Source organism: Acinetobacter sp. YH01022, assembly GCF_013420235.1.
Classification (GTDB): Bacteria; Pseudomonadota; Gammaproteobacteria; order Pseudomonadales; family Moraxellaceae; genus Acinetobacter.
Genome location: NZ_VOYP01000011.1, coordinates 1 through 90,058 on the forward strand (window position 1 = coordinate 1; position 90,058 = coordinate 90,058).

Consider the following 90,058-nt stretch of genomic DNA (forward strand, 5'->3'; position numbering starts at 1 on the left):
TCTACAAATCGCCTCAACACCATATAACGCTTTATTGTTATGGATAAAATCCACCATTATTTGTGTGGGCGGTCGAGCTCCGCCTGGGCGAAAAAAGCGGCTGCTTTACGTAGAATTTCGTTAGCACATTGCAGTTCTTTATTTTCACGTTCGAGTTGTTTAATACGTTCTTGATCTGAAAGTTGCTGTACTTTAATTGGGTTTTGTTTATCTAAATATTTTTGATACCAAATACGTAGAGTTTCAGGCGTACAACCAATCTTAGGCGCAATAGCCGTGATCGCAGCCCAATTCGATGGATAATCTTTTTCGGATTCAATCAATAATTGAACCGCTCTATCTCTGATTTCAGGGGTATATTTTACTTTTTTCATCGGGACATTCTCTCAGAAAGTTTGGTCTCCGACAAACCCGGTACGGTTCAGTATCGGGTATCCATCTGCCTGTATTGCTGTATTCCTTGTGCCAGTCCCGGGCTATGGCTTCAAAACTAAATGAGTTGTCCTTTTTATACTTTTGGATTTCTTCATATTCGATTGGATCTGTACCCTGTGCCAATAACTTTTCATATTCGCGGCGTTTATCCCTTGCTGACTTTAGGCTTAGTGCTGGAAAGTTGCCCAATGTCATCAATCCATCTTTACCATTGGCTTTTTTATATTTATATCGCCATACCTTAGTGCCACTTTTTCTGACAAATAGAATTAAGCCCTGTCCATCGTATAAAGAATAGTCTTTATCTTGTGGCTTGGCGCTTGTGCATTTGGAATCTGAGAGCGGTGTTATGTGCTTGGCCATAGTCAGAATAAGGATACAAAAGTGGATAGAATCGAATATATCCTCATATATATCCTTATAACTTGCAACTATATCCTTATTTATTTTGTTATATTCTGCTATATTTTTATTATAAAGCCTTATATTTAAAGGCTTTCAGAATATATTTTTGTATGTTTAGCTATTGATTTGGTGCGCTCAGCGGGACTCGAACCCACGCCACAGGCTTCGGAGACCTGTACTCTATCCAGTTGAGCTATGAGCGCGCGATGCACATCATAACAAAAAAAACGGTAAGGTAAAGCAACTATATATAAGTCATCACTTTTTGTGCTTATACTTTGAGCAATGTTCCATTATTGCAACAGACAATTCCTGCTTATTTACTTGGTTTATTCAGCAAGATCACTCACAATACTCCTACTATTCACCAGGTGAGAATTTCATGACTGATGCATTGACCTTGAGGGACGTATCCAAAACCTATCGTAACGGTTTTCAAGCACTAAAAGGAATCAACCTAACGGTACCTGAAGGTGAGTTTTATGCCCTCCTTGGTCCAAATGGTGCGGGTAAATCAACCACCATTAGCATCATTAGCTCACTGACCAAAAAAACCTCCGGTACAGTGGAAATTTTTGGCCATAATCTGGATACCCACCCTTCAGAAGCCAAACAATGCCTGGGTGTCGTACCTCAAGAATTCAACTTTGGTCAGTTTGAAAAAACCTTTGATATTTTGGTGACTCAAGCCGGCTATTACGGTATTCCTAAAAAAATTGCAGAAAGCCGGGCTGAAGAATATTTGGAAAAATTAGGCCTATGGGAAAAACGTGGCATACAGGCACGCATGCTTTCTGGCGGAATGAAACGCCGTTTGATGATCGCCCGTGCCATGATGCATCAACCCCGGCTGCTCATTTTAGATGAACCGACTGCCGGTGTGGATATTGAATTACGTCGTTCCATGTGGGACTTCCTCACTGAAATGAACGAAAAAGGTACATCAATTATTCTGACTACGCATTATCTAGAAGAAGCTGAAATGCTATGCCGTCGCATTGCCATTATCGACCGTGGTGTGATTAAGGAAGATACTAGCATGAAATCTTTCTTAAACCAGCTGAGTGAAGAATCCTTTATTTTTGACCTGGTCGAACCGATTCAACCCATCCATCTGGATATTATTGGCGTGCGTTTTAATTTAATTGATCCAGTGACCTTAGAAGTCACCATGGACAAGGCACATACCTTGAATGAACTGTTCCAACTGCTGGAAGCACAAGGCATTCAAGTACGCAGTATGCGTAACAAGTCGAACCGTCTGGAAGAAATCTTTGTAAAAATGGTGGAAAAAAATCTTGAAGGAGCCGCGCAATGAACTTCAATCAACTCAGTGTTGCGCTCTATACCCTGGTACATAAAGAAGTGCGTCGCTTCATGCGCATCTGGCCACAAACCTTATTGCCACCTGCCATTACCATGAGTTTGTATTTCGTGATTTTTGGCAATTTGGTCGGTTCACGGATTGGCACAATGGGTGGCTTTAGCTACATGCAGTTTATTGTACCCGGCTTGATTATGATGGCGGTGATCACTAACAGTTATGCCAATGTCTCCTCCAGTTTCTTTAGTGCCAAATTCCAGAAAAGCATTGAAGAACTAATTATGAGTCCTGTACCGCTGCACATGATTTTGTGGGGCTATGTAATTGGTGGTGTTTGCCGTGGTGCCTTGGTTGGTATAATTGTCACTGCAATGAGCCTGTTCTTTACTGACTTATATATTACCAACTGGTTCGTCACTATATATACCGTGCTGATTACGTCATTCTTATTTTCATTAGGCGGTTTTATTAATGCTGTTTATGCAAAATCATTTGATGATATTTCGATTATCCCCACTTTTGTACTGACTCCACTGACCTATTTAGGTGGTGTATTCTATGCCATTAGTGCTTTAAGTCCATTTTGGCAAAATCTCTCTTTAATTAACCCGATTGTATATATGGTGAATGCCTTCCGTTTCGGCATTTTAGGTCATAGTGATGTCAATGTTTCCATTTCATTGACTGTAATTACCTTATGTTGTGCCGTACTTTACGGTATAGCTTACTATTTACTTTCTCGTGGTTCAGGAATGCGTGAATAATGAGTGTAGAACATTCTCTATTAGGTAAAGACACCAATTATCCAACAGAATATCAACCCGATATTCTGTTTCCAATTTCACGTGCCACTGCGCGTGAAAAATACGCCCATGTTGAAGGCATTCAACACGGCAAAGACTGGTGGCATGTTTTTGAAATTTCCTGGTTAAATGCGGCTGGCATTCCTCAGGTGGCGATTGGTCGTATCACTCTGCCGGCATCCTCACCCAACCTGATCGAATCAAAATCTCTCAAGCTCTACTTTAATAGTATGAACTTTACCCAATTCGATTCAAAAGAAGCATTTATTGCAACGGTCGAAAAAGATTTATCTGCTGCGGCAGGTGCACCGGTCACGCTGACTTTATTTCAGGTAGATGATCTGGATATTTCCAAACCTGAAGGAATCTGTATTGATGATTTAAGCCCTGAACGCCTGGAAAACCATCCAGATGCGAGTTTATTAACATTAGACACAGAAAATAGTGAACAAGTTGAAGTACAACTTTATTCACATTTACTCCGCAGTAACTGTCCAGTCACCGGCCAGCCAGACTGGGGCACAGTTTTTATACGTTATCAGGGTAAAAAACCTTGTTATCGCAGTATTTTAGCTTATATTATTTCCTACCGTCAGCATAACGGTTTCCACGAACAATGCGTGGAACAGATGTTTGCCGACATCTGGCAAAACCTTGCGCCGGAAAAACTGATGGTATATGCAACTTATACACGTCGTGGCGGATTAGACATCAACCCTTGCCGTGTATCCGATGCGACATGGATGCCTCGCCCCATTCGTTTGGCGCGACAATAAAATGAAGAATATTGAGGTTGTTTAACATGCCATTTTTTGGTTTTATTCCTTCTGCAGAATTATTAACAAGTATTCAAACAGGTCAGGAAAAGAAAAATTCCAGCGAACCGCTATACCCTTTACGCGACAAGACTGCATTGCTGATCAATGATGAAATCATTGATGCTATTTTGACTGAGCTTGTGCGTCGTTTCCCAGCCAGTGATAAACGTGATACCGCTGAAAAACTGGCCGGTTATGTCAAATCAACCGTTGCAGTTTTATTGAAACAGTTGTTGAGTAAATCCTCCAATGATGTAGTAAAACAATCCATTGAGTTTTCACAAAAAAGCCTGTTTAAAGATGCAGCTGGCAATTTCCGTGTAGGTGAACCATTAGATGCCAGTCTGGTGACCAATCTTAAAAATAGTTATGCGGAAATTAAAGCAGGCAATGAGGTAAATAAAGCAGTCTTAACTGAACTTTATAAGCAGTTTGCTGAAGCGACCGTGCGTCATTTCATGAATGACTTTAATAAAACCCTAGATTTGGGCATGATCAAGCGTAAAGCTGCCGATCTGGGTTCTGCTGCAGTGATTAAAGCCGTACATATTGCTGTGGAAAAAATCATTCCGCATCTAACTAAAGGTGAGTTATTGGTACTGGCTGAATATCACGATACCTTATTTCATTCTTGAGCACATTTAACATGATCTAAAACCTGGCAATCGCCAGGTTTTTTATTGCAAAATTTTATTCCCAAACCATAAGTGCAGCACTACTGTCTTTGTGGGTATTTGTCTTGATCAAATTTATAGATGTACTGGGTATTATATAAATTTCAGAAAAGACTTTATGATCTCTGCCTCAATCATTTATACAAATAATTTCAATATAAAGTGTTGAGCAAAATTAAATCGTGATTAATTCACTTTTTATACTATTTTAGGGCTTAAATTTTTATCTCTTTCATGTTTTTTATAGCAACAATCATCAAGAAAAATTTCAATTTATGAACTTGTAAGATGGTTGTCTAGCAAGCAGATTCTTGCATGCTTGAATAAGAGATAAAAAAGCAGGAATTCTTCTAAATTTTGTTTTCAAATAGACTTTTTTAGCAATCTGATACAAAGAAGCCATAACAGAACATATTTTTAGCTGACTGGTAAATATTAGATGATTTATTACAATTAAGCATCCATCCAACCAGATACAATGTTCTGATGTTTTTTCAGACAAACACTTCCTGATAATGCAAAATCACTACTAAATTTCATATTCTGGGCTTATATAAAACGTATCATTGCAAACAATATAAAGAACCGAACTGGATCAGCTCAAGCAGACTGAACTTTAATTTGCAGTTCTTCTGCTGAGTATACACAGTACAGTTCAAAGAACTGGCATCAAATACATGGATTTATGCAACAAATAACGTTCTTTGTCTTTTTTTGTATATGAACTTGTGGATACAGCCTTGGTCAATGCTATCTTAACCACTTGAAAAATTCCGTTATCTTTCATGAAATGGATTTTTGGTCACTATATTTGTAATACCGTCTTTTAGCGTCGTGATGTCAATTTACACACACTGATTATGTTTTTGGAACTTTGAGTAATATGTTAAGTATCAACTTTTATAACAGCATTAAACGTCTTCCTTTACTTCTCGGTGCACTTTCCATCACCAGCTTCTGTCAAGCCAACGATTTTTATAATCACCCCGCATATAACAGCTTTAGACAACAAACCATGCAAACTTATAGCTTGAGTGCAGAACAGGTCGATTGGGCCATGAATGGCTCAAAAAACCTGCCTAATATCATCAATATCATGAACCGCCCTGGTGAAAGTAAACCCTGGTATGAATATAAAACCAATTTTATGGCGGAAAGCACCATTCAGCGTGGGGTACGTTTCAAAGCTCAGTATGCCGATACTTTAAACCGCGCTGAACAGCAGTTTGGTGTACCGCAATCGATCATTTTAGGGATTTTAGGGGTAGAAACCGGTTTTGGTGCCAATAAAGGTAATTTCATTACCCGTGATGCCCTAGCAACCTTAGGCTTCGGCTATGAGCGACGTGCCCAGTATTTCCAGGATGAGCTTGCTGCACTGATTGCATGGACCTATAAAGATGGAGTACCTGCCAGCTCAGTCGTTGGCTCTTATGCTGGAGCGATTGGTTATCCTCAATTCATGCCGAGCAACATTAGCAAAATGGGCGTGGACTATGATGGCAATGGACATATTGACTTAAGAAATTCTGCCGTAGATGCTATTGGTTCTATTGCCAACTACTTGGCACAATATGGATGGCAACGCAATCAACCCATCGGCTTTGCCGCCCGCTATACAGGGAATAATCCAGACTCAGTTATTGCAAAAGATTTGGAACAGCCAACACCATATGGCGCTTTAAAAAATCAAGGCATCACACCGATCAATCCGATTGTACAAATTGATGATCTGGATATGGTAAATATTATTCAACTTCAAGATAGTTATGGCCCGATTTATTATATTACCTATCCAAATTTTCAGGTCATTACGACCTACAACAAGAGTCGCATGTATGCTACAGCGGTATGGCAATTAGGTAACGAAATCGTCAGCCGTTAAGACTGGTTTTTACCAAATAATACTAAAGTCAAGATTTATTTTTACTAAATTGTTTATAAAATGGACGTTTTAAATATTATGTTACAATATTGATTAAATTTTAATCTAAAAATGATGATTTTCTGTACTTTTTGTAATTATTTTAATTAAAAAGTAGACAGCTTTAGCTTGGCATGAATATTATCCATCTCGTCAAATGTAGTTGCAAAAGAGAATTAACAGACTTGATCGCTTTTATTTCAATCGCTTAATTGAGATAAAAGAGCAGTCTTTAGGAGTTTAATAATGCATTCCTCGATAAAGTATATTTTAGCCTTAACCACCACCTTTGCCCTGAGTCAGTCTCAAGCAGAATTGGTGCAGTCATCATTTAATACCGATAGTGACAACTCCCGCTTGGCCACGCGTGTATTAAATAAAGATGCTCAAAATTTTAATTCTCACTTTTCAAATTTAAATAGTCTTTCAATCGCTGAACGTTCTGGTGATAAAATTCGTCGCCAAACGATTGCAGCAAAAATTGAAATCCCTACAGACGAGCCTTCAGTGATTGAAAAGCTAAATACTGTTGCATCGAATACAGTACGTAAATTTAGCCAAACTGGTGCAGCTTCTTGGTACGGTCGTCAGTTCCATGGCCGTAAAACTGCAAGTGGTGAAACTTTCGATATGAATGGTTTAACTGCAGCTCACCGTAGCCTGCCATTGAACTGCTATATTCGCGTAACCAATAAAAACAATGGTAAGAGCGTAGTGGTAAAAGTGAACGACCGTGGTCCATTCCATGGTAACCGTGTTCTAGACTTATCTTATGGTGCTGCAAAACAACTTGGTATTACTAATGCAGGTAGTGCAAAAGTAAACATCGAACGTGTGGATGGTCCAAATTCATAAGAGCTTGCCAGACTCCTGATACATTTGACACAAAAGCCACTTCTTGTGGCTTTTTTAATGCCTGACCAAAAGTACCCATCTCCTCAATCTTGTTCACAACACCCCAACATCACCCATCCTTTACAAACAAATATTACTAAGCCGCTCATGTGAGGACTGCTGTCTGGTTTATATTTTATCTTTACAAGAATAAAGCATGGATTGATGGATGTTCATCAACAAAAAGCCGGAGTAAACGAGGAAAGCTATAACAGAATGGTTGAATGAATATAGAGAAAACCATCAGAACAAAATTAACAAAGTCCTTCACTGAGCTTATGTGCTCGCTATTTTATTTTCGATCATTGCTCTTGCTCATTTCAGTGCGTTAATCACCGCCTTAATTTTGATCTTAAGCTTGGTCTTTTTACACGAATAAACTTAGTCCTTGCTGTCGCAATGGCTGCTCTCATTCTAATCATGGCGTGGCTGATTTTTATTTTGCCTATAGGAACAGGATTTTATATTGAGCTTTTCATTTTAGCCTGAATCGGGCAATTTTATAGCCATAAAGTCGAGAGAAAAAAGTCTTCCTTGTTTAAATATCTCGAATTCCTCCTGATTGGCCGCATATGATGCATGAATGCCTACATAATCGAACTACCACCAAAATTTTAAACCCGCCAAAAATCGCAAAACAACGCAATTTAAAAGCACTTATCGTTTTAGCCTTCTAAAGGACCTTTATTGATAGGTTCTCCCTTTTTATTTCAACCATCCTTCCGCATATCATTATTGTGGAGCGTGAGTAATCCAGTAAATTAACCCACCTTTTTCAGAGTACTCCTATTCTTCATAGAACCCGACCGTATCTCCCTTTTGCAATCCATCAATGCGGGGATTTAAATCAATATTATGAGCCACTAACACGGTTAGGCCATTCTGCAATTGTAGAATAAACTTTTGCTGACGTGAGCCGTTGTTATCATCCCCTAAAACCACTTTGACTGTTCCGCTTGACTGGAGCTGTATATTGTTTTTTTGTGTTTGAAAGACCTGTTGAATTTTTGCATCATCATTTGGAATTTGAAAATTTGATGCTTTCGAATCTAGAGAGGCTTTCTGAAATTGTGATTTCGATAAAATTTCAGTATGTGCTTTTGAATTGCGGAGCAATTGATTTAAAGGATTTTGCCGTTGTTGTAAATCAATACCAAAATAGACAGCAACTAAAACAAGAATAATGGCATCGATGCCCATCTAGGCTTTGTTCACCATCTTTATTGCTCTCTCATAATTCTAAACTCTGCATAAAAAAAGCCCCAAACGGGGCTTTTTTTTGCAAATAATCAGAGATTATTTTGCAGCAGCTTGAGCAGCAGCAACTTCTTCAGCGAAAGAAAGTTCAGCTTTTTTCTCAATACCTTCACCCACTTCAAAGCGAACGAATTGAGCAACTGTAGTAGCAGTTGATTTAAGAACATCAGCAACTTTCTTGTCGTTGTCGATTACGTACATTTGACGCTCAAGAACAACTTCGTTCAAGTATTTTTCAACTGAACCAGTTACCATTTTTTCAACGATGTTTGCAGGTTTACCTGATTCCAATGCTTTCGCTTCAGCAATTTCTTTTTCTTTAGCGATAAGATCAGCAGATACGCCTTCCGCAGTTACAGCAACTGGGTTGAACGCAGCAACGTGCATCGCAATACCTTTACCAGTAGCAGCATCACCGTTGTAAGATACAACAACACCAATTTTTAAACCGTGTTTGTAAACTGCAAGGTTTTCGCCTTCAACAATTTTCGCACGACGTACTTGGATGTTTTCACCGATTTTTTGAACAAGAGCAATACGCGCTTCTTCAACAGTTGAACCATCTTCAAGTTTCAATTCAGCAATTTTAGCAGCATCAGTTTCATTTGCAGCAAGCGCAGCAGCAGCAACTTTAGTCGAGAAACCAGCAAAGTTTTCGTCTTTAGCAACGAAGTCAGTTTGGCAGTTTACTTCTACAAGAATAGCTTTATTGCCTTCTTGAACGATAGTGATTGCACCATCAGCAGCAATGTTGCCAGCTTTTTTAGCTGCTTTTGCTTGACCAGATTTACGAAGGTTATCAATCGCTAATTCGATGTCACCGTTCGCTTCTGTTAATGCTTTTTTACATTCCATCATTGCTAAACCAGTACGGTCACGCAATTCTTTTACCATGCTCGCAGTAACTGCAGTCATGTTATTCTCCTAAATACGGTAGAAAAATGAATCTGTTCAACAAAAACGGCCCAAAGTGTTCTCTGGACCGTTTCGCTTTCTTGACGCTTAATTTGCCACGGTTACATGTCGCAAAAATGACAATTCTGCGTCAAAACGCATTAAGCCTCTGGAGCTTCTTTAGCAGCTTCTTCGCCTTTAGCTTGAGCATTTGCTTGTGATTGAGCGTACTCTTTACCAGCAAGGATAGCATCAGCCATAGCAGAAGCGTAAAGTGTAACCGCACGGATCGCATCGTCGTTACCAGGAATAACGTAATCTACGTTGTCTGGGTTAGAGTTTGTATCAACGATACCGATTACAGGAATACCCAAGTTTTTAGCTTCTTTAATCGCGATTGATTCGTGGTCAACGTCAATTACGAATAATGCGTCAGGTAAACCACCCATGTTTTTAACGCCGCCTAAAGCACGTTCAAGTTTTTCCATTTCACGAGTACGTTCTAAAGCTTCACGTTTAGTAAGTTTAGCAAAAGTACCGTCAGTAGATTGAGTTTGAAGATCTTTTAAACGGTTGATAGATTGGCGAAGTGTTTTCCAGTTCGTCAACATACCACCTAACCAGCGGTGGTCTACGTATGGTTGACCAGCGCGTTGAGCTTGTTCACGAATGATGTTAGAAGCAGCACGTTTAGTACCAACAAACAATACTTTGTTCTTTTTGCTTGCAAGATTGTTAACAAAGTTCAAAGCATCATTTAACGCAGGAACAGTGTGCTCAAGGTTGATGATGTGAATTTTGTTACGCGCACCAAAGATGTATTCGCGCATCTTTGGGTTCCAGAAACGAGTTTGGTGACCGAAGTGAGCGCCTGCTTGAAGAAGGTCGCGCATGCTTACGTTGTAATCTGCCATTTTCTTTACCTTAAAGTTTGGGTTAGGCCTCCATATATCCGCATTCTCCACTCTTGCGAGCACCCAGAGAAATGTGTCGATATATGTGCGGATTTTATTGCCCCATCGCACAAAGCCCGTGAAATTTATTCACGAAAAAGCATTTGATAAAATGGGCGGCTATTTATACCATAGTCACACACAAATTTCCAAAAGTTTTTAAAGATCATGAACAGTACTTACGAAGCTCCTCGTCGACTCATTAAAACCCCTGAAGAAATTGAAAAAATGCGTGTGGCGGGTCGACTGGCGGCAGAAGTTTTGGATATGATCAAACCGCATATCAAACCGGGTGTCTCTACACTCGAACTGGATACCATCTGCCACGATTATATCGTCAATAAACAGGATGCCATTCCTGCCTGTCTTGGTTATGGTGCAGCACCCGGCCGCCCGGCATTCCAGCATGTCATTTGTACTTCCGTCAACCACGTAGTGTGTCACGGCATTCCATCTGCAAGCAAAATCCTGAAAAAAGGCGATATTCTGAATATTGATGTCACTGTCATTAAAGACGGCTATCACGGCGACACCAATATGATGTATATCGTCGGCAGTGAAACTTCAATTCTTGCCGATCGTTTATGCAAAGTGGCTCAAGAAGCCATGTACCTCGGTATTGCGACGGTAAAACCAGGTTCTACCATTGGTGATATTGGCAATGCCATCCAGAAATATGTTGAATCAGAACGCTTTGGCGTCGTACGTGAATATTGTGGTCATGGTATTGGCACCGTATTCCACGACGAACCGCAAGTTTTGCATTATGGTCAACCCAATACCGGTATGGTGCTTGAAGAAGGCATGACCTTTACCATTGAACCGATGGTAAACGCTGGCGACTGGAAAACCAAAATCTTAGGTGACAAATGGACGGTGGTGACCAAAGATCATAGCTTGTCCGCACAATATGAACACACCCTTTTAGTGACAAAAACCGGTGTTGAAGTATTGACTGCCCGTCCTGAAGAAGACCTGTCCCGCTTTAATCAATAAGTTCATTTCAAATTAATTTAAATGGCTACTGTTTTTGTAGCCATTTTTATTTAAAGTGGTCTTTATTTGAACGTTTTGCTAAAAATCTGTACCACACTCAATTGATTTTCACTTTATTTTCCACATACTGCAGCACAGTTCAATTTAACACAGGGATTTTTCATGTCCGATTTTAGCAATGTCACCATAACCCAAAATGATGATGACACCGTTTCACTACTGATTGATCACAAGCCTATCTCTGAACGTTACGGCATGAAATTTAGTGCCAGCATTGTGGATGAACTCAAAGCTTTGGCTGATGGTCAAAATATGAAACTGTTTGATCAGTTTGTATTTTCACATACCGATTTAAACTTTGAGCATAGCTATCGGTATGTGACTTGCATTCTAAAAGAAGAAACAGGTTATAAAGTGACGCGTAATTTCGTTTATACCATTACTGCTCAAGGTCAGCAGCCGATTGAACATGTCATTACCAAACAGGGGCAACCAATGACCACTGCTGATGTACATGAGTTCATTAATACCCATCTGCAAAAATCCTTAAATGATTATACCGATCTGAATTATGCTTATTGATGTTTAGTTTTTGTGACAACTTGCTAACACTCCACACACTACAATTAAATAGTACACCATCTAATTGTAGTGTTCTTTTTCACTTAGTCATTCACATTTAATTATCACTTTTACCGCCATTTTTTAGTCATTCTCAGGCCTTTTATTCAGACTAAATATTTAATGATTAATTGTTAATGCTCAGCTGATTCAACCGGATTAAATACTTTTTTCCAATATTGCTATATTCGACCTCCCCTTTTTGGCGCAATTTAAGCTAAGATAGTGTGCTTTTTTATTTTTTAATCCCTATAAGAAGGAATACTGCCGTGGACGTACGTCTCTCTGATCGTGTAAATGCCATCAAACCGTCCCCTACACTTGCTGTTACCAACAAAGCTGCCGAACTTAAAGCTGCTGGTAAAAACGTAATTGGTTTGGGTGCAGGTGAACCAGATTTTGACACCCCACAACACATCAAAGATGCAGCAATTGCAGCTATTAACAACGGTTTCACCAAATACACCGCTGTTGACGGTACTCCAGGTCTTAAAAAAGCAATTATTGCGAAATTAAAACGTGATAATAATCTTGACTATGCAGCAAACCAGATTCTGGTTTCTTGCGGTGGTAAACAGTCATTCTTTAACTTGGCACTTGCTTTGTTAAATAAAGGTGATGAAGTGATCATCCCTGCGCCATACTGGGTAAGCTATCCAGACATGGTACTCATTGCTGAAGGCGTGCCTGTTGTAGTGAAATGTGGTGAAGAACAACGTTTCAAAATCACACCTGCTCAATTAGAAGCTGCTATCACTGACAAAACCCGTTTAGTGGTATTGAACAGCCCATCTAACCCGACTGGTATGATCTACACTAAAGCTGAACTTGAAGCTTTGGCTGAAGTACTTCGCAAATACCCAGAAGTTCTCGTGGCTTCTGATGACATGTACGAACCAATCCGTTGGGACGACGAATTCTACAACATCGCCACTATTGCTCCAGACCTTTACGACCGCGTAATTGTACTGAACGGTGTATCTAAAGCTTATGCAATGACTGGCTGGCGTATTGGCTATGCAGCGGGCCCTGCTAAACTGATTGGTGCGATGAAAAAAATCCAGTCTCAATCCACTTCTAACCCGACTTCCATTTCACAAGTTGCTGCTGAAGCTGCATTGAACGGTCCTCAAGACGTTCTTGAGCCAATGGTTGAAGCTTTCAAACGCCGTCATGACTTAGTTGTAAAAGGCTTGAATGACATCAACGGTATTACTTGCCTTCCAGCTGATGGTGCATTCTATGCCTATGCCAACATTCGTCCATTAATTCGTGCGAAAGGTTTAAAATCTTGCACAGAATTCTCTGCATGGTTATTGGAAGAAACTGGTGTTGCCGTTGTTCCTGGTGATGCATTCGGTCTGGGCGGTTACATGCGTATTTCTTATGCGACTGCTGACGAAGTACTGGTAGATGCGCTTGCACGTATCAAGAAAGCTGCTGATTCAATCGAAGGTGTTGACGCTGCGATTGCTTCAATTGCTGCTGAAAAATAATCTGCTTTTTCTAAAGTAAGATTTAAAAAAAAACCCGCGAATTTCGTGGGTTTTTTTCTATTTCAGGATTTATCTTTTTAAACTTAAAAAATATCCAGATTAATTCTGCTTTAAACATATTTTAATTATTTCAATGTGCTTGGCGCATGCGTCTGATCAGGCATAGTTCTAATCACCAAGGAAATTCCTGCTAAAACAATGATGGCAGACATGATCATCCGCCAACTTAAAGTCTCACCAATAAACAGCGCGCCACCCATTATCGCCAAACACGGCACAGAGAGCTGCACACTGCTGGCCGTCACACGGTCAATCTGTTTCACAATGACATACCACAACACATAGGCACCACTTGAGGCCAAACCGCCTGACAGCACTGCCAAAAGGACACCTTGAGGCTGTGTAAAGCTGTGTGCATAAAACGCAGCGTAAGCCAGCAAGACAAAAGGAATCGCCATGACAAAATTGGCTAATGTACTGGCCAAGGGGTTTTGCATATTTTTGCCCGCAATGCTGTACATCGCCCAGCCTATTCCTGAAAGCACCATAATGGCTGCATAAACCAAATTTGGAGCATCTGCACCCGGAAGCAAGAGAATGAAAATGCCGATAATCGCAATACACAACCCGGCACCACGGTGCAGATTGATTTTTTCACCATGACATAGACCATAACCGACCATACTGAGCTGAACAGTGCCAAATAACAGCAATGCCCCGACACCGGCATCTATATGTAAATAAGCCAGTGAAAAAGCGACTATATACAGCGCCAGAAAAAAACCGTTTTTAACACTCCACTCAATTTTGGCTTTTTGTGTAGAAAACAGGTAAAGCGCCAATAAAACGACAGCACCACTACAGACACGAATCAAGCTGAAACTCATCGGGTCGATTTGCTGGCCTGCCAATGCCAAACGGCATAAAACCGAATTGGCAGCAAAAGCCAGCATGGCAATCATGATTTTAAACAGCATGGTTGAGCGTCCCTATCAACAACCTGCTTTAGATATAGCCAATCTAGCTTTTTAAATCCATAGAGATTTGCTGATTCAATTTATAAAAAATACACATGAGCAAAATTCTGGAGATACATAACAATGATCCACACGCACTTGATGATCAACATTCAATCTTTACAAACCACTGCAAGTGACTCTCAACTTATCCTTTGGCAAATTTTTATAGCACGAGAGATAGTAGGCTTAGTTTTATGCTTCAATAATTTTCTATTCTTTTGCTCATTCAATAAATTTTATTTCCCTACAACCTGCTGAATGTTTCTTGACGGTTTTGATCAACACCGCTAATTCAAACATCAAGTTCCTTTTTGTAACTTATAAATCAATAAGGAAATAATAACAATGAATCCCAAAGAAATGACTGGACTGCAACTTTTACAAGCCATGTGTAATGGCAGAATTCCAGCACCCTCAATGAGTGAAACCGTTTCCATGCAACCTTATGAAGTTTCGGAAGGCACGATTCATTTCAAAGTGAAAGCGGATAACCGTCATTTAAACCCTTTAGGGGGCATACACGGCGGTTTTGCAGCAACCGTACTGGATTCCGTTACTGGTTGTGCCGTTCACAGTATGCTGGAAGCAGGTGTGGGTTATGGCACCATCGATTTAAATATCAAAATGTGCCACCCTACTCCTCAAGATCAACAACTGGTTGCCACAGGAACCATCATCAATATCCATAAAACCTGGAGATTACTGAAGGTAAAATTGTAGATAAAGAAGTCAAACTTTAAGCCGACGCCACTGCAACATGTATGATTATTCGTTAATAGACAATATGCCGCACTTAGAGCTTAAGTCATTTACTAAGCTCTTGTGCGAGTACATGATTAAACGGCCGATTTAAATGATTTTGTTAGAGCAGATAAAGCCACTTCCGGACGTGAAGTTCCCTTATAGATACATAAATATTTAAATACGCTATCGAGTGATATAGAGAGTTTCTTCTGTTCCGACACCGACCATACTTTAGAATTGTTACGTCCAGATAAAGCGCTACCATTCAGCTGATACAAATACAGATCACGATCACGTTGCAAAGGCTGCTTGCGACCATTCGAATAACTATCCAGCAGCAATTGACAAGGTGAATTAATCAACCATTTATCGCTAAACCAAAGCTGCAACAAGTCACCCAGATATAAGACTTGAGTTCCGACAGGCCAGACCTGGATATAAGCATCCTCAACAGCGGTCTGATAGCACTGCGGGTCTTGAATAATAGAAAGGTAATTATCTTGATAAAAAGATAAATTTGAAAAAATTTCGGCAATCGTCAGCGTATGCATTCGCTTTCTCCTGTTTAGCCATTTTAGTGCTGGCAAGTTGGTTTAAATCCACACTGTTTGAACTTACATTCAAACGCTCTGTTATGTATTTAATCTAACAAGCCAGTTTTGGCTGTGCAAGTTTTTTTAGGATTTTTAATTGAGTTGTTTAAATAAAAAGCATACGGCATAAAAATTAAGGAATCATGACACTTTTAGCTTGACCCCCTGTAAAATCTGCTTATAATCGCATGCAGATTCTCCAATAGCTCAGTCGGTAGAGCGACGGACTGTTAATCCGCAGGTCCCTGGTTCGAGCCCAGGTTGGAGAGCCAAATACGAAAAAGCCCGCAGCATTAAAGCGGGCTTTTTTATTGCCTAAATAATCTATAGTTATCTAGTCATCAGATAAGCCCTAAGCTAGGCCATAAAAAAAGCGCATCGAAATGCGCTTTTTCTCTGCTCATTCACCTCAACGTGGATCAATAGCAGGATTGTTTTTATTGTTGAGGTAAAGGAATATATTGTGAATTATTATTCTGTGCTTTACGTTCAGTCACCACCACATTCAGGGTTAATGGCTGCTCATCTCGCACCACTTCAACTTTAATGGTGCTATTCGGTGCTTGCAAGGCTACATAATTAATCAAGTGGGAAGCAGAAGTGATCGGTTCACCATTGACCTGGATAATTTTATCACCCTTTTTAATTCCTGCCTTGGCTGCAGGACCACGAGGAAGTACGTCAGCAACGACTACGCCAGTTTGCTTAGGTTCAAGAATATTGTCCTGTTGTACTGGCATGAGGCTAATGCCCAACCAGCCGCGAACTACACGACCGTCTTTCAGAATTGAATTTAGAATTTGCTGACACACTTTCGCAGGAATGGCAAAACCAATCCCCAGTGAACCACCGGATTGCGAGAAAATAGCCGTATTCACACCAATCAGATTACCAGCCACGTCAATCAGTGCTCCACCCGAATTCCCCGGATTAATCGCCGCATCGGTTTGAATGAAGTCTTCATAAGTATTAATGCCCAAATCTGAACGGTTGGTGGCAGAAATAATCCCCTGAGTGACTGTTTGTCCCACACCGAATGGGTTACCAATGGCAAGCACCACATCCCCAACTTCATTGCCGCTGAGTTTAAAAGGCAAAACCGGCAGCTTGTCGAGTTCAATCTTAATTACCGCCAGATCAGAATCTGGGTCTGTGCCAATCACTTTAGCGACTGCACGGCGTCCATCATTCAGACCCACCACAATTTGTTCAGCCTGAGCAATTACATGATTGTTGGTCAAGATATAGCCATCTGAACGTACAATAACACCCGACCCCAGACTGTTTTCATTTTGCTCCTGATCAAACTGTTCAGGGACCTGATCACCAAAAAACTCGCGAAATGCAGGGTCATTTAACAAAGGGTGCTCTGCTTTATTCACTTTTTGGGTTGTGAAAATATTCACCACCGCAGGAGCCGCCACCTTCACGGCATTACTGTAAGATTCGACTGCACCCGCCCTGTTGGTATTAACTAAAGGCTCGACTTTTTCTCTTGGCATTTTTATACCGTCAGATGCAACAGGGGCTTGCGGCTTCTGAGAATGTTGCCAGACAAGAAAACCGAGAGTGACTAAAACAAGTAAAACCCAAGGTAACCATGAAAAGGTGCGGCGCACGGTAATTTCCTCTAACAATATTTTAATTCGTTGATGACTAAGTAATTTATCGGCCATTGTAAAATGAAATACAGCAGGAAACTTAAAAATAATTCAGAGTTTTGTGCTGCTTTAGTTACAATTCAAAATATGTTTTGATGATATTCAATATTAAGGCTTTTGAGAAATTTATGGCAAAGCTCAGCGAGATTATTCAGTGGTGTGATCAAACCCTGAAATCACACGAATTTAAAGACTATGCACCAAATGGCTTGCAAATAGAAGGCAAACCGGAGATTAGCAGAATTTTGTGTGCTGTTACGGCATCTCAGGATGCGATTGAAGCTGCAATTGAACAAGGTGCCGACTTACTGCTGGTGCATCATGGTTATTTCTGGAAAGGTGAACCCTACCCGATTACAGGTATGCGCGGTAAACGTATTAAAAGCCTGATTCAGCATGATATCTCACTGGTCGGCTATCACTTACCTTTAGATAGTCACCCTACTTTAGGTAATAATGCCGCGATTACCGAGATGTTAGCATTAGAAAATATTGAAGCTTTAGATCCAGCTGAACGCAACCCGATTGGCAATATTGGTTATTTAAAAAACGCCATGTCTGCTGAAGACTTTAAACAGTATGTGTCTGAACGTTTAAATTTTAACGCCATCCATCTTCCCGCGGAAAAAACCAGCATTCAGAAAGTGGCTTATTGTACTGGTGGCGCGCAAGATTTTATTGGCAAAGCTGCGGAGCAAAACTGTGATGCCTACATTTCCGGCGAGGTCAGTGAACGGACTTTTTACGAAGCCAAAGAACTGAATGTGCACTACTATGCCTGCGGGCATCATGCCACCGAACGTTATGGAGTACAACGTCTGGCAAAAGCTATTTCAGAACAGTTCGATATTGAGTATAGTTACTTTGAATTAAACAATCTGATTTAATTTAATGACGGTTTAACATTTTCTTTATACGTATAAATTGAGGCTTTATTCTGTATTGTTATTTATAAGCAATGCGCAATTTTCCTCAAGAATCTATTACAATAAAGCGACTTAATGTTAAAACCCAGCAAAATGCAAGGAATTGAAGACATGACAACGATTACTTTACCGGCACTTCCATACGGTTATGAAGATCTTGCTCCGCACATCAGCAAAGAAACTTTAGAATACCATCACGACAAACACCACAACACTTACGTTGTAAACTTGAATAACCTGATCAAAGGCACAGACCTTGAAGGTAAAACTTTAGAAGAAATCATTAAAGCATCTGCTGGTGATGCTGCTAAAGTTGGCGTGTTCAACAACGCGGCTCAAGTTTGGAACCATACATTCTACTGGAACTGTATGGCTAAAAATGGTGGTGGTAAAGCGACTGGTGCTTTAGCGGCTAAAATTGATGAAGCTTTCGGTTCTTATGAAAAATTTGCTGAAGAATTCGCTGCTGCTGCAACCACTCAATTCGGTTCAGGCTGGGCTTGGTTGGTTGCGGATGAAGTAAATGGCAACCTTTCTATCCTTAAAACTTCAAATGCCGACACTCCACTTGCTCATGGTAAAGTTGCTGTGTTGACTATTGACGTTTGGGAACACGCTTACTACATCGACTTCCGCAATGCACGTCCTGCTTATATCAAAACTTTCCTGGAAAGCTTGGTAAACTGGGATTACGCAAATGCTAAATATGCTGGTCAAGCTGCTGGCGTTGAAAAATAAGAAATAAAATATTTTTTATTTTTTGCTTAAAAAATCACCCTTTATGGGTGATTTTTTTATTTTCAGAACCCAAACGCATATTAATAAAGCAAATAATTCATTTCTTTACATTATCTTGTTGACGACTTTAGTTTTCATCCCTAAAATGCGCATCAGATTCTCCAATAGCTCAGTCGGTAGAGCGACGGACTGTTAATCCGCAGGTCCCTGGTTCGAGCCCAGGTTGGAGAGCCATCTATTCTTCCATAGCTCAGTCGGTAGAGCGACGGACTGTTAATCCGCAGGTCCCTGGTTCGAGCCCAGGTGGAAGAGCCAAAATTCTAAAAAGCCCACTCATTGCGAAGTGGGCTTTTTTTTATTCAGCAGATTTACATTTCCTGCAATCTGCACTTTTACGATCTCTACTTTTGAGTCATCACTTTTTATTAAAATTGTAGATCATTCTCCTATCTCTTGTTCGCTGATTAAAATTTGGTTATTTTCATTCTAATAACAATATTCTAATAAACTGCTATGAATGCCACCTGGTTAAAATCTCTCATTTTCTGGATTATTTTGATTGTTGTGATGTTCGCCGTGTTTCAATGTAGTCAAAATTCTGAAAATAAAAAGCAGGCTTCCGCGCTCATGTATGAACGCCTGTTTCATTGCACCCGTAATTTAGTCAAAAAGAACCCGGAGGTTTTAAAACACATTCAGCAGCAACTCAAACCTGAGCTTACCCAAGCTGAAGTGATGAAATTGCTGGACGAATGCCGTCAAGCCCACCCATTACAAAGCAAAGAAAACTATATAGACCTAATAAAATCACTTAAATAACCAGCAATAAGTTTATTTTTAAAACATTCAATTCATTTTCATGGCTTTTTTAACACTAAACTCTTGACCCTGTAAGCCGAGATACATAGAATGCGTACCAGATTCTCCAATAGCTCAGTCGGTAGAGCGACGGACTGTTAATCCGCAGGTCCCTGGTTCGAGCCCAGGTTGGAGAGCCAAATTCTAAAAACCCACTCAACAGAGTGGGTTTTTTCTTATATCAAGATTTTATTGTGTTCGACTCAAGCCAAGCCACTTTTTTTATTATTGGTTGCATTGCCACTCTTGCCTTGCTGACCCTTGTTTTTCAGCAACTGTTCAAACCACAGCAGAAATTTTTCCCTAAACGTGTGATCACGCCTTTTGAAAGTAAAATGTTTATCCGGCTGAAAGAAGCCTTTCCACAACATCATATTTTGGCTCAAGTTGCTTTTAGCGCATTAATCACCAATGACAACTTTAAGATCCGTAACAAGTTTAACCGTAAAGTCACCGACTTCGTTTTACTGAATCAAAAGCTCGAAGTGGTCGCGATTATTGAACTGGATGATCCCAGCCATATAGGTAAGGAACAGGAAGATGCCGAGCGTGATGCCATGCTGAACGAAGCAGGCTATCAGGTCTATCGCTATACCGATATTCCAAGTACCCACAACTTAAAAAAAGACATTTTAAATTAACTCCATTTCGACATAAAAAAGCCACCGTATGATGCGGTGGCTGAATTCAGTATCGATCTCAATTATTTCTGGCTTGCTGTTCAGATAGCTCTACAGTGGGCTTAGAAGCAGCCTGTTCAGCTGCTTCACGGGCTTTGATCCGTTCCAGCATTTCAGCCTGCTGCTGTTGATATTTTTGCTGGTTTTTCTCGTCGCTACTGACTGCCAGATAGGCCATAGAGACCAGAAAAATCGGGATAAGTAAACCAAGACTCATCAGAATAATCATCTTCTTGGGATTGGGCTTCGCGCCTGACTGCGACATAATCAATACCTGTCAATCTATATACACACTAAATTTGCCTGTCCAATATAACAAAACCCTGTGCTGTCTCAACAGATCATTCACCTGCTTTGTAAACTCGCATCAAAAAAGCCGGTCGAAACCGGCTTTTTATCTCTACAGTCAGACAGCAAGCTGAATTTGCTGCAATACCTCTTGCAAGGTTTTAAGATAATCAAAGTCTGCTTCAGGCTTGTCTTGCATTCGCCAAGCCACATAACCATCCGGACGTACCAGTACCGCACCCGCTTCATGGATTTCAGATTTCTGGTTCCAGGTTCCGTAAACATCGCGGTATTCGCGGGAACCAATCTGAATCACATCCAGATAAGGTAAATTCATAGCATGCACCGCATTTTTCCAGCCTGTACCAGACAGCCCGGTCAACAAGGTAAAGCGGCCCTGTCCTACGATATCTAAGGTCGATTGCTTCTGTCCTTTGGCATTAATCAGCCAGGTATGCGGCACTTTTACCCCCGGGCGTGTCGTTGCCTGCAAGTAAAGCTGCGAATCTTGCATAAAGGTTTCCGCTGTCGCCTCGGCAATCACAGCATTTGAATCATAACGCTGATTCAGCTCTACCCCTTGGGCATTAAATTCGAAATGCTTAATCTCGAGCGCCTGGAATAATTTTTGACGAATCTCGGCACCCGCGTCATCTTCAGCGAAAATTCGCTGCAACATTTCTACCTGTGTTGTTACACCATGATCAAAACCAAAGACTTCTTTGAGATGCTTATAATCGAAGCGGGATTGATTAGCACGGGCGACTATCTGCTTGCCTACAGGTGCACGCTCACGAGTATAAGAATCCAACAAGCTTTCTTTGGCCCAGCCTTTCACCGCATAGGCCAGTTTCCAGCCGAGGTTAAAGGCATCCTGCATGCAGGTATTCGAGCCTAAACCACTGGATGGTGGATGACGGTGTACTGCATCACCACCACAGAACACACGACCTTTGGAATACTCTGTCACCCAAGTCTGATTTACATACCAATACGACAGTTTTTGAATTTCTACTTCTTCAACTTCAGTCCCAACAAAGGCATTCAGGCGAGCACGAACCTGCTCCTCAGTCACCTGCGGCTCACCTTTGGAAATATCAAAGCCCCAACCCATAATCCACTCATTCCATGGGGTAATAGCGCGCAGTAGCCCCATACCCAAATCACCAAAACTGGCTTCGGGGTTAACAATCCATTGCAGGATTGCTGGACGATGCTGCACATATTGGCTTAAATCCGCCTTAAATGTCACATACACAGTACCGGCACGCGCCATGACGCCTTCAAGCGGCAGATTTAACTGCTCGACAATTTTAGAGCGTGCACCATCCATACCCACCAGATATTTGGCACGTAAGCTAAACTCGGTATTGGTAATCCGGTTTAGAAAGGTTGCCGTCACACCGTGTTCATCCTGAGTATGAGACAGATATTCTGTATTAAAGTTATAAATCGCACCACGTTCGGCGGCATTCTTTGCTAACAATGCTTCCATTTTCGGCTGGATCAGATCCACCAATGGACAGGGACTGCCCTTGACATAATCACCATGTCGTTCATCACCAGTACCCCAGGCACTTAAACGGGCAATTTCTTCCCCGACCAGACTGGTGGTAATCAGGCTTTCCCCCATCTGTTCCCAGGGCGTGGCAATCTGCTTGACCTGTTCTTCTACGCCGAGATCACGCAACACTTCCATGGCCCGCTGATTGGTAATATGTGCACGTGGACTGTTGGCTAGCCAGCTAAACTGGGTAAAAAGCTGGACTTTAATACCATAATTGGCCAGTGCCAGTCCCAAGGTTGATCCCGCAGGACCTGTTCCCACCACCAGCACATCCGTATCAAATTGCTCAGACATCAGCTACTCCTTTTCAATGTCACCCTTCAGCTGTCTGATCTCAGTGTATGCAACCACGTTATTTTGCAGAACACCCATAGACTTAAACTATGGTTGCATAGTTTTTAGGTCTGCCACATTTCATAATCTGATTTGCGGCATCAGCTCAGAAAGAGACTGTGCAATCGGGTTTATAGGTGTGGTGAATTATGGAATTACGTCATTTAAGATATTTTGTCAGCGTGGTTCAGCAAGGCAGTTTTACCAAGGCTGCTGAAAAAATGTTTACTGCACAACCTTCATTAAGCCAGCAGATTAAAGACCTGGAAGAAGAAATCGGCGTGTTACTGTTTGACCGCTCTGCTAAAAAAATCCGTCTGACCGATGAAGGTGAAGCCTTTTTACCTTATGCACAGAATGCGCTGGAAAATGCCCAGCTGGCCATATCCGCTGCACGACAGGTGGCTTATAACAAAAACAACCAGATTTATATCGGCTTTTTAAATGTGGCAGAACTGAAGGTCATGCCCTTAATTCTGGATAAACTCAAACAGCAAATTCCGGATCTACAGATCCATGTGCAAAGTCTGACCTGCCTTGAACAAATTCAGCGCCTCAAGAATGCTGAACTCGACCTGACCTTTACCCGTTATGCTGTGCAGCATGATGATTATGAGAACCTGTGCTTGCTGACTGAAAAAATCTATGTCGTGGCAGCAAAGAAACTTCATCCTTCTAAACATCAGATTAACCGTGAATACTTGAGCAAACAGAACATCATCATGTGTGAACAAAGCGCCTCACCGGTTTTCTATGAAAAGATCAATAAACAATTACAGCTCAAACATCTACCACATCATCAGATGCACTGGGTGACCAATGTTCTGCAACATATCAACATGATCAATATGGGCTTGGGCTTTAGTTTCGTTCCGGAATACCTGCTAAAATTTCTCGGCGATCATGTGCAAGTGATTGCGACCGATTTTGAACTTCCAACCTTGCAGCTGTATGCCAGTTTTAGAAAAAATTCAAAAAATGCCGCATTACAGTTCATTACTCAGGAACTAAAGATACAAAGTCAGTTGAACTGATGTCGCAGCCTACATTTAACCCATAATAAAAAGTATCCATACGGATAATTTTTTATGACGATTTTTACTTCAAATAATCATTAAAACAAAGCGAGAAAAATTCCGGCAAAAATCATAACACCTACCCAGCGATTATGACGGAATGCCCAAAAACAGCGCTGCGGATCACGGTCATGGGTTTTGCTCCATTGGTAGATAAAATCTGCAGCAACGCATAGCAATGCGATTAAACCAAATGGCATCAACAGACTTTCCAAATACAGAGCACTGCCAATCAATACAAGGCTAATAACTTGCAATAAAGAAATAATTTCAATGTCATATTTGCCAAATAAAATCGCTGTGGATTTTACCCCGATCTTCAAATCATATTCACGGTCGGTAATGGCATATTGAGTATCATAAGCCACTGTCCAGGCCAGATTACCAAAGTACAGAAGCCAGCAGGTTAAATCCGGTATCTGTCCAACTGCGGTATAGGCCATTGGAATGGACCATGAAAATGCCGCGCCAAGAAAGACTTGTGGCAAGTGGGTATAGCGTTTCATAAACGGATAGATAAATGCCAGAAACAACGCCCCAAATGACCAGTAAAAGGTTTCAATCGGCAAAAAGAACAACATACAGGCACTAGCAGCAACCAGAGCTAAAAATACATATATTGCTTCTTGAGCACTGATAATTCCGGTCGCCAGTGGACGGGTTTTAGTCCGTTCCACATATGCATCTACTTTCCGGTCAGCAAAATCATTAATGGCACAGCCTGCCGCACGCATAAAAATCGTGCCCAAAATCATGGGAATCAAAATGCTGATGGATGGCATACCCTGATTGGCAATCCATAACGCCCACATGGTTGGCCAAAACACCAGTTCCGTACCAATCGGCTTATCAAAACGACAGAGATAATAATAAGCTTCCAGGCGTTCACGCCAGGTAATTTGATGCGCAGTTGCCATGACCATCCTTAACCAGATTACTGTTTAATTTTTTGTTGAATAAATTGCTCAAATGCAGGTAAAAAAGTTTCCTGCACAATAAATTTACAACCATGCCAAGTATAGCAACTTTGCCGTGTCCAGCCATCTTCCAGCAGAATGACACGACGCTGACATATAGGGTTTGTGCGTTGAAATAAAAACCATCCTATAGGTTTTTTACCAATATGCTTAAAAAGGCGTGCCCGACGCTGCAAGCTTAGGATTGGAAAAATGCTTTTCGCTTTGACCCACGGCTCTGCATCACAACCATATAAATAGCTTTCACGTACCCAAGATGTATGCTGATGCGGCATATTCATCCATTGTGCATCGGCACGTAGAAGCCGCTGATAGTGCTCTTCAATAGGCTGGACCTTGAATACCCCACCCGCAAAATCGGTTAATTGTTGTGTCAGTGAACCTGAAGCATATAACCACGATTTTAATGCAGGTAAAATAGTTGAATTTTGATTTGCGTATGCAAGCGGTTCACGCATAACCATAAAGCTCTTAAAAATATGAAAATTTATACATAGTTTAAATGATATTCAGAAGACTGGAGCTTACTTGTTATCATTTAATTTAAAATGAAATTTTGGTTTAACTGTTGTCTGTTTTGGCGATGACTTCAAATTTTCCCTGCGGAGTTTTAATTAAAATCATGCCTTCGGCAGTTAAATAAAAACTTTTAGGATAAGCATAATCCAGAGCCAGTTCAGGATTTTTCAGAGCAACGAACTCAGCTTGCTTATAGCCTTCCACTGTTCGCCCAACCTCAATATAAGTCACTTCTGAAAAGTTCAGTTTAAATCCTTTTTCATGATCCTTTGGATCAATCCAAGGAAAGAAACCGATGTGCTTTTTACGCTGCGCCATAGTCGTGTACATACTTCAAGTAATTGAATAGATCATACAAAAAAAACCCGCGACAAGCGCGGGTTTTTCTTGAACCTAAATTCGAATATGAATTACAGGCTGTAATACATATCAAATTCAACTGGGTGAGTAGTCGTGTTCAGACGACGTACTTCTTCAGTTTTAAGTTCGATATAGGCTTCAAGCATTTCTTTAGTGAACACGCCACCTTTAAGCAGGTAATCATGATCCGCTGCAAGAGCTTCAAGCGCCATATCCAGGCTGTGAGCCACTGTAGGGATTTTAGCTTCTTCTTCAGGAGGAAGATCATACAAGTTCTTGTCAGCAGCTTCACCTGGGTGAATCTTGTTTTGAATACCGTCAAGACCAGCCATCAACAATGCAGCGAAACCTAAGTACGGGTTCATCATTGGATCTGGGAAACGTGCTTCAATACGCTTGCCTTTAGGGCTAGAAACGTAAGGAATACGGATAGAAGCAGAACGGTTACGTGCTGAGTAAGCAAGCATGATCGGCGCTTCGAAATGCGGAACTAAACGTTTGTACGAGTTAGTAGATGGGTTAGTGATCGCATTCAATGAACGAGCATGTTTGATCACACCACCGATGAAGTACAATGCCATTTCAGAAAGGCCTGCATATTCATCACCAGCAAACAGGTTCTTGCCATCTTTAGAGATTGACATATGCACGTGCATACCAGAACCGTTGTCACCTACCATTGGTTTAGGCATGAAAGTCGCAGTTTTAGCATATTGGTGTGCAACGTTCCAAACTGCATATTTAAACTGTTGAACTTCGTCAGCTTTACGCACCATAGTATTGAAGCTCACACCAATTTCTAACTGGCAAGACGCAACTTCATGGTGATGTACTTCTACACGACCTGGACCCATGATGTCTTCAATACGGGCACACATATCAGCACGCATATCTTGTGAAGAATCTACAGGAGGAACCGGGAAGTAACCGCCTTTAACACGTGGACGGTGACCAGAGTTACCAGCTTCGTAATCTTTACCAGTAGACCAAGCAGCTTCTTCAGCGATCAATGTGTGGCGCGCGCCAGACATGTCGATGTCCCATTTTACTTCGTCAAAAACGAAGAATTCTGGTTCTGGACCGAAGAATGCAGTATCACCGATACCTGTTGATTTTAAGTATTCTTCTGCACGGCGAGCGATAGAGCGTGGGTCACGTTCATAACCTTGACCAGTAGATGGCTCGATTACGTCACAAGTTACCACAACTGTAGCTTCAGCGAAGAACGGGTCAAGGAAACATGTTTCAGCGTCTGGACGCAAGATCATGTCAGATGCTTCAATGCCTTTCCAACCAGCAATTGAAGAACCGTCAAACATTTTACCGTCTTCAAAAGTATCTTCGTCGATTGTATCTGCAGGGTAAGTTACGTGCTGCTCTTTACCCTTAGTATCAGTAAAGCGAAAATCGACCCATTTTGCGCCACTTTCTTGGATGAGTTGAAGGACCTTGTTCGCCATGCTCATTTTGCTCCGATGATTTTTTGTTGCACCTGCTAAGTGCGTGTTAGTAGTTGGTGTCTATAAAGCAATTCTCGTACCAACTTTTAAAAAGCAAAGCTAAAATATTGAATTCTTTATCAGAATAGAAGATTTGAGCCTTTTGCTTTGTTGCTATTATACTGTGTGTAAATCTAAATGCACCATATTCAAACACTCATAATCACATTTACTTGAAAAGTAGCTTTTAGTGTATCAAATTGGTGCATATTTATTTTTCCCTTTTATAAGAGTCCTATTTTTCTTGCGATTTGCCTGAATATCCATCAGTTCAGCTTAAAATAAATTCTTAATAATTTATTTTCTGTCATGTTAATGATTTCATTATTGAATATTTTCAGCATTTTCTATTTCAAACTAAAACTCACCTAAAGCATAAATACAAGCTATCTTATTATTATAGATATGTTTTTTATTTTTGGCCCTTAAATTGCAGATATTTCAAACAGTCGAAAGCGTGAAATACTCTGCGCCATTTTGGTGACAAGCTGCCAATCTGATTGCAACAGTTTTATGAACCTTTATGAAGCCAAACTTCAATCACATTAATTTAACTAGCGCAATACTTACTTAAAAATAGTTTATTACTAATACAAACTAAGTATCTTATATTAAGCTTTTAAATGGAGGTGGTACTTGTAGCATATTTTCAAAATAACATAAGATGATTAACCTCATCTTCGATGAATTTTCTTCCACATAAAATGCAAATAAATCAGCTTATTCTCATGTAGTGATTTCTATAAAATCATTATCATGGAAATAGTTCAGCCGAAAATGTTTATTTTTTGCTATGATGATTCGCACTCCATTTTTTTAGCCGTTTTACTGCCTTTAGTTTCAGTTGGACCAGGCAGTGAAAATCTGAATCATGCGAGTATTCTTGGACTATTCGAGCACATATATGTGCGCAAATTTCAATAGGTTAGCTCATGCTTTTAATGATCGACAACTATGACTCTTTTACCTACAACATCGTGCAGTATTTTGGCGAGTTAAATCAGGAAGTAAAAGTAGTCCGTAATGATGCCGTGACATTGGAAGATATCGAGCGATGGCAACCGAAGTATATCGTCATTGGTCCTGGCCCTTGTTCTCCTTCCGAAGCTGGTATTTCCATTCCAGCAATCCAGCACTTTGCCGGTAAAATCCCCCTATTGGGCGTATGCCTGGGACATCAAAGTATTGGACAAGCTTTTGGTGGAAATGTGATTCGGGCTAAAAAAGTCATGCATGGCCGTTTATCGGACATGTATCACAGCAATAAAGGGATTTTCAGTAATCTCCCTTCCCCATTTTCTGCAACGCGCTATCACTCACTGGTGATTGATCAGGCGACATTGCCAGAATGCCTGGAAGTGACCTGCTGGACCAATGAAGAAGATGGCTCTATGGAAGAGATCATGGGTGTGAAACATAAGACATTGCCGGTCGAAGGCGTGCAGTTCCATCCTGAATCCATTCTGAGTGAGCACGGTCATCAGATCTTTAAAAACTTTTTAGAAATTTACGCATAATGAGCGCTACAAAGATTATGAATATTCAACAAGCTTTAAATAACATCACTAAAAATATCGAACTCACTCAACCGCAAATGGAAGACGTGATGCGTACCATCATGAATGGTCAGGCCACTGATGCCCAGATTGGTGCCTTGATGATGGGACTGCGCTTAAAAGGCGAAAGTATTGATGAAATTACTGCCGCTGCACGTGTCATGCGTGAATTTGCAATTAAAATTGATGTCAGCGATCTTCCACATTTAGTTGATATTGTGGGTACAGGGGGTGACGGCCAAAACCTGTTTAACGTATCGACTGCATCAAGCTTTGTCATTGCAGCTGCTGGTGCCACCATTGCCAAACATGGTGGCCGTGGTGTGTCATCCAAATCAGGTTCTTCTGATTTGCTTGAACAGGCAGGAATTAATCTTGACCTGAACATGCAACAAACTGAACGCTGCATCCGTGAAATGGGGGTTGGCTTCCTGTTTGCACCGAATCACCATAAAGCGATGAAATATGCTGCTGGTCCGCGTAAAGAACTCGGCTTTCGCAGTATTTTCAACCTGCTTGGCCCGCTCACCAATCCGGCCGGTGTGAAACGCTTTGTGATTGGCGTATTTTCCACTGAACTTTGTCTCCCAATGGCTGAAGTATTGAAACAGCTGGGCGCAGAACATGCCATGGTAGTGCATTCCAAAGATGGCTTAGATGAAATCAGTCTTGCCTCTTCAACTTATGTGGCTGAACTGAAAGATAGTGAAATCACGGAATGGGAAATTCAGCCTGAAGCAGTCGACATTGAATCGCAAACTTTAACCGGCCTTTCTGTAGATAGTGCAGCTGAAAGCCTGGCTTTAATTAAAGATGCTTTAGGCAAGAAAAAATCTGCAATCGGTGAAAAAGCGGCAAATATGATTGCACTCAATGCCGGTGCAGGTATCTACGTTTCAGGCTTGACCCATAGCTATAAGCAAGGTGTTGCTTTGGCACATGACATTATCTATGGCGGTCAAGCTTTAGAAAAAATGGGCATTTTGTCTGAATTCACCAAAACTTTAAAAGAATACGAAGCTTAAGACGGTAGGACAAAGATCATGGTAGATATCGCAAATACAATTTTAGGCAAAATTGTCGACCGTAAGCAGGAAGAATTTGCTGCCCGCCTTAAGCAACACAGCTATAAAGATGTAGAAGAACTGGCACAAGCAGCAACACCTGTACGTGGTTTTGCGCAGTCTTTACAACACAAGCGTCCAGGTGTGATTGCAGAAATCAAAAAAGCCTCTCCTTCTAAAGGCGTGATTCGTGAGAATTTTAATCCTGCTGAAATTGCCCAGCAGTATGAGCAAGCTGGCGCAGCCTGCCTGTCTGTACTGACAGATGTGGACTTTTTCCAGGGTGCAGACGAAAATATCCAGATTGCCCGTTCGCACTGTGCCCTGCCGGCATTACGCAAGGATTTCCTGATTGACCCTTATGGCGTGATTGAAGCCCGTGCCCTGCATGCAGACTGTATTCTTTTAATTGTGGCATGTCTGTCTGACCAGCAACTGGAAGAAATGTCTAAAACCGCATTCGAACATAATCTGGATGTACTGGTTGAAGTACATGATGAAGATGAGCTGGAACGTGCACTGAAACTTTCAGAACGTTGCTTGCTGGGTGTAAACAACCGCAATTTAAAAACCTTTGATGTCGATTTAAATACATCGCTGCGTTTGAAAAAATTGCTCGAACCCTCACGTTTATTGGTGACTGAAAGCGGCATTGCCACACCAGATGATGTCCACATGATGCAAGAACATGATATTCATGCCTTCCTTGTGGGTGAAAGTTTTATGAAACAGCCTCGTCCAGATCATGCCTTTACGGCATTATTTGGTCAGCCTGAAACTGTTTGATGAATAATTAAGATTATGAGTAAACATGATTCTTCGCTTTCGAAAGATCAGTACAATTTACTGAAATCTTTTAAAAAGCAAATCACTAATCCGCATTCCTCGAAGATTACGAAGCAGCCTGAGCCTGTGCAAAAGACTGCTGAACAAGAGCAGGAAGATGACTTCGCACTTTTTCAAAAGCAAATGCAAGGTGTCAAAAAGATGGACACCAGCAACATTGCAAAACTTGAAAGAGCGTCAAAGAAAAAACCGGATGCACAAACTTTAGCGAAACGAGCAGCTGCGACCGGCCCTATGCAAACCGATCAGGCAGAGTTGTCTGATACACAGGCCATGCTCAATCCGGTAGCCAGTCAGGCGACTTTAAGCTATCGGATTGCAACTTTGCAGCATAAAGTATTTGAAGATTTAAAAGCAGGTAACCTGCGCTGGTTTGAAGCGGTTGATTTGCATGGCTGTACGGTGGAAGAAGCCCGTGTTGCGGTGCTCCAGATTATTCAAATGGCCAAAGACGAAAATCAGAATGTCATTAAAATTGTGCACGGCAAAGGTCCTGAAGCCATTTTAAAGACCTATGTCAATGGCTGGCTGCGTCAGCACCGTGATGTTTTAGCCTTTGTCAGTGCACCTGAAAAGCAAGGTGGCACCGGTGCTGTTCTGGTTCTGCTAAAACGTGCAGAAAAGAACCCAAAATTCAAACAGTAATCGGAATTTTTCTCTAAAACAGGGCATTGTAGCGGTTTTCTGCTACAATGCCGTCCTTGTTCAATATCAGTGTAAGTGAACACGTCTTATGTCTATGCAGCAATCCTACGCCAACATTTTAACTGCCGTTGGTGAAGATCTTAATCGTCCTGGTCTTAAAGATACGCCAATGCGTGCTGCTAAAGCTTTTTCGTATTTAACGTCTGGATATAGCAAAACTTTAGAAGAAGTGACCAATAATGCGGTCTTCCCTTCTGACAACCGTGAAATGGTCCTGGTCAAAAATATTGAATTCTATTCACTTTGCGAACATCATTTATTGCCGTTCTATGGCCGTGTGCATATTGCCTATTTACCTGAAGGCCAGGTTTTAGGTTTATCCAAATTTGCCCGTATTACTGAAATGTTTGCGCGCCGTCTGCAAATTCAGGAAAACCTGACCCAGCAAATTGCTGAAGCTGTGGCTGAAGTGACTCAAGCACGTGGTGTTGCGGTAATGATTGATTCTGCGCATATGTGCATGATGATGCGCGGTGTAGGCAAACAGGAATCGACTACCCGTACTGTCTCTTTTGTGGGTGATTTTAAAACCAATAAAGATGAACGTCGTGAATTTTTGGCTGCCTTGCCTGAAAGCTATTAATTTAATTCTAAAAAAAAGCCTCAATAGCGATTGAGGCTTTTTTTGTGTGTGGTTAAATAACACCGTACAAAAATTGATATCTCCTGATTGAAGCACACATATTAAGGACCTCTCATGTCGCAAATTCTGTTAGCAGGACAAGGCTTAACGCACGCTGAAAAATCAATTGATTACCCCCGCCCTGACCGTTTGGTTCAAGGCAATCCTCAACGTGAAACGTATAGCCTGTATGAACATCCCAATATGGGCTGTGGCATCTGGCATTGTGAAGTCGGTTGCTGGAATATTCAGTTTGCCGACAACAAACAGGAGTTCTTTCAGGTGATTGAAGGTATCGTTCGCATCCACGACCAAGCGACCGGAACTTATATTGAAGTGACTGCTGGAAATGCTGGGATTATTCCGCCCAGCTTTAAGGGAAGCTTTGAAGTGCTTGAAGCTGTGAAAAAATACTACGTGATTGTCGAAGCCTGACTTTAAAAAATATAACTCACCATAAATTTTCAAATAAAAAACTCCCTGAATATGAGGAGTTTTTTATTCATCGATTTGATTTTTCCAGATTAAGAACTCGCAACCTGCTTGGTGACTTGAATACAGTTTCGGCCATTATTTTTTGCTGCATAGAGTGCTGCATCTGCTGCATCCAGAAAACGCTGATAGTCTGGATGACCATCATATAATGCACAGCCGATACTGACTGTAAAATTAAAACTGATGCCCATGCTGGTACGAATGGTAGTTTCCTGAATCCGGCTACGGACCTGTTCTGCAATCTCTTGTGCCCGAACCAAATCGCTATCTACCAGCAACAATAAAAACTCTTCCCCACCTGCACGGAATGCATAATCACTGCCCTTAATGGAAGTGAGCAGGACTTCACCAATAAACTTTAAAGCTGAATCACCCGCTGCATGGCCGAATTTGTCATTAATCCGTTTAAAGTAATCGGCATCTATGGCCAGCAAAGACAAGGGGGCATTATGTTTACGGGAAAAATTAATTTCACGCGAAACAATGGTATGTAAATAGCGTCGATTGAGCAGTTGAGTGAGGGAATCACTGCCCGAGTCGATATAGTCAGCCACCTGAAACAGCTGATCGACCAGATGCTGAATCTCCCTGTTATTTTCACGAATATGCTGGATCAGCTGAATGGCCTGCTCTCTTTCAGTGGCATTTAAAACTTGCTGGCTCAGCAGATCAATCTGGTGAATACGGTCAATAATGGTCGAGACCTGCTCGGTCCCGGTAAATGCATAAGCAGCTTTATGGATAAACCATAAGCCAAATTCAGATTTTGACAGCAAGGGATGTGTAAATTTCGGCTCATCCGAAAATACCTTAAACATCAGTTCATTTTCCCAGTCTAATAATGAGCTGCGTTGCTTGTCCTTTTGCGCCGACACATCCTGCATGGCAGAAAATAAACGATAGGTATGTTTTGTGTCATTATTTTTTTCCAGATTGACTTCATAGGAGCGACACATAATTTCCGAAGCAAAACCCAGTATCTGCACAATATACGCTGCAATGGTCAGACGGTTTTCTTGCGTCTGCTCGGTCTGAAGCAAAAAGACTTTCTTTTCAATTTCACCGATACCCCGCATAATCAGCCAGGATGGAATGCCGATACGCGCATGGACTTTACCCACCATCAGCTGCTTTTCGACAATCTCGATAAAGTTCTGCTGCAAGGGTACATTAAAGCAATCGATTAACCATTGATTCAGCGTGGTTTTTAAGCGGTTCTGGACCATATCATCAGATAAGAAATAGGATGCTTCCTTTTCCTGCATGATATCTTTATAAAACTCATCGACTAGGGTCTGGGAATGTGCTTGAATAAATTGAAAAGTATCGTTTAAATCAGTTGTTGAAAAGTCCTGGCAAACCGACTTCCATTGTGCGGCAAGCACAGCAATACTTTCAGTATTCATACAATTGATTCCAACAGCTTTTGAATATGAGGGAGATGTTTAGATGACTAATATAACAAATTTTAATAAAAATAACTTTGTGAACTATTCGATGTTTTTTCATAAGTAATGAGAAAAAATAAATTTATTTTTATAAAGTATTAAAAAAAACGTACATAGCCCAGACTGGTTTTCATCCAGTCCTTATGATCTTGTTGCTGATATTGCCAATTAAAACGAATGACATTTTGCGGATTCAGGACATATTGCCACTGGGTGTTCAGTTTAAGTTGCCATTGCTTGGAATCTTCCCAATACGGTAATTCCAGCTGTAGCAGACTATTGATGTGATCTGACCAGATATTTTGACAACCTATAGTCGGTCCCATCCCGACACGCCAGCCCTGATCTAAAGCCTTGCCGGTCTGTATATGGTTTTGCAGTTGCATATAGCACAAATGTTCACGTGCCGGGTTTGCATAGCTATAGCCCATCTGAACCTGTAAATTGGCAATCCCGTGCTGTTCCTGCTCACTGAACTGACCATTTTGTTCCAAAGCTTCCTGCTTCCAGCCAAAGTTAAAACCCCAGCTCAGTGGCATTTTAAATGGAGTTATAGGGTTATAAGAATTCACGCTCAGAACATCAAAATGCTCCAGTTTCAACTCATCATCACGATACTGAATTGAACCATCCCAAAATAGCAACTGCGTACCCGTCCTGAAGCCCCCTTGCGGATCAATCAGGTCATGATAAGCCTGACGATGTCCCAACTCGACGAACTTCTCACCCTGTAACTCCCCCATATTGACCAAAAAATGACGGGCATCATGTGCTTGAGTAGGGTCTACTTTAGGGCGTTGTGGTTGTTGGCGTTGTTTTTCCAGATCTATTTCACTGCGCATACTCAATAGCTGGCGCAAGCGTGGCTGGGCAAAAACCGGCTCAACTTTACGCCCGATAAATTGCAGGTATAAATCATCATAGGCCATTTCTAAAATCTTGGCTTTATCCAAGTCCTGATACGCCTCCATTTGCCTAGACATTTCTATAGGTTCGGCAAAAGCGACTTGATGCGCCACTTTAGCCAGACTTTTGCCATGCTGTCTGGCTTGCGATAACAGCTGGGTTTCTAAAGCCGGTCTATAGATCGTTTCCTTGACCAAACCCTGCCGCTCAATGGCTTTTATGGTTTCAACAGGAATGGCTGCGACTTTAAACTGTTGTTTTAAATTCAGCGCTGGACGAACCAGATCAAGGAGCCCCAATAAACTATAGGCACAGTTATCACTGACAAAATAATAAGGAAAACTCACATGTTTCATTTCCCAAATGTGCTGCACTAAAAATCGGGTTTCGTCAGGAGTTAAGCTAAGTTCATATTCCCACAAATCCCGACTTTCCAGATCCCCATATTCCTTGACCTTACGGTAATAAGGCATTAAGGAATATTCCCCCGGATACTGTCCGGTTAGGCCATTCCAGGCAAAAGACCAGCCTTCGCCCTCGGTGACTGTGGCTGCATAATTCACGGCGTAGGATACCAAATTCAGCTGTTTCTGATCTTGGGGATCCAGGCGCAGTAAGGTATGCCCAAACATCGAACTGGGATTACCCATAAAGTCGGTGGCATAGATTAGTGTGGCTTTATAAGGCTTGATTTGACCAATCCAGTCGTCTAGTTCCGGACAAGTGACCACTGGTAATTGCTGTTCAGAAATATGCAGTTGCTGCATTAACCACTGGCTACGTGCAGGAAAACGGCAACGCAGCGACTGATTCGGCGCTGCGGGTTGAAATAAGGCCTGAATATTGGCCTGCAATTCCTGTTTTAAATCAACTTGACCATTTGGCGATAAGAAATAACCTGCATAGCTGACTTCACTTTGCCCTTGTTTATCAGCATACATGAGTCTGAGCCAGGTGATGTCTTGGTCTAGTTTTTGTTGTGCTGCACGTTCCATGTAGGGCTGAGCGATATGAGCTTCAACGCTTTCAACAGCTGTTGCCGAGTAGGTCATTGTGGAAAAGGTTAAAGCAAAAACGAACGCAAGTGATTTCATGCAAATTGGGTATTTATCTTTTATTCAAGAAGAAATGTAAAATAAGAAAAAACCCCGTCAGAATGACAGGGTTTTGTGTTTATCTATTATACGTAGGCTTTCAACACTTCATCTTTAGCCATCACCGCTTGCAAAGAAGCAAGTACCTGAAGTGAATCGTGATTTTCTGCAGCATAAATTTTAGTGAAGTTTTGTTTAGAAACCGCAAAAAAACGGGCTTTGTCTTGTGCTTTGATATTTAAAAGCTCAGCCAGTACATTCAGGCTTTCCCCTTCTCCAACGGCCATATCACGTGCCAAAGATTCAGCATTTTCATTGGTGAAAGTCACCGCTTGAGCAGTTACCGTACCTGTACCGCTACAACCTAGCGTACCAAAGGTAATACCGAATAACTGGTTGGCAAAAAGTCCATTGGTTGTTGCGGCAAGAATTTTAGGCACCTTACCCGATTGACCTGCCCAGACTTGAGAACCGATACCACAACCTGCATCTCGATCTGCAAATGCTGCTGTAGAACCGAGGGCTACAACTGCAGCTAAAGCTAATTTTTTCAACATGGTTATTCTCCAAAATTTATTATTCAAGCGTTCTAATTCTTCACCATTGTGTAAATTTTATTACACCTCTGTAAGATAGCGGCAACTTTCTTATAACGCAAAGCAATTTATCCTAAAGTTATTTTCTACTATATAAACCATCGAATTTATTTATTTTTTAAAGTCCAAACCCCATCTTTACTGCGATTACCCAGTATTTTTAGCACCAGAACCAGGCTCAAGAGCAGCAGTAAATACCAGGAACCCATCTTGCCCCAGCCGACCATATGCCAGGCATCGACCTGACTGGGGTACAGCCAGATTCTGTAAAAAGTACTGATATTTTCTGCAATCCAGATTATAAACGCTAAAACAATCAGTACGGGCAACATCGGGAGTTGTAGCTGATGCTGTTGCAACTGGAAGCGAATTCTGGTTTTGCAGAAAATGATCACGCTCCAGGCGAAGAGAAACAGGCGGATATCGGGAACAAAAAATTTACTCATGAAGTTGATATAGGAAAAAACCGCCAGAACCAGCATGTTCGGAAAGCTTGGCAGTTTCTCAAAGGACACCTGAAACAGTCTGAGTGAGCGTGCAAAAAAACTGCCCACTGCCGAATACATAAATCCGGCAAATAAGGGTACGGTCAGTATTTTAAACACCGCCGGCTGTGGATATTGCCAGGATGCTATCTGCGGATGGGTCAGAAAAATTTCCATGCCCATGGCCATGATATGGAACAAGGCAATAACTTTGGCTTCGGCCCACGATTCCAGTTTTAAATACAGCAAACAGACCTGAATGATCAAGGCATAGAACAATAAATAATCATATCTGAAGAAGCCGTAAAACTCCTGATTGCCCATAGAGGCGCTAAGTGCAAAAGCAATCAGCAGCAATATCCCAAATAAGGCAGCCGAAGCTGCCTTATTTGAGAACTCAAAACATGATTTAAAAAAACTGATCAAGGTTGAATCCTAATAATGAATTAACTCATACAGATTTAAAGATATTTAGCGCTGTATTCATGCACCGTATCAATAAACACTTTAGGATTAGCAGGATCAACCCACTGGGTAATACCATGGCCCAAATTAGCCACATAACCTGTTTTTTCACCACCCGCATAAGCATCATCCAGCATGGCTTTGGTGGCTTTTTCAATCGATGCAGCGTTACCATATAAAGTGGCCGGATCGAGATTGCCCTGTAATGCAGCACGGCCATTCACGGTTTGACGTGCCACGTTCAAAGATGTAGTCCAGTCCAAACCAAAGGCATCAGCACCAGTTGCCACCATAGGTTCAAGCCACTGTCCACCACCTTTGGTGAATAAAATCACCGGAACTTTACGTCCGTCTTTTTCACGTTTTAAACCAGCAACAATTTTTTGCATGTAATTCAGTGAAAATTCGATATATTCACGATGTGCCAGCGCACCACCCCAGCTGTCAAAAATCTGTATCGCTTGCGCTCCAGCATCAATTTGCGCATTTAAATAATCAATCACAGCAATCGCCAAGCGGTCCAGCAAAGCATGTAACACTTCAGGCTGTGCATACATCATCTGTTTGGTATAGCGAAATTCCTTGCTGGAACCGCCTTCCACCATATAAGTGGCCAATGTCCACGGGCTACCCGAGAAACCGATTAACGGCACTTGACCACCCAAGGCTGAACGGATGGTGCTGACTGCATTCATCACATAATCAAGATCGGATTTGGCATTAAAATTGGGTAAATTCGCCACATCTTGCTCGGTACGGATAGTCTTATGGAATTTTGGACCTTCTCCCGCTTCAAAATACAAGCCCAACCCTAAAGCATCCGGCACGGTTAAAATATCTGAAAATAGAATGGCCGCGTCCAGGTCATAACGACGCAAAGGCTGTAAGGTCACTTCACAGGCAAAATCATTATTTTTGCACAGGGAAAGGAAATCACCTGCTTTGGCACGTGTTTCACGATATTCAGGCAAATAACGTCCTGCTTGACGCATCATCCAAACTGGTGTGGTATCTACCGGCTCACGCAATAAGGCCCGCAGAAAACGATCGTTTTTTAGCGTCGTCATTTACTTTCCCATCTCATTTTTAATCTTCGAACCATCATAACAAAAAGGTCGAAAATTTAGTAACTTCTCTTGCAGCTAAAAATCGATCACGTTAAATGTAAAATTTTTTTTACACAAAACAAATACTGCATCTCCTCATTTTTTCTGCAATACTTGCCTAGTTTTGTCACATAGTTAATGAATAATTCTTAAGGTTGAATTACATGTACGTTCGCACATTACTCGCCATGAGTTTAAGTTGCATTTTTGCGGGTACAGCGTTTGCCGCATCTACTGCTGAACAACCATTAAATCCTCAAAAGATTGCGAATACGGCGGTTCAAGATCCGATTGATCCACTGGCAACCGATGCCGCATCTGGTGCTGCAAGCACTGCGAATGCACAGATTACCCCACAAGAACAAAATGACCTGAACAAGGCCTCGCAAACCCTGCAAGATCTTCAAAATACTGAAGATAATAATGCTGCGATTGGTGCTGCACCGACTACAAAAACACTGAGCACGCCAACTACTACTCCTGCTTCTGCGAAAGCCTCTTGGACCTTAGAAGGTTTAAATAACGCTACATGGTATGACAATATTGGTAAAGGCCAATTCCCTGTTTATGCACGCGCTCATGTGATGCTCAACAATGCCCATGCTTCTCCGGGTGCAATTGATGGTGCAAGTGGTAAAAATACCCTGAAAGCCATTGCATCCTTCCAGCAAATCAACGGCATTAAACCGACAGGTATTTTAACTCAGGAAACTTGGGATGCTTTGATTGCTCGCCAAGGTGCTAAGCCTGCATTTATTGAATATACGATTACCGATGCAGACCTGAAAGGTCCTTATGCACAAACCATTCCGCACGATTATGCCCTGCAAGCCAAAATGAAAGGCTTGTATTACACACGCGTAACGGAAATGCTGGGTGAAAAATTCCATATGGATGAAGACTTTTTGAAAAAGTTAAATCCTAAGGCAACCTTCAAAAAAGCCGGTGAAAAAATTATCGTTGCTAATATCCGCAATGAAGTTCCAGAAGATATTCATCTGATCGTTGCACATAAAGGTGCGAAACAACTGTACTTATTTAATAGTCGTAACCAGATGATTGGCTCATTCCCTGCCACAATTGGTAGCTCAGATACTCCATCCCCTACAGGCACCTATAAAATTACCGGTGTAGCGCAAAACCCATGGTACAGCTATTCACCAAGTAACTTTATTCAAGGCAATAATACAAAACCGCTTTCTTTACCACCAGGTCCAAATGCTCCTGTCGGAAACATTTGGATCGGTTTAAGTAAAAAATCATTTGGTATCCACGGTACACCAAATCCATCTGCAATTTCTAAAACTGCATCGCATGGCTGTATCCGTTTAACCAACTGGGATGCTAATGATTTGGGTAAAAAAGTCAAATCGGGTGTCACAGTTAAATTCCTGGAATAATCCCTGCACCCTGTATGAAGAAAAGCCTGCATCTGTTGCAGGCTTTTTTATAAACTGCTGCCTCAACAATATAAACATCATCGTTTCAAAAACAGGATGACTTGTTGCCGTTTTATGATTTCTATGTCATTTTCAAACCATTAAAATAAGTTCATGTTTAAAATAATGATAGGAGCATCAATATGAATGCTTTTTTACACCCCAGTGACAACCGCGGTCATGTAAAAATGGGCTGGCTTGAGTCTAAACACAGCTTCTCATTTGGTAGCTGGTATAATCCCAAACTCATGGGTATCAGCGCCTTGCGTGTAATTAATGATGACTTGATCGCAGCGCATAATGGTTTTGGCACCCATCCACATGACAATATGGAAATCTTGACCTGTGTGCTTAAGGGAACGATTTCTCATAAAGACAGCATGGGTAATGAAGGTGGAATTTCTGCCGGTGAATGGCAGCTGATGAGTGCCGGCACAGGTGTTCAGCACAGTGAAATTAACCAGGGTGATGAGCTGGTTCATTTATTGCAGATCTGGATTATTCCAAATGAACGTAATGCAGAACCAAACTATCAACAAATCAAATGTGACCCACATGAACAGCCGAATCAATGGCATTTGATTGTTGGCCCTAACGAAAATGCACCGATGCATATTCGTCAGCAAGCCGAAGTTAAAACTGCAGTGATTAACCAGGGTCAAAGCCTAAACATCGAAGCGACCCAATATATTAATTATGTGCATGTTATTTCGGGTTCAATCAAGATTGCAGAGCATACGGTAGAAGCTGGCGGCGCCATTGCCTTTTTAGAGGCAAGTCAGATTGAAGCTTTGCAAGATGCTCAAGTCATCTGGTTTGATTTGCCTGAACTGCAAGATTAAAGTCATTTTATACCTCCAATTTCGAGATGATTACTGTCAGGTAGTCATCTCGATATATTTAAATAAAATAATAAAATTAATGATTTACTCAAATTTAATTGTTGTTTATAGCCTGTCTTATCGATCTATACAAAAATATAAATCTAACCAATCAGCAGCACTTTTTTACCCAAATCAACTGCTTTTTAGGCGAAAATCAAGCTTGTCGTTTGTATGCAATTACACGATAAAAAGCCCTTTAATCAGTCAGGACTCGTCTGGCCACACCATTTCAAAAACTTAAATAAGGTCCAAAATCTTTGGAATTGGTTTTTAATAATCCTATTAGAGAACATCCATATGAACCAAATTTTGAATGTCGATACCGCTCAACAACAGGCTTTGCTTTTTTTATTAGATTTCTTAAAACAACGACACTATCAGTTTACCGCCATTACCCCACTTTCCCATCAACGTATTCTGAGCCGAAAAAGACAAGAAAAGAACACCCTAATTACGCTTCGAGATATATTTGGCTGGAATTTGGCATTTGCCGAAACCGATCTTGATCCAGCACTTTTTGAAATTCTAAAAGAAAATCGGCTCATCCATTTTCAGGATCATCAATGGCTGAGTGATATACGTGTCGCTTCGCTTGATCGTGAATTATTTATTCATTCAAGTTTCCCAACCCTTCAACACGATTCGGTATTTTTTGGTCCCGATACTTACCGCTTTGCATACCATCTTAAACAATATTTAGCAGCTCGGCCCCATTCACTTAAACGTGCTGTGGAAATGTGCTGTGGCAGTTCGGCTGCTGCTATTAGTATGACTAAACATTATCCCGACTTTAGTGAAATAACCGTGTCGGATCTTAATCCGAAAGCATTATTGTATAGTCAAATCAATGCCAGCTTTGCAGGTTTAAATAATATCACTCCGGTTTACAGCAATTTATTTACTCATCTTGCAGGACAGTTCGATCTTATTTTGGCCAATCCACCTTATTTAATGGATGCAGATCAGCGTCAATATCGTCATGGTGGAAATCAACTCGATGGTAGTGAACTCGCCTTCAATATTGTAAAAGAAGGCATTCAGCGGCTTAATCCTCAAGGATGTTTATTTTTATATACGGGTGTAGCTATTCGTCCAGACGGTAACCCTTTTTTACAACAGCTTGAAAAATTAATACTGTCTCAACCGAATATCCGCTGGTGTTATGAAGAAATTGATCCTGATGTTTTTGGTGAAGAACTGGATCAGCCTGCTTATCAGCAGATTGAAAGGATTGCTTTGGTTTTGGTGAAGGCGGAATTGATGGATTAAAAGCGGCTGCAATATTGAAAAACTTTAAAAGGCGTTTAGCTAAAATCGAAACTATTAAAAAATAAAGCGACTACAGTTAAATCAGTCGCCGCTTTTCCACCTATTCTGTTTTAGGATAAATTAGGAAGCTATAGCTGAACTGTATCAATGACAGTCGGCTCTGCAATATCATCGACACGTTTTTTTAAATTGGGACCCGGCGGGACTTATTCATCAGCGCATCGTCAAATTAACTCCAAAATATCAGCCTGTTAAGCCTGCTGTATCAGCCAGTCTTTAAATGCACTCAGCTTGGGTAAAGTCCGACATTCTTCTCTGTAAACAACATAATAGGCCAAGGTGCAAGGACATTTTATTTCTGGATACAGGCGGACCAGACGCCCTGCTCTTAAATCATCATAGACCATGACACTTCTCGCGAGTGCTACTCCTTGACCATTAATTGCAGCCTGTAATACCGTAGCTGAATTATTGACTTTGAGGCCCCGTGGATTATCACTCATTAATGATCTGATGAAAATGCAGCCATGTATCCCAAGTCGTAAAACCAGAGTGATGATCCATTGAAAGATCATGAATTAAAGGTAAATTTAACAATCCTTCAGGAGACTTTAATTGCTCTAAATGTGCCTGATAAAAGCTGGGTGAACAGACGGGGAAACGTTTCTTCTCCCATTAATTTTTCAGCGACAAGTCCAGACCAGCTTCCACTCCCATTGTCGGGTTAGCCTGTTCTTTCAGTGCTGGAGCTTTATTGGATATTTGGGGGATGGCAAATCATGAATATTGCTCTCCTGCCTTGGATTATTCTCTCGGCCTTATCTCTGTTATGGCTGCATAAAAAAGATGCAAAAGCAATTTAACTACTGGAAGGAAAAAATATACCCCTTCATATTTTATGAGGTCTGTGAATATAGAAACTTCTACATGACAAAAACAGTTTGAAATTTACATCTCAACTGCAATTTACGATTTTCAGCGTAATTCCGATAAGATTGGAATAGCTTTTATGTTAAGACTCTGATGAGTTCTAGCGAACAAGGATTGCTTTTCTTGTTATTCTTTTTAGTATTCTTCAAACTCTTTGTAAATGCTTTTCACTACTAGGATGTAATCAGCATTATCCACAGCTATTTGAATCAGATGATGTTCTGTCTGTTACCGAGTATAGTTCTTGTTCATCACTGACCATACATGGACTTGGATAAAGCACGATACATCAGAAAGAAAAAACCAACTGATGCATCGCTCACGAAATTAGTATTCGTAGTTATTATCGATAGACCATTCCTGTAACTTTCCAAACAAGATCTGGTCATTAAAGAGCAAGTCATTTTTTGCAAGTACTTTACTCTCATCTGTTGGACAGAAACCATCATCACAGTCTGAATCGACGACCCAACAACCACGGACAAACAGGATTTCATTTCCTTCTTGCTCCAGCTGTTTTTTCACCCGTTGAATTGCTTCATCGATGTTTTTTGCGCCTAAATAAGCTGTCACATACGCATAAGATTCCGATGGATCAGATGCCTTTTTAAATTCAATGCCTACACAAAAAAGATATTTTTTCATTATCGACTCCTGATTGATATGAATTGTCTGATTCAATTGGTTCAATTCCATGAACAGCTTCATGATTAACATACCGTATCTTTATTCAGCAGACCAGTAAGAACTCCCACTGATCTGTGTTTAAAACTTAATACGCCAATTTCAACAGCAGTCTAAATAGCCCTGCAACCAAGGCCAAGCTTAAAAAACCAGCCAGCCATAAGCCAATAAACCATTTCAATTCAGAAATTTTCATTCAGCCTCCTTAATGATAACCTTCATCACCCACACGCACTTTATCCCTGAAAATCCAATACGATAGTCCGGTATAAATAAGAATGATCGGAATTAAGATCAATGCGCCAATAAGGGCAAATAATTGACTACTGGCAGGTGCTGCAGCCTCCCAGATAGTGATGGATGGTGGAATGACATAAGGCCATAAACTAATCAGAAAACCGCTATAAGCGAGAATTACCAGAGCCAAAGTATAAATGAATGGCAGGAACTCTTTGCGCTGCTTACAGGCTTTGATTGCCAGGAAAGTAAACAGCAGAACCAGTACGGGAACCGGGCTAAAATAAAAGAGTTGTGGTTGACTGAACCAGCGCGCTGCAATTTCATGATGAAGCAAAGGCGTATAAATACTGACACAGGCAAAAATCAGCAATAATGCGATGAGCAGTTTTGGCATCAGTTCAAACATGCGATTCTGCAGCATTTTTTCGGTTTTAAAGATCAACCAGCCACATCCCAGGGTTGCATACAGTACAACCACACTTAAACCAGTAAACAGGGAAAAAGGTGTTAACCAGTCCAGACCACCGCCAGTATAGATACCATTCGTGGTTTTAATGCCCTGAATGTAGGCACCCAAAATCACGCCCTGAAAAAAAGAACTGAGGATTGATCCCCAAATAAAAGCTTGATCCCAAAGAGATTTGGTTTTATTGGCCTTAAACCGGAATTCGAAGGCAACGCCCCGGAAAATCAGCGCAATCAGCATCAGAATAATGGGTATATACAGAGCCGATAACACAGTGGAATACACCAAGGGAAATGCAGCAAATAATCCTGCACCACCCAGTACCATCCAGGTTTCATTACCATCCCAGACAGGCGCGACGGTATTCATCATAACATCACGTTCCTGGCGATCGGAAATAAAAGGAAACAGGATACCGATACCGAGGTCAAAGCCATCCAGCACGACATAGATCAGCACTCCTAATCCAATAATTAGAATCCAAATTAATGATAAATCGATCATTTTTGATTCTCCTGAGATTGTGTAGAACTTACTTGATCCAGATCGTTTTCCTCATCAATCGTACTTAAAGGACGTTTTGATGCCTGTATGACCGCCTGATCACTATGTGGTGCCGAATGTATAAACTCCGGACCTTTACGCATCAGTTTCAGCATGTAGAAAATGCCAACACCAAACACAATAAAGTAGACCATTACAAAAATGATCAGGGTTAAACCCACCTGCTCTGCTGAAACGGGAGAAAGAGTATCTTTGGTCCGTAAAATGCCATAAACCACCCAGGGTTGACGACCGACTTCAGTGGTAAACCAACCGGCGAGTAAAGCGATAAATCCAGATAAACCCATGTATAAGGAAAATTTATGGAACCATGGTGTTTCATAAAATTTTCCGGTTTTTCTTAACCATAAACCGATGATGGCCATCAGCATCATCAGTACTCCCAGTCCGACCATAATCCGGAAACTCCAGAATATGACCAGTGAGTTTGGACGGTCTACAGGGGCAAATTCCTTTAAGCCTTTGACTTCACCATTTAAGCTATGCGTCATAATCAGACTGCCCAGATTCGGAATACCGATCGCATACTTGGTTTCTTCAGCCTGCATATCTGGAATACCAAATAGATATAAAGGCATGCCATGATCTTTATTGGTTTCCCAGTGTCCTTCTATAGCTGCCAGTTTGGCCGGTTGATGTTCAAGCGTATTCAGGCCATGCATATCTCCCACAAACATTTGTAGAGGTGCCAATGCCACAATCATCCACATGGCCATGGAAAATGATTTTTTTACCAAGGCATCACGACGGCCTTTTAATAAATGAAATGCGGCAGTGGCAGCGACAAGCAAAGCAGAAACCAGAAAAGAGGCCATTGCCATATGTGCTAATCGATAGGGGAAAGATGGATTAAAGACAATGGCAAACCAGTCTTTCGGGACAATAATGCCATTTTCTATAGTAAAGCCCTGAGGGGTTTGCATCCAGCTATTCGAAGACAGAATCCAGAACATTGAAATACAGGTGCCGATAGCCACCATCAGCGTTGCGAAAAAATGGGTTTTCGGTCCCACTCGGCCCCAACCAAATAGCATAATCCCCAGAAAACCGGCTTCAAGGAAAAACGCACTTAAAACCTCATAAGCGAGTAATGGTCCTGTGACACTGCCGGAAATCCGTGCAAATTCACTCCAGTTGGTGCCAAATTGATAGCTCATCACCACACCGGACACTACGCCCATACCAAAGGACAGGGCAAAAACCTTGATCCAGAACTTGAATAAGTCCCGGTATACTGGATCATTGGTTTTAAGCCAACGCCATTCCAGAACGGCCAGAAAACTGGCTAAACCAATAGAAATTGCCGGGAAAATAATATGAAATGATACGGTAAATGCAAACTGGATACGCGCCAGTTCCAGCGCGGTTAGCCCTAAATTCATGCTACCTCCTGCTGATCAATTGAATACAGGGAGGACATCAACGGCACTGATTGATGCAGTGAAACTGACACACCTTGCCGGACATTGATCCTCTGGTATAGAGATGCAACCCGTATACCGGATACGCTATAGACTTTTTTAAGGGCGAACGAAACCATTACGCTGTTAGCGAACAGCGAAAACTGAATTTTCATGATTAAAACTCTTTAAGATGTTGTGTAGTGCAAACAAAACAACTGTTTGACGTGACCAATCGTGTCCTAAAAAGTCAGAGGTGGTGCTCTGCCCTGCGGCAGCAAATACAGCTTCTGCAAGCTGAAATAGACATGCCGGAAGAACGACTGATAGAAATTTAGTCGAACCTGAATCCGGTCCAGAACTTCATCAATTCCCAGTTTAAATGGCAGTACCAAATCACCATAGACAGTGCAGTATTGGCACTGATGATTATGCTGATGGTGATCTTGGGATTGCTGAGGAATCAAATCCTTGAGCAGCTCATGATGAGCAGAGTGGGCATGATGATCAGCAGACGAAAGAAGATTGTGGGTAATCGACATACAGACCGGAGCAATGTGAAATTTTTCCGGCAGCAGAGGCTGTAAATATACTGCGATTTGCAGAAGTAAGACTGCAAATGCAATAAAAAATCCACTTCGCTTCAGCAAACTTTCTCTCGACTGGAATCGAATTAAGAGGGATACATTGAATAAAAACATGAAATTTCAGAATAAATCCCTACGTATTTACTCGACTTTTCACTTTATAAATATATAACATATAGCCAGTTTTGAAAAGCAAAAAAATTAAAAGAAAGGTGAATTAAATTAAAGACTTAAAATAAAAAATAAACTTATTCTATATAAACTGCCGAATAAGTTTATTTATTGACTAAAGAGTGTCCACAAAAAAATTTACTGAATTGAAATGCATGAAAGGAAATTTTAAATAAGAGACGCTATTTTTCGTTCTAGCCAAGAAAAGCGTTATGCATTCCTAATAGAGGTGTTTGAGGATTAAAAAATCTTGCCCCCTCGGACCAGCCAAACTTGTTTTATTTATTTAAATAAAACATCTCTTATTGCAGATTTAGCCTTTAGTTTTCGATACAAGGTAAGTCATTTTTCCACCAGGATTTCATGCCACCTTTTAACTGTGAGACCGAATACCCCATCTTGGCCAGTTTACGTGTCGCAGGAATGCTCCGGTGTGCTGATAAACAGATCGTTACAACAGGTTGATCTGTTTTGAGACCTAATGAGCATATTGCAGATTCTGTAAACCGGGTAATCGGCAAATTGACGGCACCTTCTATATGGCTGTGTTTAAATTCTTGCTCAGTTCGAACATCCACAATTTGTACATTTCCTCGTTGCTCCCATAATTTCTTTGCCGGAGTTTCAGGCACCTTGCCCCAAGGGACATACATCAGAATGTTAAACATGATTTTCCTCTATCAAAACAATTCTTATCTATAATTTATAAGAATATAGAATAAAAAATAACGATTAAAATCACTATAAATCAATATTGGATTGAACTCTAAGTTTATGCTTAAAAATAGATGATGCCTTCAAATCCAGCAGAAAAATAAAACCATGTTTAATAAAAGATTAGAATTAATAGACTTCTTTCATAAATCATTTTAGAAAATAAAATTGTTCGTAAAGCCAAAATTGAAAATAGATTTTAGTCGATATTAGATTCATGAGTGTGGCATGGATGCCACACGTTTCTCATCACGACAAGGAAGTCGTGTATGGGAAACAAAAGGTTTTTGTCTACTTTTGACCTTTCAAAAGTAGAGAGATTGCCTACTCAAAGGTATAAAAATAAAATCAATTAAATATGAGGCAGTGCTGATTTTAAAAATCTAATCTTAGATATTTTGATTTATGAAAGAGATCTAATGTAATAGCTTATTTTTTCAGTTCTAAATTTCATATTTTGTTATATTATAATTCATGCAATATCCATAAAAGCGTAGTGAAGTGCTCATAATGTTGGGAAGATTGTTGGGATTATCCGCAATCTTGTTACAGATCGCTGTGTTCCTGCAGCCTTTATTGCCAGAAAAGCACAGTGTTTTTTCGGTATGTAAAACTGTTGCCGTTGCATTAGATCTAGAAGTTAATAGCACTCACAAAACTCTTAATTTTCCAACATCCCATCCACACGTCCATCACACCAGTGCAGCAGATCAGAACGATGTACAGGTCGTCACCGACGTGCAGGATCGGCATGCACCACACCAACAGCAGAATGATTCACACACCACTCATGACTGCCAGTTCTGTCTGGTGCACAGCTATACCCTACCGCTACTGGACACCAAGCTCAGACCAGTACTGGTCAGAACTCAGACCTTACTTCTGTTCTTCAGTACCTCTGTCCCGCATGTACTGACCCCACCCGCTCCATGGTTCCTGATTCCTCAGGGCCGTGCTCCTCCTTTAACACTCACCCACTAAATCAACAGATGTGGTATCGCTGAGTAGTCTGCCTACGTTTGAATATCGATGCAGTATGGCTCTATCTATCGCATAGGCATCTCGTAACCCACATCTTCAGCCACAGTGGTCCAATCCGTAATAGGTGATCATGACGTTTAGTTTAACTGTGCTCAAACCTGCTTTGAGTTCAGTTGTTACTGTCTTAATTACCTTTGGATTTTTTTAAAGTGTTATTACAACTTTTTGATGTATCAATAAGGAGGAGATAATGATGAATCTACTTCAGCATGATCATGCACACTCGCAAAAAAATGATTTTAATAGCGGCTGTTGTCTGGATTTGGCGCAACAGATTGTCCGGATCAGACATGCCCTTAATATTTCACAGACAGAACTGGCAGCCAAACTGTGTATTTCTGCCCGTACCTTGGAGAGCTGGGAACGCGGAGTGCGTCATCCATCAAGTTCGGCACAGGCTTTGATCAAACTATTTATAAAGTCACCTCAATTTGTACTGGAAAATCTAGCTTGAGGATAATCGGGAATAATTTAAACCCTTATGATTATCATCAATTTAAATCACTATTGGTTTGGAAGACACTCCATGTTAATTGTAATTACATCCCAGAACCGGCGTCACATTACTCCACATGCTGGAAAATGTCGAAAATTCTGGAAATATGAATTAAAAGATGAAAAAGTGACTGACAAACAGCTTATTGAAGTGGAAAAAGAAGAGTCTTTTTCCCAGTCTGGGGAAGTACTCGAAAAACTTTTGCCTATGGACATATTTGTGACCACAGGAATCGGAGATCGATTACGAGAAAAGCTCAGAAATATTGGTGTACATGTCATCGTGACTACAGAAATTGAACCAGAACAATTTATCTGCGGTTTGGCTTCAACTAAATAAACAATTTAGATTCATATCATCTTTACTCATATAAAAGACCCTGCATCAGCAGGGTCTTTTATTTAAATTTTTAATTATTGAGTAGTATACGAACTATCACACCATGTGTAGCGGCAACGTAGCCTGAAATGTTTTTTATCCCGACTCAACCTAGCATAAATGCTGTATTCACAATATCGCACTATCATCTGACTTAAATCGCCTAGCTCTAACCACTCTATTCCAATGTAATTTTTTAAACTGGTTCAGTTCCAACATGCACACCAATGCATATACCCCAAATAGTTGGAATATCAGACATTTATTACCATTAAATACTTGTAATTTATACCAATCAGAATATTTTTAATAAGGGTAAAATTGAATAAGGCTATTTTGTGGGCATCGTTTCTGAATTTAAAAAATTTAATGCTGATCTTAAGAATCCGAACTGGTCGGTATCTTCAATTAGCTCTAACAATGAGCTAATTGTTAGTTTATGGGGACATAAACCTTTATTGTCTAAACACCCAACTGAAAGAAAACAGGTCTATCGTGACCGTATTGATAGATGGTCGTGCAATGGACGTAATGAGTTTAAGAGAAATCTTGATCTTGCTTTGGAAGAAAACTTAAAAATTAGACCAATTATAGCAATGCTCAATAACAGTTCTGATTTTCAAAATATTTTAGAGGGTAAAGATGGCAGCCAATACCCGAAAAGATTTAATGCAAAAACAAATTGGATTGGTGAATTAACTGTTTGGGACGGTACTCAATTTGAAATTGTATTTAGGCTTGATCAATAACTTGAACTTAAGCTAGGTTTTTATTCTGCTTATTATCGGCTTACCTTGCATAACCCTAAAAACAATAAAGCCCCGATCAATGATTAGGGCTTTATCTTAAATTTGGCGGAAGCGGTGAGATTCGAACTCACGGAGGACTCACACCCTCGTCGGTTTTCAAGACCGGTGCATTAAACCGCTCTGCCACGCTTCCATGTGCGCCATAATACGGATCTTTTTAAAAACTGACAAGTAAAAATTACAAGCAAACTATTCAAATGAATATTGTTTCACCAAATTAACTTTAAAAATTATAATTTGGCTGCCAATTCGGCACCCTCACGAATTGCACGCTTTGCATCAAGCTCTGCCGCCAGTTTGGCACCACCAATAATATGGTAATTCGCCAAGGTAAATTCATCCGCCGTTGGCATAATGTCTTTGACCGATTCCTGTCCTGCACACACTACCACAGTATCTACACGTAACAATTGATCGTGGCCATTGGTTTCAATCCATAAACCTTCATTGGTCACAGACTTGTATTGCACACCACGTAGCATCTTCACAGCGTGTTTTTTCAATTGCGCACGATGCACCCAACCTGTGGTTTTACCCAAGCCAATCCCCAGCGGTGTCGTTTTACGTTGCAAGAGATAAATTTCACGGACAGGATGAGCCACTTCGGCAGCTTGTATGCCACCCTCAGAAGTATAGTTCGGATTCGGATCAATGCCCCACTCCCGTTGCCAGTCAGCCAGAGGTTGCGGCTGTGACTGATGTTCAGGTTTTAATAAAAACTCGGATACATCAAAACCAATACCACCGGCACCAATCACTGCCACCCGATTGCCAACTGCTGCTCCACGTAACACTTCTGCATAAGACAACACTTGCGGTGCCTGACTACCTTCAATATTTAAGGCACGCGGAACAACTCCAGTCGCAACCACGACCTCATCAAAGCCTTCACGTTCCAGTTGTTCACGGTTCACTTTAGTATTTAAGCGCAGTTCTACCCCAGTTCTTTCAATTTGAACTTTAAAATAACGGATGGTTTCATGGAATTCTTCTTTACCCGGTACCACTTTAGCCAGATTGAACTGTCCACCCACCTCATGACTGGCTTCAAATAATGTGACTTTATGACCACGACTTGCAGCTACTGTTGCAGCCGACATGCCTGCCACACCACCACCAACAACAGCAATTTTTTTCGGTACTTTGGTTTTTACATACACCAGTTCCGTTTCATAAGCTGCACGTGGATTGACCAGACAGGTTGCACGTTTATTTTTAAAGGTGTGGTCCAAGCAAGCCTGGTTACAGGCAATACAGGTATTAATTTCATCTACCCGATTGGTGGCAGTCTTGCTGACCCAGAAGGCATCCGCCAACAATGGTCGCGCCATCTGCACCATATCGGCTTTTCCAGCAGCCAAAATGGCTTCGGCCGTTTCAGGCATGTTAATCCGGTTAGAGGCAATCACAGGAATAGCGACATGCTTTTTCACTTCTGCCGTGTAATCGGCAAATGCTGCACGCGGTACGGAAGTGACAATGGTCGGAATACGGGCTTCATGCCAGCCAATCCCGGTATTCAGCAAAGTAACACCGGCTTTTTCCAAAGCCTGTGCCACCGTAATCACTTCCTGCATGGTGTTGCCATCATGTACTAAATCGAGCATGGACAAACGGAAACAGATAATAAATTTTTCACCGACTTTTTCCCGAATGGCTTTGACAATTTCTACTGCCAAACGCATGCGGTTTTCAATGTCACCGCCCCAGTGGTCGGTACGCTGATTGACATGACGGCTTAAAAACTGATTCAGCAAATAGCCTTCAGAACCCATAATTTCCACACCATCATAGCCGGCTTTTTTGGCAATGCTGGCCGTGTGTGCATAATCCTCAATAGTCTCTAAAATCTGCTTTTCACTCATTTGACGCGGTTTAAAAGGTGAAATCGGTGACTTGATTGGACTGGCAGAAACCACAAAAGGCTGATAGCCATAACGGCCAGAATGCAAAATCTGCATTAAAATTTTTGCACCATGCTTATGTACAGCATGTGTGACCAAACGATGCGGCGCCACATCCGCCAAATTATTCATGGTACCGCCCGCAGGAAGCAACCAGCCCTGACGGTTTGGGGAAATCCCTCCAGTGATAATCAGACCCACACCACCTTTTGCCCGTTCGCCAAAATATGCGGCCAATTTAGGATAATTATAAAAACGGTCTTCCAGACCGGTATGCATGGAACCCATCACGACACGGTTTTTAATGGTCGTAAAGCCCAAATGTAGCGGTTTTAATATATTTGCATAGCGAGTTGTCATGATGAATCCTTTATATATTGGCTTTGCAACTTGTTGCATATTACTTTACCTATTTTTATTCTTTTGTTTATGACTTGTTTTACACATTGTCTGACGAAACAGTCAATTTTTCATAAAAAAAAAAGCGCAGTGCTTAGACTGCGCCTGAGATAGAACCCGTTATTTTTTATTATAATTCAGTTTTTTAATTTGTTTCTTGATTCCAGTATTTTAATTTGGAGGTATGACCAATCCCCACATTAAAGCTATTGGTCGGATCCAGTTTTTGATAATGATTTTTTAGTGCAGGCTTGGCCACATATAAATGCCCGACATTATGTTCTGCAGGATATTCAGCCCCGCGTTCATCCAGTAAACTCCACATTTGATGTTCTATGGCTAAAGGATCAACACCTTTTTTCACAATATAGTCCTGATGAAAGACATGACATAAAAAATGACCATAATACAGTTTATGGATAATCAGCTCATCCATTTCCTTCGGCAAAGTTTCTACCCATTCACGGTCATTACGGCGTAAGGCAATGTCCAGTGCGACAATATCTTCTACTTCTGAACGATGGGTGTCGCGATAACGAATGGCAGCTCCAGCTACAGCAAAACGATGTAAAAAGGCTTTACGTCCTTCTTCTTCGGTACAGTGGAAATAATTTCCAGTGTTATGAGATGAAAAATAGTGCTGTAAAAATTGCTGAACCTGTTCTACATCCTGATTTTCGATGCGCAGTACCAGATGATGCTCATACAAATCCCGGAACTCATTCATGCGTTTCGGTAAATGCGACGGTAAAAATTTGCTCAGCATTTGCAGGAATTTATCAGACAGCCCTTTCATGCCGACTTTTTCCAGGTAGCCATCGACCTTATCTTTCATGGCAAAAGCCGCCGGTACTTTGGCTGTTCCGAATTTTTCGATAAACATGAAGGTATCTTTGCCATATTCAGCACCAATATCGTAAGCCACCCGGTGAATATATTCGCCCGCAATCGGTAAACGCGCTAAACCCGTGAGTAGAAAACGGCGGATTGCGGTTAAATCTTGCTGGGTATTGGTGCCGACATAAAATACCTGACTGGGAATTTTTTCAAAGGTATCCAAACGTACCGCAAACACGCAGACTTTCCCTGCTGAACCTGACGCTTCATACAAACGTGATGGATCGGCATTAAAACGCGCAGGCGTGTTCTCATCGACTTGAGTCACGTCATGCGCATAACGATGATCTGAAGCACAGCAATGCTGATCATTTTTAATATCAGTCAATTGATATTGCTGATTTTCAAGTCGGGATAAAATTTCTTCTGGTGTTGAACCGAGCTGGATGCCCAAATGATTGATAAGTTCCAGTTGCCCCGATTCATTTACACGTGCATACAGGGCAAGTTCCGTATAGGCAGGTCCACGGCGAACCAGTGCACCACCCGAGTTATTGCAGACTCCACCCAAAACCGATGCACCTATACAGGAGGAACCAATCACCGAATGCGGCTCACGATTAAACACTGCCAGTTCTTTTTCCAGTTTGTCTAGTGTTGCACCGGGCAAACAAACCACTTGCTTCGCATCATTAATTACTTGAATGCCAACCAAGCGTCGAGTGTTGATCAGAATCACTGGACGGTCATAATCATCGCCAAAAGGGGTTGATCCACCGGTTAAACCGGTATTGGCAGCCTGCATAATCACAATACAGTCTGCGTCCACCGCAGCCTGCAAAACTTGCCACTGTTCCAGCAATGAACCCGGGACGACCACGGCCAGCACTTGGCCGGAACCGTAACGACGACCTTGACGGTATAATCGTGTGTCATTGTCATCCGTGAATACATGTTGCTTGCAGACAATGTGGATGAGTTTTTGAATGGTTTGCTGTGAATTTGATTGCCTGAACATATTTCTAATCCTTTTCTAAAGTCATTTTTAAGCTACTCGCCGCTCTTTTAATACGCTTTAGAAATATCATCATAACTAACATTTGATACACGAAAACGTCATCCGTTGCTGTTTGAGGCAGACTGAAATAGGACCTCAATGTTTCTGCGAGAGATTAATTTGTTTTGTTATTTGACGAGTTCAACGGATGACAAATGCCTTTGGTTACTTTGGGCAAAACCAAAGTAACAGCTGAGCTCCCAATAGGTGCTTTTTCACGATAAGACTCCGTCTAAACTCATCTTGCTTCAATTTATTATCTATATGCTTAACAGATACTGGGAGAAAAAATTACGAAGCTATTTTTCTAGAATTTATTAATTTATAAATTCTCAAAATCTCCCCTAACCCCTCTTTAATAAAGAGGGGAACTCCTTCTTTCCAAACAAGAGTTTAGGTAATCATCACTCAGCCAACTCTCTATCTAACTTCACCAAACAATCCGAAGTAATATCGGCAATGGTTTTGGCACCGGTCAGCGTCATTGCTACGCGCATTTCCTTATCAATCAATTCGAGCAGATTGGAAACACCCTCACCACCAGCAGCGCCCAGTGCATAAACAAAGGCACGACCCAACATACAGGTATCGGCACCCAAGGCCAGCATACGCACCACATCCAGACCATTACGGATACCCGAATCAGCTAGAATTTTAATATCACCTTTGACTGCATCAGCAATTGGCGGCAAAGCACGCGCGGAAGATAAAACACCATCCAGCTGACGGCCACCGTGATTCGACACCACAATACCATCTGCACCGAAACGTACTGCATCTTTGGCATCTTCAGGGTCCAAAATACCCTTGATCACCATTGGACCATCCCAGAACTCACGAATCCATTCCAGATCTTTCCAGGAAATCGAGGGATCAAAGTTAGAACCTAACCAGCCAATATAATCTTCAAGACCCGTCGGTTTACCCAAGTATTTAGAAATATTGCCCAAGTCATGTGGACGTCCCATCAAACCCACATTCCAGGCCCAATGCGGATGGAAACAGGATTGCATATAACGGCGCATTGCTGCATTTGGTCCACTCATACCCGAGTGGGCATCTCGGTAACGCGCGCCCGGCACAGGCATATCTACTGTAAACACCAATGTTGAACAGCCAGCAGCTTTGGCACGTTCCAGGGCATTTTTCATAAAGCCGCGGTCACGCAGCACATACAACTGGAACCACATTGGACGCTGAATCGCTGGTGTCACTTCTTCGATCGGACAGACTGAAACGGTAGACAGGGTAAAAGGAATGCCTTTTTTATCTGCCGCCACTGCCGCCTGAACTTCCCCGCGACGTGCATACATCCCGGTTAAGCCCACCGGAGACAATGCAACCGGCATCGACAGGGTTTCATCAAACAGTTTGGTTTCCAGACTTAACTGCGACATGTCATTCAGTACACGTTGTCTCAACGCAATTTTTGATAAATCTTCCACATTACGCTTTAGTGTATATTCCGCGTATGCGCCACCATCAATATAGTGAAAAAGAAAAGGGGGCAACCGGCGTTTCGCAGCTTCACGATAATCATTCGCAGAAGAAATAATCATGCTTATATCCTGTTTAATCTACTGGCACGCTGGCGACGAGCTTCGTCTTCATCAATCAAGCGTACCTGTTGTACTACAAACTCAATGTGTCCACAGACTGCACTGCGTGCAGCATCAGGATCACGGCGTTCAATTGCATCCATCACCTGAAAGTGCTGGTCATGCAATTGATCAAAACGGTGCGATTCGCTATAGACTTTGCGTCGCCCCAAAACCACGTTGTATTTCAACAGGTCAAACAGGCTGCGCATCATCTGTATTAGCACTAAATTATGTGAGGCTTCGGCAATGGCTAAATGAAACTCGGCATCCGCTTTTGCTGACTGGTCATCATCCCCAATAGATTGATAATGGGCAATCCGATCGTAGCAGCGGCGAATATTTTCCAGGTCTGCTGCTGTGGCGCGCTGAGCGGCATACCAGGCAGTACCACCCTCTAAAACGCTGCGGGCTTCCTGCACATCAAAACGGTAAGCCGGGTCCTGATCAATCAAATTGCTTAAAGGTTCTACAATTTGATGATTGGTCCAGGCGCTGGGTAGCAACTGCAAAAAGGTTCCCGAGCCAGCCTTGCTCAGCAACATACCCGTACTGACCAAATGCTGAATCGCTTCACGCAACGATGAACGCGACACCCCGAGCTGTTCACATAATTTACGTTCTGCAGGCAAACGGTCTCCAACCTGCATATTGCTCTGTTCAATCAACATACGGAGCTGCTGTACGGCTTGGTCGGAAACTTTCATCTGCATTTCTCTACTCTTGCATCAATTCCAGTTTATGGAATCATCCATGGGAACACATAGGCTTGTAATGTGATGATAATACCAATCATCACGGTAAAGGAGATACTGTGTTTCACGGTAAAGCGGAACAAATCAGATTCTTTACCTACCAGACCTACAGCCGCACAGGCAATTGCAATCGATTGAGGTGAAATCATTTTTCCGGTTACACCCCCACTGGTATTAGCTGCAACCAGCAGTACTTCCGGCACGCCAATCTGTTGTGCCGTGGTCGCCTGAAGTGCCGAGAAAAGTGCATTGGCAGATGTGTCTGAACCGGTCAGGAACACGCCTATCCAGCCCAGGAATGGAGAGAAGAAAGTAAATGCCTGGCCTGTATGCGCCAGCGCTAAAGCTAGGGTGGCCGACATGCCTGAATAGTTCGCAATAAAGGCAAAGGCCAGTACCATACCAATGGAATAAATAGGTACTTTTAACTCATTGATGGTTTCGCCAAAAGTGATCACTGCTACTTTGGGCTTCATTTTCAGGAAAATAATGGTGATGATGGCGGCAATGAAAATGGCTGTGCCTGTAGCAGAAATCCAGTCAAATTTATAAATCGCATCGTAGTCCTTAATTTCAGGGACCACCGGCGGCATCTTCTGGATCAGCTGATGCAAATACGGCACCTTGATGGAAATCACCAGATCATGCAGCGCACCATCTTTGGCAAATAAATCCTTAAAGGGTTTGATACTCCAGATGGTGACCATCGCGGTTAAAATGGCAAATGGTGACCATGCCTTGGCAATTTGAGCAATGCTATATTTTTGCTGTTTTTGAGCTGCGAGCTGTTGAGCAGCTGATTCATCAACATTTGCATCTTGGTCTGCAAAACGGAAAATATGTTTCGGTTGCCAAAATTTAAGCAAAATTGTTAAAGAAATAAGTGAAGCAATTGCAGCGGTAATGTCTGGCAGCTCTGGACCTACAAAATTAGAGGTTAGATATTGTGCTAGCGCGAATGATCCACCACCCACAATCACCGCTGGCCAGGTTTCTTTCACACCACGCCAGCCATCCATAATCGCCATAATCCAGAATAGAACAATGGGCACCATAAACGGTAACTGACGTCCTACCATCTGGCTAATTTCATGGGTATCTACACCTGAAACCTGCCCGGCTACGATAATGGGAATCCCCATCGCGCCGAAGGCAACCGGCGCAGTATTGACAATCAGGCACAAGCCCGCTGCATATAAGGGTTTAAAACCTAATCCCACCAGCAATGCAGCAGTAATGGCAACCGGAGCACCAAAACCTGCCGCACCTTCCAGGAAAGTACCAAAGGCAAAACCCACAAAGAGCATTTGTAAGCGCTGATCTTCGGTAATGGACAGGATGGAAGAACGAATAATATCGAACTGCCCTGTTTTAACCGAAATTTTATACAGAAATACGGCACCGATGATGATCCAGGCAATGGGCCACAAACCATAGAAAAAACCGTAAATCATTGATGCAAAAGCCATCACGACCGGCATCTGATAGGAAAATAATGAAACCAGCAGCGCAAGGATCACGGTAATTGTTCCCGCTACACTACCTTTCATGCGGAATACCGCAAGCGCTAAAAAGAAGAAAATGATGGGAATCAGGGCAATCAAACTGGAGAGCCAGATATTGCCCATAGGATCGTAAATCTGTTGCCATTGTTGAAGCATTGTCCTCTCCTTGAAATGCTTTTCCAGAATACAAAATGGTCTGATCACCTACCAATTAACATCTTAACTGGTATGACCAATAATCATTTAATTAAAAAAATATATCAATAAACTTTAAATATGCTACTTTTTAACCAAATAAAGATCAATAAGCAATTTCTTATTTAAAATTGGTCACACCAATATAATACATGAAATATTTAAAATTTATACAGACTGCACTGATTAAAATTCACTCAGATATTTTTAATTATTTCATTTTTATTATTTTTTTAGAAAAATAAAAAATCCGGGACAATCATCTAATACTTTAGTCGATAATATGGATTATTTGAATGATGATTACTCAAAGCAAAGCACTATTGATAACAAGCGTATTATAACAAGCATAGATACTGATCATTAGATCCTGGATAATTAGATACAAATAACAGGTGCGACAGAAAGCCATTCTGAGAGGAAATAAAATGTGCGGACATGTTGCAAGCGGTCAAACTTTCAATGTGCTGCTCAAAATTGTTATCCACCTTCCTTTTAACTCCTGTTTATAAGCCACAACTCTGCTCTGCTTCACGATTTAATCAAAATCTTTGCTTATAACCATATATTGAATCTATCAATTTCAAATTTTCAACGAGATTTTCTTTTGTAAAACCATTAGAAATAAAATAGTGCTACAATTGAAGAAATGTGTATTTTCTTGGGCCACCAAATTTCTCGGTGCCTATTTCATATCGTTAGGATTAACAATGTCTGATAATGCAACTATCTTGCAGAATGTCCCAGTAGGCAAAAAAGTTGGTATTGCCTTCTCTGGTGGTCTAGATACTTCAGCTGCTCTATTGTGGATGAAACAAAAAGGCGCAGAACCTTATGCTTATACAGCAAACCTGGGTCAGCCTGATGAAGACGACTATGATGCGATTCCGAAAAAAGCGGAAGCGTATGGCGCAGTAAAAGCTCGCTTGGTTGATTGCCGCTTACAACTTGCATTAGAAGGTATTGCTGCGATTCAATGTGGCGCTTTCCATATCAGCACTGGTGGTGTTCCTTACTTCAACACTACGCCATTGGGTCGTGCAGTAACCGGTACCATGCTTGTTACCGCAATGAAAGAAGATGATGTCAACATCTGGGGTGATGGTTCAACTTATAAAGGTAACGACATTGAACGTTTCTACCGTTATGGCTTGTTGACTAATCCTGCGCTTAAAATTTACAAACCTTGGTTAGACCAAACCTTTATTGATGAGCTTGGTGGTCGTGCGGAAATGTCACAATTCCTGATCGACAACGGCTTTGACTATAAAATGTCAAAAGAAAAAGCTTACTCAACTGACTCAAACATGCTGGGTGCGACTCACGAAGCGAAAGATCTTGAATACTTAAATGCCGGTATCAAAATCGTTGACCCAATCATGGGCGTTGCATTCTGGAAAGAAGAAGTCGAAATCAAACCTGAAGAAGTATCAATTACTTTTGAAGAAGGTTTCCCTGTTGCGATTAACGGTCAACGCATTGAAGATCCAGTTGAGTTCATTCTTGAAGCCAACCGTATCGGTGGTCGTCACGGTCTAGGTATGTCTGACCAGATCGAAAACCGTATCATCGAAGCGAAATCTCGCGGTATTTATGAAGCACCAGGTATGGCACTTCTTCACATCGCTTACGAGCGTCTTGTGACTGGTATTCATAACGAAGACACCATTGAACAATACCGTATCAACGGTCTGCGTTTAGGTCGTTTATTGTATCAAGGTCGCTGGTTCGATTCTCAAGCGCTGATGCTTCGTGAAACTGCACAGCGCTGGGTAGCGAAAGCCATCACAGGTACTGTGACTTTAGAGCTTCGTCGCGGTAATGACTACACAATTATGAACACTGAATCGCCTAACCTTACTTATGAAGCTGAGCGTTTGACGATGGAGAAAGGGGATTCTATGTTTAGTCCTGCTGACCGTATTGGTCAATTGACTATGCGTAACCTTGACATTACCGATACTCGTGCAAAATTGGGTATCTATACAGGTGCAGGCTTACTTTCTGTAGGCACAGGTTCAGCTGTTCCTCAATTAAAAGACAAAAACAAATAAGTTTGTTTTAGGTCAAAAAAACCGCTCAAAAGAGCGGTTTTTTTTATCTGACCTGTTTATGATTTTATAAATTCAGTTGCAGCGATATTGGAACGGAGAGATTGATAATAAATCTGGTTACGGCCTAAATTCTTGGCACGATATAAAGCCTGATCAGCAATTTTTAATAACTCTTCTTTGCTTAGCTCAGCTTCGCCATAATAAACAGTAATTCCTAAACTAATGGTAATAAAATCGGAGATTGAAGATTTCTCGTGAGGAATTTCTAGACGCTCGATGGCCTTATAGATATTTGACGCTACGGCATAGGCACCATGAGCATCTGTTTCAGGCAGTAGTACCACAAACTCTTCCCCACCATATCGTGCAACAAAATCCATATGCCGAATGGCATTTTTAATCGATTTGGCGATAGAGGAAATCACATCATCGCCTTTCTGATGCCCATAAAAATCGTTGTAGTTTTTAAAAAAATCAATATCAATAAACAGGATCGCCAAAGTACTTCGTTCTTGACGGGTTTGCTGGTAAAACACTTCCATCATTTCATCGAAACTACGACGGTTTGAGATTTTAGTCAGGTCATCATGCTGACTTAAATGCAATAATTCCGAATTATGAATCCGATGCATTTTTTCACTAATTTTGGTTCGCATTGTAAACAGATAAATCATTCGTTCACGCGCAAAAATCATATGACTAATCACATAACCAAACACACAACTGCCAAAAAGAATACGACCAAGTACTACGGCATCAAAATCAACATGAAGCAGAAAAAACAGAATGACTGTCAGCGAAGCCGCTAAAAATCCGGTCATCAACATCTGAAATGGTTTTACCCCGGAAATAAGGGAACCCATGATGTAAATCATGCATAGAATGGCCATACCTTGTTGGCGTAAGGCAACAGTTTCTACGGTCAAAGTCAACCAGGACATGGAAATCATGGCACAAAACATAAGCACCATGGAAGCCAGAGAAAAATAGGGACGCAATTTGGGAAAATGTGAAAAAGAAAATAAAATCAGCAGGCATACAGCACCATTGGCCAAACCTAGGCTACAGTTCAGAAAATCATGCCTGATATACTGTTTGTCAATCACCCAGTAGTCGCTGGGCAAAATCACCAGAATAAAAATAAAGTAAGATAAAACGCCGCCCCACAGATATTTTTGTACATGCTTACGGGCACGCTCCAAATTTTTCGACCAAAATTCCTGTTCCATTTTTTTGGGAAAAACCTGACCTATACGCTGACTTTGCCGTATAATCAGCTCTTCTATTTTTTCTTTATCATATTGTAATTTCGCTAGATTATACTTGGATTCCATTGCCCAGCATTTCTTAATTCTTTTAGTTACTAAAAATAACATATTTTTCTTATTTAGAATTATGTATATATAACCATTTGTCTGTAATTCTCGTTACCATTTTCACACTTTATGGATTATCATCTGTTTTATTTCTTCGATTGAAATGGCCTTGAATACAATCACTCTTCTCCAGCCAGATGATTGGCATGCTCACTTACGTGACGGTTTATCTTTAAAACGCACAGTTCCCGATCTTGCCAAGCAGTTTGCTCGTGCTATCTGCATGCCAAATACTGTACCTCCCATCAAAACAGTTGAGGAAGCATTGGCTTATCGCGAACGCATTATGGCGCATGTCCCTGAAGGTGTCGCATTTGATCCACGTATGGTGCTTTACTTTACCGACCAGACTCAACCAAGCGAAGTCAAAAAAATTAAAGAATCTGAGCATGTCAATGCCATCAAGCTGTATCCAGCTGGTGCAACCACAAATTCAGACAATGGCGTCAGTGATATCAGTAAAGTCTATGCAGTGATTGAACAGCTTGAAGAACATCAGGTGCCATTGTTGCTTCACGGTGAAGTCACCCACAATCATGTCGATATTTTTGACCGTGAAAAACGCTTTTTAGATGAAGTACTTTCACCGCTTTTAAAACAGTTTCCAAAGCTTAAATTGGTTTTAGAACACATTACCACAAGCGATGCTGCACATTTTGTACTTGAACAAGACCGCAATGTAGCTGCTACCATTACCCCACAGCATTTACTGTTCAACCGTAACGATATGCTAGTGGGTGGTATTAAACCACATTTCTATTGTTTGCCGATTTTAAAACGTCAAAGCCATCAGCAAACATTACTTGAAGTTGCAACCAGTTCTAATCCCAAATTTTTCCTGGGTACAGACAGCGCGCCGCATTCAAAAAATGCCAAAGAAAATGCCTGTGGCTGTGCCGGTTGCTATAGCGCCCCTACCGCAATTGAATTATATGCTCAGGCTTTTGATCAGGCAGGTCGACTGGACCGTCTGGAAGGTTTTGCCAGCCATTTCGGTGCGGACTTCTATGGTCTGCCGCGCAATACCAATACCATTACCTTGGTCAAAGAAGAGCAAGTTATTCCGGAAAGTTTAGACTATTTGGATGGTGAACAGATTATCCCATTGTATGCGGGTAAGACCATCCAATGGAGAAAAGTGTGACAGATGAAACCACACCAGTAATTGGTCAGCGTTTCCGTGGATTTTTACCTGTTGTTGTCGATGTCGAGACAGCAGGTTTTAACTCACATACCGATGCCTTACTGGAAATCGCAGCAATCCCAATCATTTACAATGAAGAAGGCCAATTTGTACCTGGTGAAGCACACCATGCACATATTAACCCTTTTGCAGGGGCGAATTTAGACCGCCGTTCTCTGGAATTTATTGGTATAGATCCGTCAAACCCAATGCGCATTGCCATGGCGGAAGATGAAAAAAGTGCATTAAAACGCATTTTCAAATCGGTCAATGAAGTCCGTCGTCAGCAAAACTGTACACATGCCGTTTTAGTCGGCCATAATGCACATTTCGATTTGGGCTTTGTACAAGCGGCCATTGCCCGTACGGGGACTAAAAATCAAAACCCTTTTCACAGTTTTTCGGTGTTTGATACTGTGACTTTAAGTGCTGTGATGTTTGGTCAGACTGTACTGGCAAAATCATGTATTCAGGCTGGAATAGAGTTCGATGGTAAGGAAGCACACTCTGCTTTATACGACACTCAAAAGACGGCCGAACTGTTTTGCTATATTTTGAACAAACTCGCACCCCATCTACTTGACACCTTGGTGGCGGATCAATAAGATACCGCCATCTTCTAAACGTCCCTATCGTCTAGAGGCCTAGGACATCGCCCTTTCACGGCGGTAACCGGGGTTCGAATCCCCGTAGGGACGCCATCTATTTTTATCTTCTTTATTTCTCTAACTACTCATCTAAGCTTTTAGATGCGCACTACATCTCCTTTATTTTCACTTCCGAAAATGTTTTAAAATTAAAACCTTGACCCACATATTCACATCCATAGCCCTTTAAAAAGCTGTCATAACTTGCGGATAATCACCAAACATTATTTCTAAAATTACTCATCCTATCCTGAATATTCATTTTCAAAGCTTGATTTTTAAAGTTTAGCCTTAAGTGCTACAGCACCCTTTTTTTATCACCATTTGCATGCTAAGTTCACTCTATTGAAATCAATGCCCCTGAAATCATGTTGAAAAAAGCTTTTATTGTTTTAATCATTCTTCTTCCCTCAGCTTTATATTTATATATCGTCAGCAAAGATAAATCTCCAGACAAAGATTCATCAATCACGCCAGCAGCAGCTCCAGCACAAGAGAAAGCTCAAAAATATCAAACACCAGACCACTAATTTGTGGTCTTTTAAATTTCAGTTTTCCATCAACTCCTCTGAATCATGGAAAATTTGATTTATTTGATAATTCACGTACCCCCCTAAAATAATACGTTCAATTTATTATTTATCTTATGCACTATTATTATCAACCTTCGCAGCATTCGTCTGATGGGAAACCTAAGCCATCGCTAAACAGAGAGACCACAACAAGCCATCTCTTTCAGTTATCCTTAGATGGCGCATTGATACAAGTTGTATCGTGCTAAAAATTCATACTGTTTTAAAGTGACAGATCAAGTAGCTTTTAAAAACTGTGCTTTTTTTATTTTAGATTTGTCATTTTTTATGCAATTAATTCAATATTTTAAAAATAACACAATTACAGGTTTGACAGCTTTATTAAAAATCCATAATATACGCATCACCTCCTAACGACCCTATCGTCTAGAGGCCTAGGACATCGCCCTTTCACGGCGGTAACCGGGGTTCGAATCCCCGTAGGGTCGCCATATATCGTGCTATACGATCATTCAAGCTTCAACACTTATCATTATTACATTGCAGATTTGTAGTTTTTCACTACAATAGTTCGCTTCATTTTTCTTTTTCATTTTCTCTTATGCAGTCATCTCATACTCCGAATGATGCTACGCATCAGGGCAATTCTGCGCCTTTAAAACGCGCTATGAGTACTCGACATCTGGTCATGATTTCGCTAGGCGGCGCAATCGGAACGGGGTTATTTTTAGGTTCGGGTGAAGTCATTGCACAAACGGGGCCTGTAGGTGCCATCATCTCCTATGTATTAGGCGGTTTAATTGCCTATGCAGTCATGCTTTGCCTGGGCGAACTTGCGGTACACATGCCCGAATCAGGTTCTTTTGGTACCTATGCACGCAGATATATTGGTCCAGGTACCGGTTATATGATTACCTGGTTGTACTGGCTGACCTGGACTGCCACCCTTGGAACCGAATTTACCGCCGCAGCCTTGCTGATGCAGGAATGGTTTCCGCAAATTTCAGTCTGGATCTGGACCATCGTTTTTGCCGCTATTGTTTTTGGGCTCAATATGAGTTCAACAAAGTTATTTGCAGAGTCTGAATTCTGGCTATCTCTGGTCAAAGTCGTGACCGTGATTAGCTTTATTATTTTAGGCTTATTGGCAATTTTTGGTGTGCTTTCGTTTCAGGGTCACAGTTCTGCGCCTTTATTTAGCAACATTACGGCTCAGGGCTGGTTTCCTCAAGGCTTATTTCCAATTTTCGCCACCATGCTGATTGTCAACTTCGCTTTCTCTGGAACTGAACTGATTGGTGTTGCCGCAGGTGAAACCCAGGATCCGGCTAAAAACGTACCCAAAGCCATCAATGCTGCCATCTGGCGACTGCTGATTTTCTTTGTCGGCACAATTGTAGTGATTAGCGCACTGTTACCGCATCAGATGGCAGGCTTGGGGGCTGAAGGTGTCAGTAGCAGTCCGTTTGTAACAGTATTTACCTATATCGGTATTCCACATGCGGAAGATATCATCCGCTTTGTGATTATCACTGCGCTGTTATCAGCAGCCAACTCGGGTTTATATGCCGCGTCCCGCATGATGTGGTCTTTATCTGACAAAAAACAGTTACCTGCCGTGTTCTCTAAAGTGAACCACCGTGGCATTCCTTTTGTGGCGATTATTGTCACCATGCTTGGTGCGATTCCGGGCTTATTGTCAGAGCAGTTTGCACCGGAAACCATCTTCAAGAACCTGCTGGGTGTAGCTGCATTTACCATGGTGGTGGTCTGGATGAGCATTTGCTTAAGCCAGTTCAATTTCCGTCGTCAGTGGTATAAGGCCGGTCATACCGTGCAAGAGCTAGGCTTTGCAGCACCGCTGTTCCCGATTGTACCGATTCTGGGTTTTGTGTTCTGTTTTATTACCTGTATCAGTATGGCAGCAGATCCGGAAATGCTGGCCGGCTTTATTGGCTGCCTGCTGTTTATTGCGGGTTGTTATCTCAGTTACCATGTTTTCTATCGAAAGCAAAACTAACACAGAAAAGGAGTGGTCAAGTACCGCTCTTTTTTTTACGCTCAATCAAGCTACCCTTTCTATAAAAGCTCTGACCATGTATGAAAATCATTTTTATTCACGGCATGAATCAACAGAATTACGATCAACCTTCATTAAAACAGCATTGGCTATCCGCTTTTCAGACCGGCCTACGCAATTCCCGGCAAAATATTGATCTTAAGGCTCTGGAACTGCGCTTTCCTTTTTATGGCGATTTGCTCAGCAAACATCATTTATATAACAGCCTGGATCTGGAGACCTTTTTACCCAAGTCCATCTCCCATTTTCATCTTCCCTTTCATTTAAGACATAACACTACCATTGTCCCGGAACATCATCCCTGTGCGAGCAGATTACCGAGTGTAAATCCCGAAAGCTCTGAGTCATTCACGCAGCGATTGGCCCTCATTAGCGCACTTACCAGAGATCATGCATTTAAGGAACTGGCACTATTTCTAAATCATTATCCCAAGCTACATGAAACATTCATCCATAAATTCCTGATTGAAACCTATTTATATTTATCCAATCCCGATTTCATGCATGAAGTCCATTACCGGATCATGTCTTATCTTCATCCCGAGCTAGATCATATTATTGTGGCGCATTCCCTCGGTTCGGTCATTACCTATAACCTGCTGCATCAATATCCGCATTTTAGAATTCAGCGCTTTATTACCCTAGGCTCTCCCCTGGCTTTTAGAGTCATTCAGGAAAAACTCGTCACCCCAATTTCCAGACCACCCCAACTGCAGGGTGACTGGTTTAATTTTTATTCACCCGATGATTTTTTGACTGCTTTTCCTTTATCAGAAGCACCTTTCAATTTTCAGCCACCGATCATTAACCAAGCGATTACTACATCTTTTTATAATCCTCACAGTATTATCGGTTACTTACAGCATCCAGCGGTGGTCAACAGCATCATTGGGGGTTTAAGCGCAGAAAAATAGTGATTTTCAAAACACATTTCATACATTTGTTTTATTTTTATTCAGTTGAGTCTATTTTTAAACATTATCCCAGAAAAAGGTTTGACAGGGTGTCCTATCCACCCTATTATACGCCCACCTCTGAAACGTCCCTATCGTCTAGAGGCCTAGGACATCGCCCTTTCACGGCGGTAACCGGGGTTCGAATCCCCGTAGGGACGCCAATACTTAGATGACCCTATCGTCTAGAGGCCTAGGACATCGCCCTTTCACGGCGGTAACCGGGGTTCGAATCCCCGTAGGGTCGCCATATTCGAGAGAGTAATATCTCAGCAAAAAGCCTGATCGTCATGAATCAGGCTTTTTTGTTTTTAAATGGATTGAATTTCAATATTGCTTGATCTTTGCTGTACATCTAAAGAAATTATAAAAATAGAGCAGACCTGCCTTTCAATGTACACGGAAAAAAAGAACGATGGTCTGCTGTTGCTGTGCAGTTTCAGTCTTACTGGTCTAAAGCCCAGTCATCCAGTTAAGCACTACGGCGTGAATTAATCTGCCCTTTAATCATTGCGGTAATATTGTTTTTGGCATATTTCAAAAATACTTTCAGCGGTGACAGTTTTGGATTTGGACGTTTACCACGCGCAATATCCTTAAACTGTGCGGCATACCAGATAATTTCCATAATTGCCATTTTATCGACCATCGGAATGCCGGTTTTAATTTTATTCACCGCATAACGAACGTCCTGTCCAGCGATCAGTCGATCGGTTAAATCGGTTTCCACCGCCAATGGACGGGCAATACCAATAAAATCACACGCGCCACTGTCGAGTGCTGCGTTCATCCCTTCTACAGTACGGAAGCCACCAGTCACCATTAAATGACACTGCACTTCCTTACGGATTTTCTCGGCAAAATCGAGGAAATAAGCTTCACGTGCAATGCTACTGGCTTTGCGCTTATCCTCTTTCGCGCCCGCCATAGCCGGAGCTTCATAGGTTCCGCCAGAAATCTCAATCAGATCGATTCCAGCAGCATCTATGGCTTTAAAGACCGCAACTACTTCATCTTCGGTAATGCCGCCACGCTGGAAATCAGCCGAGTTCAGTTTCACGGAAATGATAAATTGATCCGAGGTTGCCGCACGGACAGCCTTATAAATTTCCAGCAGGAAGCGCATCCGGTTTTCAATCGGACCACCCCATTGATCCTGACGTTTGTTGGTCAATGGCGATAAAAACTGGCTGATCAGATAACCATGCGCACCATGCAACTGTATGCCCTCAAAGCCAGCTTTTTCGCAGATTTGTGCAGAAATGGCAAAACGCTGGATAATATCGAGAATCTCATCTTCACGTAATTCACGTGGTGTGCCAAAGGTGGTTGCCAGTGCAGGAGAAAAAGGCACAGTCGAAGGTGCTACGGTTTCCCTATTTAGACCTTTAGGACACTGGCGGCCGGGATGGGACAATTGAACCAGTTGTACCATGTCATATTTCTTGCCGAGCGCTGCCCATTGCTGTAGCTTGGCCAAATCGCGTTCTGAATCAATCACCACCACGCCCGGTTCATTTTTGGCGCGGAAATCTACCATCACATTACCGGTAATGGCACAGCCCAAGCCACCTTTGGCCCAGGTTTCATAAAGATTAAAATGCAACTGGCTGGGCTGACCTGCATCATTTGCCAGAGCTTCACTCATTGCGGCTTTGATAATTCTATTTTTAAAGGTGGTATGTCGAATGATGGTTGCTTCAGCAAGATGGCTCATCTCTCAATCCTGACTTATTTGTATTTATATAGAGTGAAAACTCTAACCTGAATATACAATTCGTCAATAGGCTATTTGACAATATGACTTGTCAGTAACTTCAAATATACTGACTGGCCTCAATCAGCTGCCGGGTATATTCAGTTTTCGGATTTAAAAACAACTGTTCAGTGTCTTGAAATTCCATGACCTGCGCCCGACGTAACACCAGCACTTTCTGACACAGGGCTTTAACCACTTGCAGGTCATGGCTGATAAACAGATAACTGATCTGATGTTCCTGCTGCAAACGTCTGAGTAATTTCACTATGGCGCGCTGCGTGGTACGGTCCAGCGCCGAGGTCGGTTCATCCAGTATCAGCAGTTTAGGACTCAACACCAAAGCGCGTGCCAAGGCGACACGCTGACGTTGCCCACCTGACAACTCATGTGGATAACGGATTCTAAAGCTGATGGGCAATTCCACTTTTTCCAGGGCCTCATCAATCCGCTCTGATATTTCAGTCGATGAGAGTTTTTTTAAGCCCAATCCCTCACCAATGGTTTGCTCCACATTCAAACGTGGATTTAAACTGCTAAACGGGTCTTGAAACACAATCTGAAATTCAGCGCGTAAAGGCCGTAACTGTTTTTCATTGCACCGATTTAAATCTGTGCCAAGCAGCACAATTTCACCGTCACTTTTAATCAAGCGGCTAATGGCCAAAGCCAGTGAACTTTTACCTGAACCACTTTCCCCGACAATGCCAATCGATTCACCTTGGGCTAACTGTAAGTCCAAAGGCTCGACCGCAATAAAGTAGTCTTTGACCCAGTTGAGTAATCCCTGCTTGATCGGGAACTTCACCGCAACCTGCTTTAAGGTCAATAAATTTTCAGCTTCTGGAATATGCAGCGCTTCACCAAAATCATGATTCAGCAAATCACGAGTATAGGCCTGTTTCGGATGTTGAAATATTTCCGCTACGCTGCCCTGTTCTTCTACTACACCTTTGTTCATTACAATGACCTGATCGGCATAGCGACGTACCAGATTAAGATCATGGCTGATCAGAATCATCGCCATATTTCGGCTTTGCTGCAAAGATTTAAGCAGTTTTAAAATCTGTGCTTGCAAGGTAACATCCAGTGCTGTGGTCGGCTCATCGGCAATCAGAATGTCCGGATCTAAGGCCAGTGCCATGGCAATCATCACGCGCTGCCGCTGTCCGCCAGAAAGCTCATGCGGATAACGGCGCAATTTCTCTTCAGGGTCGGGAATGCCGACATCTTTTAATAATTCAATAATTCGTGCTTTGGCCTTTTGTTTGGACCAGCCTTGCAGCAATAAGGTTTCACCAATAATTTTTTCCACCCTGTGCAAGGGATTTAAAGCCGTCATCGGTTCCTGAAAAATCATGGCAATTTTCTGGCCACGAATTTGTCGTAACTGTTCAGTTTTCAGTGCCAGTAGATTTTGCTGTCCCAATAAGGCCTGACCTTGAATCTTCAAAGTACTGGGTAACAGTCCGAGTAAAGCCAAACTGCTAATCGACTTACCCGAACCACTTTCACCGACCAGTGCAACGGTTTCACCGGCATGCAACTGAAAATTCAGGTCAGCTACCAGCACATGCTCTGCTTGCCGGATATTTAAATGCTGCACGCTTAACAAGGCTTGCGGATTATTGGCGTCTTGGATCGAATGCATCACGTGTCGCCTCCCCAATATAAATCAGTAAAGATAGGACAATGGCCAGAGTAAAGAAGCCGGATAGTGCCAGCCATGGTGAATTCAGGTTGGATTTACCCTGCAACAACAGCTCGCCTAAAGAGGCTGCATCCGGTGGTAAACCGTAGCCTAAAAAGTCCAATGCCGTCAGTGCAGTGATGTTGGCTGTGAGCATAAAAGGGAGCTGTGACAGGCTGGAACTCATGGCATTGGGCAAGATGTGGCGCAGCATAATGGTTCGGTCTGTGACGCCCAGACTACGTGCGGCACGGACGTAGTCCAGATGACGCGCCTTTAAAAATTCCACACGTACCAGACCGACCAAAGTGGTCCAGCCAAATAACAGCATGATCAGAAACAGCCAGTAGACGTTTGGAGTAAACATGCTGACCAGAATCATCACCATGAATAGCATCGGCAAACCACCCCATACCTCCAGGATACGCTGTCCCAATAAATCGACCCAGCCACCGTAATAGCCCTGAATCGCACCTACAGCAATACCTAAAAGCGCTGATGCAATTGTGAGTGCAAAACCAAATAGCAGTGAAACCCTCAAACCATATAGAATACGGGCCAATACATCACGTCCCTGATCATCGGTACCTAACCAGTTTTGCGAGGTCGGTGCAGATGGCACCGGTACTGCCAGTTCCAAATTGGGTGTTTGATAGGAATATTGAATCAGTGGCCAGATCGCCCAGCCTTTTTCATCAATCAATTGCTGCACGACCGGGTCTTTATAATCAGCTTCAGTTTCAAACACCCCGCCAAAAGTCGTTTCCGGATAAGACTTGAACACCGGCACATACAGTGAATGTTTATAGCTTACCAACAGCGGTTTATCGTTGGCGATCAGTTCAGAAGCCAGCGACAACACAAAAATCACGGCAAAAAGGATTAAGCAGCCAAAACCGAGTTTATTTTCCTGAAAGCGTTTCAGGCGTGCTTGCATTAACGGGGACATTATTCAGCACCTCGCGAATCAAAATTAATCCGCGGGTCAATCACCTGATACAGCACATCACTGATTAATCGCAGAATCAGACCCAGCAAGGTAAATAAGAACAGGGTTCCGAAAATAACCGGATAATCACGCTGCTGGATGGCTTCAAAGCCCAGCAGCCCCAAACCATCCAGATTGAAGATAATTTCAATAAACAGGTTGCCAACAAAGAAAATCCCGATCAGCGCTTCAGGCAAACCGGCAATCACTATCAGCATGGCATTACGAAAAACATGACCATAGAGTACCCGTGATTCTGTCAGGCCTTTAGAGCGCGCTGCCAGTACATACTGCTTGTTTAATTCTTCCATAAAGGAATATTTGGTCAAATAGGTCAGCCCGGCAAAGCCGCCAATCACCATCGCCATTAAAGGCAAGGTCATATGCCAGAAATAGTCTTTGATTTTGCCCAGCCAGCTTAGGCTGTGAAAATTTTCCGACACCAGGCCTTGCAGCGGGAACCACTGAAAATAGGAACCACCCGCAAAGAACACAATCAGTAACACTGCAAATACAAAAGCTGGAACGGCATAACCAATCGCCAGTAACAACGAGGTAGATTTATCAAACAGCATGCCATGCTGCCGGGCTTTTTTAATACCCAAAGGAATAGATACCAGATAAATCAGCAAAGTGCTCCATAATCCCAGAGACAAGGACACCGGCATTTTTTCCCACAACAATTGCGTCACCGGCTTGTCTTTAAAAAAACTGCTGCCAAAATCGAAGCTGGCATAACTTTTCAGCATGTCCCAGAAGCGGATGTGCGCAGGCTGATCAAAGCCGTATTGGGCTTTAATCTTTTCCACCATTTCTGCACTTAAACCTTTTGCTCCCTGATAATTATTTTTTGCAGCAGCAGTTTCGCCACCCGTTGCACCCAAGCCCTGAAAAGCTTCTGCCTGTTGAATGGCTTGCTCAACCGGTCCACCCGGCGCAATCTGGATCACCACAAAGTTAATCAACAAAATGAAAAACAGCGTTGGAATAATCAGCAGCAGTCTTTTTAATATATATATGCCCATCGAAACAGTGTTCCCTGTGCCTGCGTTATGACTTATTGTTTATTTTTGACCTAAATACCGGGTCACTTTTTGCGCTTGCCCGGCATCACTCCACCAGTAGTCAATGCCCGATGACAACTTCGGTTTCACTTTCGGTTGATGATACATGTTCCAGTAAGCAAACCAGTTTTCACCCTTGCCATAGGTCGGAATTTGATAATAACCGGCACGCAATAAACGATCCAGCACCCGGGTTTTCAGCACCAGTTGCTCACGACTCGGTGCATGAATAACCTGCTGTACAATCGCATCAATCACAGGATTTTTAATACCGGCATAGTTGTAGTTTCCCGGCTGATCTGCCGATGCACTGCCCCAGAACTGTGCCTGCTCATTGCCCGGATTGAGCGACTGCGGCATCACGTTGGTGGTCATGTCAAAATCCTTGGTCCGCATGCGCTCGATATACTGCGGCACATCGACATGGCGGATCGCCACTTCCACACCCAAACGTTTCATATTGCGAATAAAAGGCATCAGGGTACGCTGCAAACCATCCTGATGGATTAAAAATTCAATCCGGATCGGCTTGCCTTGGGTATCCAGCAAACGGCCATTTTTAAAGGTATAGCCGGCTTTGATGAGCAACTGGCGTGCAGTCAGCAGATTATTGCGATTAAATCCGCTGGCATCCGACACCGGATATTTCCAATTTTGCAGCACTCCCTGCCGCTGAATCGGATTCAGTCGGGCTAGATAGGGTTTTAAAATGGCCAGCTCTGCAGGACTGGGCGTGCCTTTGGCTTCCAATTCACTGTTGGCAAAATAGCTTTGTAAGCGTCGATACTGTCCGTAAAACAGCGCCTTGTTTTGCCATTCAAAATCATAAGCATAGGTGATGGCTTGGCGAAACCGGATGTCTTGAAAAGGCGCACGACGGGTATTAAAGACAAAACTTTGTGTTGGAATCGGGTTCTGGTGCTGGAACCGGTATTTCACCACCATGCCTGCTTGGACGGCGGGAAAATGATATTCAGTCACCCATTTACGTGCGGTAAATTCTTCATGCAGGGTATATTGGCCCGACTTAAAGCCTTCAAAGGCAATATCCAGATTGCGGTAATAGACATATTTCAGGCGATCAAAGTTATATCGTCCTTTATTAACCGCTAAGTCTTTACCCCAATAGTTTGGATTGCGTTTATAGCTAATACTGCGTCCTGCATCTATGCGATCAATCAAGTATGGACCTGATCCCAAAATCGGTTGCATGGTGACCCGAGTGAAATCCTTCTTCTGCCAATCGCGTTTTGAATAAATTGGCATTTGCGCCAGAATCAGCGGCATCTCTGCATTATTGGCAGACTTAAAACTCATCTTGACTGCATATTTAGACAATACTTCGGTTTTATCCAGATCGGCCAGATACATTTGCAGTCCCGGATTGGACTTGGTTTGATACGTATCAAAAGTGAATTTGATGTCTTCGGCAGTCACTGCACTGCCATCGCTAAAACGTGCTTTGGGATTGAGATGGAAAATGACAAATTGGGTCTGCTTGGGATCATAAGTCACTTTCTCCGCTAGCAAAGGATACATCACCCCCGGCTCGTCTAGTGAATTCGACATCAGCGAATCAAACAGGTATTCCACCCCATCGGTTGAGCTGCCTTTGCCATTCATACTGTTTAAATTGTCAAAAGTCCCATTACTGGCAGTACTTAAATAGCCACCTTTAGGCGCCTGAGCATTGGCATATGGCATAAACGACAAGCCAGCATATTTTGGCTGGCTATGAATGGCAATATAGGGCGTGGTCTGCACGGCAGCCCATAGCCCTTGTGTCAAAAGACTAAGCCCCCATGCAAAACCCCAATATTTCGCCCTGGCAAATGACATCTAAACTGACTCCCTGTCTTTGCATTTATTATAAGTTTGGAACTTTAATCACATCACCAATTCGCAATTGTTTATTGGGTTGCATATCATTCATTTCTGCAAGTTTCGAACTTTCCAGACCATAACGGCTGGCCAGCCCAATCAGGGTGTCACCACGTTTGACTTTATATTCAACCACAGTTTTAGGAATAACAATCTGCTGACCCACACGTAAACCGGCACGGACATTCAAATCATTCATCGCCGCCAATTCAGCAACCGATACCCCTGTCCGGTTGGCAATGGCATTTAAAGACTCGCCCGCTTTCACGGTATACGCATCGGTATTTTTAGATGATTTCACTGCTTTTGCGATAGGCTCATCCACTTTAGCATCCAGTTTTGGCAGATCCCCGTCAATTTTTAAACGTTGCCCAATACGGACAGTAGAATTGCGGGTTAAGCCATTCAATGCAGCTAAATAATCCAGCTGTAAATGATATTTTTTCGCAATATTGCTTAATGTCTCGCCAGATTTAACCACATGGCTATCACTCTTTTCAAAGCTGACTTTTTCAATTTTCGCTTCTACTTTGTTAGATGCTGCGACAGGTTCTTCACCCGTCAGTTTCAAACGCTGTCCTACACGTAAACCCGTATTGCGGTTAATGCCGTTGATATTGGCAAGATAATCCATGCCTAAATTGTATTTGGCAGAAATGGCCGACAGGCTATCCCCGGATTGCACGGTATAACTCTCCGGCACATTTGAACTTACAGGAATCTTCAGGGTTTGACCTACCCGGACGCCACTGTTGTTGGATAATTTATTCAGCTGTGCCAGTTCAGTTAAGGCAATTTTCGATTTGGCTGCAATGCTCGACAGGGTATCGCCACGTTGCACCTGATAATTTTCCGTTTTATAGGATGGCTCAATGACTACCGGATCTATTTTAACCGGACTCACTTTTTCTTCCGGCTTGCTGTTTACTTCATGCAGTGGCACATTAATTTTTTGTCCTACCATTAAGCTGCTGCCTGCAGTTAATCCGCTGGTTAAATCGGCCAACTCCTGATTAGATAAGGCATATCGATCTGCAATCAGTTTGAGATATTCACCACGTTTGACCACATAAGATTTGGTCTTCACTTTAGCAGCGGGTTTTGAATTATTGTTCTTAGTTTCAACAATATCGGAATGACTTTGAGCAGTTTCTTTTAACGATAATTTTTGCCCCACACGCAAACCACTGCTGACCGATAAATTGTTGAAATCTGCCAGCTGCTTCACCGACAAGCCAAACTGGCTAGCCACTCCAGTCAGACTATCATTGGCCTGAACTACATAGGTTTCAGGCTGTGCTTTAGACTTAGTTGATGAAGAGGTTTCGGTATTTTTTTCACTATTTTGTGGTTTGGCATCATATAAATAAATACTGGTTCCCACGTACAACGGCGAGTTTGGATCAATCTGGTTCCATTTGGCTACATCACGCCAGTTCAGGCCATTTTTCATGGCAATGACGGCTAAAGTATCGCCCTGTTGAACGGTATAGGTACTGCGTTTTCCTTTTGGCGCAACCACTACAATTTCAGTATCTGTCTTAACGTAATTTTTACCCTGGTTACGTTTAGCTTCATCTGAATCAGGCTTGGTACTTTCCGCCACACCTTTTGGATAAGCAAAACCTTTGGTTAACTCCTTACCTTGCTGTTCAGCTACCGACAAACTGGTTTGAATGGCCGTTAACTTAATTTTGCCGTCAAACGGATCGACAATTTCGGTGCCTTGCGGTGCAATCGCTTTAATTTCTGCTACGACTTTTTCCTGTTCAGCTTTACTGGCTACCGGTTGCAGTACCTGTTCTAGCGTTTTATTTTCACCTTCCGCTTTCACTGCCGCCATAATCTGCTCGCGCTCAGCAGCAGACAATGGAGGTTCTACCGTCACAGGCTTGACATTCGCCACCTGACTCACCGCAACAGGAATACGTGGTGCACTTGGAATATCGCTATTTGCAGCAAAAGATGCCAAGGCATCAGAGCCTTGAGGCGTAGCCATACGTTTGCTACTTGAAGGCTTTGTTACTGCCACAGGATTTGCCGCATTCACTGGGGTAACAGTGGCTGGCTGCGAAGTTTTAGGCGTGTTTGTAGCTAATACCGGTGGTGCTGTTTTGGCCGGATTAATCACTTGCGTATTTAACTCAGGCGGATTGCTTCTTTCCAGAGTAAAAGGTTTTGCCGTGCTTGCCCATAGCGCACCTGAACTCGGTGAGAGTTTCTTGAGCCTTGCATCAATAGCAGGGCTTAAATCCGCAGGAATAATGATCTTCATCGGGCTTTGCTCATCAACCCAGTCCCCACGATGTCCTGGATTTAACTGGTACAGCTCGGCACGGCTTAAACCGGTAATGGAGGCGACTTCATTTAAGTTTACCGGCCCGACCGATACCTCCCTAAAGTGAGGACGGTTGGCAATCGGCGGTAAAGACACCCCATAGGCCCCCGGATTTTTAATAATTTGCGCTACGGCCAGGAAGCGTGGCACATAGTTCATGGTTTCCTGAGGCAGTTTCAGTGACCAGTAATCTGTAGGCAAGCCAGCCGCCTTATTGCGGTTAATCGCCTGCTGGATCCGTCCCGGACCTGCGTTATACGCTGCCAAAGCCAGTTCCCATGAACCAAACTGGTTATATAAGCCGCCCAGAAACTCATAAGCTGCACGGGTCGATTCCACCACATCACGACGGCCATCATACAGGCTGGTCTGTCTTAAACCATAAATCCGTCCGGTACTTGGGATAAATTGCCACATCCCGGCAGCGGCTGCACTACTGGTCGCTGCAGGGTCATAGGAACTTTCAATAATCGGCAATAAAGCCAGTTCTGTTGGTAAACCACGGCGTTCCGCTTCTTTCACCGTATGATAAAGATAACGTGAAGCACGGGCACTTAAACGGTCCAGATAAGGTTGTCGGGAAATGAACCAGCCGCGCTGTGCTTCAATACGGGAGTCCCAATGGCTCTGATCCATCTTGAAACCGACGGTCATACGCTTCCAGACATCACCATGTTTCAAGATCAGCAGGCGATCGCCTTCTACTGCGCTCATGTCTGTTGCAGACAATAAATCTTCCAATGAATCCAAGCTGTCGGCATCCAGGTATCCGGATGAACCCACCATTTTCGATTTTGAGCCATGTGTCACACTTTGGCTTGAAGAACAGCCTGACAGTCCCAATGCAGCTAAAGCTGAACCCAGTACTGTTATTTTTAAAAAATTGGGTAATGTAGGCTGCCACAAAATCGCGGTTGGTTTATACATAAAAAAATCCAAACAACTCGTATAAAATTTATTTTTTAGATCTGCCATTGTAGTGAAGCATGAGGGAGACACAAGGGATTAATTTAGCGCGATTTCACTATAAATGTTACAAGAATTTAAAAAATAACCGTGTAATACACTTTTAAAGTGAAATTGCGTTATACAATATGCCAATCACTTGGTTTATTTGACTCTCATTTTAGCGTTCGGATTTGGTTTATATGACTCAAACAATCACTCTCTATGTCGATGGCGCGTGTCGCGGCAATCCTGGTTTAGGCGGTTGGGGTGCATATATCATTACAGAATCGGAAAAGCATAAACTGTGTGGCGGAGAAGCGGAAACCACCAATAACCGCATGGAACTCACCGCGGCAATTGAAGGTATTCAGTTTTGTCCACACGATGCCAAACTGATCATCTGGACCGATTCCAAATATGTTAAACAAGGCATTACCGAATGGATTCATGGCTGGAAAAAGAAAAACTGGAAAGATGTCAAAAATCCGGACCTGTGGAAATTACTGGATGCGACTTGTCAGGGTCGTGACATTGAATGGAACTGGATCAAAGGTCATGCCGGACATCCGGGTAATGAGATGGCCGATCAACTGGCCAATCGGGGCGCCGATCAAACCTTAAAAGCCATGAAAAATCTATTATCATCTGCCGAAACTGTTTTAGAACAAGCCGACATGCTGGATAAAAAAAAAGCTGAAAAAGACTGGTTGTTAGATGACCCCTTTGGTTTCGACCTGATGGAAGCCGAGCTGCAAGATGACAATGAAATTTTAGACAATGAGTCTTTAGTAAATGAGCCTTCAGAAAGTGAAGTCTTAGAAAGCACATTGTTAGAAAACACAGAACAAGAAACCGATCAGGCAAATAGTATGCAGGAACAAAGTGAAGATCTGGACACGATTGTACCTAACATTACGACTGCTTCGGATAAACCCCTGCACCCGCATATCATGATTACGCCACGAAGCAAAGAAGTTCATGGTCCTCGCCAGCTAATTCTGGATACCGAAACCACCGGTTTCTATTTTCAGGACACGGACCGGATTATTGAGGTGGGCGCGATTGAAATGGTCAACCGCAAACTGACTGGCAGTTCGATTCATATTTATATCAACCCGCAAAAACCGGTGGGTGAATCTGAAAATATTCACGGTATTTCAGATGAGTTTCTGAAAGACAAACCGCTTTATGCAGAAATTGCCGATGTGCTGTTTGACTACCTAAAAGGTGCAGAAATTATTGCGCATAATGCCACCTTCGATATGAACTTCCTCGATATGGAGTTCAAACGTGCAGGCTTTGTGACCTTATCGGAAGTCTGTGAAGTGACCGATACCTTGGCCATGGCCAAGAACAAGCACCCGGGACAAAAGAACTCTCTCGATGCTTTGGTGCGCCGTTATGAAATTCCGCAGCGTGACCGTACTTTCCACGGTGCCTTACTCGATGCCGAAATTCTGGCTGATGTCTACCTAGCCATGACCGGCGGTCAGGTGTCTTTCGATATGGATACCCTGACCGAAGCCGAGCAACAACAGAGTCAAGCAGCCCGCTCCACTGTACAAATAGAGCTGCCTGTGATTTTACCTTCAGCCGAAGAATTAGCAGAACATGAGAATTGGGTCAAACAATTTGAAGAAAAACATGGAACAGCTTGTCTTTTTGCAAAATAAAATCTACATTTCTAGTGGTTTTTTGTATTTAAACGTTTAACAGTTACGTTATAGTTAAACGTAAAGAAGTTTGGCCTTGAACGGGCTACTCATAAACAGATAAAACACTAGGAAAGGTGCAGATCCATGTCTTCTTACCAAACCTCTATTCATTTTGACCCGACTGCATTGCTGATAATAAAAAATGAGGTTGATAACTCCATTAAATTAGTTGAATCAGCGGTGAGTTCTTTGGCAGAAGACCACACTTTACCCTTTGGTATTGACGATGCACTAAATCAGTTTGAACAATGTGCCCAGGTGCTTGCGCTCATTGATATGCAAAGTCTGGCTAAAATTGCCCAGTACTCAGCAGAGTTAATGCGCAAGATTATGCAGAATCCTGCGCAAATTAATACTCAGGAAGTGGTGGCCCTAAGTGAAGGCACCACCATGTTGAAACGTTACATCGAATTTATTTGCTTACGCGAAGTTAAAATTCCACAATTCCTGCTCGAAACCCTGAATCGTCTGGAAATTGTGCTGGGTAAACCGATTAGCCATGAAGGTCAGTATATCGAGCCATTACTGGACTGTATTACTCCTGATTTTAAGCTGCCTCAAGCACCAAGTCTGGAAAAGTCACAATATGTACATCGCCTGTACAAACTGTCTTTAAACAAGCTGCTGAAACAGGAAGAAACTGAATTTGACCTGCAGGCGATCAAACTGGTCGGTGCCTATTTGGCAGGTCTGGCAGAAAATACGCCAAGCAAACAATACTGGAATCTGGTGCATGTGGCATTTAATCAGGTGAACCATTTATTGATCAATGATGCACGTTTACGCACCCTGATCGGTATTGAACGCAATATGGCACAATATTTTAGTGCTCCAGATCGCTTCAAGCCAAGTCTGTCTGATCTAGCCAACATCTTAAGCTTGTGTATTAGTCAGGAAGATGAGACGGCTCAACATATCCGTAGCCAGCTAAACATTGGTGAAGATCATTTGACCGATACCCAATTGCAGGTATTTAGCCGCCATCTTTATGGTCCTGATTTTGATACCATGCATACCATTAGTGAACTTGTGACCACAGAAATGGCGCAAATTCGTAATGATATCGAATTCAACTATCAAAACATGACCGCTGAGAAAACGCAGCAACTGCAAGCTCAATTACTCAATCTTGCCAATATCTTTAAAGTATTGAACCTAAATGAAGCATATAACGATTTATCGCGTCAGGCTGCATCACTTAGCCAAGGTGATATCTTAAAAGATGAAAATTTTGCACAGCAGTTGATGAATTGCATTTTGTCAGCAATGAACTCGATTGGAGTCCTTGAACGCCATTACACCTCAAGCCGTTTACAACTTCGTGTAAATAATATGAACATTTCTTTAGACCGTTTAGATGAAGCACATGAGGCTTTACTGAACGAAACTAGAGCCGTGATTGAGCTTTCCAGCCAAATCTTGATGCAGTACCTGCAAGATCAAAATCTGGCTGCGCTTGAGAATATTCCAACCCAATTGCGTGAAATTGGTGGTGCCCTGCTGTTCTTAAATGCCGAATCAGGTCGAACTTCATTGAATACAGCTGCGACCTTTATTCAACAGCAAATTGAAAATTCTGCAACGATCACTGCTGAACAAATCAACCACACCCTCGATACTTTAGCCAGTGCCGACATGCTGATCGACAATTTAAAATCGAAACAGCCTGTCCTCCAGTCCATGTTTGATGTAGCATTGCAAAGTAGCGAAAAACTGAAAACTGTTGCCTAATGTCTGAATTGTCACTTGCTTATATCTTCCATCAACATCAACTTCTAGTCGATGAAAACTTTCAACTCCCTCGGGTAGAACGTTTAGCAAGTGACCTTCACTTCAACACGGGTGATCAGGTGATTGCCCGTGACCTTCTCGAAAATGAGCCTATTCCAGCAGGCTTGCAACTGGTTCCTATCCGTCAATTGTTAACCTTGTGGGATACCCAACAGTTTGAAGCCGCCAGTCGTGCCATCCAGCTGTTAGAATGGCGCCGCAACCACAAGTTCTGTAGTCATTGTGGACATCCAACTGAAGCCCATGCGACTGAATATGCCATGGTTTGCCCAGCATGTGGTTATCATCAATATCCGCGGGTACAGCCCTGCGTCATCACCATCATTACCCGTGGTCAAGATGAAATTTTGCTGGCTAAAAATGCCAACAACAAAAGTAATATGTACGGTCTGATTGCCGGTTTTGTTGAGGTAGGAGAAACGCTGGAAGAAGCTGTACGCCGTGAAACTTTTGAGGAAGTGGGATTAAAAGTAAAAAATATTCAGTATCTTGCCAGCCAGCCCTGGCCTTTCCCGAGTAACTTGATGCTCGCCTTCCGTGCTGAATATGCTTCTGGAGAAATCAAGCTGCAAGAAGAAGAAATTAGCGACGCGCAATTCTTTAAAATGGATCAACTGCCTGAAATTCCATTTAAAGGCAGTATTGCCTACGCCATGATTAAACATATTACCGAAGGTCATCCCGTAGCAGATGATACCCGTGAATGGCTATAAACTAGGGTTTTAAAGCTTCATCCAGAACCGCCAAAATTTGTTTCTTGGTCTGGAAATAGCGACTGAACAAACTGGAAACAGAACCCATAATGGACACATGTCCAGTACCCGGGATGGTAATCATCTGGCTATGATTACCCTTTTCCTGCAGAATACGATGTAGATCTTCGGAATTATTATGACCGACCACCTGATCATTTGCCGCTAAAAACAGGTAATGTCGCACGGTATTGGTTTCAACAAAATAATAAGGCATCACCTGTTGATAAGGTACGCTTTGATCAAAGGCATCTGCACAGATCGGATCATCTTTATAATCAAAATGATAAGGGCCAGACAAACCAATAATGGCTCGAATCTGGCTGCGGCATTGCAAAGGGTAAGGTGTCGGATGATAGAGTGCCGACATGACATTAAATGCACCGGCTGAATGGCCCATCAATACCAGTTTTTCCGTCTGAATATTGTATCTGGACTGATGCTGAGTCAAATAGTTTAATGCCAGGCTCAGATCATCAATATAACTGGGAAATACATGCTCGGGAGCAAGATGATAATTGATCACCGCAACATCATAGCCTTCTCTGGCGAAAGCCTCTCCCACAAAGCGGTAATCTTTTTTATCTCCATGCAGCCATGCCCCACCATGCACAAATACAATTAAAGCACGCTGTTCACGCGGTACTTCGCTGGTAAAAATATCCAGGCGTTGCCGGGCTTTCAAGCCATAAGCAATGTTTTCAATTACCGTATAGCCTTTACGCGGGGTTAAACGGTTTAAGGCATAGCTACCAAAATCGTAAAGGCGAAAATCCTTGTACAGGATTTGCACTTTTTCGACTTTTTGCTGGATTTCCTTTCTAACTGTTTGTACAACCTTATTGAGCATAGGTGGGCTCTGCTTGATCCGGATCAATAGCCACTGGTGTCTGTTCGACAGGCTGTGCATTCACGACAGGACTACTAAAACTTGAAGTCCTTATAGCAGACTGTTCCACATTGTCAATCAGAGTAATAATTTTGGTGACATTGCCGACTTGTTGCAGCACCTGATTCAGATCATTAATTTCCGCAGTATTTAAACGCCCCATCACATATAAAACACCATCTTCGGTGTGAATGCGCACTTTGCTATCAGACACTACCACGGCTTTCATAATCAGACCACGTGTATTCGCAGTTACCGTGGTATCTTGCATAATAGTGCTATAACCAATCTGGTTACCCACAGCAATGTAATTATGTACGGTTTTTACATCACTCATGGCACGGACATTATCTTCAGCCAACTGTTTTAAGTGTGCATCCGGCACTTGACCGGTTAACAATACATTGCCATGAAAACTTTCAATATTGACACGAGATTGTTTAAAGCGACTGTCTAATTTATATAAATTGATTTTAGCGGTACGTTCTATAGAGGAATCGATAAACACCTGTCCAAGAGAACGGGCGCCACTTTCTGTACCTACCGGGGCCGATCCTGTGCCACTCGAGATAAAACTTGCACAACCAGATAAACTTGCTACACACAGTAACGTCATTGCAATACGGTTAAACACTCAGCAAGACTCCTCATTATTCAGTTCTATTTTATGTCAGCATTTACGCTATGATTTTGTTCAAAGATTAATAAACTCTTCATCAAAAGTAAAAGCATTTTCAATCCATTGTTGATCATAAGTGAATTTAGAAAAATCTTGCTGTATGGTTTTTGCAAATTGTTGAAGAAAATCAAAACAAATCACATCAAAACGACAATAAAAGGTTTGCAATTCCGGATGGGCATGTAAAAAGCACAGCGCCGATTTCATAATTTTGCGCCGTTTGGAAAAAGAAATGCTTTCGAAGGACTGGGCATACTGGGTGACTGAACGTGCTTTGACTTCGACAAAAACCAGTTCCTGAGCCTGCTGTACAATCAGGTCAATTTCCCCGTAACGGCAATGATAATTTGCCACAATCAGCTGGAAGCCTTGAGCCTGCAATAATATTAAAGTCTGCTGTTCAGCCCATTGCCCCAAGTTTAAATGTGCCGCAAGCTTTGTCATAACAATGCCCGGATTCCCTTTTTAGTATTTTCGAAGCAATGTGGAATGCGCTGGATTTGATTGTTATTGACTTGAACTAGTCCGGTACGTCCCTGAAACTGCATACTTTTTAAATTGGGTTCAGCCAAATACTGGCTCGCAATATGCCAGGCATCGCCACCAAAAGCGATCAGGCGCTGATAGGCTATGGGAATGGCATTTGCTTGAACAGCCTGGATGACATCTGGCCATTCCGAGCCATATAAGGCCGGAGCATCACAAAATTTTACCCCTACCGGCAATGTCTGACCTTGTTCAACGGCATTTGCTAAAATATAAATGTTTTTATGCGGCAACTGGGGCAGCTTATTCAGCCAGGCATTATTCCCCAATAATAATAAACCAGTATGCTTATTTAACTTTTTGGGTGCTTCTTCGATTAAATTCAGGCGGTAATTTGTTTGAGTGAGTAAAGAAATCAGAAACAGTTCATTATCAATTTCAGCATCTTTTTGCTGCAACACATAAAGCTCTTTGATTTTGTCATTCTGCAATACCTGATTCAGTGCCACCGCATCATCCTGCTTGGACAAACTAAATTGTTCAACGTTGGCAAACTGCGATGATGCATCATTTAAGGCCAGAACTCGAACCTTCGGCTTTGCCTTGATTAAAGCTTCCACATCCTGACGGGCTAAAGGTCCGATCACCATCTGGGTTTTTTTATTGACATTTTGTTTAAGCAACTGCGCAATCGGTTTTTTGTCCGAGTTTACAAATTTAATGGGGGTTTCCAGCTCTGATGCCTGATAAGCATTCATAAAACCCTGTTTGACACTTAATCCGGCTCGCGCCAAAGGTCCCGATTCGGGTAAAATGACCAGCACTTCAGCTTGAGCGTGATTGAAAATGCAATACAGGATGAAGCCAATTAATTTTTTATTATTATTCAACATTGGAGAAACCTTATGAGTGCTCAGTTATTTGTTGTAGCGACCCCAATTGGGCACTTAGATGACATTACTTATCGTGCTATTGATATTCTAAAGTCTGTAAGTATCATCGCAGCAGAAGATACGCGTACTTCCGCTCAATTATTAAAGCACTTTAATATATCAACTCCACTGACTGCCTGTCACGAACATAATGAAAGCAATAAAATTAACATCTTGATCCAGCGCTTGCTGAATGGCGAAAATATGGCACTGATCAGTGATGCAGGTACGCCGCTGATTAGCGATCCGGGGTTTAAACTGGTTCGTGCAGCACAAGAACATAATATTCGCGTTATTCCTGTTCCCGGTGCCTGTGCAGCCATTGCAGCACTCAGTTCTGTCGGTTTACCGAGTGACCGCTTCAGTTTCGAAGGTTTCCTACCTTCACGCCAGTCACAACGTCTGAGCCAGCTGGAAAAACTGAAAGATGAAACCCAGACCCTGATTTTTTACGAAGCACCACATCGTATTTTAGAGTCGGTCAAAGATATGGCCCAGGTATTTGGTGCCAATCGTCCTGTGGGTTTTGCCCGTGAAATTACCAAAACCTTTGAAACCATCAAAAAGATGACTTTGGCAGAACTGGTTCAGTTTATTGAAGCTGACCACAACCAGCAAAAAGGTGAAATTGTGCTGGTCATTGGCGGTGCAACTGAAGAAAAGGATCTGGAACAGGAAAAACTGGACCAGCTATTGACCCGTTTATTACAGGATTTATCCGTAAAAGCGGCTTCACAATTGGCCGCAGATTTAACCGGAATAAAAAAGAAAGTGGCGTATCAACGCGCTTTAGAACTTAGCAATAAGGTCTGAGCAACTGTCAGTTGAAAAGCAAAAAGCATCACGAAAAGTGATGCTTTTTATTCTGTAGCCAAACCCGACAAAAGAATCAATTAATCTTTTGCTGACTCGTCTGCAGGCACTTCAGTAATACGACCGCCACGCGCAAGGAAAGCAGCCACCTCGTCTTCCAGTGCTTGACGCTGTTTCAGTTTAGCAGTCACTGTCAGTGTTTCAGCTTCAGCCAAATCACCATCAGTTGCAACTGAATCACTGTCAGATGCACCTTTTTCAGCAGCTTTTGCTTCATCTTCATCTACTGCAGTATCTTCTACATCATCGTAGTCATTCATATCTGTCATCTTTCTTTCTCCCCAAAAATGACGTCTATCACTTCAATTTGAATTGATTGCGAACTAGGAAGAAATTTAGCAATCTCTGTAGGTTTCGCATAGAGTCAATTTAAAAAAAATCGTATCTTTTTTAACCAAAAAAGTAACCTTGTATAAATATTTGTACAAAAAACAGTTTTTCAGCCTTAAACCGCATATTGTGTATCTTTTAAGATCTGCAATCCGTTGGCTTGAGCCATGAAGGCATCTTTTAATGCCGCATGTTGCTCCACTTGTTTTAAGCCAAAATTTCGTGCCCAAACCACGGGAAACAGTTGGGTCGTTTCCATCCATCCAATTGCAGACATGCTGTGCATCATGGCATCGTTTTGACCTTTACGGCGGTGTTCATAGCGCTGTAAGCTTTGTTCATGCGCCCATACTCCACGTTTCAAATCATGCAACAGTACATCGCATAAAATGGCTGCGTCCAGACAGCCAATATTGACCCCTTGACCGGCCAGCGGATGAATCACATGTGCGGCATCTCCAATCAAGGCTAAACCGGCTTTGACATACTGCTGTGCGGCACGTGCTTTAAGCGGAAACTGTGCTCGTGGTGTTGCCTCTAAAACCTCACCCAGCATGTGATGACTTTCACGCGTGAGCAACGCAGTAAAATCGGCATCATTTAAAGCGGCATATTCTGCTGCATAATCATCTGGTAATGTCCAGACAATGGATTGCCAATAGCCTTGCTGTTCCGGCTTTAAACTGGCCATCGGTAAAAAGGCCAATGGGCCAGTTTCCAGAAAAATCTGACGAGCCACATGTTGATGCGGCTGGGCAGTTCGAATGGCACAGCTCAAACCGGCCTGTTTATAATCCAGAATATCGAGATCAATAAAGGCCTGTTCACGAACAAAGGAATTTGCACCATCCGCGCCAATCAGCAGTCTGGTTTTTAATTGGGTGCCGTCTGCCAGATGAATCTGCCAGATTCCCGCTACGCCCTGCTCTATAGCTGTGACCTTAACCTGAGTACGATAATCCTGAAGCTGCTCCAGCATTTTTTCTTGAATGGCCAAGTTCAACAAACTTGGCTCGACCATTGAACCCAAAGCTTGCTCAACCGATGGCATTTGCTCTGCTGCATGCCCAAAGTTAATTTCACCATAGCCATTTTTATTCCACACTTGCATGCCTGTGTATGGCTGTTGGCGTGCCAGCCTATCCCAAACACCGGCCGTTTTCAGTAAATGAATGGTCGCCTGGCTGAGTGCCAACACACGCGGGTTGGCAACACTTTTGGTTTTCTCTGCATCCAGAATGGGGGCTGCATCCAGTACCGTGGCCTGCACACCACCTTGAGCTAACAGCAATGCAGTCAGACCACCAACCAGACCACCACCTATAATGACCACATTTAAAACATCAGATTGAACTTGACTCATGCTTTTAACCCCATTGCATAATTGGCAACCAGAGGTTTAATCCCTGGAATGGTATCAAAAGCGACCAAGCCGGTATTACGAATGAATTTTAGAACAGGGTTGTTATTGCTAAAACCACGCACCACCGAATCACAGAACTTGATCACACGTTGCTGATCGGTCAGACGGGATTTTTCATAGTCTTGCAGCATGGCTGCATCACCTAAGTCGGCTTGCTTTGCGACTTGTTCTATTAAATAACGGAGCAAAACATAAGCATCACGCATACACAGGTTAAAGCCCTGACCGGCTACCGGGTGGATGGTATGGGCTGCATTGCCCATCAGTACCACACGTCCAACAGCCTGTTTTTCTGCCAAAACTTGCGACAAAGGGTAACTAAAACGCTTAGCAGTTTTCTGGAATTTACCCGCACGGTCACCATAGGTTTGCTGTAAAGCATTAAGGAAGTGCTGGTCATTTTCATCGCCCAGCCATTCGCCTTCTGTACCTTTTTGCACCGGCCAAACCACTGAACGACGGTATTCACCCGGTAATGGTAACAGCGCTAAAGGTCCAAGCGGGCTAAAACGTTCAAAGCCGACATGGTTATGCGGTTTTGAAGTTTGTACAGTCGTAACAATAGCCACTTGATCATAGTCATGTACCGATGCACCAATGCCTAAGGCTTTACGGCAGAATGAATCACGGCCATCCGCAGCTATGACCAGCCTGGATTGTAAAGCTAAGGTTTCTTCGCCACGTTGCGCTGCGATATAAGCAAAGTCAGCATCTTGGGTCAGTGAGGTCACTTGTACGCCATCAATCAGTTCAATCAATGGCTGTTTGCGTACTTCTGTTAGCAGTACACGGCCGAGCCAGGCATTCTCAATCACTTGACCAAAACTTTCGACTTTTTCCTGTTCTGCTTTTAAACGTGCCTTGCCAAAGCTGCCCTGTTCGGTAATATGCACTTCCAGAATTGGCGTGGCATGTTCCTGCAAGGCATTCCATAAGCCCAGTTCCTGATAAATTTGTACGCTACGGCGTGACAAGGCACTGTTACGTGCATCAAAGCTCGAATGATAGGGAGCAAGATCGGCATCATCATAATTGGGGTACTTAATTGCTTCGAGCAGCTTCACTGCAATATTTGCCTTAGCCAACATCAAGGCTAAACTTAGCCCGACCATACCACCGCCTACGATGATTACTTCTTGCTGCATGTTTTGATCCTTTTATGTCGTATCTATCAGGTTGAGATACTTATAATCTTGATTGATTTTATATTACCTCAAAGAAATTTATTTTTATAATGAATTAGCGCTGCACTTTTAGATGATATCCAATTATGAATGGATTTCAGCCAGGCTAAGCCGATTATCTAGCTGTCTTGGCTCCATAAAAAGTGTTTAGTGCTTACGCTGTAAACATCATAAGGGTATTGCTTAAATCTCAACCATGAAAAAATATGTGGAAGCAATCGGTTTCAAGTCTATATGGATGTGAAATTCCTCACAGGAAAACCATCAGCTTGTAATGTAGAAGCAAAAACGGAGCTTAAGCTCCGTTTTTACAGACTCAAATGAAATTCTCATAACACAATGATTTGACATACTCCCACCACTTTCGACTAGCTCAAGTGGGGGATTCTAAAAGCAAAGGCTCTTAGGCGACTTCCTCACGGATTTCGCTTGCTTTCTGCTTCGCAGGGCGACCTTTACTGCGTCTTCCCT

General features: G+C 42.2%; 79 protein-coding genes, 10 tRNA genes, 6 pseudogenes and 1 other annotated feature. Of the genes and pseudogenes, 48 read left to right on the forward strand and 47 right to left on the reverse strand.

Annotated elements, in window-relative coordinates; genetic code table 11:
• Nucleotides 1-99: a sequence feature (AL1L pseudoknot), on the reverse strand. This feature is flagged as partial in the annotation.
• The 3 genes and pseudogenes from FTT87_RS05485 to FTT87_RS05495 form a co-directional block, all read right to left on the reverse strand.
• Nucleotides 1-374, reverse strand: a pseudogene (locus FTT87_RS05485) (transposase); the annotation flags it as partial. Its footprint overlaps the feature before it by 99 nt.
• A gap of 49 nt (nt 375-423) precedes the next feature.
• Nucleotides 424-798: pseudogene (locus FTT87_RS05490) on the reverse strand (Arm DNA-binding domain-containing protein); the annotation flags it as partial.
• A gap of 169 nt (nt 799-967) precedes the next feature.
• Nucleotides 968-1,043, reverse strand: a tRNA-Arg gene (locus FTT87_RS05495).
• A 179-nt stretch (nt 1,044-1,222) separates the two neighbouring features.
• On the opposite strand from FTT87_RS05495, the gene FTT87_RS05500 reads away from it, so the two are divergent.
• From FTT87_RS05500 to FTT87_RS15970, 7 genes and pseudogenes are all read left to right on the forward strand, one after another.
• Nucleotides 1,223-2,158: an ABC transporter ATP-binding protein gene (locus FTT87_RS05500; protein WP_180044597.1), complete on the forward strand. Its 936-nt coding sequence runs from the start codon at nt 1,223-1,225 to the stop codon at nt 2,156-2,158.
• Nucleotides 2,155-2,928 (forward strand): ABC transporter permease, encoded by a 774-nt coding sequence (locus tag FTT87_RS05505; RefSeq protein ID WP_086195004.1) that lies wholly within the window; start codon nt 2,155-2,157, stop codon nt 2,926-2,928. The genes FTT87_RS05500 and FTT87_RS05505 overlap by 4 nt, the downstream gene beginning before the upstream one ends.
• The gene (gene queF, locus FTT87_RS05510) at nt 2,928-3,743 is read left to right on the forward strand and encodes an NADPH-dependent 7-cyano-7-deazaguanine reductase QueF (protein WP_180044598.1); all 816 of its coding nucleotides are present in this window, start codon (nt 2,928-2,930) and stop codon (nt 3,741-3,743) included. Before FTT87_RS05505 ends, queF begins: the two co-directional genes overlap by 1 nt.
• 26 nt (nt 3,744-3,769) lie before the next feature.
• Complete coding sequence (locus tag FTT87_RS05515; protein WP_180044599.1) at nt 3,770-4,420, forward strand: hypothetical protein; 651 nt, start codon at nt 3,770-3,772, stop codon at nt 4,418-4,420.
• Between the two features lie 922 nt (nt 4,421-5,342).
• Nucleotides 5,343-6,344, forward strand: coding sequence for a lytic murein transglycosylase B (gene mltB / locus FTT87_RS05520; protein ID WP_180044552.1), 1,002 nt, complete (start codon nt 5,343-5,345; stop codon nt 6,342-6,344).
• A 285-nt stretch (nt 6,345-6,629) separates the two neighbouring features.
• The gene (locus tag FTT87_RS05525; protein WP_200224315.1) at nt 6,630-7,238 is read left to right on the forward strand and encodes a septal ring lytic transglycosylase RlpA family protein; all 609 of its coding nucleotides are present in this window, start codon (nt 6,630-6,632) and stop codon (nt 7,236-7,238) included.
• Nucleotides 7,239-7,485: 247 nt separating this feature from the next.
• A pseudogene (locus FTT87_RS15970) lies at nt 7,486-7,853 on the forward strand (Mpo1-like protein).
• A gap of 213 nt (nt 7,854-8,066) precedes the next feature.
• On the opposite strand, the pseudogene FTT87_RS05530 reads toward FTT87_RS15970, so the two are convergent.
• The 3 genes and pseudogenes from FTT87_RS05530 to rpsB all read right to left on the reverse strand — a co-directional run.
• Nucleotides 8,067-8,477: pseudogene (locus tag FTT87_RS05530) on the reverse strand (DUF3465 domain-containing protein); the annotation flags it as partial.
• 96 nt (nt 8,478-8,573) lie between these two features.
• On the reverse strand, nt 8,574-9,449 hold the full coding sequence (tsf, locus tag FTT87_RS05535; protein WP_086194999.1) for a translation elongation factor Ts: 876 nt from the start codon (nt 9,447-9,449) through the stop codon (nt 8,574-8,576).
• A gap of 140 nt (nt 9,450-9,589) precedes the next feature.
• Nucleotides 9,590-10,342 carry a 30S ribosomal protein S2 gene (gene rpsB / locus FTT87_RS05540; protein WP_086175302.1) on the reverse strand — a complete coding sequence of 251 codons (753 nt, stop codon included), beginning with the start codon at nt 10,340-10,342 and terminating at the stop codon, nt 9,590-9,592.
• Nucleotides 10,343-10,549: 207 nt separating this feature from the next.
• Here rpsB and map point away from each other — a divergent pair, with 207 nt between their 5' ends.
• The 3 genes from map to FTT87_RS05555 all read left to right on the forward strand — a co-directional run bounded on the left by map (nt 10,550) and on the right by FTT87_RS05555 (nt 13,494).
• Nucleotides 10,550-11,377 (forward strand): type I methionyl aminopeptidase, encoded by an 828-nt coding sequence (gene map, locus FTT87_RS05545; RefSeq protein ID WP_180044554.1) that lies wholly within the window; start codon nt 10,550-10,552, stop codon nt 11,375-11,377.
• Between the two features lie 162 nt (nt 11,378-11,539).
• Nucleotides 11,540-11,959: a hypothetical protein gene (locus FTT87_RS05550; protein WP_180081151.1), complete on the forward strand. Its 420-nt coding sequence runs from the start codon at nt 11,540-11,542 to the stop codon at nt 11,957-11,959.
• A 308-nt stretch (nt 11,960-12,267) separates the two neighbouring features.
• Complete coding sequence (locus tag FTT87_RS05555; protein ID WP_086194996.1) at nt 12,268-13,494, forward strand: pyridoxal phosphate-dependent aminotransferase; 1,227 nt, start codon at nt 12,268-12,270, stop codon at nt 13,492-13,494.
• A 125-nt stretch (nt 13,495-13,619) separates the two neighbouring features.
• Here FTT87_RS05555 and FTT87_RS05560 read toward each other — a convergent pair whose 3' ends face one another.
• Nucleotides 13,620-14,471: a DMT family transporter gene (locus tag FTT87_RS05560; protein WP_180042696.1), complete on the reverse strand. Its 852-nt coding sequence runs from the start codon at nt 14,469-14,471 to the stop codon at nt 13,620-13,622.
• Between the two features lie 387 nt (nt 14,472-14,858).
• On the opposite strand from FTT87_RS05560, the pseudogene FTT87_RS05565 reads away from it, so the two are divergent.
• Nucleotides 14,859-15,253, forward strand: a pseudogene (locus FTT87_RS05565) (PaaI family thioesterase).
• A 96-nt stretch (nt 15,254-15,349) separates the two neighbouring features.
• On the opposite strand, the gene FTT87_RS05570 reads toward FTT87_RS05565, so the two are convergent.
• Nucleotides 15,350-15,808, reverse strand: coding sequence for a hypothetical protein (locus FTT87_RS05570; protein WP_180042697.1), 459 nt, complete (start codon nt 15,806-15,808; stop codon nt 15,350-15,352).
• Between the two features lie 238 nt (nt 15,809-16,046).
• Here FTT87_RS05570 and FTT87_RS05575 point away from each other — a divergent pair.
• A tRNA-Asn gene (locus tag FTT87_RS05575) sits at nt 16,047-16,122 on the forward strand.
• Between the two features lie 165 nt (nt 16,123-16,287).
• Here the strand turns inward: FTT87_RS05575 and FTT87_RS05580 are convergent.
• Nucleotides 16,288-17,469: a S1C family serine protease gene (locus FTT87_RS05580; protein ID WP_180042741.1), complete on the reverse strand. Its 1,182-nt coding sequence runs from the start codon at nt 17,467-17,469 to the stop codon at nt 16,288-16,290.
• 170 nt (nt 17,470-17,639) lie between these two features.
• Between FTT87_RS05580 and FTT87_RS05585 the strand changes: the two genes are divergently transcribed.
• The 7 genes from FTT87_RS05585 (at nt 17,640) to FTT87_RS05615 (ending at nt 20,674) form a co-directional block, all read left to right on the forward strand.
• Complete coding sequence (locus FTT87_RS05585) at nt 17,640-18,398, forward strand: Nif3-like dinuclear metal center hexameric protein (RefSeq protein WP_180174542.1); 759 nt, start codon at nt 17,640-17,642, stop codon at nt 18,396-18,398.
• A gap of 150 nt (nt 18,399-18,548) precedes the next feature.
• Entirely contained in the window at nt 18,549-19,175 is a 627-nt protein-coding gene (locus FTT87_RS05590; protein WP_086195136.1) for a superoxide dismutase, read from the forward strand.
• A 158-nt stretch (nt 19,176-19,333) separates the two neighbouring features.
• A tRNA-Asn gene (locus FTT87_RS05595) sits at nt 19,334-19,409 on the forward strand.
• A 5-nt stretch (nt 19,410-19,414) separates the two neighbouring features.
• Nucleotides 19,415-19,490 (forward strand) — tRNA-Asn (locus tag FTT87_RS05600).
• A gap of 198 nt (nt 19,491-19,688) precedes the next feature.
• Complete coding sequence (locus tag FTT87_RS05605) at nt 19,689-19,994, forward strand: hypothetical protein (RefSeq protein ID WP_180042699.1); 306 nt, start codon at nt 19,689-19,691, stop codon at nt 19,992-19,994.
• Between the two features lie 103 nt (nt 19,995-20,097).
• Nucleotides 20,098-20,173: transfer RNA gene (locus FTT87_RS05610), tRNA-Asn, on the forward strand.
• Between the two features lie 54 nt (nt 20,174-20,227).
• On the forward strand, nt 20,228-20,674 hold the full coding sequence (locus FTT87_RS05615) for a DUF2726 domain-containing protein (protein ID WP_086195135.1): 447 nt from the start codon (nt 20,228-20,230) through the stop codon (nt 20,672-20,674).
• A gap of 58 nt (nt 20,675-20,732) precedes the next feature.
• Here the strand turns inward: FTT87_RS05615 and FTT87_RS05620 are convergent, their stop codons facing one another.
• Together FTT87_RS05620 and FTT87_RS05625 are read right to left on the reverse strand one after the other, a co-directional pair.
• The gene (locus tag FTT87_RS05620) at nt 20,733-20,978 is read right to left on the reverse strand and encodes a hypothetical protein (RefSeq protein ID WP_086194990.1); all 246 of its coding nucleotides are present in this window, start codon (nt 20,976-20,978) and stop codon (nt 20,733-20,735) included.
• A gap of 141 nt (nt 20,979-21,119) precedes the next feature.
• Nucleotides 21,120-22,862, reverse strand: a complete 1,743-nt coding sequence (locus tag FTT87_RS05625) for an FAD-dependent monooxygenase (RefSeq protein ID WP_180174543.1) — start codon at nt 22,860-22,862, stop codon at nt 21,120-21,122.
• Between the two features lie 188 nt (nt 22,863-23,050).
• Between FTT87_RS05625 and FTT87_RS05630 the strand changes: the two genes are divergently transcribed.
• Entirely contained in the window at nt 23,051-23,935 is an 885-nt protein-coding gene (locus FTT87_RS05630) for a LysR family transcriptional regulator (protein ID WP_180042701.1), read from the forward strand.
• Nucleotides 23,936-24,015: 80 nt separating this feature from the next.
• Here the strand turns inward: FTT87_RS05630 and ubiA are convergent, their stop codons facing one another.
• The 4 genes from ubiA to glnA all read right to left on the reverse strand — a co-directional run bounded on the left by ubiA (nt 24,016) and on the right by glnA (nt 27,299).
• Nucleotides 24,016-24,894: a 4-hydroxybenzoate octaprenyltransferase gene (ubiA, locus tag FTT87_RS05635; protein ID WP_180174544.1), complete on the reverse strand. Its 879-nt coding sequence runs from the start codon at nt 24,892-24,894 to the stop codon at nt 24,016-24,018.
• A gap of 17 nt (nt 24,895-24,911) precedes the next feature.
• Nucleotides 24,912-25,412 (reverse strand): chorismate lyase, encoded by a 501-nt coding sequence (locus FTT87_RS05640; protein WP_086194986.1) that lies wholly within the window; start codon nt 25,410-25,412, stop codon nt 24,912-24,914.
• A gap of 103 nt (nt 25,413-25,515) precedes the next feature.
• The gene (locus FTT87_RS05645; protein ID WP_180042703.1) at nt 25,516-25,791 is read right to left on the reverse strand and encodes a hypothetical protein; all 276 of its coding nucleotides are present in this window, start codon (nt 25,789-25,791) and stop codon (nt 25,516-25,518) included.
• Between the two features lie 92 nt (nt 25,792-25,883).
• Nucleotides 25,884-27,299 carry a type I glutamate--ammonia ligase gene (glnA, locus tag FTT87_RS05650; protein ID WP_171263131.1) on the reverse strand — a complete coding sequence of 472 codons (1,416 nt, stop codon included), beginning with the start codon at nt 27,297-27,299 and terminating at the stop codon, nt 25,884-25,886.
• Nucleotides 27,300-28,264: 965 nt separating this feature from the next.
• Between glnA and FTT87_RS05655 the strand changes: the two genes are divergently transcribed.
• The 6 genes from FTT87_RS05655 to FTT87_RS05680 all read left to right on the forward strand — a co-directional run bounded on the left by FTT87_RS05655 (nt 28,265) and on the right by FTT87_RS05680 (nt 32,560).
• Nucleotides 28,265-28,849, forward strand: a complete 585-nt coding sequence (locus tag FTT87_RS05655; protein ID WP_218944725.1) for an aminodeoxychorismate/anthranilate synthase component II — start codon at nt 28,265-28,267, stop codon at nt 28,847-28,849.
• A gap of 17 nt (nt 28,850-28,866) precedes the next feature.
• Entirely contained in the window at nt 28,867-29,913 is a 1,047-nt protein-coding gene (gene trpD, locus FTT87_RS05660; protein WP_180174557.1) for an anthranilate phosphoribosyltransferase, read from the forward strand.
• 18 nt (nt 29,914-29,931) lie between these two features.
• Nucleotides 29,932-30,738, forward strand: coding sequence for an indole-3-glycerol phosphate synthase TrpC (gene trpC, locus FTT87_RS05665; RefSeq protein ID WP_180174545.1), 807 nt, complete (start codon nt 29,932-29,934; stop codon nt 30,736-30,738).
• A 15-nt stretch (nt 30,739-30,753) separates the two neighbouring features.
• On the forward strand, nt 30,754-31,443 hold the full coding sequence (locus FTT87_RS05670; RefSeq protein WP_166170114.1) for a Smr/MutS family protein: 690 nt from the start codon (nt 30,754-30,756) through the stop codon (nt 31,441-31,443).
• Nucleotides 31,444-31,537: 94 nt separating this feature from the next.
• Nucleotides 31,538-32,086, forward strand: a complete 549-nt coding sequence (folE, locus tag FTT87_RS05675; protein WP_171522021.1) for a GTP cyclohydrolase I FolE — start codon at nt 31,538-31,540, stop codon at nt 32,084-32,086.
• Nucleotides 32,087-32,200: 114 nt separating this feature from the next.
• Entirely contained in the window at nt 32,201-32,560 is a 360-nt protein-coding gene (locus FTT87_RS05680) for a cupin domain-containing protein (RefSeq protein WP_180174546.1), read from the forward strand.
• An 89-nt stretch (nt 32,561-32,649) separates the two neighbouring features.
• Here FTT87_RS05680 and FTT87_RS05685 read toward each other — a convergent pair whose 3' ends face one another.
• The 5 genes from FTT87_RS05685 to hemE all read right to left on the reverse strand — a co-directional run bounded on the left by FTT87_RS05685 (nt 32,650) and on the right by hemE (nt 38,681).
• Entirely contained in the window at nt 32,650-34,026 is a 1,377-nt protein-coding gene (locus tag FTT87_RS05685; protein ID WP_180174547.1) for a diguanylate cyclase, read from the reverse strand.
• A 140-nt stretch (nt 34,027-34,166) separates the two neighbouring features.
• Nucleotides 34,167-36,068 carry a DUF4105 domain-containing protein gene (locus FTT87_RS05690; protein WP_180174548.1) on the reverse strand — a complete coding sequence of 634 codons (1,902 nt, stop codon included), beginning with the start codon at nt 36,066-36,068 and terminating at the stop codon, nt 34,167-34,169.
• 86 nt (nt 36,069-36,154) lie between these two features.
• Entirely contained in the window at nt 36,155-36,625 is a 471-nt protein-coding gene (locus FTT87_RS05695) for a DUF3015 family protein (protein ID WP_086194975.1), read from the reverse strand.
• A 146-nt stretch (nt 36,626-36,771) separates the two neighbouring features.
• On the reverse strand, nt 36,772-37,572 hold the full coding sequence (locus tag FTT87_RS05700; protein WP_373423500.1) for a DUF817 family protein: 801 nt from the start codon (nt 37,570-37,572) through the stop codon (nt 36,772-36,774).
• 38 nt (nt 37,573-37,610) lie between these two features.
• On the reverse strand, nt 37,611-38,681 hold the full coding sequence (hemE, locus tag FTT87_RS05705) for a uroporphyrinogen decarboxylase (RefSeq protein WP_086194973.1): 1,071 nt from the start codon (nt 38,679-38,681) through the stop codon (nt 37,611-37,613).
• 203 nt (nt 38,682-38,884) lie between these two features.
• Here hemE and FTT87_RS05710 point away from each other — a divergent pair, with 203 nt between their 5' ends.
• The 3 genes from FTT87_RS05710 (at nt 38,885) to FTT87_RS05720 (ending at nt 42,312) form a co-directional block, all read left to right on the forward strand.
• Nucleotides 38,885-40,120: a L,D-transpeptidase gene (locus tag FTT87_RS05710; RefSeq protein ID WP_086194972.1), complete on the forward strand. Its 1,236-nt coding sequence runs from the start codon at nt 38,885-38,887 to the stop codon at nt 40,118-40,120.
• 182 nt (nt 40,121-40,302) lie between these two features.
• Nucleotides 40,303-41,001, forward strand: a complete 699-nt coding sequence (locus tag FTT87_RS05715; RefSeq protein ID WP_180081130.1) for a pirin-like bicupin family protein — start codon at nt 40,303-40,305, stop codon at nt 40,999-41,001.
• 339 nt (nt 41,002-41,340) lie between these two features.
• A complete protein-coding gene (locus FTT87_RS05720; RefSeq protein ID WP_180174550.1) occupies nt 41,341-42,312 on the forward strand; it encodes a methyltransferase in 972 nt (323 codons plus the stop codon).
• Nucleotides 42,313-42,563: 251 nt separating this feature from the next.
• Here the strand turns inward: FTT87_RS05720 and FTT87_RS15975 are convergent, their stop codons facing one another.
• Nucleotides 42,564-42,815: a LysR substrate-binding domain-containing protein gene (locus FTT87_RS15975; protein ID WP_251992194.1), complete on the reverse strand. Its 252-nt coding sequence runs from the start codon at nt 42,813-42,815 to the stop codon at nt 42,564-42,566.
• A gap of 212 nt (nt 42,816-43,027) precedes the next feature.
• Between FTT87_RS15975 and FTT87_RS15980 the strand changes: the two are divergent.
• A pseudogene (locus tag FTT87_RS15980) lies at nt 43,028-43,175 on the forward strand (MFS transporter); the annotation flags it as partial.
• A 394-nt stretch (nt 43,176-43,569) separates the two neighbouring features.
• Here the strand turns inward: FTT87_RS15980 and FTT87_RS05730 are convergent.
• The 6 genes from FTT87_RS05730 to FTT87_RS05755 form a co-directional block, all read right to left on the reverse strand.
• The gene (locus FTT87_RS05730) at nt 43,570-43,887 is read right to left on the reverse strand and encodes a hypothetical protein (RefSeq protein ID WP_086194969.1); all 318 of its coding nucleotides are present in this window, start codon (nt 43,885-43,887) and stop codon (nt 43,570-43,572) included.
• Nucleotides 43,888-44,014: 127 nt separating this feature from the next.
• Entirely contained in the window at nt 44,015-44,122 is a 108-nt protein-coding gene (locus FTT87_RS05735) for a DUF2474 family protein (protein ID WP_004973777.1), read from the reverse strand.
• Nucleotides 44,123-44,131: 9 nt separating this feature from the next.
• Nucleotides 44,132-45,136, reverse strand: a complete 1,005-nt coding sequence (cydB, locus tag FTT87_RS05740) for a cytochrome d ubiquinol oxidase subunit II (protein WP_086194968.1) — start codon at nt 45,134-45,136, stop codon at nt 44,132-44,134.
• Nucleotides 45,133-46,578 (reverse strand): cytochrome ubiquinol oxidase subunit I, encoded by a 1,446-nt coding sequence (locus FTT87_RS05745; protein ID WP_180174551.1) that lies wholly within the window; start codon nt 46,576-46,578, stop codon nt 45,133-45,135. The genes cydB and FTT87_RS05745 overlap by 4 nt, the downstream gene beginning before the upstream one ends.
• 260 nt (nt 46,579-46,838) lie before the next feature.
• The gene (locus FTT87_RS05750) at nt 46,839-47,297 is read right to left on the reverse strand and encodes a DUF2946 family protein (RefSeq protein WP_373423499.1); all 459 of its coding nucleotides are present in this window, start codon (nt 47,295-47,297) and stop codon (nt 46,839-46,841) included.
• Nucleotides 47,298-47,674: 377 nt separating this feature from the next.
• Complete coding sequence (locus tag FTT87_RS05755) at nt 47,675-48,022, reverse strand: rhodanese-like domain-containing protein (protein ID WP_086194965.1); 348 nt, start codon at nt 48,020-48,022, stop codon at nt 47,675-47,677.
• A gap of 556 nt (nt 48,023-48,578) precedes the next feature.
• Between FTT87_RS05755 and FTT87_RS05760 the strand changes: the two genes are divergently transcribed.
• The 4 genes from FTT87_RS05760 to FTT87_RS05775 all read left to right on the forward strand — a co-directional run bounded on the left by FTT87_RS05760 (nt 48,579) and on the right by FTT87_RS05775 (nt 50,732).
• Nucleotides 48,579-49,049: a DUF2946 family protein gene (locus FTT87_RS05760; RefSeq protein ID WP_218948880.1), complete on the forward strand. Its 471-nt coding sequence runs from the start codon at nt 48,579-48,581 to the stop codon at nt 49,047-49,049.
• A gap of 253 nt (nt 49,050-49,302) precedes the next feature.
• Nucleotides 49,303-49,563, forward strand: coding sequence for a DNA-binding transcriptional regulator (locus tag FTT87_RS05765; protein ID WP_166171018.1), 261 nt, complete (start codon nt 49,303-49,305; stop codon nt 49,561-49,563).
• A gap of 72 nt (nt 49,564-49,635) precedes the next feature.
• Nucleotides 49,636-49,944, forward strand: coding sequence for a NifB/NifX family molybdenum-iron cluster-binding protein (locus FTT87_RS05770; protein WP_086194963.1), 309 nt, complete (start codon nt 49,636-49,638; stop codon nt 49,942-49,944).
• 377 nt (nt 49,945-50,321) lie between these two features.
• A complete protein-coding gene (locus FTT87_RS05775; protein WP_086194962.1) occupies nt 50,322-50,732 on the forward strand; it encodes a hypothetical protein in 411 nt (136 codons plus the stop codon).
• A 103-nt stretch (nt 50,733-50,835) separates the two neighbouring features.
• Here FTT87_RS05775 and FTT87_RS05780 read toward each other — a convergent pair.
• The 6 genes from FTT87_RS05780 to lldP form a co-directional block, all read right to left on the reverse strand.
• A tRNA-Ser gene (locus tag FTT87_RS05780) sits at nt 50,836-50,925 on the reverse strand.
• 97 nt (nt 50,926-51,022) lie between these two features.
• Complete coding sequence (locus tag FTT87_RS05785; protein ID WP_180174553.1) at nt 51,023-53,056, reverse strand: NADPH-dependent 2,4-dienoyl-CoA reductase; 2,034 nt, start codon at nt 53,054-53,056, stop codon at nt 51,023-51,025.
• 184 nt (nt 53,057-53,240) lie between these two features.
• A complete protein-coding gene (gene dld / locus FTT87_RS05790; protein WP_180174554.1) occupies nt 53,241-54,950 on the reverse strand; it encodes a D-lactate dehydrogenase in 1,710 nt (569 codons plus the stop codon).
• Nucleotides 54,951-55,393: 443 nt separating this feature from the next.
• Nucleotides 55,394-56,548, reverse strand: coding sequence for an FMN-dependent L-lactate dehydrogenase LldD (lldD, locus tag FTT87_RS05795; protein WP_180174555.1), 1,155 nt, complete (start codon nt 56,546-56,548; stop codon nt 55,394-55,396).
• A gap of 2 nt (nt 56,549-56,550) precedes the next feature.
• Nucleotides 56,551-57,294, reverse strand: a complete 744-nt coding sequence (gene lldR / locus FTT87_RS05800; protein ID WP_180174558.1) for a transcriptional regulator LldR — start codon at nt 57,292-57,294, stop codon at nt 56,551-56,553.
• Nucleotides 57,295-57,326: 32 nt separating this feature from the next.
• The gene (lldP, locus tag FTT87_RS05805) at nt 57,327-59,003 is read right to left on the reverse strand and encodes an L-lactate permease (RefSeq protein WP_086194958.1); all 1,677 of its coding nucleotides are present in this window, start codon (nt 59,001-59,003) and stop codon (nt 57,327-57,329) included.
• A 749-nt stretch (nt 59,004-59,752) separates the two neighbouring features.
• Here lldP and argG point away from each other — a divergent pair.
• Nucleotides 59,753-61,096: an argininosuccinate synthase gene (gene argG, locus FTT87_RS05810; RefSeq protein ID WP_086194957.1), complete on the forward strand. Its 1,344-nt coding sequence runs from the start codon at nt 59,753-59,755 to the stop codon at nt 61,094-61,096.
• A gap of 56 nt (nt 61,097-61,152) precedes the next feature.
• Here argG and FTT87_RS05815 read toward each other — a convergent pair whose 3' ends face one another.
• Entirely contained in the window at nt 61,153-62,430 is a 1,278-nt protein-coding gene (locus FTT87_RS05815) for a GGDEF domain-containing protein (RefSeq protein WP_180174556.1), read from the reverse strand.
• A gap of 151 nt (nt 62,431-62,581) precedes the next feature.
• Between FTT87_RS05815 and pyrC the strand changes: the two genes are divergently transcribed.
• The 9 genes from pyrC (at nt 62,582) to FTT87_RS05860 (ending at nt 68,118) form a co-directional block, all read left to right on the forward strand.
• Nucleotides 62,582-63,616 (forward strand): dihydroorotase, encoded by a 1,035-nt coding sequence (gene pyrC, locus FTT87_RS05820; protein WP_086195131.1) that lies wholly within the window; start codon nt 62,582-62,584, stop codon nt 63,614-63,616.
• Nucleotides 63,601-64,260 carry a ribonuclease T gene (gene rnt, locus FTT87_RS05825; protein WP_086194955.1) on the forward strand — a complete coding sequence of 220 codons (660 nt, stop codon included), beginning with the start codon at nt 63,601-63,603 and terminating at the stop codon, nt 64,258-64,260. Before pyrC ends, rnt begins: the two co-directional genes overlap by 16 nt.
• A gap of 20 nt (nt 64,261-64,280) precedes the next feature.
• Nucleotides 64,281-64,356, forward strand: a tRNA-Glu gene (locus tag FTT87_RS05830).
• A gap of 314 nt (nt 64,357-64,670) precedes the next feature.
• Nucleotides 64,671-64,832, forward strand: coding sequence for a hypothetical protein (locus FTT87_RS05835; RefSeq protein ID WP_171263130.1), 162 nt, complete (start codon nt 64,671-64,673; stop codon nt 64,830-64,832).
• 418 nt (nt 64,833-65,250) lie between these two features.
• Nucleotides 65,251-65,326, forward strand: a tRNA-Glu gene (locus tag FTT87_RS05840).
• 110 nt (nt 65,327-65,436) lie between these two features.
• Nucleotides 65,437-66,855, forward strand: coding sequence for an amino acid permease (locus FTT87_RS05845; RefSeq protein ID WP_086194954.1), 1,419 nt, complete (start codon nt 65,437-65,439; stop codon nt 66,853-66,855).
• 80 nt (nt 66,856-66,935) lie between these two features.
• The gene (locus FTT87_RS05850) at nt 66,936-67,829 is read left to right on the forward strand and encodes a hypothetical protein (RefSeq protein ID WP_086194953.1); all 894 of its coding nucleotides are present in this window, start codon (nt 66,936-66,938) and stop codon (nt 67,827-67,829) included.
• Between the two features lie 127 nt (nt 67,830-67,956).
• Nucleotides 67,957-68,032 (forward strand) — tRNA-Glu (locus FTT87_RS05855).
• A gap of 10 nt (nt 68,033-68,042) precedes the next feature.
• A tRNA-Glu gene (locus tag FTT87_RS05860) sits at nt 68,043-68,118 on the forward strand.
• 222 nt (nt 68,119-68,340) lie between these two features.
• Here the strand turns inward: FTT87_RS05860 and FTT87_RS05865 are convergent.
• From FTT87_RS05865 to FTT87_RS05890, 6 genes are all read right to left on the reverse strand, one after another.
• The gene (locus FTT87_RS05865; protein WP_086194952.1) at nt 68,341-69,585 is read right to left on the reverse strand and encodes an NADH:flavin oxidoreductase/NADH oxidase family protein; all 1,245 of its coding nucleotides are present in this window, start codon (nt 69,583-69,585) and stop codon (nt 68,341-68,343) included.
• Nucleotides 69,586-69,685: 100 nt separating this feature from the next.
• A complete protein-coding gene (locus tag FTT87_RS05870; RefSeq protein WP_086194951.1) occupies nt 69,686-71,275 on the reverse strand; it encodes an ABC transporter ATP-binding protein in 1,590 nt (529 codons plus the stop codon).
• Nucleotides 71,250-72,263 carry an ABC transporter permease gene (locus tag FTT87_RS05875; protein WP_180081396.1) on the reverse strand — a complete coding sequence of 338 codons (1,014 nt, stop codon included), beginning with the start codon at nt 72,261-72,263 and terminating at the stop codon, nt 71,250-71,252. The genes FTT87_RS05870 and FTT87_RS05875 overlap by 26 nt, the downstream gene beginning before the upstream one ends.
• Nucleotides 72,263-73,327: a microcin C ABC transporter permease YejB gene (locus tag FTT87_RS05880; protein ID WP_086194949.1), complete on the reverse strand. Its 1,065-nt coding sequence runs from the start codon at nt 73,325-73,327 to the stop codon at nt 72,263-72,265. The genes FTT87_RS05875 and FTT87_RS05880 overlap by 1 nt, the downstream gene beginning before the upstream one ends.
• A gap of 39 nt (nt 73,328-73,366) precedes the next feature.
• Nucleotides 73,367-75,205: an extracellular solute-binding protein gene (locus FTT87_RS05885; RefSeq protein WP_180081398.1), complete on the reverse strand. Its 1,839-nt coding sequence runs from the start codon at nt 75,203-75,205 to the stop codon at nt 73,367-73,369.
• A gap of 28 nt (nt 75,206-75,233) precedes the next feature.
• Nucleotides 75,234-78,512 carry a LysM peptidoglycan-binding domain-containing protein gene (locus FTT87_RS05890; protein ID WP_180042734.1) on the reverse strand — a complete coding sequence of 1,093 codons (3,279 nt, stop codon included), beginning with the start codon at nt 78,510-78,512 and terminating at the stop codon, nt 75,234-75,236.
• A 221-nt stretch (nt 78,513-78,733) separates the two neighbouring features.
• Here FTT87_RS05890 and dnaQ point away from each other — a divergent pair, with 221 nt between their 5' ends.
• The 3 genes from dnaQ to nudC all read left to right on the forward strand — a co-directional run bounded on the left by dnaQ (nt 78,734) and on the right by nudC (nt 82,752).
• Nucleotides 78,734-80,206: a DNA polymerase III subunit epsilon gene (gene dnaQ, locus FTT87_RS05895; protein WP_180081400.1), complete on the forward strand. Its 1,473-nt coding sequence runs from the start codon at nt 78,734-78,736 to the stop codon at nt 80,204-80,206.
• Between the two features lie 126 nt (nt 80,207-80,332).
• Nucleotides 80,333-81,979 carry a chemotaxis protein gene (locus FTT87_RS05900; protein ID WP_180042736.1) on the forward strand — a complete coding sequence of 549 codons (1,647 nt, stop codon included), beginning with the start codon at nt 80,333-80,335 and terminating at the stop codon, nt 81,977-81,979.
• Nucleotides 81,979-82,752: an NAD(+) diphosphatase gene (gene nudC, locus FTT87_RS05905; protein WP_180042737.1), complete on the forward strand. Its 774-nt coding sequence runs from the start codon at nt 81,979-81,981 to the stop codon at nt 82,750-82,752. Before FTT87_RS05900 ends, nudC begins: the two co-directional genes overlap by 1 nt.
• Nucleotide 82,753: 1 nt before the next feature.
• Here nudC and FTT87_RS05910 read toward each other — a convergent pair whose 3' ends face one another.
• Genes FTT87_RS05910 through FTT87_RS05925 form a run of 4 tightly spaced genes read right to left on the reverse strand, consistent with a single transcriptional unit; the run spans nt 82,754 to nt 85,738 of the window.
• Nucleotides 82,754-83,641: an alpha/beta hydrolase gene (locus tag FTT87_RS05910; RefSeq protein ID WP_086194943.1), complete on the reverse strand. Its 888-nt coding sequence runs from the start codon at nt 83,639-83,641 to the stop codon at nt 82,754-82,756.
• Nucleotides 83,631-84,314, reverse strand: coding sequence for a BON domain-containing protein (locus FTT87_RS05915; RefSeq protein WP_166170967.1), 684 nt, complete (start codon nt 84,312-84,314; stop codon nt 83,631-83,633). The genes FTT87_RS05910 and FTT87_RS05915 overlap by 11 nt, the downstream gene beginning before the upstream one ends.
• 60 nt (nt 84,315-84,374) lie before the next feature.
• Entirely contained in the window at nt 84,375-84,803 is a 429-nt protein-coding gene (locus FTT87_RS05920; RefSeq protein WP_086194941.1) for a YraN family protein, read from the reverse strand.
• On the reverse strand, nt 84,800-85,738 hold the full coding sequence (locus tag FTT87_RS05925) for a penicillin-binding protein activator (RefSeq protein ID WP_180042738.1): 939 nt from the start codon (nt 85,736-85,738) through the stop codon (nt 84,800-84,802). Before FTT87_RS05925 ends, FTT87_RS05920 begins: the two co-directional genes overlap by 4 nt.
• A 12-nt stretch (nt 85,739-85,750) precedes the next feature.
• Between FTT87_RS05925 and rsmI the strand changes: the two genes are divergently transcribed.
• Nucleotides 85,751-86,590 carry a 16S rRNA (cytidine(1402)-2'-O)-methyltransferase gene (gene rsmI / locus FTT87_RS05930; protein WP_086194939.1) on the forward strand — a complete coding sequence of 280 codons (840 nt, stop codon included), beginning with the start codon at nt 85,751-85,753 and terminating at the stop codon, nt 86,588-86,590.
• Nucleotides 86,591-86,670: 80 nt separating this feature from the next.
• Here the strand turns inward: rsmI and FTT87_RS05935 are convergent, their stop codons facing one another.
• The 3 genes from FTT87_RS05935 to ubiH form a co-directional block, all read right to left on the reverse strand.
• Entirely contained in the window at nt 86,671-86,919 is a 249-nt protein-coding gene (locus tag FTT87_RS05935; RefSeq protein WP_180042739.1) for a hypothetical protein, read from the reverse strand.
• A gap of 176 nt (nt 86,920-87,095) precedes the next feature.
• Nucleotides 87,096-88,343: an FAD-dependent monooxygenase gene (locus FTT87_RS05940; protein WP_086194937.1), complete on the reverse strand. Its 1,248-nt coding sequence runs from the start codon at nt 88,341-88,343 to the stop codon at nt 87,096-87,098.
• Nucleotides 88,340-89,548, reverse strand: a complete 1,209-nt coding sequence (ubiH, locus tag FTT87_RS05945; protein WP_086194936.1) for a 2-octaprenyl-6-methoxyphenyl hydroxylase — start codon at nt 89,546-89,548, stop codon at nt 88,340-88,342. Before ubiH ends, FTT87_RS05940 begins: the two co-directional genes overlap by 4 nt.
• Nucleotides 89,549-90,058 lie beyond the last annotated feature (510 nt).

What these genes read in the sequence shown, in the direction of transcription:
- FTT87_RS05645 (WP_180042703.1), bottom strand. Translation starts at nt 25,791, where the DNA reads ATGGCGCAGCGTAAAAAGCACATCGGTTTCTTTCCTTGGATTGATCCA.
- FTT87_RS05525 (WP_200224315.1), top strand. Translation starts at nt 6,630, where the DNA reads ATGCATTCCTCGATAAAGTATATTTTAGCCTTAACCACCACCTTTGCC.
- FTT87_RS05640 (WP_086194986.1), bottom strand. Translation starts at nt 25,412, where the DNA reads ATGCGTGAACCGCTTGCATACGCAAATCAAAATTCAACTATTTTACCT.
- FTT87_RS05865 (WP_086194952.1), bottom strand. Translation starts at nt 69,585, where the DNA reads ATGAGCCATCTTGCTGAAGCAACCATCATTCGACATACCACCTTTAAA.
- FTT87_RS05625 (WP_180174543.1), bottom strand. Translation starts at nt 22,862, where the DNA reads ATGTCTGAGCAATTTGATACGGATGTGCTGGTGGTGGGAACAGGTCCT.
- FTT87_RS05750 (WP_373423499.1), bottom strand. Translation starts at nt 47,297, where the DNA reads ATGTTTTTATTCAATGTATCCCTCTTAATTCGATTCCAGTCGAGAGAA.
- FTT87_RS05940 (WP_086194937.1), bottom strand. Translation starts at nt 88,343, where the DNA reads ATGAGTCAAGTTCAATCTGATGTTTTAAATGTGGTCATTATAGGTGGT.
- FTT87_RS05655 (WP_218944725.1), top strand. Translation starts at nt 28,265, where the DNA reads ATGCTTTTAATGATCGACAACTATGACTCTTTTACCTACAACATCGTG.
- FTT87_RS05875 (WP_180081396.1), bottom strand. Translation starts at nt 72,263, where the DNA reads ATGTCCCCGTTAATGCAAGCACGCCTGAAACGCTTTCAGGAAAATAAA.
- trpC (WP_180174545.1), top strand. Translation starts at nt 29,932, where the DNA reads ATGGTAGATATCGCAAATACAATTTTAGGCAAAATTGTCGACCGTAAG.
- dnaQ (WP_180081400.1), top strand. Translation starts at nt 78,734, where the DNA reads ATGACTCAAACAATCACTCTCTATGTCGATGGCGCGTGTCGCGGCAAT.
- cydB (WP_086194968.1), bottom strand. Translation starts at nt 45,136, where the DNA reads ATGATCGATTTATCATTAATTTGGATTCTAATTATTGGATTAGGAGTG.
- FTT87_RS05770 (WP_086194963.1), top strand. Translation starts at nt 49,636, where the DNA reads ATGTTAATTGTAATTACATCCCAGAACCGGCGTCACATTACTCCACAT.
- FTT87_RS05585 (WP_180174542.1), top strand. Translation starts at nt 17,640, where the DNA reads ATGGCAAAGCTCAGCGAGATTATTCAGTGGTGTGATCAAACCCTGAAA.
- FTT87_RS05605 (WP_180042699.1), top strand. Translation starts at nt 19,689, where the DNA reads ATGAATGCCACCTGGTTAAAATCTCTCATTTTCTGGATTATTTTGATT.
- map (WP_180044554.1), top strand. Translation starts at nt 10,550, where the DNA reads ATGAACAGTACTTACGAAGCTCCTCGTCGACTCATTAAAACCCCTGAA.
- FTT87_RS05745 (WP_180174551.1), bottom strand. Translation starts at nt 46,578, where the DNA reads ATGAATTTAGGGCTAACCGCGCTGGAACTGGCGCGTATCCAGTTTGCA.
- FTT87_RS05735 (WP_004973777.1), bottom strand. Translation starts at nt 44,122, where the DNA reads ATGAAAATTTCTGAATTGAAATGGTTTATTGGCTTATGGCTGGCTGGT.
- tsf (WP_086194999.1), bottom strand. Translation starts at nt 9,449, where the DNA reads ATGACTGCAGTTACTGCGAGCATGGTAAAAGAATTGCGTGACCGTACT.
- folE (WP_171522021.1), top strand. Translation starts at nt 31,538, where the DNA reads ATGCAGCAATCCTACGCCAACATTTTAACTGCCGTTGGTGAAGATCTT.
- queF (WP_180044598.1), top strand. Translation starts at nt 2,928, where the DNA reads ATGAGTGTAGAACATTCTCTATTAGGTAAAGACACCAATTATCCAACA.
- FTT87_RS05925 (WP_180042738.1), bottom strand. Translation starts at nt 85,738, where the DNA reads ATGTTGAATAATAATAAAAAATTAATTGGCTTCATCCTGTATTGCATT.
- FTT87_RS05715 (WP_180081130.1), top strand. Translation starts at nt 40,303, where the DNA reads ATGAATGCTTTTTTACACCCCAGTGACAACCGCGGTCATGTAAAAATG.
- FTT87_RS05890 (WP_180042734.1), bottom strand. Translation starts at nt 78,512, where the DNA reads ATGTATAAACCAACCGCGATTTTGTGGCAGCCTACATTACCCAATTTT.
- FTT87_RS05680 (WP_180174546.1), top strand. Translation starts at nt 32,201, where the DNA reads ATGTCGCAAATTCTGTTAGCAGGACAAGGCTTAACGCACGCTGAAAAA.
- rsmI (WP_086194939.1), top strand. Translation starts at nt 85,751, where the DNA reads ATGAGTGCTCAGTTATTTGTTGTAGCGACCCCAATTGGGCACTTAGAT.
- rpsB (WP_086175302.1), bottom strand. Translation starts at nt 10,342, where the DNA reads ATGGCAGATTACAACGTAAGCATGCGCGACCTTCTTCAAGCAGGCGCT.
- FTT87_RS05695 (WP_086194975.1), bottom strand. Translation starts at nt 36,625, where the DNA reads ATGTTGAAAAAATTAGCTTTAGCTGCAGTTGTAGCCCTCGGTTCTACA.
- FTT87_RS05910 (WP_086194943.1), bottom strand. Translation starts at nt 83,641, where the DNA reads ATGCTCAATAAGGTTGTACAAACAGTTAGAAAGGAAATCCAGCAAAAA.
- FTT87_RS05845 (WP_086194954.1), top strand. Translation starts at nt 65,437, where the DNA reads ATGCAGTCATCTCATACTCCGAATGATGCTACGCATCAGGGCAATTCT.
- dld (WP_180174554.1), bottom strand. Translation starts at nt 54,950, where the DNA reads ATGTTCAGGCAATCAAATTCACAGCAAACCATTCAAAAACTCATCCAC.
- rnt (WP_086194955.1), top strand. Translation starts at nt 63,601, where the DNA reads ATGGAGAAAAGTGTGACAGATGAAACCACACCAGTAATTGGTCAGCGT.
- ubiA (WP_180174544.1), bottom strand. Translation starts at nt 24,894, where the DNA reads ATGGCAACTGCGCATCAAATTACCTGGCGTGAACGCCTGGAAGCTTAT.
- FTT87_RS05560 (WP_180042696.1), bottom strand. Translation starts at nt 14,471, where the DNA reads ATGCTGTTTAAAATCATGATTGCCATGCTGGCTTTTGCTGCCAATTCG.
- FTT87_RS05760 (WP_218948880.1), top strand. Translation starts at nt 48,579, where the DNA reads ATGTTGGGAAGATTGTTGGGATTATCCGCAATCTTGTTACAGATCGCT.
- FTT87_RS05765 (WP_166171018.1), top strand. Translation starts at nt 49,303, where the DNA reads ATGAATCTACTTCAGCATGATCATGCACACTCGCAAAAAAATGATTTT.
- mltB (WP_180044552.1), top strand. Translation starts at nt 5,343, where the DNA reads ATGTTAAGTATCAACTTTTATAACAGCATTAAACGTCTTCCTTTACTT.
- trpD (WP_180174557.1), top strand. Translation starts at nt 28,867, where the DNA reads ATGAATATTCAACAAGCTTTAAATAACATCACTAAAAATATCGAACTC.
- FTT87_RS05755 (WP_086194965.1), bottom strand. Translation starts at nt 48,022, where the DNA reads ATGTTTAACATTCTGATGTATGTCCCTTGGGGCAAGGTGCCTGAAACT.
- FTT87_RS05685 (WP_180174547.1), bottom strand. Translation starts at nt 34,026, where the DNA reads ATGAATACTGAAAGTATTGCTGTGCTTGCCGCACAATGGAAGTCGGTT.
- FTT87_RS05630 (WP_180042701.1), top strand. Translation starts at nt 23,051, where the DNA reads ATGGAATTACGTCATTTAAGATATTTTGTCAGCGTGGTTCAGCAAGGC.
- FTT87_RS05880 (WP_086194949.1), bottom strand. Translation starts at nt 73,327, where the DNA reads ATGGGCATATATATATTAAAAAGACTGCTGCTGATTATTCCAACGCTG.
- FTT87_RS05720 (WP_180174550.1), top strand. Translation starts at nt 41,341, where the DNA reads ATGAACCAAATTTTGAATGTCGATACCGCTCAACAACAGGCTTTGCTT.
- hemE (WP_086194973.1), bottom strand. Translation starts at nt 38,681, where the DNA reads ATGACGACGCTAAAAAACGATCGTTTTCTGCGGGCCTTATTGCGTGAG.
- FTT87_RS05920 (WP_086194941.1), bottom strand. Translation starts at nt 84,803, where the DNA reads ATGACAAAGCTTGCGGCACATTTAAACTTGGGGCAATGGGCTGAACAG.
- FTT87_RS05570 (WP_180042697.1), bottom strand. Translation starts at nt 15,808, where the DNA reads ATGCATACGCTGACGATTGCCGAAATTTTTTCAAATTTATCTTTTTAT.
- FTT87_RS05550 (WP_180081151.1), top strand. Translation starts at nt 11,540, where the DNA reads ATGTCCGATTTTAGCAATGTCACCATAACCCAAAATGATGATGACACC.
- nudC (WP_180042737.1), top strand. Translation starts at nt 81,979, where the DNA reads ATGTCTGAATTGTCACTTGCTTATATCTTCCATCAACATCAACTTCTA.
- lldR (WP_180174558.1), bottom strand. Translation starts at nt 57,294, where the DNA reads ATGAAAGTTTCCGACCAAGCCGTACAGCAGCTCCGTATGTTGATTGAA.
- FTT87_RS05835 (WP_171263130.1), top strand. Translation starts at nt 64,671, where the DNA reads ATGTTGAAAAAAGCTTTTATTGTTTTAATCATTCTTCTTCCCTCAGCT.
- FTT87_RS05785 (WP_180174553.1), bottom strand. Translation starts at nt 53,056, where the DNA reads ATGACAACTCGCTATGCAAATATATTAAAACCGCTACATTTGGGCTTT.
- FTT87_RS05590 (WP_086195136.1), top strand. Translation starts at nt 18,549, where the DNA reads ATGACAACGATTACTTTACCGGCACTTCCATACGGTTATGAAGATCTT.
- FTT87_RS15975 (WP_251992194.1), bottom strand. Translation starts at nt 42,815, where the DNA reads ATGAGTGATAATCCACGGGGCCTCAAAGTCAATAATTCAGCTACGGTA.
- FTT87_RS05815 (WP_180174556.1), bottom strand. Translation starts at nt 62,430, where the DNA reads ATGGAATCCAAGTATAATCTAGCGAAATTACAATATGATAAAGAAAAA.
- FTT87_RS05505 (WP_086195004.1), top strand. Translation starts at nt 2,155, where the DNA reads ATGAACTTCAATCAACTCAGTGTTGCGCTCTATACCCTGGTACATAAA.
- FTT87_RS05670 (WP_166170114.1), top strand. Translation starts at nt 30,754, where the DNA reads ATGAGTAAACATGATTCTTCGCTTTCGAAAGATCAGTACAATTTACTG.
- lldD (WP_180174555.1), bottom strand. Translation starts at nt 56,548, where the DNA reads ATGATTATTTCTTCTGCGAATGATTATCGTGAAGCTGCGAAACGCCGG.
- lldP (WP_086194958.1), bottom strand. Translation starts at nt 59,003, where the DNA reads ATGCTTCAACAATGGCAACAGATTTACGATCCTATGGGCAATATCTGG.
- FTT87_RS05500 (WP_180044597.1), top strand. Translation starts at nt 1,223, where the DNA reads ATGACTGATGCATTGACCTTGAGGGACGTATCCAAAACCTATCGTAAC.
- FTT87_RS05935 (WP_180042739.1), bottom strand. Translation starts at nt 86,919, where the DNA reads ATGACAGATATGAATGACTACGATGATGTAGAAGATACTGCAGTAGAT.
- glnA (WP_171263131.1), bottom strand. Translation starts at nt 27,299, where the DNA reads ATGAGCATGGCGAACAAGGTCCTTCAACTCATCCAAGAAAGTGGCGCA.
- FTT87_RS05900 (WP_180042736.1), top strand. Translation starts at nt 80,333, where the DNA reads ATGTCTTCTTACCAAACCTCTATTCATTTTGACCCGACTGCATTGCTG.
- FTT87_RS05885 (WP_180081398.1), bottom strand. Translation starts at nt 75,205, where the DNA reads ATGTCATTTGCCAGGGCGAAATATTGGGGTTTTGCATGGGGGCTTAGT.
- FTT87_RS05690 (WP_180174548.1), bottom strand. Translation starts at nt 36,068, where the DNA reads ATGAAATCACTTGCGTTCGTTTTTGCTTTAACCTTTTCCACAATGACC.
- FTT87_RS05710 (WP_086194972.1), top strand. Translation starts at nt 38,885, where the DNA reads ATGTACGTTCGCACATTACTCGCCATGAGTTTAAGTTGCATTTTTGCG.
- ubiH (WP_086194936.1), bottom strand. Translation starts at nt 89,548, where the DNA reads ATGCAGCAAGAAGTAATCATCGTAGGCGGTGGTATGGTCGGGCTAAGT.
- FTT87_RS05620 (WP_086194990.1), bottom strand. Translation starts at nt 20,978, where the DNA reads ATGTCGCAGTCAGGCGCGAAGCCCAATCCCAAGAAGATGATTATTCTG.
- FTT87_RS05870 (WP_086194951.1), bottom strand. Translation starts at nt 71,275, where the DNA reads ATGCATTCGATCCAAGACGCCAATAATCCGCAAGCCTTGTTAAGCGTG.
- FTT87_RS05850 (WP_086194953.1), top strand. Translation starts at nt 66,936, where the DNA reads ATGAAAATCATTTTTATTCACGGCATGAATCAACAGAATTACGATCAA.
- FTT87_RS05730 (WP_086194969.1), bottom strand. Translation starts at nt 43,887, where the DNA reads ATGAAAAAATATCTTTTTTGTGTAGGCATTGAATTTAAAAAGGCATCT.
- argG (WP_086194957.1), top strand. Translation starts at nt 59,753, where the DNA reads ATGTCTGATAATGCAACTATCTTGCAGAATGTCCCAGTAGGCAAAAAA.
- FTT87_RS05515 (WP_180044599.1), top strand. Translation starts at nt 3,770, where the DNA reads ATGCCATTTTTTGGTTTTATTCCTTCTGCAGAATTATTAACAAGTATT.